This is a genomic window from Streptomyces sp. NPDC053673 (assembly GCF_055585225.1).
On sequence record NZ_JBVJKN010000001.1, the window covers coordinates 224842 to 340184 of the forward strand.

At 70.0% G+C, this 115343-nt stretch carries 84 protein-coding genes, 1 tRNA gene and 3 pseudogenes (2 of these 88 only partly in view); 48 read left to right on the top strand and 40 right to left on the bottom strand.

The annotated features are described in order from the left end of the window. From ACZ6ZQ_RS01070 to ACZ6ZQ_RS01160, 19 genes and pseudogenes are all read left to right on the top strand, one after another. Positions 1-318: the 3' end of an ROK family transcriptional regulator gene (locus tag ACZ6ZQ_RS01070; RefSeq protein WP_469766433.1), read on the top strand. Its footprint begins 864 nt before the window's first position; only the last 318 of its 1182 coding nucleotides appear in the window; the start codon falls outside the window, past its left edge; it ends in the stop codon at positions 316-318. 220 nt (positions 319-538) lie between these two features. Then, complete coding sequence (locus ACZ6ZQ_RS01075; RefSeq protein ID WP_469766434.1) at positions 539-2065, top strand: sugar ABC transporter ATP-binding protein; 1527 nt, start codon at positions 539-541, stop codon at positions 2063-2065. Beyond that, on the top strand, positions 2062-3093 hold the full coding sequence (locus ACZ6ZQ_RS01080) for an ABC transporter permease (RefSeq protein ID WP_469766435.1): 1032 nt from the start codon (positions 2062-2064) through the stop codon (positions 3091-3093). Before ACZ6ZQ_RS01075 ends, ACZ6ZQ_RS01080 begins: the two co-directional genes overlap by 4 nt. Positions 3094-3237: 144 nt before the next feature. Beyond that, entirely contained in the window at positions 3238-4284 is a 1047-nt protein-coding gene (locus ACZ6ZQ_RS01085; protein WP_469766436.1) for a substrate-binding domain-containing protein, read from the top strand. Positions 4285-4387: 103 nt separating this feature from the next. Beyond that, positions 4388-5584, top strand: coding sequence for a Gfo/Idh/MocA family protein (locus ACZ6ZQ_RS01090; protein WP_469766801.1), 1197 nt, complete (start codon positions 4388-4390; stop codon positions 5582-5584). A gap of 13 nt (positions 5585-5597) precedes the next feature. Next, positions 5598-6602, top strand: coding sequence for a sugar phosphate isomerase/epimerase family protein (locus ACZ6ZQ_RS01095; protein WP_469766437.1), 1005 nt, complete (start codon positions 5598-5600; stop codon positions 6600-6602). A 322-nt stretch (positions 6603-6924) separates the two neighbouring features. Further along, positions 6925-10647 carry a ThuA domain-containing protein gene (locus tag ACZ6ZQ_RS01100; protein WP_469766438.1) on the top strand — a complete coding sequence of 1241 codons (3723 nt, stop codon included), beginning with the start codon at positions 6925-6927 and terminating at the stop codon, positions 10645-10647. A 94-nt stretch (positions 10648-10741) separates the two neighbouring features. Next, positions 10742-11872 (top strand): inositol-3-phosphate synthase, encoded by a 1131-nt coding sequence (locus tag ACZ6ZQ_RS01105; protein ID WP_469766439.1) that lies wholly within the window; start codon positions 10742-10744, stop codon positions 11870-11872. A 254-nt stretch (positions 11873-12126) separates the two neighbouring features. Then, positions 12127-13293, top strand: coding sequence for an SCO3242 family prenyltransferase (locus ACZ6ZQ_RS01110; protein WP_469766440.1), 1167 nt, complete (start codon positions 12127-12129; stop codon positions 13291-13293). Continuing rightward, positions 13290-14174, top strand: coding sequence for a sugar phosphate isomerase/epimerase family protein (locus tag ACZ6ZQ_RS01115; protein WP_469766441.1), 885 nt, complete (start codon positions 13290-13292; stop codon positions 14172-14174). Before ACZ6ZQ_RS01110 ends, ACZ6ZQ_RS01115 begins: the two co-directional genes overlap by 4 nt. Beyond that, complete coding sequence (locus ACZ6ZQ_RS01120; RefSeq protein ID WP_469766442.1) at positions 14162-14788, top strand: EboA domain-containing protein; 627 nt, start codon at positions 14162-14164, stop codon at positions 14786-14788. Before ACZ6ZQ_RS01115 ends, ACZ6ZQ_RS01120 begins: the two co-directional genes overlap by 13 nt. After that, positions 14788-15636 carry a TatD family hydrolase gene (locus ACZ6ZQ_RS01125; protein WP_469766443.1) on the top strand — a complete coding sequence of 283 codons (849 nt, stop codon included), beginning with the start codon at positions 14788-14790 and terminating at the stop codon, positions 15634-15636. Before ACZ6ZQ_RS01120 ends, ACZ6ZQ_RS01125 begins: the two co-directional genes overlap by 1 nt. Positions 15637-15649: 13 nt before the next feature. Beyond that, positions 15650-16819, top strand: coding sequence for a metabolite traffic protein EboE (eboE, locus tag ACZ6ZQ_RS01130; RefSeq protein ID WP_469766444.1), 1170 nt, complete (start codon positions 15650-15652; stop codon positions 16817-16819). Continuing rightward, positions 16816-18225, top strand: coding sequence for a nucleotide pyrophosphatase/phosphodiesterase family protein (locus tag ACZ6ZQ_RS01135; protein ID WP_469766445.1), 1410 nt, complete (start codon positions 16816-16818; stop codon positions 18223-18225). The genes eboE and ACZ6ZQ_RS01135 overlap by 4 nt, the downstream gene beginning before the upstream one ends. Positions 18226-18259: 34 nt before the next feature. Then, on the top strand, positions 18260-19291 hold the full coding sequence (locus ACZ6ZQ_RS01140) for a sugar phosphate isomerase/epimerase family protein (RefSeq protein ID WP_469766446.1): 1032 nt from the start codon (positions 18260-18262) through the stop codon (positions 19289-19291). A 215-nt stretch (positions 19292-19506) separates the two neighbouring features. After that, complete coding sequence (locus ACZ6ZQ_RS01145; protein ID WP_469766447.1) at positions 19507-20148, top strand: HAD family acid phosphatase; 642 nt, start codon at positions 19507-19509, stop codon at positions 20146-20148. A gap of 117 nt (positions 20149-20265) precedes the next feature. After that, positions 20266-20707 (top strand): annotated as a pseudogene (locus tag ACZ6ZQ_RS01150) (succinate--CoA ligase subunit alpha); the annotation flags it as partial. A 216-nt stretch (positions 20708-20923) separates the two neighbouring features. Beyond that, complete coding sequence (locus ACZ6ZQ_RS01155; protein ID WP_469766448.1) at positions 20924-22465, top strand: aldehyde dehydrogenase family protein; 1542 nt, start codon at positions 20924-20926, stop codon at positions 22463-22465. Between the two features lie 341 nt (positions 22466-22806). Further along, positions 22807-22891: transfer RNA gene (locus ACZ6ZQ_RS01160), tRNA-Leu, on the top strand. A 93-nt stretch (positions 22892-22984) separates the two neighbouring features. Here the strand turns inward: ACZ6ZQ_RS01160 and ACZ6ZQ_RS01165 are convergent. Continuing rightward, positions 22985-23524: a recombinase zinc ribbon domain-containing protein gene (locus tag ACZ6ZQ_RS01165; protein ID WP_469766449.1), complete on the bottom strand. Its 540-nt coding sequence runs from the start codon at positions 23522-23524 to the stop codon at positions 22985-22987. Between the two features lie 194 nt (positions 23525-23718). Here ACZ6ZQ_RS01165 and ACZ6ZQ_RS01170 point away from each other — a divergent pair, with 194 nt between their 5' ends. The 3 genes from ACZ6ZQ_RS01170 to ACZ6ZQ_RS01180 all read left to right on the top strand — a co-directional run bounded on the left by ACZ6ZQ_RS01170 (position 23719) and on the right by ACZ6ZQ_RS01180 (position 33156). Then, the gene (locus ACZ6ZQ_RS01170; RefSeq protein ID WP_469766802.1) at positions 23719-31344 is read left to right on the top strand and encodes an RHS repeat-associated core domain-containing protein; all 7626 of its coding nucleotides are present in this window, start codon (positions 23719-23721) and stop codon (positions 31342-31344) included. Continuing rightward, positions 31341-31955, top strand: a complete 615-nt coding sequence (locus tag ACZ6ZQ_RS01175) for a hypothetical protein (protein WP_469766450.1) — start codon at positions 31341-31343, stop codon at positions 31953-31955. Before ACZ6ZQ_RS01170 ends, ACZ6ZQ_RS01175 begins: the two co-directional genes overlap by 4 nt. A gap of 127 nt (positions 31956-32082) precedes the next feature. Further along, positions 32083-33156: a Dyp-type peroxidase gene (locus ACZ6ZQ_RS01180; protein ID WP_469766451.1), complete on the top strand. Its 1074-nt coding sequence runs from the start codon at positions 32083-32085 to the stop codon at positions 33154-33156. 782 nt (positions 33157-33938) lie between these two features. Here ACZ6ZQ_RS01180 and ACZ6ZQ_RS01185 read toward each other — a convergent pair. From ACZ6ZQ_RS01185 to ACZ6ZQ_RS01205, 5 genes are all read right to left on the bottom strand, one after another. Further along, the gene (locus tag ACZ6ZQ_RS01185; protein ID WP_469766452.1) at positions 33939-35621 is read right to left on the bottom strand and encodes a penicillin-binding transpeptidase domain-containing protein; all 1683 of its coding nucleotides are present in this window, start codon (positions 35619-35621) and stop codon (positions 33939-33941) included. A 303-nt stretch (positions 35622-35924) separates the two neighbouring features. Beyond that, positions 35925-36110: an ATP-binding cassette domain-containing protein gene (locus ACZ6ZQ_RS01190; protein ID WP_469766453.1), complete on the bottom strand. Its 186-nt coding sequence runs from the start codon at positions 36108-36110 to the stop codon at positions 35925-35927. Between the two features lie 515 nt (positions 36111-36625). Then, the gene (locus tag ACZ6ZQ_RS01195; RefSeq protein WP_469766454.1) at positions 36626-38116 is read right to left on the bottom strand and encodes a hypothetical protein; all 1491 of its coding nucleotides are present in this window, start codon (positions 38114-38116) and stop codon (positions 36626-36628) included. A 77-nt stretch (positions 38117-38193) separates the two neighbouring features. Then, positions 38194-39945: a sigma factor gene (locus ACZ6ZQ_RS01200; protein WP_469766455.1), complete on the bottom strand. Its 1752-nt coding sequence runs from the start codon at positions 39943-39945 to the stop codon at positions 38194-38196. A 411-nt stretch (positions 39946-40356) separates the two neighbouring features. Next, the gene (locus ACZ6ZQ_RS01205; protein ID WP_469766456.1) at positions 40357-40809 is read right to left on the bottom strand and encodes an ATP-binding protein; all 453 of its coding nucleotides are present in this window, start codon (positions 40807-40809) and stop codon (positions 40357-40359) included. A 355-nt stretch (positions 40810-41164) separates the two neighbouring features. Between ACZ6ZQ_RS01205 and ACZ6ZQ_RS01210 the strand changes: the two genes are divergently transcribed. The 4 genes from ACZ6ZQ_RS01210 (at position 41165) to ACZ6ZQ_RS01225 (ending at position 49293) form a co-directional block, all read left to right on the top strand. After that, positions 41165-41395, top strand: a complete 231-nt coding sequence (locus ACZ6ZQ_RS01210; protein ID WP_469766457.1) for a hypothetical protein — start codon at positions 41165-41167, stop codon at positions 41393-41395. A gap of 85 nt (positions 41396-41480) precedes the next feature. Then, positions 41481-44348 carry a LuxR C-terminal-related transcriptional regulator gene (locus ACZ6ZQ_RS01215; RefSeq protein ID WP_469766458.1) on the top strand — a complete coding sequence of 956 codons (2868 nt, stop codon included), beginning with the start codon at positions 41481-41483 and terminating at the stop codon, positions 44346-44348. A 473-nt stretch (positions 44349-44821) separates the two neighbouring features. Then, a complete protein-coding gene (locus ACZ6ZQ_RS01220) occupies positions 44822-46420 on the top strand; it encodes a sigma-70 family RNA polymerase sigma factor (RefSeq protein WP_469766459.1) in 1599 nt (532 codons plus the stop codon). A gap of 1058 nt (positions 46421-47478) precedes the next feature. After that, complete coding sequence (locus ACZ6ZQ_RS01225) at positions 47479-49293, top strand: ABC transporter ATP-binding protein (RefSeq protein ID WP_469766460.1); 1815 nt, start codon at positions 47479-47481, stop codon at positions 49291-49293. A 17-nt stretch (positions 49294-49310) separates the two neighbouring features. On the opposite strand, the gene ACZ6ZQ_RS01230 is transcribed toward ACZ6ZQ_RS01225, so the two are convergent. Beyond that, the gene (locus ACZ6ZQ_RS01230; RefSeq protein WP_469766461.1) at positions 49311-50972 is read right to left on the bottom strand and encodes a sigma-70 family RNA polymerase sigma factor; all 1662 of its coding nucleotides are present in this window, start codon (positions 50970-50972) and stop codon (positions 49311-49313) included. A gap of 615 nt (positions 50973-51587) precedes the next feature. On the opposite strand from ACZ6ZQ_RS01230, the gene ACZ6ZQ_RS01235 reads away from it, so the two are divergent. Beyond that, entirely contained in the window at positions 51588-52271 is a 684-nt protein-coding gene (locus tag ACZ6ZQ_RS01235; RefSeq protein WP_469766462.1) for a phosphatase PAP2 family protein, read from the top strand. 17 nt (positions 52272-52288) lie between these two features. Here ACZ6ZQ_RS01235 and ACZ6ZQ_RS01240 read toward each other — a convergent pair whose 3' ends face one another. The 21 genes and pseudogenes from ACZ6ZQ_RS01240 to ACZ6ZQ_RS01340 form a co-directional block, all read right to left on the bottom strand. Further along, positions 52289-53614, bottom strand: a complete 1326-nt coding sequence (locus tag ACZ6ZQ_RS01240; RefSeq protein WP_469766463.1) for a glutamate-1-semialdehyde 2,1-aminomutase — start codon at positions 53612-53614, stop codon at positions 52289-52291. A gap of 119 nt (positions 53615-53733) precedes the next feature. Next, a pseudogene (rfbC, locus tag ACZ6ZQ_RS01245) lies at positions 53734-54267 on the bottom strand (dTDP-4-dehydrorhamnose 3,5-epimerase); the annotation flags it as partial. Then, positions 54264-55496, bottom strand: a complete 1233-nt coding sequence (locus tag ACZ6ZQ_RS01250; protein WP_469766464.1) for a polysaccharide pyruvyl transferase family protein — start codon at positions 55494-55496, stop codon at positions 54264-54266. The gene ACZ6ZQ_RS01250 and the pseudogene rfbC, both read right to left, overlap by 4 nt. Next, on the bottom strand, positions 55493-56440 hold the full coding sequence (locus ACZ6ZQ_RS01255; RefSeq protein WP_469766465.1) for a glycosyltransferase family 2 protein: 948 nt from the start codon (positions 56438-56440) through the stop codon (positions 55493-55495). Before ACZ6ZQ_RS01255 ends, ACZ6ZQ_RS01250 begins: the two co-directional genes overlap by 4 nt. Next, a complete protein-coding gene (locus ACZ6ZQ_RS01260; protein ID WP_469766466.1) occupies positions 56437-57735 on the bottom strand; it encodes a hypothetical protein in 1299 nt (432 codons plus the stop codon). The genes ACZ6ZQ_RS01255 and ACZ6ZQ_RS01260 overlap by 4 nt, the downstream gene beginning before the upstream one ends. Then, positions 57732-59015, bottom strand: coding sequence for a DUF4910 domain-containing protein (locus ACZ6ZQ_RS01265; RefSeq protein ID WP_469766467.1), 1284 nt, complete (start codon positions 59013-59015; stop codon positions 57732-57734). The genes ACZ6ZQ_RS01260 and ACZ6ZQ_RS01265 overlap by 4 nt, the downstream gene beginning before the upstream one ends. Further along, the gene (locus ACZ6ZQ_RS01270) at positions 59003-60064 is read right to left on the bottom strand and encodes an NAD-dependent epimerase/dehydratase family protein (protein ID WP_469766468.1); all 1062 of its coding nucleotides are present in this window, start codon (positions 60062-60064) and stop codon (positions 59003-59005) included. The genes ACZ6ZQ_RS01265 and ACZ6ZQ_RS01270 overlap by 13 nt, the downstream gene beginning before the upstream one ends. Positions 60065-60067: 3 nt before the next feature. Next, positions 60068-60715, bottom strand: coding sequence for a PIG-L deacetylase family protein (locus tag ACZ6ZQ_RS01275; RefSeq protein ID WP_469766469.1), 648 nt, complete (start codon positions 60713-60715; stop codon positions 60068-60070). Next, positions 60712-61539: a glycosyltransferase family protein gene (locus ACZ6ZQ_RS01280; RefSeq protein WP_469766470.1), complete on the bottom strand. Its 828-nt coding sequence runs from the start codon at positions 61537-61539 to the stop codon at positions 60712-60714. Before ACZ6ZQ_RS01280 ends, ACZ6ZQ_RS01275 begins: the two co-directional genes overlap by 4 nt. An 11-nt stretch (positions 61540-61550) precedes the next feature. After that, positions 61551-62786 (bottom strand): class I SAM-dependent methyltransferase, encoded by a 1236-nt coding sequence (locus tag ACZ6ZQ_RS01285; RefSeq protein WP_469766471.1) that lies wholly within the window; start codon positions 62784-62786, stop codon positions 61551-61553. Beyond that, a complete protein-coding gene (locus ACZ6ZQ_RS01290) occupies positions 62783-64024 on the bottom strand; it encodes a glycosyltransferase (protein WP_469766472.1) in 1242 nt (413 codons plus the stop codon). The genes ACZ6ZQ_RS01285 and ACZ6ZQ_RS01290 overlap by 4 nt, the downstream gene beginning before the upstream one ends. A 2-nt stretch (positions 64025-64026) precedes the next feature. Next, a complete protein-coding gene (locus tag ACZ6ZQ_RS01295; RefSeq protein WP_469766803.1) occupies positions 64027-65331 on the bottom strand; it encodes an O-antigen ligase domain-containing protein in 1305 nt (434 codons plus the stop codon). A gap of 1 nt (position 65332) precedes the next feature. After that, positions 65333-66871 carry a right-handed parallel beta-helix repeat-containing protein gene (locus ACZ6ZQ_RS01300; protein WP_469766473.1) on the bottom strand — a complete coding sequence of 513 codons (1539 nt, stop codon included), beginning with the start codon at positions 66869-66871 and terminating at the stop codon, positions 65333-65335. Between the two features lie 8 nt (positions 66872-66879). After that, positions 66880-68856 (bottom strand): alginate lyase family protein, encoded by a 1977-nt coding sequence (locus ACZ6ZQ_RS01305; protein ID WP_469766474.1) that lies wholly within the window; start codon positions 68854-68856, stop codon positions 66880-66882. Beyond that, on the bottom strand, positions 68853-71039 hold the full coding sequence (locus ACZ6ZQ_RS01310) for a bi-domain-containing oxidoreductase (RefSeq protein WP_469766475.1): 2187 nt from the start codon (positions 71037-71039) through the stop codon (positions 68853-68855). The genes ACZ6ZQ_RS01305 and ACZ6ZQ_RS01310 overlap by 4 nt, the downstream gene beginning before the upstream one ends. 17 nt (positions 71040-71056) lie before the next feature. Next, positions 71057-72991: an asparagine synthase (glutamine-hydrolyzing) gene (gene asnB, locus ACZ6ZQ_RS01315; protein ID WP_469766476.1), complete on the bottom strand. Its 1935-nt coding sequence runs from the start codon at positions 72989-72991 to the stop codon at positions 71057-71059. A gap of 3 nt (positions 72992-72994) precedes the next feature. Further along, positions 72995-74515, bottom strand: a complete 1521-nt coding sequence (locus tag ACZ6ZQ_RS01320; RefSeq protein ID WP_469766477.1) for a Wzz/FepE/Etk N-terminal domain-containing protein — start codon at positions 74513-74515, stop codon at positions 72995-72997. Beyond that, positions 74512-75909: a Wzz/FepE/Etk N-terminal domain-containing protein gene (locus ACZ6ZQ_RS01325; protein WP_469766478.1), complete on the bottom strand. Its 1398-nt coding sequence runs from the start codon at positions 75907-75909 to the stop codon at positions 74512-74514. Before ACZ6ZQ_RS01325 ends, ACZ6ZQ_RS01320 begins: the two co-directional genes overlap by 4 nt. Further along, complete coding sequence (locus ACZ6ZQ_RS01330; RefSeq protein ID WP_469766479.1) at positions 75906-77171, bottom strand: glycosyltransferase family 4 protein; 1266 nt, start codon at positions 77169-77171, stop codon at positions 75906-75908. Before ACZ6ZQ_RS01330 ends, ACZ6ZQ_RS01325 begins: the two co-directional genes overlap by 4 nt. Further along, the gene (locus ACZ6ZQ_RS01335) at positions 77161-78486 is read right to left on the bottom strand and encodes a nucleotide sugar dehydrogenase (RefSeq protein ID WP_469766480.1); all 1326 of its coding nucleotides are present in this window, start codon (positions 78484-78486) and stop codon (positions 77161-77163) included. Before ACZ6ZQ_RS01335 ends, ACZ6ZQ_RS01330 begins: the two co-directional genes overlap by 11 nt. Before the next feature lie 82 nt (positions 78487-78568). Next, positions 78569-80047, bottom strand: coding sequence for a sugar transferase (locus tag ACZ6ZQ_RS01340; protein WP_469766481.1), 1479 nt, complete (start codon positions 80045-80047; stop codon positions 78569-78571). A 907-nt stretch (positions 80048-80954) separates the two neighbouring features. Here ACZ6ZQ_RS01340 and ACZ6ZQ_RS01345 point away from each other — a divergent pair. The 12 genes from ACZ6ZQ_RS01345 to ACZ6ZQ_RS01400 all read left to right on the top strand — a co-directional run bounded on the left by ACZ6ZQ_RS01345 (position 80955) and on the right by ACZ6ZQ_RS01400 (position 92839). Beyond that, positions 80955-81740 carry an SCO2400 family protein gene (locus ACZ6ZQ_RS01345; RefSeq protein WP_469766482.1) on the top strand — a complete coding sequence of 262 codons (786 nt, stop codon included), beginning with the start codon at positions 80955-80957 and terminating at the stop codon, positions 81738-81740. A 475-nt stretch (positions 81741-82215) separates the two neighbouring features. Then, positions 82216-82557, top strand: a complete 342-nt coding sequence (locus ACZ6ZQ_RS01350) for a PadR family transcriptional regulator (protein WP_469766483.1) — start codon at positions 82216-82218, stop codon at positions 82555-82557. Further along, positions 82554-83561, top strand: a complete 1008-nt coding sequence (locus ACZ6ZQ_RS01355; RefSeq protein ID WP_469766484.1) for a hypothetical protein — start codon at positions 82554-82556, stop codon at positions 83559-83561. Before ACZ6ZQ_RS01350 ends, ACZ6ZQ_RS01355 begins: the two co-directional genes overlap by 4 nt. Before the next feature lie 220 nt (positions 83562-83781). After that, positions 83782-85065, top strand: coding sequence for a cytochrome P450, cyclodipeptide synthase-associated (locus ACZ6ZQ_RS01360; RefSeq protein WP_469766485.1), 1284 nt, complete (start codon positions 83782-83784; stop codon positions 85063-85065). Further along, positions 85062-85454 carry a nuclear transport factor 2 family protein gene (locus ACZ6ZQ_RS01365; protein WP_469766486.1) on the top strand — a complete coding sequence of 131 codons (393 nt, stop codon included), beginning with the start codon at positions 85062-85064 and terminating at the stop codon, positions 85452-85454. The genes ACZ6ZQ_RS01360 and ACZ6ZQ_RS01365 overlap by 4 nt, the downstream gene beginning before the upstream one ends. 248 nt (positions 85455-85702) lie before the next feature. Further along, a complete protein-coding gene (locus ACZ6ZQ_RS01370) occupies positions 85703-87736 on the top strand; it encodes an ATP-binding protein (RefSeq protein ID WP_469766487.1) in 2034 nt (677 codons plus the stop codon). Positions 87737-87870: 134 nt separating this feature from the next. Beyond that, the gene (locus ACZ6ZQ_RS01375) at positions 87871-89373 is read left to right on the top strand and encodes an MFS transporter (protein WP_469766488.1); all 1503 of its coding nucleotides are present in this window, start codon (positions 87871-87873) and stop codon (positions 89371-89373) included. Positions 89374-89431: 58 nt separating this feature from the next. Further along, positions 89432-89872: an SRPBCC family protein gene (locus tag ACZ6ZQ_RS01380; RefSeq protein ID WP_469766489.1), complete on the top strand. Its 441-nt coding sequence runs from the start codon at positions 89432-89434 to the stop codon at positions 89870-89872. A gap of 74 nt (positions 89873-89946) precedes the next feature. Continuing rightward, positions 89947-91308, top strand: coding sequence for a carotenoid oxygenase family protein (locus ACZ6ZQ_RS01385; RefSeq protein ID WP_469766490.1), 1362 nt, complete (start codon positions 89947-89949; stop codon positions 91306-91308). 212 nt (positions 91309-91520) lie between these two features. Then, on the top strand, positions 91521-92147 hold the full coding sequence (locus tag ACZ6ZQ_RS01390; RefSeq protein WP_469766491.1) for an ABC transporter permease: 627 nt from the start codon (positions 91521-91523) through the stop codon (positions 92145-92147). Positions 92148-92278: 131 nt separating this feature from the next. Then, positions 92279-92578, top strand: coding sequence for a UTRA domain-containing protein (locus tag ACZ6ZQ_RS01395; protein WP_469766804.1), 300 nt, complete (start codon positions 92279-92281; stop codon positions 92576-92578). Between the two features lie 24 nt (positions 92579-92602). After that, positions 92603-92839: a hypothetical protein gene (locus tag ACZ6ZQ_RS01400; protein ID WP_469766492.1), complete on the top strand. Its 237-nt coding sequence runs from the start codon at positions 92603-92605 to the stop codon at positions 92837-92839. Here ACZ6ZQ_RS01400 and ACZ6ZQ_RS01405 read toward each other — a convergent pair. The 5 genes from ACZ6ZQ_RS01405 to ACZ6ZQ_RS01425 form a co-directional block, all read right to left on the bottom strand. Then, positions 92785-93441 (bottom strand): hypothetical protein, encoded by a 657-nt coding sequence (locus ACZ6ZQ_RS01405; protein WP_469766493.1) that lies wholly within the window; start codon positions 93439-93441, stop codon positions 92785-92787. The genes ACZ6ZQ_RS01400 and ACZ6ZQ_RS01405 overlap by 55 nt on opposite strands. Further along, positions 93438-93914: a DUF6114 domain-containing protein gene (locus ACZ6ZQ_RS01410; RefSeq protein ID WP_469766494.1), complete on the bottom strand. Its 477-nt coding sequence runs from the start codon at positions 93912-93914 to the stop codon at positions 93438-93440. Before ACZ6ZQ_RS01410 ends, ACZ6ZQ_RS01405 begins: the two co-directional genes overlap by 4 nt. Next, entirely contained in the window at positions 93905-94513 is a 609-nt protein-coding gene (locus ACZ6ZQ_RS01415; RefSeq protein ID WP_469766495.1) for a DUF6230 family protein, read from the bottom strand. The genes ACZ6ZQ_RS01410 and ACZ6ZQ_RS01415 overlap by 10 nt, the downstream gene beginning before the upstream one ends. A 182-nt stretch (positions 94514-94695) precedes the next feature. Then, positions 94696-95457, bottom strand: a complete 762-nt coding sequence (locus ACZ6ZQ_RS01420; protein WP_469766496.1) for a MerR family transcriptional regulator — start codon at positions 95455-95457, stop codon at positions 94696-94698. A 340-nt stretch (positions 95458-95797) separates the two neighbouring features. After that, positions 95798-100189 carry a hypothetical protein gene (locus ACZ6ZQ_RS01425; RefSeq protein WP_469766497.1) on the bottom strand — a complete coding sequence of 1464 codons (4392 nt, stop codon included), beginning with the start codon at positions 100187-100189 and terminating at the stop codon, positions 95798-95800. 596 nt (positions 100190-100785) lie between these two features. Between ACZ6ZQ_RS01425 and ACZ6ZQ_RS01430 the strand changes: the two genes are divergently transcribed. Continuing rightward, positions 100786-102069, top strand: a complete 1284-nt coding sequence (locus ACZ6ZQ_RS01430; protein ID WP_469766498.1) for a hypothetical protein — start codon at positions 100786-100788, stop codon at positions 102067-102069. Between the two features lie 174 nt (positions 102070-102243). On the opposite strand, the gene ACZ6ZQ_RS01435 is transcribed toward ACZ6ZQ_RS01430, so the two are convergent. The 4 genes from ACZ6ZQ_RS01435 to ACZ6ZQ_RS01450 form a co-directional block, all read right to left on the bottom strand. Further along, complete coding sequence (locus tag ACZ6ZQ_RS01435; RefSeq protein ID WP_469766499.1) at positions 102244-103245, bottom strand: RNA-binding protein; 1002 nt, start codon at positions 103243-103245, stop codon at positions 102244-102246. A 43-nt stretch (positions 103246-103288) separates the two neighbouring features. Beyond that, positions 103289-103909, bottom strand: a complete 621-nt coding sequence (locus ACZ6ZQ_RS01440; protein ID WP_469766500.1) for a LysE family transporter — start codon at positions 103907-103909, stop codon at positions 103289-103291. A gap of 37 nt (positions 103910-103946) precedes the next feature. Further along, positions 103947-104729 (bottom strand): helix-turn-helix domain-containing protein, encoded by a 783-nt coding sequence (locus ACZ6ZQ_RS01445; RefSeq protein WP_469766501.1) that lies wholly within the window; start codon positions 104727-104729, stop codon positions 103947-103949. A gap of 199 nt (positions 104730-104928) precedes the next feature. Next, entirely contained in the window at positions 104929-105576 is a 648-nt protein-coding gene (locus ACZ6ZQ_RS01450) for a GAP family protein (protein ID WP_469766502.1), read from the bottom strand. A gap of 296 nt (positions 105577-105872) precedes the next feature. Here ACZ6ZQ_RS01450 and ACZ6ZQ_RS01455 point away from each other — a divergent pair. After that, positions 105873-106214: pseudogene (locus ACZ6ZQ_RS01455) on the top strand (cytochrome P450); the annotation flags it as partial. A 127-nt stretch (positions 106215-106341) separates the two neighbouring features. Here ACZ6ZQ_RS01455 and ACZ6ZQ_RS01460 read toward each other — a convergent pair. Further along, entirely contained in the window at positions 106342-106920 is a 579-nt protein-coding gene (locus ACZ6ZQ_RS01460) for a TetR/AcrR family transcriptional regulator (protein ID WP_469766503.1), read from the bottom strand. 228 nt (positions 106921-107148) lie between these two features. Continuing rightward, the gene (locus ACZ6ZQ_RS01465; RefSeq protein ID WP_469766504.1) at positions 107149-108027 is read right to left on the bottom strand and encodes an SDR family NAD(P)-dependent oxidoreductase; all 879 of its coding nucleotides are present in this window, start codon (positions 108025-108027) and stop codon (positions 107149-107151) included. A gap of 439 nt (positions 108028-108466) precedes the next feature. Here ACZ6ZQ_RS01465 and ACZ6ZQ_RS01470 point away from each other — a divergent pair, with 439 nt between their 5' ends. From ACZ6ZQ_RS01470 to ACZ6ZQ_RS01485, 4 genes are all read left to right on the top strand, one after another. Beyond that, on the top strand, positions 108467-108796 hold the full coding sequence (locus ACZ6ZQ_RS01470) for an SCO0607 family lipoprotein (RefSeq protein WP_469766505.1): 330 nt from the start codon (positions 108467-108469) through the stop codon (positions 108794-108796). A gap of 23 nt (positions 108797-108819) precedes the next feature. After that, positions 108820-109110 carry an SCP2 sterol-binding domain-containing protein gene (locus tag ACZ6ZQ_RS01475; RefSeq protein ID WP_469766805.1) on the top strand — a complete coding sequence of 97 codons (291 nt, stop codon included), beginning with the start codon at positions 108820-108822 and terminating at the stop codon, positions 109108-109110. A 135-nt stretch (positions 109111-109245) separates the two neighbouring features. Continuing rightward, entirely contained in the window at positions 109246-110532 is a 1287-nt protein-coding gene (locus ACZ6ZQ_RS01480) for a Gfo/Idh/MocA family protein (protein WP_469766506.1), read from the top strand. A 31-nt stretch (positions 110533-110563) separates the two neighbouring features. Then, positions 110564-111328, top strand: a complete 765-nt coding sequence (locus tag ACZ6ZQ_RS01485) for a hypothetical protein (RefSeq protein ID WP_469766507.1) — start codon at positions 110564-110566, stop codon at positions 111326-111328. 10 nt (positions 111329-111338) lie between these two features. Here the strand turns inward: ACZ6ZQ_RS01485 and ACZ6ZQ_RS01490 are convergent, their stop codons facing one another. Further along, complete coding sequence (locus tag ACZ6ZQ_RS01490; RefSeq protein ID WP_469766508.1) at positions 111339-112130, bottom strand: N-formylglutamate amidohydrolase; 792 nt, start codon at positions 112128-112130, stop codon at positions 111339-111341. A gap of 102 nt (positions 112131-112232) precedes the next feature. Between ACZ6ZQ_RS01490 and ACZ6ZQ_RS01495 the strand changes: the two genes are divergently transcribed. The 3 genes from ACZ6ZQ_RS01495 to ACZ6ZQ_RS01505 form a co-directional block, all read left to right on the top strand. Next, positions 112233-114107: a cellulase family glycosylhydrolase gene (locus ACZ6ZQ_RS01495; RefSeq protein ID WP_469766509.1), complete on the top strand. Its 1875-nt coding sequence runs from the start codon at positions 112233-112235 to the stop codon at positions 114105-114107. A 94-nt stretch (positions 114108-114201) separates the two neighbouring features. Continuing rightward, positions 114202-114657 (top strand): pyridoxamine 5'-phosphate oxidase family protein, encoded by a 456-nt coding sequence (locus ACZ6ZQ_RS01500; RefSeq protein ID WP_469766510.1) that lies wholly within the window; start codon positions 114202-114204, stop codon positions 114655-114657. Between the two features lie 206 nt (positions 114658-114863). Beyond that, positions 114864-115343, top strand: partial view of a lysostaphin resistance A-like protein gene (locus ACZ6ZQ_RS01505; protein WP_469766511.1) — the 5' portion only. Its footprint extends 216 nt past the window's final position; 480 of the gene's 696 nt are visible here — the first part of the coding sequence; its start codon is at positions 114864-114866; its stop codon lies beyond the right edge, outside the window.

The following is a 115343-nucleotide window of genomic DNA, read 5'->3' on the forward strand; positions in this document are numbered from 1 at the left end:
CTCACCGCCGCCGATGTCGCCGCGGCCGCGGCCGCCGGTGACGCCACGTCGCTCGATCTCATCCGCGAGGGAGGCAACCGCGTCGGCCAGGTCATCGCCGGACTCGTCAGCTTCTTCAACCCGGGTCTCGTCGTGATCGGCGGCGGGGTCACCGGCCTCGGACACACCCTGCTCGCCAGTGTCCGCACCCAGGTCTACCGGCAGTCGCTGCCGCTGGCCACCGGCAATCTCCCCATCGTGCTGGGCGAACTGGGCCCCACCGCCGGAGTGATCGGCGCGGCCCGGCTCATCAGCGATCACCTGTTCTCGCCTGCGTGAGGGCTTGAAGGCGGTCGTTCTTCCCCAGCGCTCCGCCTATGAGGTGCCTCCAGGGGTCCCCCAGGACGGAGTCCAGGGGGAGGTGGGGGTACCTCCCAGGCCCGAAGCGCTATGGGGGTGGGCACGCACCACCACCGGCCCGCACCGGACAGCACCACCGGAACCACGGCACCACCCGAAACGGCACGCGCAGCACCCGCACCCGCCGAGGGGATTCGTCATGGCACCAGAACCACCCGTACCACCGCTCCTCACCATGTCCGGCATCACCAAGTCCTTCCCCGGTGTTCGTGCTCTCGACGGCGTCGACCTGGACGTCCGGGCCGGCGAAGTCCACTGCCTCCTCGGCCAGAACGGCGCCGGAAAGTCGACCCTCATCAAGGTCCTCGCCGGAGCCCACCAGCCCGACGGCGGAGAGATCACCTGGCACGGCGACCCCGTCTCACTGAAGTCGCCCATCGCCGCCATGCGGCTCGGCATCGCCACCATCTACCAGGAACTCGACCTGGTGGAGGGTCTGTCGGTCGCCGAGAACGTCTTCCTCGGGCATGAACCGACCGCCGCCGGACTCGTCGTCCGCGGCCGCGAGGCCCACCGGGCCACCGCCGCGCTCCTGCGCCGCCTCGGCCACCCCGAGATCGACCCGGGCCGCGCCGTCGGTGAACTCTCCGCCGCACAGCAGCAGATCGTCTCCATGGCCCGCGCGCTGTCCCACGACGTGCGCCTCATCGTCATGGACGAGCCGTCCGCGGCCCTCGACCCGGACGAGACCGCCAATCTCTTCCGTATCGTCGCCGACCTCACCTCCGACGGCGTCGCCGTCGTCTACATCTCCCACCGGCTGGAGGAGATCCGGCGGATCGGCGACCGCGTCACCGTCCTCAAGGACGGCCGGGCCGTTGCCGGGGGGCTTCCCGCGAAGGACACCCCCACGCGCGACATCGTTGCCATGATGACCGGCCGCGACGTCGAGTACGTCTTCCCGGACCGGCCCGCGACCCCGCCCGGCGGTGAACCCGTACTGCGCGTCGAAGGACTCGCGAGAGACGACGAGTTCGCCCCGATCGACCTCGAACTGCGGCCCGGGGAGATCCTCGGCCTCGCCGGACTGGTCGGTTCCGGACGCTCGGAGATCCTGGAAACCATCTACGGCGCCCGTAAGCCCAGCGCGGGCAGGGTCACCGTCGACGGCCGCCCGCTCACCCCCGGCAGTGTGCGCTCCGCGGTCCGCGCCGGACTCGGACTCGCGCCCGAGGAACGCAAGGCCCAGGGCCTGCTGATGCTCGAATCCGTCACCCGCAATGTGTCGGTGTCCTCGCTCTCCCGCTTCTCGTGCGGCGGCTGGCTGGACCGGGGTGCCGAGCGCCGGGCCGCGCAGCAGGCCACCCGGGAGCTTTCGCTGCGACCCGACAACCCCGACGCCCGCGTCCGTACCCTCTCCGGCGGCAACCAGCAGAAAGCCGTCCTCGCCCGCTGGCTGCTGCGTGGCTGCCGCATCCTGCTGCTCGACGAGCCGACCCGCGGCGTCGACGTCGGCGCCCGCGCCGAGCTGTACGCCGTGATCCGCCGGCTCGCCGACGACGGACTCGCCGTCCTCCTCGTCTCCAGCGAGGTCCCCGAAGTGCTCGGTCTCGCCGACCGGGTGCTGGTGCTCCGCGAGGGCCACGTCGTGCACACGGCGCCCGCCGGGGAGCTGGACGAGCACCGCGTACTCGACCTTGTCATGGAAGGGAGCCCCAGCTCATGACGCAGCCTGCCTCCGAAGCCCCGCAGGCACCGCCGCCGGCGACGGTCAAGTCCACGGCCGCCAGGCGCGGTCGGCCGTCGATGGGACTGCGCGCCGACGTCCGCAACCTGTCCCTCCTCGGTGTCCTCGTCGTACTGATCGCGGTCGGCGGCATCACCAGGCCCGACACCTTCCTGGACACCTCCAACCTCCAGCTGGTGCTCACCCAGGCGTCCGTCATCGGCGTCGTCACCGTCGGCATGACCTTCGTCATCACCAGCGGCGGCATCGATCTGTCCGTCGGTGCGATCGTGGCCCTGGCCTCGGTGTGGGCGACGACGGTCGCGACCCAGGAATACGGCTTCGTCGGCATCCTCTTCACCGCGGTCGTCGTCGGTCTCGGCTGCGGACTGGTGAACGGACTGCTCATCGCCTACGGCGGCATGGTGCCGTTCATCGCGACCCTCGCCATGCTCGCCTCGGCGCGCGGGCTCGCCCTGCAGATCACCGACGGCAAGACCCAGATCGTGACCGTGCAGTCGGTCCTCGACCTCGGCGTCCCCGACGCCTACATCCTCGGCATCCCGCCGCTGGTCCTGGTCTTCGCCGCCGTGACCGTCGTCGGCTGGCTGCTGCTGAACCGTACGACGTTCGGACGCCGCACCGTCGCTGTCGGGGGCAACGCGGAAGCGGCCCGGCTCGCCGGCATCGACGTACGCCGCCAGCGGCTCCACCTCTATCTGCTCTCCGGGCTGTGCTGCGGAATCGCGGCCTTCCTGCTGATCATCCTGTCCGGCTCCGGTCAGAACACCAACGGCAATCTGTACGAACTCGACGCCATCGCCGCCGCGATCATCGGCGGCACCCTGCTCAGCGGCGGCCGCGGCACCATCGTCGGCTCCGTGCTCGGCGTGCTCGTCTTCACCACCATCACCAACATCTTCGCCCTCAACAATCTGGAGAGCGCCGTCCAGCAGATCGCCAAGGGAGCGATCATCGTGGCCGCCGTCCTGGTCCAGCGCAGCACCTTGCGCAACGGCGAGGCGTGACACAGCGCGTTTGACACAGCGCGTTGACACAGCGCGTGTGACATCGCACTGACACACCGCGTGTGACATCGCGTACGTAACACCTCTCCAACTCCCCCTCCCCGCACGCCCGATCGCACCCTGTCCCGAAAGGGGTCTGTCGCCATGCCAGAAATCCCGGCCACCAGCCGCAGAGGACTGCTCTTCGGCACCGCCGCCGTCTCCACCGGCGCTCTCCTCGCCGCCTGCACCAGCAACGAGCCCAGGAAGCAGGACACGGCCACGAACAATGTCCCGGCGGCCGACGACAAGCCCGGCAAGCCCGTCACCATCGGCTTCGCCGGACCTCAGGCCGACCACGGCTGGCTCAACGCCATCAACGAGAACGCCAAGGAGCGCGCGAAGAAGTACTCCGAGGTGACCCTGGAGATCACCGAGGGCTCGAACGACACCGCGGCCCAGATCGGCCAGATCCAGACGCTGATCAACAAGAAGGTCGATGTGCTGGTGATCCTGCCGGCCGACGGCAAGGCCCTCACCCAGGTCGGACTGCAGGCCATGAAGGCCGGTATCCCCGTGATCAACCTGGACCGGATCTTCGCGTCCCCGCAGGCATACCGCTGCTGGATCGGCGGCGACAACTACGGCATGGGCCTCAACGCCGGCCGCTACATCGGTGAGCAGCTCAAGGACAAGCCGAACGCCAAGGTCGTCGAACTCGCCGGGATGGACAACCTGGAGCTCACCAAGCAGCGCACCCAGGGCTTCGACGACGCCCTCAAGAACTACCCCAACATCAAGAAGGTCGCCCGCCAGGCGGCCGAGTTCACGGTCGAGTCCGGCCAGGCCAAGATGGCCCAGCTGCTCCAGGCGCAGAAGCAGTTCGACGCGCTCTGGAACCACGACGACGACCAGGGCGTGGGCGCCATGCGCGCCATCCAGCAGGCGGGCCGCAGCGACTTCCTGATGGTCGGCGGCGCCGGGGCCAAGTCCGCGATGGACGCCATCAAGGCCGACAACGGCGTACTGAAGGCGACCGTCCTCTACCCGCCGACCATGGCCGCCTCCGCCATCGACCTGGCCAGGGCGCTCGGCCAGGGCAAGGGCGTCAGCGGCATGTCGGAGCTGGAGATCCCCGCCTCGATCACCCTCTACTCGGCCGTCGTCACCAAGGAGAACGTCGACGAGTACCTGCCCACGGGCTTCAGCTGATCGGCCCAGGGCCTGTCTTCCGGACCAGCCCGGCACGGTCCGCAGGACAGGCCCTGGCCCGCCCCCACCGAGCAACCGACGAGGAGGAACCCGTATGGCCGGTATGGAACAGAGGGACAGTGAGGCCGCCCCGCCGACACTCGGCGTCGGCATGGTCGGATACGCGTTCATGGGCGCCGCCCACTCCCAGGGATGGCGCACCGTCGGCCGTGTCTTCGATCTGCCGGCGCGGCCGGTCCTCGCCGCGATCGCCGGCCGCGACGCGGCCGCCGTACGGGCCGCCGCGGCCAGACACGGCTGGGCGGCCGCGGAGACCGACTGGCGTGCCCTCGTCACCCGTGACGACGTGCAGCTCGTCGACGTCTGCACACCGGGTGACAGCCATGCGGAGATCGCGATCGCGGCGCTGGAGGCGGGCAAGCACGTCCTGTGCGAGAAGCCGCTGGCGAACTCGGTCGCCGAGGCCGAGGCGATGGTTGCCGCGGCCGAAGCCGCCGCCGGGCGCGGCCAGGTGGCCATGGTGGGCTTCAACTACCGCCGGGTGCCCGCGATCGCGTACGCCCGCCGGCTGATCGCGGACGGCCGGCTCGGCGCCCTCCGCCACGTACGGATCACGTACCTGCAGGACTGGCTCGTCGACCCGGACTTCCCGCTCACCTGGCGGCTGGAGCGTGAGCATGCCGGATCCGGGGCGCTCGGGGACCTCGGGGCGCATGCCGTGGACCTCGCGCAGTATCTGGCCGGGGAGCCGCTGGTGGGGGTGTCGGCGCTCACCGAGACCTTCGTCCGGGAGCGGCCGCTGCTCGCGGGGGCGTCGACGGGCCTGTCGGCGGCCGCAGCGGACGGGCGCGGGCAGGTCACCGTCGACGACGCGGCCCTGTTCACGGGGCGGCTCGCCTCCGGGGCGCTCGCCTCCTTCGAGGCGACCCGGATGGCCGCCGGCCGCAAGAACGCGCTTCGGCTGGAGATCAACGGGGAGCGCGGCTCGCTCGCCTTCGATCTGGAGCGGCTCAACGAACTTTCCTTCCACGACCACACCGAGCCCGCCTCCTCGGCGGGCTTCCGGCGGATTCTCGTCACCGAGCCGGATCACCCGTATCTGGCGGCATGGTGGCCGCCCGGCCATGCCCTCGGCTACGAGCACACTTTCACCCACCAGGCGCGCGACCTGGTGAACGCCATCGCCGACGGCACCGGCCCGACGCCGTCGTTCGCCGACGGCCTGCAGGTGCAGCGGGTGCTCGCGGCGGTGGAGGAGAGCGCGGAGAAGAACGCCGTCTACACACCCGTCCCCGTCTGAGGAGGTCCTCGCCGTGCCACGTCCCTTCACCCTCTTCACCGGCCAGTGGGCCGATCTTCCGTTGGAGGAGGTCTGCCGGCTGGCCCGCGACTTCGGCTACGACGGCCTTGAACTCGCCTGCTGGGGAGACCATTTCGAGGTCGACAAGGCCCTCGCCGACCCCTCCTACCTGGACGGGCGGCGCGCCCTGCTCGACAAGTACGGACTGAAGTGCTGGGCGGTCTCCAACCATCTCGTGGGGCAGGCCGTCTGCGACAACCCGATCGACGAGCGGCACAAGGCGATCGTGCCCGCCCGGATCTGGGGCGACGGCGAGCCGGAAGGCGTACGGCAGCGGGCGGCACGCGAACTGCAGGACACCGCACGCGCCGCGGCCGCCTTCGGCGTGCGCACCGTCATCGGCTTCACGGGTTCCTCGATCTGGCATCTCGTCGCCATGTTCCCTCCCGTGCCGGAGCGGATGATCGAGCGCGGCTACGAGGACTTCGCCGAACGGTGGAACCCGATCCTCGATGTCTTCGACGCGGAGGGCGTGCGGTTCGCCCACGAGGTCCATCCCAGCGAGATCGCATACGACTACTGGACCACGCACCGGGCGCTGGAAGCCGTCGGCCACCGTCCGGCGTTCGGGCTGAACTTCGACCCCAGCCACTTCGTCTGGCAGGACCTCGACCCGGTCGGCTTCCTCTACGACTTCCGGGACCGGATCTACCACGTCGACTGCAAGGAGGCGCGCAAGCGCCTCGACGGCCGCAACGGGCGGCTCGGCTCGCACCTTCCGTGGGGCGACCCGCGGCGCGGCTGGGACTTCGTCTCGGCCGGGCACGGTGACGTGCCCTGGGAGGACGTGTTCCGGATGCTGCGGTCGATCGGCTACGACGGCCCCGTATCGGTCGAGTGGGAGGACGCCGGGATGGACCGGCTGGCGGGTGCACCGGAAGCGCTTGCCACACTGAAGAGGTACGACTTCGATCCGCCGTCGGCCTCGTTCGACGCGGCCTTCGGAGGCAACGGCTAACCGCCTTCTCCGGCATCACCGCAGGCCGAAGCCCGGTGGTGGCAACCGCCACCGGGCCGGTCCGGCCTGCCTCGGCGCGGCTTTGTCCTGCCGCGGGAGAAAGTTCAACTTCCTTGTTGCGCAAGGGCTTTCGGGCCAGGACGAACACGGCTACGGTCCCTGAGGTGTACAGGACACAGCCCTGAACCCGACCAGCGATCCGACCAGCGATCCGACCAGCGTGAACGGCGCACGCCGGTCCCCGGACTCTCCGCGGCCACCTCGCGCGCGGAGCCGCACGGCAGCACCCGCTCGTACGACCGGCTACTTCCGGAGGACACACGTGCACAGAAAACGGCCCGGAGCAGGCAGAGTCCGTTCGGGACTCGCGCTCCTCACCGCCGGCCTTCTCGCCGCCACCTCGCTCGCCCTCGCCGCCCCCGTCGGGGCCGTGACGCCCGCGCACGACGCGCCTGCCGCCGAGCCGGCGGCCGAGGAGTTCCAGCAGGTCACGCTCGCGAAGGGCGAGCCCGAGGTCGGCGAGCCCATGTCGCTCGCCGTCCTGCCCGACCGAAGTGTGCTGCACACCTCGCGCGACGGCGAGCTGCGGATGACCGACGCCGCGGGAACGACCCGCGTCATCGGCACCGTCCCCGTCTACGCACACGACGAGGAAGGCCTCCAGGGCGTCGGTATCGACCCGAAGTTCAGCGAGAACCGGGCGATCTACCTCTACTACGCGCCCCCGCTGGACACGCCCGCCGGCGATGCCCCCAACGAGGGCACCGCCGCGGACTTCGCCAAGTACGACGGCGTCAACCGGCTCTCCCGCTTCGTCCTCAAGGCCGACGGGACCCTGGACAACGCGAGCGAGAAGAAGGTCATCGACATCCCCGCCACCCGCGGCATCTGCTGCCACGTCGGCGGAGACATCGACTTCGACGCACAGGGCAACCTGTATCTGTCGACCGGGGACGACTCCAACCCGTTCGCCTCGGACGGCTTCACGCCCATCGACGAGCGGCCCGACCGCAACCCCGCGTACGACGCCCGCCGCACCTCGGGCAACACCGACGACCTGCGCGGAAAGATCCTCCGCATCAAGGTTGCCGACGACGGCTCGTACACCGTCCCCGACGGCAACCTCTTCGCCCCGGGCACGGAGAAGACCCGCCCCGAGATCTACGCGATGGGCTTCCGCAACCCGTTCCGCTTCAGCGTCGACAAGAAGACGGGTGTGCTGTACGTCGGCGACTACGGGCCGGACGCCGGTGCGGCCGACCCCAAGCGCGGTCCGGCCGGGCAGGTCGAGTTCGCCCGGCTCACCAAGCCCGGCAACTTCGGCTGGCCCTTCTGCACCGGCAAGAACGACGCCTACGTCGACTACGACTTCGCGACGAAGGTGTCCGGAGCCACGTTCGACTGTGCGGCTCCGAAGAACGACTCACCGCACAACACCGGTCTCGTCGACCTGCCGCCCGCCCAGCCCGCCTGGATCCCGTACGACGGCGGATCCGTGCCCGAGTTCGGCACCGGCTCCGAGTCCCCGATGGGCGGGCCGGTCTACCACTACGACGCGGACCTCGACTCCCCGGTGAAGTTCCCCGAGGCGTACGACGGCGACTTCTTCGCCGGCGAGTTCGGCCGACGCTGGATCAAGCGCATCGAGCACGGCGCCGACGGTGCCGTCCAGTCCATCAACCCCGTCCCCTGGACCGGGACACAGATCATGGACATGTCGTTCGGTCCCGACGGGGCGCTGTACGTCCTCGACTACGGCACCGCCTGGTTCGGCGGCAACGAGCACTCCGCGCTCTACCGCATCGAGAACGCCACCGACGGTCACTCCCCGGTCGCCGAGGCAGCCGCGAACAAGACGTCCGGGAAGGCCCCGCTGAGGGTCGCCTTCTCCTCGGCCGGCACGACCGACGCCGACGGGGACGCGCTCACCTACAGCTGGAACTTCGGCGACGGCGGCACCTCCACGGCCGCCAACCCGACGTACACGTACCGCAAGAACGGCACCTACACGGCGACGGTGACCGCGAAGGACGCGACCGGGCGCACCGGCTCCGCCAGCGTCCAGGTCGTCGTCGGCAACACCGCGCCCAAGGTGACCCTGCAACTGCCGGCCGAGGGTGCGCTGTTCAGCTTCGGCGACGAGATTCCGTTCAAGGTGACCGTCACGGACCCCGAGGACAGCGCGGCCGGCACGATCGACTGCGCCAAGGTGAAGGTGACGTACGTCCTAGGCCATGACAGCCACGGCCACCCCGAGACGTCGGCGAACGGCTGCACCGGGACCATCAAGACGTCCGCCGACGGCGGCCACGACCCGAACGCGAACATCTTCGGAGTCTTCGACGCCGAGTACACGGACGGCGGAGGCGGCGGCCAGGCCGCCCTCACCGGCCACGACCAGGCGCAGCTGCAGCCGCGCCACCGGCAGGCCGAGCACTTCACCGGCCAGTCCGGAGTGAGTGTCATCAACAAGGCGCCCGCCAACGGAGGCAAGACCGTGGGCGACATCGACGACGGAGACTGGATCTCCTTCAAGCCGTACAACCTGACCGGATCCACCAAGCTCACCGCCCGTGTCTCCTCAGGCGGCGCCGGCGGCTTCCTCGAAGTGCGCACGGGTTCGGCGACCGGCACCCTGCTCGGCTCGGCGCCGGTGCCGGTGACCGGCGGCTGGGAGACCTTCCAGGACATCGACGTGCCGCTGCGTGGCGTGCCGAAGGCGACCACGGAGCTCTTCCTGGTCTTCAAGGGCGGGGCGGGAGCGCTCTACGACCTCGACGACTTCGAGATCTCCGACACGCCCGTCGACCGGACCGCCAAGCGGGTCCTCGTCTTCTCCAGGACGGCCGGGTTCCGCCACGACTCCATCCCGACCGCTGTCGCGGCGCTGAAGGAGCTCGGGCAGTCCAGCAACATCACGGTCGACGCCACGGAGGAGGCCGCTCAGTTCACGACGAACAACCTCGCCCGGTACGACGCCGTGGTGTTCCTGTCGACCACCGGTGATGTGCTGGGCGCCGAACAGCAGAAGGCGTTCGAGAACTACGTCGCCACCGGCGGCGGCTACATGGGTGTGCACGCGGCCGCCGACACCGAGTACGACTGGGAGTTCTACGGCGGACTCGTCGGCGCGTACTTCCACTCGCACCCGCAGATCCAGAAGGCGACGGTACGGGTCGAGGACCACGACCACCCGGCGACCTCCCACCTCGACGAGGCGTGGGAACGCACCGACGAGTGGTACAACTACCGCACCAACCCGCGCGGTCAGGCCCGCGTCCTCGCCACCCTCGACGAGACCACCTATCAGGGCGGCACCATGAAGGGCGACCACCCGATCGCCTGGTGCCAGACCTATCAGGGCGGCCGCGCCTTCTACACCGGCGGCGGACACACCAAGGAGTCCTACGCCGAACCGGCCTTCCGGCAGCATCTGCTGGGCGGACTGCGCTACGCCGCCGGGCAGGTCAACGCCGACTGCAAGCCGCAGACCGGCTACCGGGACCTGTTCAACGGCCACACGCTGGAGGGCTGGAAGCAGGCCGGGCCCGGGAAGTTCGACGTCGTGGACGGTGAGCTCCGGTCCGAGGGCGGCATGGGCATGCTCTGGTACCAGGCCAAGGAGCTGAAGTCCTACTCGCTCAAGCTCGACTGGAAGATGGCGGGCGACGACAACTCCGGTGTCTTCGTGGGCTTCCCGGCCTCCGACGACCCCTGGTCCGCGGTGAACAACGGCTACGAGGTGCAGATCGACGCCACCGACGCCCCCGACCGCACCACCGGCGCCGTCTACGGCTTCAAGTCGGCGGACCTCCAGGCCCGCGACCGGGTGCTGCGGCCGCCCGGCCAGTGGAACAGCTACGAGATCAAGGTCCAGGGTGAGCGGCTCCAGGTCTTCCTCAACGGTGTGAAGATCAACGACTTCACCAACACCGACCCGGCCCGCAGCCTGAAGGACGGCTACATCGGCATCCAGAACCACGGGGCCGACGACCAGGTGTCCTTCCGGAACATCCAGCTCAAGGAGCTGCCCTCCTCCTCGTAGGGCAGCCCCTGCCGGACTCCACAAGCCGGCGGCGGGCGGGGAGACGCCGTACCCCCGCCCGCCGTCCCACCACAGGAAGAGCAGGGAGGCAGCCGTGCCGAACAGGAACGAATCGGTGTCGCGCACCGGGGTCTGGCTGGTCGGAGCACGAGGCTCCGTCGCCACCACCGCGGTCGCCGGATGCGCGGCGGTCACCGCCGGGCTGAACCCGGCGACGGGCATGGTGACGGAAACCGCTCCCTTCGCCGGATCCGGGCTGCCGCCGCTGTCCTCCCTGGTCTTCGGTGGTCACGACACGGCCGGCTGCCCCCTGCCCAAGCGGGCCGAGGTGCTGGCCGCGGGTGGTGTCCTGCCACACGATCTGCCGTCGGCGGTCCACGGCGAACTGGCCGCCGCGAACGAGGAGATCCGGGCGGGCGGCCCGCTGCCGGGCGACTCGCGCGGCGACGCCGAGCTGATCGCGGCCTTCACCACCGACATCGTTGCCTTCCGCGAGCGCCACGCACTCGCCCGGGTCGTCGTGGTGAACGTCGCCTCGACGGAGCCCGCGCCGGCTCAGGAATCCGAACGACTCCCCGCAAGCTCCCTCTACGCGGCGGCGGCGATCCGGGCGGGCTGCCCGTACGTCAACTTCACCCCCTCCACCGGGCTGCGCACCGCGGCTCTCGAGGACGCCGCCCGTGCCGGCGGACTTCCCCACGCCGGCCGGGACGGCAAGACCGGCCAGACGCTGCTCCGTTCCGTGCTCGCCCCCATGTTCGTACAGCGAGCCCTGTCCGTCCGGGCCTGGTCCGGCACCAATCTCCTGGGCGGCGGGGACGGGGCTGCGCTGGCCGACCCCGCAGCGGCCGCCGCGAAGAACGCCGGGAAGGAACGTGTGCTCACCGACACGCTCGGCGCCGCCCCCGAAGGCGAAGTCCACATCGACGACGTACCGGCCCTCGGCGACTGGAAGACCGCCTGGGACCATGTCGCCTTCGACGGCTTCCTCGGCTCGCGGATGGTCCTCCAGACCATCTGGCAGGGCTGCGACTCGGCTCTCGCGGCGCCACTGGTGCTCGACCTGGCACGACTGGTGGCCCGCGCCCATGAGGCCGGCCTGTCCGGCCCGCTCCCCGAACTCGCCTTCTACTTCAAGGACCCGGACGCAGGCGCTCCGGCGGCACTGTCCGACCAGTACGCCGCGCTGCTGGCCTTCGCGGCGCGGCTGGGGGAGTCCCGGTGACGGGGCGCCGTCGACGGAGCGCCGCCCTCGGCGCACTGGGCGCCCTGGCTCTTCTGGGCCTCCTGCGCGGGGCAGCGGCAGGCCTGTCACCGGCACACCCGGACCCCACACCTCGGCGCGGGGCGCGAAGCACCGCGCCGCGACGTGCGCAGGCGCACGGTGAGCCCACATCCGCGGAAACAGGCATCGACCACGGGCGTACGGAGCGGACGGGCACCGTACCGGGGCCCGCGGAAGCACCGGCCGCGGCGCCGATGCCGATGCCGACGCCGGGGACCGCGACGGCCGACGGCGACCCGGGCACGGCACGGGGGGCTGTGCCCGGGGCCATGGCCGGGTGTGCGGCCGCGCCGACCGGAGGTCCGACGGCGGTGGAGCCGCCGGGAGCGGTGGGGCCATGTGCTGCCGAGGAGTGTCTCCCGCGGCTCAAGGCGTGGGCCGAACTGCTGCGCGTCTCCGCCCTGTTCACCGTCCCCGGTGACGCCCTCGCGGGCGCGGCCTCCGTCGGCCTGCGCGCCAACCGGGGCACCGCCCTCGCCATCGGCTCCTCCCTGTGCCTCTATGAGGCGGGCATGGCGCTCAACGACTGGGCCGACCGTGACGAGGACGCCGTCGACCGCCCGCACCGGCCGATCCCCTCGGGCCGGATCAGCCCGGCCGCGGCCCTGGCCGCTGGGGGTGCCCTCACGGCGGCGGGGCTTGCCCTCGCCGCGCGGGCCGGCCGTCCGGCACTGCTCGTGGCATCGGCCCTGACCGCGACCGTCTGGTCGTACGACCTGCGCCTCAAGCACACCACGGCGGGCCCGGCCGCCATGGCATCGGCCCGCGCCCTGGACCTCCTGCTCGGTGCCACGGCAACTCACGCCACCGGCCTGGCCCGCGCGCTCCCGCACGCGGGTCTCCTGGGTGCCCACACCTACGCGATCACCTCCGTCTCCCGCCACGAAGTCCAGGGCGGTTCCACCAAGGCGCCCCTCGCGGCCCTGGCGACGGCCCTGACGCTCGCCACCCTGACGGCCCGCGTCCGTACGCCCGGGCGGCCCGCGCCGCGAAGCGCGCACGGCGGGATGCTGCCCCCGCACATTCCCGGCGGGACGCCGCTGCCCCCGCGCACCGGGGAGCAGCGCCTGCCCCGTCGGCCGACCCCCTTGCAGGGGCCCGGTGGTTCGCCCCCGATTGCGGAACTCCTCGCCGCACTCGCCACCACCAGCTACGCCCGCACCACCGTCACCCCCTTCCTCCACGCCGCTCTCAACCCGTCCCCACCCCTCACCCAGCGCGCCGTCGGCGCCGGTATCCGCGCCATGATCCCGTTGCAGGCCGCCCTCGCCGCCCGCGCCGGGGCCGCCGGCACCGGGCTGGCAGTTCTCGCGCTCATCCCCGTCGCCCGACGCCTCGCCCGGAAGGTGAGCCCCACATGAGCCTGCGCCTCGGCTACGGAACCAACGGCCTCACCGACCTCCGCCTCGACGACGCCCTCGCGCTCCTCGCCGACCTCGGCTACGACGGCGTCGGCCTCACCCTCGACCACATGCACCTCGACCCCCTCGCCCCCGACCTCGCCTCCCGCACCCGCCGCCTCGCGGGCCGCCTCGCCGACCTCGGACTGGAGGTCACCGTCGAGACCGGCGCCCGCTACGTCCTCGACCCGCGCCGCAAGCACGGCCCGTCCCTCCTCGACCCCGATCCCGACGGCCGCGCCGCCCGTACCGGACTCCTCGTCCGTGCCGTTCAGGTCGCCGCGGACGTCGGCGCGCACGCCGTGCACTGCTTCAGCGGCATCACCCCCGACGGCACCGGCGCCACCACCGCCTGGCACCGCCTGGAAGCCGCCCTCACTCCCGTCCTGGACGCCGCCGCCACTGCCCGCGTCCCGCTCGCCGTCGAACCGGAACCCGGCCACCTCCTTGCCACCCTCGACGACTTCCACCACCTCCGCACCCGCCTCGGCGACCCCGAACCCCTGGGCCTCACCCTCGACATCGGCCACTGCCAGTGCCTGGAACCGGCATCCCCCGCCGACTGCGTCAAGCAGGCCGCCCCCTGGCTGCGGCACGTCCAGATCGAGGACATGCGCCGCGGAGTCCATGAACACCTCCCGTTCGGCGACGGCGAGATCGACTTCCCGCCCGTCCTCGACGCCCTGGCCGCCACCGGCTACCAGGGCCTGACCGTCGTCGAACTGCCCCGCCACTCCCACGCGGGGCCAGAACTCGCCCGCGCCTCCATCGAGTTCCTCCGCCCGAACGCCCCGGCCCCGGCTCCGGCCCCCACGAACGGAGCACCGGCATGGCGATCCTGACCCGCGAGGAACTCGACACCCGGCTCGGTGGCGCCGCCCGGGCCTGGCTGCACGAAGCCCTCGCCGAAGCCGCCCACACCGCCGCCGCACCCGCCGACGCCACCACCCCCTACGCCGTCCCCGCCTGGGAACTCCGCTTCGCCTCCGCCGGCCGCCACTGCGGCCAGGGCCACTCCGACTCCGTACGCACCCTCCTCCTCCGGGAAGCCCGCGCCGACGCGGCCACCCTCACCCGCCTCTACCAGCAGGGCACCGCCGCCGAACGCCGCGCCGTGCTCCTCGCCCTGCCGCAGCTCGCGCCCGACCCCGCCGCCGGTGTCCCCCTCGTCGAGGACGCCCTGCGCACCAACGACACCCGGCTCGTCGCCGCCGCCGTCGGCCCCTACGCCGCTGAACACCTCGACCCGCACTCCTGGCGCCACGCCCTCCTGAAGTGTCTGTTCACCGGAGTGCCCGTGGACGCCGCCGACGGTCTCGAACGCCGTGCCCGGGGCGACGCGGAACTTGCCCGGATGCTCGGTGACTACGCCGCCGAACGCACCGCCGCAGGCCGCCCCGTACCCGCCGACCTCCACCGCGTCCTCGCCCTGACGTCCCCCACGGAGGAGTCCTGATGCGTATCTTCGACCCGCACATCCACATGACCTCCCGTACCACGGACGACTACCAGGCGATGTACGCCGCAGGCGTCCGTGCCCTCGTCGAACCGTCCTTCTGGCTCGGTCAGCCCCGCACCTCACCTGCCTCGTTCTTCGACTACTTCGACTCCCTCCTCGGCTGGGAACCGTTCCGCGCCGCCCAGTACGGCATCGCCCACCACTGCACCATCGCCCTCAACCCGAAGGAGGCCAACGACCCCCGCTGCACCCCCGTCCTCGACGCACTGCCCCGCTACCTCGTCAAGGACAACGTCGTCGCCGTCGGCGAGATCGGCTACGACTCGATGACCCCCGCCGAGGACACCGCCCTCGCCGCCCAGCTCCAGCTCGCCGCCGACCACGGACTGCCCGCCCTCGTCCACACCCCGCACCGTGACAAGCCGGCCGGCCTGCGCCGCACCATCGACGTCGTCCGCGAATCCGCACTCGCTCCCGAGCGTGTGCTGCTCGACCACCTCAACGAGACGACGGTGAAGGACGCCGCCGACGCAGGCTGCTGGCTCGGGTTCTCCATCTACCCCGACACCAAGATGGACGAGGACCGGATGGTCACCATCCTCAAGGCCCAAGGGCTTGAACGCGTCCTGGTCAACTCGGCCGCCGACTGGGGCAAGAGCGACCCGCTGAAGACCCGCAAGGTCGCCGACGCCATGCTCGCCGCCGGATTCACCGACGACGACGTCGACCAGGTGCTCTGGCGCAACCCCGTCGCCTTCTACGGCCAGAGCGGCCGCCTCCAGCTCGACGTCCCGGCCGCCGAGGCCCTGCACGAGGGCAACTCCATCCTCCGCGGCGGGGAATGAGGAGGCGAGACGCATGCGCTTCCGCCACCCCGACGGCGCCACCGTCCACCTCTCCTACTGCACCAACGTCCACCCGGCCGAGACCCTCGACGGCGTCATCGCCCAGCTCCGCGACCACTGCGAGCCCGTCCGCAAACGCCTCGGGCGGGACCGCCTCGGGATCGGTCTCTGGCTCGCCAAGGACGCCGCCCGGGCACTGATCACCGACCCGGCGGCACTGCGCGGACTGCGCGCCGAACTCGACCGGCGCGGGCTGGAGGTCGTCACCCTCAACGGATTCCCGTATGAGGGATTCGGTGCCGACGAGGTCAAGTACCGCGTCTACCGGCCCGACTGGACCGAACCGGAACGGCTCACCCACACCGGGGACCTGGCCCGCCTCCTTGCCGCACTGCTGCCCGACGACGTCGGCGAAGGGTCCATCTCCACCCTGCCGCTGGCATGGCGCACCCGCTTCGACGGCCACGCCGCAACCACCGCCCGCACCGCACTGAGCACGCTCGCCGAACGCCTCGACGCGCTCGAAGAACTCACCGGCAAATCCATCCGGATCGCCCTCGAACCCGAACCGGGCTGCACCGTCGAAACCACCGCCGACGCGATCCGCCCCCTCAGCGCCATATCGAGCAGGCGCATCGGCATCTGTGTCGACACCTGCCATCTCGCCACCTCCTTCGAAGAACCCGGTCCCGCCCTCGACGCCCTCACCGGCGCCGGCATCACCATCCCCAAGGCGCAGCTCTCCGCCGCGCTGCACGCCGAACACCCCCACCTCCCCGACGTACGCGACGCCCTCGCGGCCTTCGCCGAACCCCGCTTCCTCCACCAGACCCGCACCCGCACCGCAGCAGGACTGCGCGGCACCGACGACCTCCACGAGGCCCTGGCCGCCGACACCCTCCCCGACGGTGCCCCCTGGCGCGCCCACTTCCACGTCCCCCTGCACGCACCGCCCGCCCCTCCGCTCACCTCCACCCTTCCCGTACTCCAGGACACCCTGGCCCGCCTCGTCGCAGGCCCCGCTCCGCTCACCCGGCACCTCGAGGTCGAGACGTACACCTGGCAGGCACTGCCTGCCGAGCTGCGCCCCCGCAGCCGCACTCAGCTCACCGACGGAATCGCCGCCGAACTCACCCTCGCCCGCGACCTGCTCACCGACCTCGGCCTCAAGGAACTCCCATGAGCGACATCACCCCGGGCGACTCCACGGGACCCACCCCCCTCCTCGTCCTGGACGTCGTCGGCCTCACCCCCCGGCTCCTGAACCACATGCCCCACCTGAAACGGCTCGCCACGACCGGCTCCCAGGCCCCCCTCGGCACCGTGCTGCCCGCCGTCACCTGCGCCGCCCAGTCCACCTTCCTTACAGGCACCCTCCCTTCCGAGCACGGCATCGTCGGCAACGGCTGGTATTTCCGCGAACTCGGCGACGTCCTGCTGTGGCGGCAGCACAACGGCCTCGTCGGCGGCGACAAACTCTGGGACGCCGCCCGCCGCGCCCACCCCGGCTACACCGTCGCCAACATCTGCTGGTGGTACGCCATGGGAGCCGACACCGACATCACCGTCACCCCCCGCCCCGTCTACTACGCCGACGGCCGCAAGGAACCCGACTGCTACACCCGGCCGCCGGCCCTCCATGACGAACTCACCGAGAAACTGGGCACCTTCCCCCTCTTCCACTTCTGGGGACCCCGCGCCGACATCGTCTCCAGCCGCTGGATCATCGACGCCACCCGCCACATCCTCCGTACCCGCAACCCCGACCTCGCGCTGTGCTACCTCCCGCACCTCGACTACGACCTCCAGCGGTTCGGCCCCGACGACCCCCGCTCCCTCCAGGCGGCCGCCGACCTCGACACGGCCATGGCCCCCCTTCTCGACGACGCGCGAGCCGAGGGCCGGACCGTCGTCGCCCTCTCCGAGTACGGCATCACCCGTGTCACACGGCATGTCGACATCAACCGCGAACTGCGCCGCGCCGGGCTCCTCGAAGTGCACACGCAGGACGGCATGGAGTACCTCGACGCGATGGCGTCCCGGGCCTTCGCCGTCGCCGACCACCAGCTCGCCCACGTCTACGTACGCCGGCCCGAGGATCTCGATGCCACCCGGGAAGTCCTCGACGGACTTCCGGGTATCGCCGAACTCCTCGACGACGAAGGCAAGAAGAGCCAAGGCCTCGACCATCCGCGCTCCGGCGAACTCGTCGCCGTCGCCGATCCCGACGCCTGGTTCACGTACTACTACTGGCTCGACGACGACAAGGCACCCGACTTCGCCCAGCTCGTCGAGATCCACCGCAAGCCCGGCTACGACCCCGTCGAGCTGTTCATGGACCCCCAGGACCCGTACGTCCGCGTCAAAGCCGCCACGGCCCTCGCCCGCAAGAAGCTCGGCATGCGTTACCGCATGGCCGTCGTACCACTCGACCCCTCACCTATTCGCGGCAGCCATGGCCGCCTCCCCACGAGCGATGACACCGACAACGGGCCGCTCATTCTGTGCTCCACCCCCCGCGCCGTAACAGGCCGCGTCGCGGCCACCGATGTGAAGTCCCTGTTGCTTCAACTCGCTGGACTCCACTGAACCAGACGCCACTGACAACGAGGAGTTATCCACAATGAGCCGCTCGAGCAGGACCCCAGACCCCGAGCTCAGTCACAAGCTCAGCAGACGCGGCATGCTCGGTGTCGCCGCCGGAGCCACCGCAGCCGCCCTCCTCGGCACGGCGGCCGCCCCGGCCACCGCCGCCCCCGGAATCGGCCGGGGCCGCCCCGTACTGCCCCCGGGACGGCTCGGTATCCAGCTCTACTCGCTCCGCGACAAGGTCTCCACGCTCGGCTTCGCCGCCGTTTTCGCCGAACTCGAGAAGTACGGCTACGACGAGGTCGAGTACGCCGGCTACACCCAGGGCTCCGCAGGTCCCATCACCCTCGCCGAGCTCCGCAGGCTCACCCGCGACCACGGGCTGCGCGCCATCGGCAGCCACGTCGGCTACTACTCGTCCGACCCGAACGCCTACACCTTTGCCCAGAACCTCGACAAGGTCCTCGACGACGCCCAGGCGCTCGGCCTCAAGCACATCGGCACCGCCTCCGGCCCCTGGCGCTACGGCGCCACCGTCGACGGCTGGAAGCGCTGCGCCGAGGAGTTCAACGAGTACGGCGCCGCCGCCAAGGCCCGCGGCATGAAGTTCTACCAGCACAACCATGCCGAGGAGTTCTCCTTCGCCACCGACAGGCCGGACGTGCGCCTCTACGACGTGCTCCTCGCCGAAACCGACCCCGACCTCGTCTACCTCGAGATGGACATCTACTGGGCGTACGCGGGACAGTTCCGTTTCTCCAAGCGTGCCGACGGCACGCCCGCCCCGTTCGACCCGCTGCGCTATGTGCTCAGGCAGCCCGACCGCTATCCGCTGTTCCACGTCAAGGACGGCGTACGCGACGACGCCGCTCGCGACGGCTACCGCATGGTGGACGTCGGGGACGGAGACATCGACTACCAGAGGTTCATCTCAGCCGTGACCCGCACCCGTGGCGGCCGCCTCGTCCACCACTGGCAGGCCGAACACGACAACCCCGTCGAGTCGTTCACGTTCGCCCGCAGGTCGAGCGAGCACCTCCACTCGCTGCGGGAAGAGGACTGCTGAGCCACCGCACCGCACGCCGGTGACCCCGCCCGTCGGCGAACTGCCGCCGACGGGCGGTCGCGTGGTTCGCGAACCGTCTCCGACTCTTCCCTCTACTCACCAGTAGAGGGAATGTTGCATTCCGTACATCATTGGACGCGAGCATGCCAAGGCCTTTCGTTCGTACGTGAAACGAGCGGCTCTCCCCGACCACCCTCGACTCTGGAGAACCCCCCATGCATGCACGCAGATGGAGGACCGCAACGGCGGCGGTGCTCGCCGCCACGGCCCTTGCGACGGCCACCCCGGCGGCATCGGCCGCGACCCCGGCGACGGCGGTGAACCAGCCCCGTGCGGCGGTCGCCGCCGCACAGGCGGCCGGCGTCGACTACGCGACCTGGCAGCGTGATGTGGCAGCCGTCGTCGCCGTCGCCCGCCCGTACATCGAGCAGCGGACCGCGCAGCCCTCCGGCGAGAAGCAGGCGATCGTCCTCGACATCGACAACACCTCGCTCGAGACCGACTTCCACCCCTTCTGGGAGCTGCCGACCCCCGCGGTCGGGCAGGTCCGCGACCTCGTCCGCTTCGCCGACTCCCGCGGCGTCGCGATCTTCTTCGTCACGGCCCGCCCCGGCATCATCTACTGGCTCACCGACTGGAACCTGAAGAAGGCCGGCTACCCGGTCGACGGTCTGTACGTGCGGGATCTGCCCGACCTGTTCGATGAGGTCAGCGCCTACAAGACCGGGAAGCGCGCGGAGATCGAGGCCAAGGGCTACAAGATCATCGCCAATATCGGCAACAGGGCCACCGACCTGGTGGGCGGTCACGCGGAGCGGACGTTCAAGCTGCCCGACTACGACGGTCAGCTGTCCTGAAAGGCCGGGTGGCCGCGGAGACCGGATCCCCGGTCCCGCGGCCACCCGCCGGCCGCCTCGTCGGCCAACCGCCCCCTCCCGGATCACCGATCAGCCGAAGTCCCGGCTATCGCGCCCACACCGGGCCGGACCGGGCTCGTCTCCAAGTCCGGCACGCTCACGTACCAGCTCATGCACGAGCTGCGGGACATCGGATTCTCGTCGGCGGTCGGCATCGGCGGCGACCCGGTCATCGGCACGGCGCACATCGGCTGCCTCGCCGCGTTCGAGGCAGACCCGACACCGAACTCATCGTGCTGATCGGTGAGATCGGGGGAGACGCGGAGGAACGGGCGGCGGCCTACGTCGGAGAGCGCGTCTCGAAACCTGTCATCGCCTACATCGCCGGTTTCACGGCACCCGAAGGCAAGACCATGGGGCACGCCGGCGCCATCGTGTCCGGCTCCAGCGGCACCGCCCAGGCCAAGAAGGCCGCACTGGAAGCCGCCGGGTCAAGGTCGGCTCCACGCCGAGCGAGACAGCGCGTCTGGTCCGCGACCGCCTTTTCACGACCGGCTGACACTGCGTGACGTCACCCACACTTGAGCGCGCGTCGGTGACGTCCGCCTGCCGTGGCTCACTACCGTCTCTCCCGTACGACGCGGTCTGCCGAACGCAGCCCATGGCACGCCGAACGCAGTCCGCGGCATGCAGAGCGCAGAGCGCGCAACGCAGAACGCAGTACGAGCCATCACGTCCTCCCGCCCCGACATGTGCACCGAGAGCGGAGATCCTCATGGCACCCACCCTCACCCTCAAGCCCGGCACGTCCTGGGCCGATGCCTGGCAGCGCTGTCTGACCGTCGCCCCCGAGGCCTTCCAGGACGACCGGGTCCACAACCTCTGGGACACCCGCTGGCAGGCCGACGGCCGCGCCCTGCCCGCCACCAGCCCGATCGACGGCGGCCCGATCGCCGGCCCGCCCCGTCTCGATGCCGCCACCGCGCACCAGGCCGTCCGCGCCTCCCTCGACCAGCACCGCGCCTGGCGGCACATGCCACTCGCCGAACGGCGCGCGCGTGTCGCCGCCACCCTCGACGCCCTCACTGAGCACCGCGAACTGCTTTCCCTCCTCCTCGTCCACGAGATCGGCAAACCGTGGCGGCTCGCCCAGGCCGATGTCGACCGGGCGATCGACGGCGTCCGCTGGTACGTCGACGGGATCGAGACGATGCTCGACGGCCGGACATCGCTGGCCGGCCCGGTCTCCAACATCGCCAGCTGGAACTACCCGATGTCCGTCCTCGTCCACGCGATGCTCGTCCAGGCACTCGCCGGGAACGCGGTCATCGCCAAGACCCCGACCGACGGCGGACTCTCCTGCCTGACCCTGGCCTGCGCCCTCGCCGCCCGCGAAGGCATCCCCGTCACCCTGGTCAGTGGCAGCGGCAGCGAACTGTCCGAAGCCCTCGTCCGGGCCCCCGAGATCGGCTGCGTCTCCTTCGTCGGCGGCCGCGACACCGGCGCCCGGATCGCCACCGCCGTCGCCGACCTCGGCAAACGCCACGTCCTCGAACAGGAGGGCCTCAACACCTGGGGCATCTGGAACTACAGCGACTGGGACTCCCTCACCGCGGTCATCCCCAAGCTCTTCGACTACGGCAAACAGCGCTGCACCGCCTACCCGCGCTTCGTCGTCCAGCGCAGCGCCTTCGCCGACTTCCTCGCCGCATACCTGCCCGCCGTCCGCTCGATCCGCGTGGGTCACCCCCTCGCCGTGGCGGACGCCGCCGACCCGCTTCCCGAGCTGGACTTCGGCCCCCTCATCAACGCCGCGAAGGCCAAGGAGCTGACCGACCAGGTCGCCGAGGCCATCGACCGGGGCGCCGTGCCGCTCCACCGGGGCTCCCTGGCGGACGGCCACTTCCTGCCCGGCCAGGACACCAGCGCGTACGTCTCGCCCGTCACGCTGCTGGGACCGCCGCCGTCCTCCCCGCTCCACCACGCGGAACCCTTCGGTCCGGTCGACACGATCGTGCTCGTCGACACCGAGGCGGAGCTGCTCGCCGCGATGAACGCGTCCAACGGCGCCCTCGTCGCCTCGCTCTCCACCGACGACCCGGGCACGTACGAGCGGCTGGCGCCGCAGATCCGCGCGTTCAAGGTGGGACGAGGAAAGCCGCGCTCGCGCGGCGACCGCGAGGAGCTCTTCGGCGGCTTCGGCGCGTCCTGGCGGGGAGCGTTCGTCGGCGGCGAGCTGCTCGTGAAGGCCGTCACCGAGGGTGCGGCGGGCGAGCGTCTACCGGGCAATTTCCCCGACTACCAGCTCAACGCCTGACGCGCCCGCTCCGGTGAAGGACGCCGCCGGCCGATATCCCAGCCTGTCCGGTGGATCTTGCTGGTCTCCAGCCTGATCCGCCGGACAGGGCCCTGGCCTACTCCCTGCCTGGGCGGGCTCCGAGCGACACCCGCCCGGCGGGACGACTCGGCACGCCACGTAAGCGTCTGCTTGCTTTCCGTACTTCCCACGTGGTGGCACCGACCGGCTCGGTGCGAGCAGAGCCGTCGGCGCCCCGCCACCCCACTGACCACGCGAAATGCGGTTCAGAGGCACCTCGAACCCCTGGTAGAGTTGTCCATGTCGCCGCGGGGAACACCCCACAAGCGGCGAAACACCTAGTCCGGGTGGCGGAATGGCAGACGCGCTAGCTTGAGGTGCTAGTGCCCTTTATCGGGCGTGGGGGTTCAAGTCCCCCCTCGGACACAGAGTTGCCCCACGCTTGCCTGTTCTTGGGCAGGGGAATCGGCACCCGCTTCCGGCTTCTGGCCGGGGCGGGTGTTCGTCGTTTCGGTGCTACTACCTGGCTTCTCCCTTCGCCGGCGTTCTGGTGGGGCTTCGGTCAGCTGACGGTGATCCTTTCCTGCTGGGGGTGACCGCGGTCAGGGTGCTGGTCGCGGGGTCGTAGGTGAGCAGGATCTGCCGGCTGCGGAGGTGGGTGATCGCCTGGGCTGGTGTGGGCTGCATCGAGTCCCTCCTTACGGAAGCCGGTCCGGAAGGATCCGTGTGGCGGGTGAGGCCGAGGTGCGGGGCCCGCAGATGCGGCAGGATGCGATCTTCGCGGAGGTAGGCGTTGGGGGTGCGGCCGGGTTCGGGGCGGGTGGTGCTGGTGTGGCCGTGGCGGCACCGGTAGCCGGGACGGTGGTGACTCCAGTGGGGTTCCGTGCGCCGGCCGCACACGTCGCAGCACAGCAGCCCTGCCAGAAGGTATACGCGCCCGGGTGCCGGCTCTGGGCGGGTGCGGAGGTCTTGGACGGTGATGAAGTCGGCTTCGCTGACCAGCGCCGGGTCAGCGGGGCGGGTGGAGATGATCCAGTCGGTGGGGGTGTTCCAGCGCATGACGTCGCGGTGGCCGAGGGTGGTGTTGGTGGGGTCGACGAGGTCGTGGTCGGTGCGCTGGCGGTTCCAGACCTGTCGGCCGGTGTAGCGGGGGGAAGGCCGGCCCAGTCCTGCCGGTGGCCAAGGCGGATGCTGCTGTGCCGACGACGAGTAATGCGGTGTACGCGTATGACGCCGCCGGCCGTCTGGTCGGGGTGACGGATCCGGCGGGGGAGACGGCTCGTTACCGGTATGACGAGGCGGGCAACCGGCTCGGTATCGAACACTTTCCCTCAGCCCAGTTGTCGGTTCTGTCGCTGGTGCCTCTCCGGGTGCCCGTGGGTGCCACGGTGACTTTGTCGGGAACAGGGTTTGCCACTGTGCCGGCGGCGGACACGGTGACCTTCGGTAGCAAGACGGCCGAGGTGGTGTCGGCGTCGGCGACCCGCCTGGTGGTCAAGGTCCCGCAGGGCGCAGTGAACGGCAAGGTGTCGGTGACGGTGGGCGGCACGACCGTCCAGTCGCCGGAGGCGTTCACGCTCGCCTCTGCCGGTCCCGCGATCGGGAGTGTCGCGCCGACGTCGGGCGCCACGGGCGCTGAGGTGACTCTGACGGGATCGGGATTCGCGCCCGTGCTCACAGACAATGTGGTGCGGTTCGGTGGCGGCATCGTGGCCGAGGTGACGTCTCGTACTGACACGACCTTGAAAGTGAAGGTCCCGGGGGGTGCTGCCACAGGTCCCATCGAGGTGGAGACCTGGGACGGCCGGGCGGCGAGCACCACAGGCTTCCTTGTTCTGTCCGGCAACCCGAACGGCGACATCGAGTCGTCGGAGCAGACCTCGGTCACGGACACCTCGCCGCCGACGGTGGCGGTGACGACGCCGGGGAACCGGGCCCAAATCCTGTTCGATGCCGATGCGGGTGATGCCATCAACTTCGGCTTCACGAACTCCACGTTCAACGGCACAGTGACGCTCGAGCTGTACGACCCGGAGGGCAACAAGGTCGGCGGCAACGGGTCGGTGAGCGGGACTGCCGGCGACTGGGAGTTACAGGACCTGCCGTTGAACGGCACCTACTCGCTGATCCTCAAGCCCGGCACCAACAACATCGGCGCGGCGACGGTCACAGTCTCCAAGCCCGTCACCGGTGCGCTGGACCAGAATGGTGCCACTGCCGAGGTGGAGCTTGCTCGCGCAGGCCAGGACGCGCACTGGAGCGTCACCGGCACCCTGGGCCAGGCACTTCATGTCGGCATCGACGCCACCGGCATGGAAGGGACCTCATACGTCCGCCTCTACGACGCGGACGGCGCGCAGGTCGCCAGCCAGTTCATCGGGACTGCGAAGGTCGCAGCCCTGGAAGTCGCCTCCCTGCCGAAGTCCGGGCAGTTCACCGTTCGCTTCGACCCCGACAAGGGGGCGACCGGCACGGTGAAGGCCACCGCCTCGACCTATGCGGACGCCGGTCTCCTGGACCCCGAAGGGCCGGAGGCGACGCTCGCCATCGCCCGACCGGGACAGAGCGGCATCGCCCGCTTCACTGCCCAGGCAGGGGAGCGGCTCTCCCTTGGGGTGACCGCCGCGGCGTTCCCCTCCTACATCAGCCTGCAGGTGCGGGCGCCGAACGGGTCGGCCGTCGGCAGCAGCTTCACCGTGCCGGCGAACTCGAGCACGGAGTGGGACAGCGCCGCTCTGCCGGCGACCGGAACGTACACGGTCGTCATCGATCCGCAGGCCGTGCAGACCGGCAACGTGAAGCTCACGCTGTCCCGGCCGGTGAGCATCGGCCAGCTCTCGCCCGCCGCGGCTCCGGCAGCCGTCAGCGTGACTCGCCCGGGACAGAATGCGGAGGCCACGTTCCAGGCCGATGCCGGAGCCGACGTGTCGCTCGGCATTACCGCCAACACCTTCCCCTCCACCGTCTACGTGAGCGTGCTCGCGCCCTCCGGCGCCACGGTTGCGGACGTGTCGTCGTCGCTGACCGCGGACACGATCGGCATGACGGACCTACCGGAGACGGGCACGTATCGGATCATCATCGACCCGTATCAAGGCAGTTCCGGATCCCTCGCCCTGAGTCTGTCCAGCGACGCCCTGACCCCACTGGCCGCGGACGGGCCGTCAGCGGCGGCGACCATCACCCGCCCCGGGCAGCGCATACGCGCCGAGTTCACGGCCCCCGCCACCACCACGCTGGGTCTTGCGGCGACGCCCAACACGATGCCGCAGTTGACCGACATCCGCCTCGTCCCCGAAGGCGGCACCGCCACGTTCGCCGGATCGTTCAGCAAGAACGAAGACGACGTCATCTACCTCACGGGCCTCACCGCCGGCAAGAAGTACACGCTGCTCCTGACCCCCGACTACGCGGCGACCGGATCGCTGACGCTGTGGCTGTCCATGCCGGTGACCGCCACACTCACCGCAGGAGACCCGTCCGCCACACCGGAGATCACCCGCCCCGGGCAGCAGCTGGAGTTCACCCACACAGCCGCAGCAGGTGACGGTGCCGCCGTGCTCTTCACCGGCACCACCTTGACGGCATCGTCCGCGATCCAGCACCTGCCGCCGGGGACAACCCAGGAGACATTCCTCGGCGCACTCGCCACAGCGAACACCGACATCGCGCTGCGCGCCCCCATGCCCGCCGGCACACACCGGGCCTTCGTACGGCCCAGTGCTCCGGTCACGGGCCACACAACCGCAACCCTCATCCCGGACGCCAACGGCGGCACCCTCACCGTCGGCGGCGGCCAGCGCCCGGTCAACCTGACCACAGCCGGCCAGCACGGCCATTACACCTTCACCGGCACCAAGAACCAAAGACTCACCCTTAACGTCGCGACTCCACCCTCTGCCTGGTACCTGTCCATCTACGGCCCGGACGGCAAGTGGCTCGTCAACGACCGCAGCATGAGCGCCTCAACCTTGTCGCACGCGCTTGCAGCGCTACCGGCCGACGGCATCTACACCCTGACGGTCGACCCCACCGCCCAGAACACCGGCACCTACAACCTGGGACTGACCGCCGCCGCGGCCAGGGCCACCTCGGCTCTGGCGCGCACGAAGGCTGCTCAGCTGCAGACGGCGGCGAGCGGCAGTGAGGCTGGCGCGCAGGACGGTGTGGTGCCCAGCGGTCCGGACGCCTGGCAGCCCGGTAAGGCGAACCTCGCGGGACGGGACTGGATCACCGCCCGCGGCGCCGCCCCCAAGGCCCCCACTGCGCTGCGGGCTCCGCCCCGCGCGACGGCACTCACGGGTCGCGTCCTGAAACTCGACGGCACACCGCTTCCCAAGGTGACCGTCACAGTCGGCAAGAAGTCCACCCGCACCGATGCCCGCGGCCAGTTCCTCCTCACCGGGATCAGCCCAGAGGCCACCACCGTCGTCGTCGACGGCACGAGCGCGAACACCAAGAGCCGCCAGTACGGCCGGTTCGACATCCGCATCCACCCGAAAGCCGGCCAGGCGGTGGATCTCGGCTTCCCGGTGTGGATGAGCCCGCTGGACACCAAGCACACCGTGCGCTTCGACGCCCCCGCGAAGACCGACGTCGTGCTGAAGACCCCGAAGATCCCCGGTCTCGAGGTGCGGATTCCCAAGGGCTCGGTGGTCCGCGACGACAAGGGCAAGCCGGTCACCGAGCTGGGGATCACCGCGATCCCGCTCGACCGGGCGCCGTTCCCGCTGCCCAAGAACACCGTGGTCCCGGTGTATTTCACGGTGCAGCCCGGCGGCACCTACGTGTTCCCCAAGGGCGCCCAGATCATCTACCCGAACTACACCCGCGAAGCCCCCGGCACCCGGGTCGAGTTCCTGGACTACGACCCGAAGAAGAAGGGCTGGTACGTCTACGGCCACGGCCAGGTCTCCGCCGACGGCCGCCAGGTCGTCCCGGACGCGAAGACCCGCGTGTGGGCCTTCCACGGCGCGATGTTCAACACCGACACCCTGCCTCCCTGGCTCACCGGATGGCTCAAGGACGTACTGGACTGGCTCTCCGGCGACCCGGTCGAACTGTCCACCGGCATGCTCACCGACTCCCGCACCGACCTTGCCGTCTCCGACCCGCGCGGTTCGGCCGAGGTCACCCGCACCTACTGGCAGGGAGACACCCACAAGCGCGCGTTCGGAATCGGCCGCGACCTGATCTACAACTCGTTCCTCCATTCCGAGGACCAGTACAAGGAAGTCGACCTCTACCTGCCCGGCGGCGCGAAGGTCCACTACACCCGAACCTCACCGGGCACCACCTGGAGCGACGCCATCTTCGAACCGCTCAACAGTCCGAGCGAGTTCAAGGGATCGAAGATCTACGGCGGCAACGGCCGGTGGGAACTGCGCTTCCGCGACGGCAGCCAGTGGACCTACGGACAGTACGCGCCCCTCGGAGAGATCCGCGACCGGCACGGCAACATCACCAAGATCACCCGCCGCAACGGCAGCAAGGGCGACATCACCCAGGTCACCACCCCCGGCGGCCGGTGGGTCAGCTTCAGCTACGACACCGAGCACCGCATCACCGGCGCGCGTGACAACACCGGCCGCACCACGAGCTACACCTACGACACCGCAGGCCGCCTCGCGACGGTCACCGACCCGGCGGGGAAGGTCGCCAGCTACACCTACGACGGCACCTCCAACCGGATCGCCACCGCCAAAGACGCCCGCGGCATCACGTACATGACCAACACGTTCGACGGGAACGGGCGGGTCAAGGAGCAAACCCTCACCGAGGGCCAGAAGTACACCTTCGCCTACACCCAGGACGGGCTCGGGAGAGTCACGTCGGCAACGGTCACGCAGCCCGGCGGATCGGTGCGCCGGGTCGAGTTCACGGCCGGCTACGGCGTCAAGGACACCCAGGCCTACGGCACCAGCCTCGCGCGCACCACCACCTACCAGCGCAATACGACCAACCAGCGCATCGACGCCGTCACCGACCCCTACGGCCGACGCACCAAGCTGACCTACGACACACACGGCTACATCACCTCCACGACCGAACTCGACGGCACCGCCCAGGCCCGCACCTCCGGCACCGCCACGTTCAACGGCCCGTTCGACCAGCCCACCAAGATCACCGACCCACTCGGCAACCCCACCACCCTCACCTACGACACCAAGGGCGACCTCGACACCGTCACCGACGCCGAAGGCCGGATCACCAAGCTCGACTTCATGCCCGACGGGCAGGTCAAGTCCGTCACAGACGCGGCCGATGTAACCACCGAGTACACCTACCGCCACGGCGACCTGACCTCGGCCAAGGACGCCGAAGGCCGCACCAGTGGCCAGTTCCTCGACGCCGCAGGCCGGCCGACCGTCCTGACCGACGAAGCAGGCTCAGCCACCACCGTCGTCTACGACAAGCTGAACCAGACCCGCACCGTCACCGACCCGCTCGGCCAGACGATCAGCTTCGACTACGACGACAACGGTAACCTCACCACTCTGGCCGACGCCCGCAACAATGCCACCACATGGGCCTACGACCAGGCCGATCGGCCCAAGACCGCGACCGACCCCCTCGGGGCCACCGCCGCCTTCGAGTACCACCCGGCCGGACAGATAGCCAAGGCCACCAACCGCCTGGGGCAAGTCGCCACCGCCGACTACGACCTCCTCGGCCGCGCCAAGACCACCAAGTACGGCGTCGACGAGATCACCGGCCAGGCCGAATCCACGGTCACCTACGCCTACGACACGGTCGACCTGCCAAAGACCATCGCCGACACCACGGCCGGCAATCAGTCCTTCGTCTACGACGCCTACGACCGGCTCAAGACGATCACCGGCCCGACCGGCACCGTCGGCTACGACTACGACGGAGCAGACCGCCGCACGGAGATGACCGCAGCCGGCACCACCACGACCTACGGCTACGACAAGTCCGACATCCTCACCAGCGTCAGAACCGGCACTCAGAACGTCGCCTTCGGCCTCGACACGGTGGGCCGGGAGAAGACCGCGACCCTGCCCGGCGGCATCACCCGCACCACCGGCTACGACAAGACCGGTGTCATCAAGGACATCGCCTACACCCGCGGCACGTCCACGGTCGGCGACCTCACCTACACCCGCGACACCCGCGGACTGCAGACCGGCCTCACCGGCACCCTGGCCAACATCGCCATCCCCGCCGCCGAAACCGGCGCCACCTTCGGCAAGGACAACCGCCTCACCACCTTCAACGGCCGCACCTTCACCTACGACAACGAAGGCCAACTCACCAACGACGGCCAGCGCACCTACACCTGGAACACCCGCGGCCAGCTTACCGGCCTGACCAAGACCGGCGGACCCTCGAACTCGTTCGGCTACGACCCGCTCGGCACCCGCACCAGCAAGACGCTGGCCGGCACCACGCACAAGTACCTCACTGATGGCTCCAACCCCCTCGTGGAACAGACCGGTTCGGGGGCGCCCGCGGCGACCGTGGCCACCTCCGGCCTGGACGAGTTCCTCACTCGCACCGAGAACGGCCAGACCCAGGTCTACCTCACCGACGCCCTCGGCACCGTCGTGGGCCTCGCCAACCAAGACGGCACCATCGCCACCCGCTACGCCTACGACCCTTACGGCCAGCCCACCACCAGCGGCACCAACTCCACGAACACCTACACCTTCACGGGCCGCGAGAACGACGGAACCGGCCTGCTCTACTACCGCAACCGCTACTACGACCCTGAAACCGGCCGCTTCATCTCCCAAGACCCCATCGGCCACGCCGGCGGCCCCAACCTCTACCAGTACGCACTCAGCTCACCCACCACCTATACCGACCCCACCGGCAACAACCCCCTCCTCGCCGGCTGCGCCGCCGGAGCCCTCTTCGACGGCGCCCTCGACTGGGGCATCCAGCGCCTGTCCGGCCGCAAGGTCAACTGGGGCCAGGTCGGCCAAGCTGCCGCAATGGGCTGCGCCTTCGGAATGCTCGGCGCCTGGGGCGGACTCAAGTGGGCCAACCGCGGCTGCAAGAACAGCTTCACGGCAGACACCCCGGTCCTGATGGCCGACGGCACCCGCAAACCCATCAGGGACGTCAAGATCGGCGAGCAGGTTTTCGCCACCGACCCCGAGACCGGGGAGTCGGGTCCCCGCAAGGTCACTGCACTCATCCAGGGCAGCGGCAACAAGCAGCTTGTCGATATCGTGATCGACACCGACGGCGCGAGCGGGACCAAGACTGGCAAGGTCACGGCCACTGATGGCCATCCCATCTGGCTACCCGACCTTCAGCGGTGGGTGCCCGCCGACGAGGTGGAGTCCGGCCAGTGGCTCCTGGACATCAGTGGAGAGCGGAAAGAGGTCAAAGCGGCTCAGCGTCGCAGCGAGCGGAGCGAGGTCTATAATCTCACCGTTTACGGCCTGCACACGTATTATGTCGTCGCTGGTGAGACTCCGATCCTGGTCCATAATGCTTGCGGGCCGGTTTCTAACAGTAAGCCGGATGAACTTTCCTTGGACCTGCTTGAGGCAGAATTCGCAGGTGTGTCTCGTATTCCGGCAGGGTCTCAGGGGTTCAAGGATGCGGCTTCTAAGGGGGGCAACTACCTCTGGACCGTAGGCGAGGATGGGGTGCTCAATATGGTGCCGGCGCTCAAGGGTATTCATCACACTGTGGCAACAGGTGGCAGTCCGGTGATGGCTGCCGGGCAGGTTACGTTCCGACCAGGCGGGACGATCGCCTCGTTCGACAACATGACTGGGCATTACACGCCGTGCCCGGAATGCGCGAAATCCTTCATTCAAAGGGGTGTCGATGCGTTCGCTGAAGCGGGTATGCGAGTACCCCTCGGTGTGATCCGAGATTACGGTGGAAGGGCGCCATGAGTGGAATTGAGGAAGACTTCAATCAGCTGCAGAGCAGGTCTCACTCTGAGATTGAACCCTGGCTGGCGGAGAGGTTTCCAGATGGTGCGACCGTACAGTGGTGGTGTGCCGTATTTGAGTCTGTGGAAACGAGCGTCAGCCGATTCAGGGGAATGGCTCCCGGACAACTCCTGCGTCGCTTCGAGCGGGGTTCGTATTTGATTGAGCTTGCTGTGGAGCGCAATGAAATCCTGCCTACGATGGGCTCCTATTGGCTGCTCAGGCTGACAGACTCGACGGTCCACTTCGACTTCGCGGTTGGAGAATTGCCCGAACTGGTCACTCCTGATGGAGCCGTAAAGTGGGCACTTGCCCGGATGCCGCTAACTCGCCAAGAGGCCAAGCAGTATGCTGGTCGCCGAGCGGAAGAATTTGCCGAGGCGGATGAAGCCTTCTATGCATCGCCGGGTATCACAGATCCTGAATTCGAACCAATCCGACAGGACACTCTGCTGCTGCAGGAGGTTGAACGGGTGCTCGCGGCTTTTCCATGGATAAGGGACCGGGTTTCTGACATAAGTGTGCGCGCAGAAGTGGACGCATGGCTGGACACCGGGCGCAGCTTCCAATAGCAGGCGGGCATCTGATTTGATCGATCATGGCTTGCGTGCGTCGCGTAGCTGTGTCGAAGGTAGCGTTTCCTGCCGCGTGAGAACGGTCTCTGCATGACGGATCAAGGTTCACCTCTGGAGAATGGTTATGCGCACTGAGCGGCGAACATTCTTGATCGCGGCTTCAGCAGCCATCCCGTTGGCCAGCGCTGCTGCATGTATGCTCGCGCCGCCTGGACAAGATCCCGACATTCCGCGAATTTCCATGACCAATCCGATAGGTGGAGTGCCGCCCGTTCGCCAACGCATCATTGCGATCGACGCACCCGTTGGGGAAAGCGGACGACGAGGGGAGACGCTTCGTAAGCTGGTGATCGCAGCTGACCGCGAGTACGAGGCCGGGCTATCAACCGGCATTGCCGTCGGAGCGAGCCTCTTCACACCGGGGCTTACCCGCCCACGGCAGCTCAAGCCGATGCCGCTCTTCGGGGGTGACGTGCTCGATCCCGCGCAGTCACACGGGGACGTGTTGGTCCAGATCGGCGGGCGCACGTCCGATCGGGTGCGCGCAGCGACCAAGAGGATCTTGATGTCCATTCCTGGTTGGCGGGTGCGATGGCAGCTCGACGGGCACCGGCCGGAGAGCCGCGAGGAGCACGGTAAGGCCCTTACCCGCAATCCCTTCCATTTTGCGGAGGGATTCGGGAACCCAAGCAGCGAACGAGAGGCCGCAGAGCGGGCACTGGTCCGTGCTGGCCAGGGCGAGCCAGATTGGGCTGTCGGCGGAACATACCAGGTCGTGCGGATCGTGCGGCTCGCGACCGAGCTGTGGGACAAGGACTCGGTTGAAGAGCAGGAGCAGATCATCGGGCGGCGCCGGGACGGCCGCTGGCTGGACGGGACACCGTCCGGCGAGGAGCCGAACTTTGCTGCCGACCCGCACGGCAGGCTGACCCCGCTTGACTCGCATGTGCGCCTTGCTGCCCCGGATCGGCGAGATCCGCCGCCGATGGTGCGCCGTGGTTACAGTTACGATCGCGGCAACGGGGACACCGGCCTGATCTTCTCCTGCTTCCAGCGAGACCTCGCCAAGGGCTTCGAGGCAGTGCAGAAGCGACTTGAGGGCGAGGCCATGGCCAAGTACCTGCTCACCATCGGCGGCGGGTACTTCTTCGTACCGCCGCCCGGAGACGTGTGGATTGACGAAGTGTTCAGATCGTAACGATCTACGGCGATGCCCGCGGCGGCCAAGCTTCAATGGTGCTCACGACCGACGCCGCGCAACTGGAGGTCTTCAAGGTGTTCACGGACGAGCCGTGCAAGACCGTGGTCATCCAGTACACGCCTGCCGCCTGGGGATCCGAGCCACGGCCGGCACCCTCAACCACCGCCTGGAGAAGGGCGACTCGTCATCGCGGGTGCCGGTATCGCACCGAACTGGTGTTGCCACGGCGCACGATGTCGCGCACCTCAACCCGCGCGGGCAGTCACCATCCACGTCCGAGAAGCGCCGACACCCCGCACGAACCGGCTCTCGCAGAAACGGGCAGATTCGCCGCCACGCTGCGGGACTGAAAGGCCGAACTGACCGAGCCGACGGCTGCCGGCTGCATGGCGTCAATTCTCAACGGGGGCCACCCAGCGCACCGTTCAGCTGCCCTTGCGCGATCACGACCGTATCGTTAGTGGTCGAGTCCCCCTCGGACACTCGCTGTGGCGATACGGAAGCGAGGGTCTCGACCTTACGGTCGCGGTCCTCGTGGCGTTTTCGTAGCTGATAGTGATGCCCAGGGCTTCGTAGAGCGGGCCTTTCTCTCGGCGTCGGCATTGTGGATACGTTGTGTGATGCCTCCGAGCCTCTCAGTCATCGCCCGGATCTGGTCGGCGGTGAGCTGTGGCTCCGTCTTCCGGGGACAGGGAGTAGCGTGGCGAGCTTCCTCTGCACCGCTTCCTGGTCCTTGAGCGCGGCGTCCTGGCGCCGGTGCTGTGCCGGCGCCGCGGGCGTCAGCCGCCCGCCCGGAGTACCGCTGCCACCAGCGGCCCCGCCGACTTGCCTCCGCGCCCGCCCTCTTGCACCACCGCCGCCGCGGCCAGGTCGCCCCGCCACGCGGTGAACCAGCCGTTGGGTTTCTTCTGGCCGTCGACCTCGGCCGAGCCCGTCTTGCCTCCGATGTCCGAGCCCAGGCCGGCCATGGCCTCGGCGGCGGAGCCCGACGTTGCGGTGTAGTTCAGCAGTTCGTGCAGCTGGGTCTGCGCCGACGTGTCCAGCTTGCGCTGGGCCTTCGCGAGCGACCGGTCGTCGACGTCGGGCGGGACCAGATACGGCTGCCGGAAGAGGCCGGTCTTGGCCGTGGAGATGATGGACGCGACATTGAGCGGGTTCATCCGTACCCCGCCCTGCCCGATGAGCGATGCCGCCATCTGCGCGTTACTCTGCACCGGCACTGCGCCGTCGAAGCTCGACACCCCGGTGGACCAGTTGTTCAGGCCCAGCCCGAAGACCTGCTGGGCCTGCTTGGTCAGATCGTCGTCGTCGAGCTTCTCGGCCTGCGTGATGAAGGCGGTGTTGCAGGACGCCGCGAAGCTCGAACGGAACGTACCGTTCTTGATCTCGAAGTTCTCCACGTTCTGGAACTTCCAGCCCCCGTACGATGCGTACTTTGGACACGGATGCTGCTTGTCGATCGACGCGAGGTCCTTCTCCAGCAGCATCGACGCAGTCACGATCTTCATCGTGGAGCCAGGTGCCAGGGACCCCTGGAGCGCTGTGTTGTAGCCATGGCTCGAATTGGCGGCGGCGAGGATCTCGCCCGTCGACGGCTTCATGACGACGACGGATGCCCGTTCGCGTTTGCCCACTTCGTGCTCGGCCGCCGCCTGCGCGGTCGCGCTGAGCGTGGTACGCAGCGTTCCGGGTATGCCCTTGGACAGTGTCAGCAGCGCCTTGCTGGGCGGCTGGCCCTTGCTCTCCTCCGCGCCATGCTCAGTCTTCTTCGCGCTGTCCCCGCGGACCACCCGCAGTTCGACCCCCGCTTTACCCCCGGCCTTTCTGCCGTACTTCTCCCGCAAGCCGTCCAGGACGGTGCCGAGCGAAGGGTACTTCGCCGTGGTGAGCTCCGCGCCGTTCCGGTCCAGCGCCTTGACCGGCGGGTCCCAGGCTTCGCCCGTGACCAGCGTGTCGTCCTCTTTCAGGTCAGGGTGCACGACGGACGGCTGCCAGCCGACCAGCGGCTTGCCGTCGTCGGCCCGGACGACCGTGAGCTCGGAGTCGTAGGTGAGGGGCTTGCTCTTCCCCTTGTACGAAACTGTGGCCGAGACCCTGAAGGTCACCTTCGGCCCGGACGCCTTGCCGCGGGTCAGCGTCACCTCGTCGATGTGCGCGTCCTTGCGGTACCCGGACAGCGCGGCCCGTGCCGCCGCTGTCCGGTCCGTGTACGCCGCGGCCTTGGCGGCGTCGCCCCGCTGCCAGGCGGTGAGGAACCCGTCGGCCGTGGCCCGGACCTCCGCGGCCGTCACCGGGCCTGCTGTGAGTGTCTTCGCCGTGCCGTCGGCCGTGCTGTCCTCGCCCGCGTCGCCGCTGTACATGCTGTACGCGGCGAACCCCACACCGCCCACGACCACCGCGACCACCCCGCCGATCACGGCGGGGTTCGTTCTGCTGCGCGCGGCGCGCCTTCTGTTGCCCACAAGTCCTCCGATGTTCCCCGCTTCCCAGGCTCCTCACCGAGGCCCCACCATAGGGGCGGCGGGGGCAGGGTCAACCACTCAGCCCCCCGCCCGCACCACGGCCACCAGGTCGGCTTCGCGCTGGCAGGCCGCACCACCGTCCGCCCCGTCGGCGCGGAGGGTGTGACGTTAACGGCGCACCCTCGGAGCCACGCCCCCTTACCGCCGCGCGCGGAGGCCGGGGAATGTCACACCGAACTCACTGAACGCCCCGTTCTGACCACCATGCAACAACAGAGCCAATCCAGCGGACAATCAAGGCATTTAGCGAATGTCTCCCGAAGGAAGGCCAGAGGCGACCTGCCCGGCGACCGTGCGCTGGTACTGCAGGTCGAGGGAGAGCGAAGGCTCGTCGCAGAGCAGGATCTGCTGGTCGGCGGTGAGAGCCTGCGCGGTGCGGATGCGCTGCTGCTCACCGTCGGAGAGTCTGCCGACGGGAACATCCGCCAAGGGCGCCGCTTCGACGTGAGGCCAGGATGTCGTCCACACGGCGGCGTAGCGCCCGGGGGGCGAGAGACATGCCCCACCGTTGTCCGTCCAGCCCGAGCTGCACCAGGTCACGGGCGCGCAGCATGGTGTGTGCGGGCAGGGACTTCTGCTGGGGGACGTAACCGATGTGCCTGTTGCCGCGCCGAGGAGACCGGCCGGGGACCGCGTGCGACCCCGAGGTGAGCTGCCCCCACTGGGTGACGACGGCTGGGTCGGCACCCGCTTCGAGTGCGGCCTGACAGTAGGCGAGGCGCCGTTCGCTTTCCTTGATCGCCTGGCGGGTTTGGGCCTCCTCGGGTGTGTGCATCTCTGCGGTGCTTGCCGCGATGCTCGTGTGGCTGGGTGCGATGATGGTGGCGGTGAGCCGGTCCGGTGTGAAGGCCCGGGCGATCCATGAATCCAGCGCCTGGCACACGACGTCTTCGCGCAGGTTGACGGCGCGGGTGGTCGAGCCCGGGGTGGATGCACTTGGCGGATCAACGACTGGACGGCGCGGTGCCGAAGGACTGGAGCTCGATGCACTTCTTGGTGTTCGTCGGGCAGTGGGCGACCACGTAGACAGGGCGCACGCCGTCGACAGGGGTTATGGGCACCGAAACGTTGGTCACGGAACCGTCGGTGTGGGGCTCGATCTGGGCCAGCGGGGCCTGGGCCAGGGAATCGAGCCTCAGCTCGATCCAGGCGCCCCTGTCCGGTGGACCTGCGAGTCTGATCCGGGCGGTGCTTTCTTCGGTGGAGAAGCGGACCCGGTCGTACCGCAGCATGGAGGAGGACCCGAGGCGCCGACTGCCGGAGGTGGAGCCCGCGGCAGTGTCCTGCTGTGAGGTGTACTGACCGGCCTGGACGCCGGTTCGGGCCGAGAGCGTGGGCGGTGGCGACTGTCGTGGCGGCGGATCCGTCTGCGGACCGTCCGCCTGGTTGCAAGCGGTCAGCAGGAGCAGGCCCGTACCGATGCCGACGAGGAAACCCGTCACGGCGGCAGTGGCCCGGGAACGGCCGCCGCGCACAGTGGGCAGGGAGACGCGCAGCCGGGATGAGCGCCTCCTTCCACGTCCGCCCGCCGGGCCCGTGCGTGTGGCGGCCCGGCGTGTGCGCGTACGTTCCGTGGAGGTATCGGTGGACGGTTGCCCCAGCAGCCTTGCCAGGAACGGCGGATCGCCCAGGGGTACGGGGATGGCGGCCTTGGCACGCAGGTACTGCTGCCCCGTCCACCACCCCAGCAGGCGTGCCGGCAGCTGTGCTTCGAGTTGCGAGTCGAGTTGGGCGATGTCCTTGTAGACGCTCATACAGGCCGCACATGCGCGCAGATGGGCCGCGACCTCCGCGGCGGGCGGTGCATCCGGCCGTAAGGTCAGCCGTTTGATCGTGTCCCTGCAGTCCGGGAGTTCAAGCCGCTCCAGATACAGCTCTGTACGGGCCTCTCGCAGCGCACTTCTGGCCTCGTCGCTTGCGCTTCTCACCGTATGGGTGGCCAGTCCTGTGATGCGGGCCGTCAAAGCGGGGGCGTCCTGCTCCACCACCGAATGCCACAGCAGGCGCTGTGTGAGGGAAGGGAGTCGCTCGAACGCGACACCCAGTTGGCCGTCCTCGCCCCAGGGCCACCGTGCGCCCGCCGCGACCCAGGTCCGGAAGTCCGGCAGCAGGGCCTCGGGCTCGCGGTGCCAGCTTGCGATCGCGGTGGTGCGGACGTTCCCCAGGAGTTGCACACGCAGAAAGCCCGCATGACGGCGTTCGACGAACGCCTCCCCGGCCTCCAGCTGTTGCAACAGCTGAGCGAAGACACGCGAGGTGATCTCTTGTGCACGTAGGGGACCTGCCATGCACTGGGAGGCGTACGCCTGCACGGCGGGGTAGTGGCGGCGGTAGAGAAGCCGGAAGGACTCGATCTGCCCTTTGCGTACCGCGAGCATCAAGGCAGCGTCGGAGAGCGGCTGCTGCAGCGGTCGCGAGCCGAGGAGCAAGTGCATAGGAGCCTTTCCACTGGGTCCCGGGGCAGCTGGCAGCCATGGGAGACAACAGGATTTGCACAGTCGGTGATCTGTGCTCACTCCGCTGAGTCGACGGCGGTGTACGCGCGCCCGCCCGATGCCGGAGCCCGGCCTTCGGTGAGATAGCGGAGGCGCACGGCGTTGTAGTAGTTGTACGTGAGCACGACCGGTGCGTCCTTTCCCGGCGGCGGTGCGGCGTCCTTCCCGTCCCACCAGCCGAGCATGCCGAGCTGCATCTGGTGCCAGGGCTTGCCGGCGTCGAGTTCGGCGCGCAGGAGGAAGCTGCCATCGCCGTTCGTGCTCGAGAAAGGATCGAAACGGAACAGCTGCCCTTCCCCCTTGGTTCGGCACGTGCCCATGACGACGGCGATGTTGACGGCGTTACCCTGCAACCGCTGGACACCTCTGTGGTAGTCGATGCACTCGCCGCTGGCGGCGTTGCGCAGGTGGCTGTAGCCCGGTTTCTCCTTGAACGACACGGTCTCCCAGGTCTGGGCTCTGCTGCCGTTGCACGGGTTCTGGACGACGGCTGTGCCGGCGGGCTCGACGCACTGGGCAGTGACTCCCGCATTGCGGAGGGCGCCCGACCATATGACGGTTCCGAGCCGGGGTCTTTGGGCGGCGGTGGGTCTGGTGGATGCCGTCGCCGATGCCGCGGGGGTCGGTGTGGCTCGGGGCAGTGATGCGGATGGGGACTGCTGCACTGTGGGGGTGACGGCCGGCGGCTGTGTGTCACCGACCGCGGGTGGCATCCACTCCGCCTCCACCCGGGAGGACGAGGCCGGGGCCGCTTCGTCCTGATCCTGCAGGACCACCGGCAGAATGAGGATCGCGAGCCCGACGGTGGCGACGATGCCACCGGCGATCACCCCGGTACGAAGCGGTGAGCCGGGGACCCATGGCCGCGGGTCCGTACCGTCGTCCACCAGCATCCGTTCGGCAGGCGTGGCGGGCGGTGTGGTCCCGTCGGCGGCACTCTGACAGGCCTCGACCGTCCGGGACACCGCATAGGCCGGGCCGGCCCACAGCAGGACGCCGATCGGCAGGATGAAGCCGAGCCGCTCGTCGATCGCGGTGAGCTCGACCCGCGCCCTGCGGCAGCGGCGGCACCGCGAAAGGTGCCGGTCCAGGTCCTCGGTCGTGCGGCCTCCCGCCCGGCGTGCGACGGCGCCCAGCATCGAGCCGAAGCCGCGGCATGCGTCGGTACCGGATTCCCGCTCGTGCGCTGCCAGGTAGGCATCCCGGAGCCCTTGCCCGGCCTGCGAAGCGAGCGAGGTCACGGCGTTCTCGTCCATGCCGAGCAGGCGACCGACAGACCGAGCCGGTTCACGTTCCACCTCGGTGTGCCACAGGACGGCCTGCGAGAGCTCGGGCATGGAGAGGAACGCCTTGAGGACGGGGCTGTCGTCCTCAAGGCGGAGCATCCGTTCCCGCATGCTCTCGGGCTCCGCGTTGCCGGCCGGGCTGCCGTGCAAGTTGGTCAGCCACTGCTGGAAGTCGGGGGACAGCTCGGTGCGGCGGGCAGTGCCTGCCCAGTCGGCAGCGGTGCGGCGGACGAGGGTGAGCAGATACGGGCGCCAGGCGAGCGTGGGACCGTTGCCGTCCCGGGCTTCTCGCAGCGCACGGGCGAATGCCTCCGAGGTGAGATCCTCGGCGCTCTCCGGATCGCGGCAGCAGGTGCACGCGTAACTGAGCACCGGCTCACGATGCCGCCGGTACAACTCCTCCACCATGGGGTCGTGTTCAGGGTTCCTCGAAGTGGCGGCGAGTTCGGTACCGATGGGCGGTTCGTCCTTCTTGTCGACCATGGAGCAGCCAAGCCTTCCACATTCCATGAGACTGGGGTCGGTGACGCGAGCGTCTACGGACGGCTTCGGAAGCCGTCCGGGGTGGTGAACAGGGTCTGAATCAGGCTGATGCGTGACTCATGCTCCGGACGCCACCGGGCGCGCTGCGGCCGGAGACGCACGCGTGAGTGCTTCCGCCGGGGCGCAATCCTGGGAAGCGGATCGTCGACGGCAGGGCAGCGGCGCCGCGAGCCGGACCCGGACGCGGGCAGTCGGCCGTCAGGGGTGTCGGTCCGCGCCGGCGACTGGGCGGCCGGTGAGCTCAGGTCGTGAATCACCAGCGCAGCTCTGAGGGCCAGTGCTCCGTTGCAAAGCCCCGCCACTCTGATCTCACCGCGGACCGTCCGGGACCGGCAATAAGCGGATACCGGATCACCCATACCCAAGAAATTGCCGGGAGCGTGTCGAACCCCTGTGCTCGCGGAGCTCCGCACGACTCGCGGGCGGCTCGATCACGGGGAGACGTGCCGCCACCCGGGTACCGGCCGCGGTGGCGTGAACGGCGCACCAGCTGGTGGAAGCCCTGACCAGTTCGAGCCCTCGCCCGAAGGAAGCGCGGTGCTCCAGCGCGGGGGTTCCGGCGTCATCCTCCAGCCACTGCCCGTTGTCGGTGACTTCGACGGTCAGGACGACGCCGTCGAAGGTGATCAGTAGCGCGACGTCCGGGCTTCCGCTGTGCAGTACGACATTCGTGACCAGTTCGCTGACGACGAGCGCCAGCGTGTCGCAATGGTCCTCAGGAACCGCCCACCGCTGAGCGGCACGGCGCGCAAATCGCCGTAAATCCGGTACGGCGGCGCGCGTGGACCGGGCGATGCGGAACACCAGACATCGTGCCGGACCAGGCGGCTTGACGAGTATCGGTCGAGGGCGGTCGGTTGTCGCTCGGCGAGGGTGGTCGGTGGTGGCCATGCCGGACTCCGTGGGGGTGCCTGCTGACAGGCGTCGGGGGATGGGGATTGCTCCGACCGTGGCTGCCGCCGACCGGCAGGACAAGCGGAAGTGCCGAATTACGGATACGCAACATTCCAGACGTTCGCCGCCGTTCACCGCGTTGTGGATCAACGCGCCGTCAACTTGGTTTGTAACGGCTTGGTTACACCGCGGGATGGTGTGGCTGTAACACGCTCTTCATCACACAAGAAGTTCTGCCCCGCCCACGGCCCACAGAATGATCGCCATGCTCAACAGCACCACCGGCACCCCCGCTTCCGGTGCCGTCGGCAGCGACGCCGACCTGACCGCTGCCGTTCGGGGCGGTGGTGGTCCCGAGGGTGCGTGGCACCGGAACCCGATGACCACGGTTCGCCGCACTGCCGTCGCCGCGCTCGCGGCACCCGCTCGCGATGGTCCGTGGGCGGCCTACCGGGCAAGCGTGCAAGGGCACGAGGGCGATGCCTTTGGCGGCTGACAGGGGACAGGTGACGGGGCCGGCCGGGACCGGGTGGGCCACCGGGTCGAGCTCGAGTACGAGGAAACACAGTAGGGGGAACGTGATGCGTGAGCGTGATTGGGACACGGCAGTACGAGGGCCGCTGGGCTCGGCCGCGCCGGGTGCGCCCGTGCTGGTGCTGGTCGAAGGAGAGGCAGGGACCGGCAAGACCAGGTTCGTGCAGTGGTTGGTCGCTCTGCCCGAGCTCGGCAGGGCGCCTCGCCTGACGGTGAACTTCAAGGCGTCGGGTGCTTCCGTCGTCCATGACCACCCCCGTGCGAAAGGCACGGCGTCGGCGGGGCCGGAGGCCGGAGCGGCACGTCGTTCCGGGGCCCCGCAGCCCAGAGCCCGGCGAACCGCAGCTCCGGCGGCGTCGCCGTGGCCGACTCCGCCCGCGGCTTCCTCCTTGGGAGAACTGACGGCTTCGCTCGGCATCGGTGCTCCGGTGCTGCTGGTGGCCGAGGACGTCCACCGTGCGGACGAGCAGGACGCTGATGCACTGCGTACCCTGCTGGCCGATCCGCCGGCCGGACTGCGGGTGGTGCTGTCCTACCGCCCAGAGGATCTGGCCCGTCCCGGACTGGTGCTGGGCGCACCGGTGGGGTACCCGGCCGAGATGCCCGTCATCCGATTGCGGCTAGGGGCACTCGGTGAGGCCGAGGTGCACCGGATGGCGGTGGAAGCTTTGGGCGAGGACCGATGCTCGGCTCCGTTCCTCGCCCGGCTCTACGAGCGGTCGGGGGGAATCGCGCAGGTCGTGGCCGATCTGTTGGAGCAGCTCAGGACGGTCGCTCCGGTGCCGCGCCCGGGAACCGCAGAGGTCAGCCGGAAGCGGTTCACGGCCAAGGACGTGGACGAGGCCGAGGTGCCGGTTCGGCTCGCCGAGTCGGTGGTCGGCCGTTTGGCGGCGCTGGACGAGGAGCCACGGAGCCTGGTGTGGGCGGCGGCAGTGCTCGACGAGAGCGTGAGCGAGGACGAGTTGGCCTCGGTGGCGGGCCTGTCGGCGAAGAGCGTTCGCGCCTCTCTGCTGACCGCACTGTCCGAAGCGGTGCTGCACGAGCTGACACCCGGTCGGTACGGGTTCCGGGTGCCGATGGAGGCCACTGCCGTCTATCGACTGGTACCCAGCCCCGTGCGGCGCGAGCTGCACGGTCGCGCCGCGGGAGCACTGGCGGCCCGCCGTCCGGTGCCGTGGGCGCGACTGGCTCGCCATCAGTTCGCGTCCGGTCGCCGCGCGGAGTGGCTCGAGAGCGTGGAGAATGCCGCGCGGGAAGCGGTCGAGGCCGGCGATCACCAGCTGGCGATCTCGCTGCTCGAGGCCACACTGGCGCATCCTGAGGTCATGCGGTCGAACCGGCCCCGGCTCGCCTTGATGCTCGCACACAGCGCGGTTCTCGGGCTGCGCTCCGACCAGACGGTGGAGGTCCTGCGCCGGGTGGTCGGCGACCCCGAGCTGCCTGAGGGCGTGCGGGGCGAGATCCGGCTCGACCTCGGACTGATCCTGGGCAACCAGGCCTGGCGGTGCCGCGAGGGACGCACCGAACTCCTCAAGGCGGTCGAGGAGCTGACGTCCCGCCCGGTACTGGCGGCACGGGCCATGTCGGCCCTTGCCCTGCCCTACTGGCCCACCGGCCCGCTGGCGGACAACCTCGAATGGCTGGCGCGGGCCGAGGAGACGGCAGCCGAGAGCGGGGATCGAGGGGTCCAGGTGGCGGTCGCGGCGAACCGGGTGACCGTGTTGCTCAGCGTCGGCGACCCCGACGGGTGGCGACGCCTGGAGCAACTGCCCCGCAACAGCGACGACCCGCGGGTGGTCCGGCACTCGGCCCGTGGTCTGGGCAACGCCGCGGACGCGGCCATCTGGCTCGGCGAGTACACACGAGCACGCGACCTGCTGGCCGAGAGCCTGAAACTGGCCGCGCGCAGCGGGGGACCGTACACGCAACAGACGGCACAGTGCACCTCGGTGCTCCTGGACATGATGGCAGGCCGCTGGGCGGGTCTGGCCGCCCGGGCGCGGGCGCTGACCGGGGGCGAGGACCCCGTATCGGGGATCGAGGGCGATGCCGGACTGGTGCTCGGCCTGCTCGCCCTGGCGAAGGGCGACTGGGCACACGTGGGCAACTGGCTGTCCTGCACCGCCCTGTCCTGGGACGACGGCGGCATACCGCTGGCGGCGGCGGCCTCAGGAGGGCGGATCAGGCTCGCCCTCGCCCGTCAGGACCTCGGGGCCGCGGCCCGCGAGGCGGCTGGGGCCTGGGCCAGGGTGCGGGCGAAGGCCGTGTGGGTTTGGGCGGCCGAGCTGGCCCCATGGGCTGTCGAGGCAACGGTCCGGGCGGGGGACCTGGACGCGGCGCGGGAGATGGCCGACGACTTCGAGGCAGGCACAGCGGGCAAACAGGCACCCGCGGCCACGGCGGCACTGATGTGGTGCCGGGCGCTGCTGGCCGCGGCGGACGGCGAACTCCAGGCAGCAATGGAGTGCTTCCGGCGCGCCCGTGGGTACTACCAGGCGCTTCCCCGGCCCTATGAGGCGGCCCTCGTAGCAGAGGCCGGTGGACGATGCGCTCTGGCAGGCGGCTCGGAGGCCGCCACGGGCATCCAGGACCTGTCCGACGCGGCACACGAACTCGAGGCGCTCGGCGCGACATGGGACGTCGCTCGAGTACGAGCGGAACTGCGGGCCCATCAGAGTGACCAGCGCCGTCGCCCGCCGGGCCGGCCCGGCTACGACGAGCGGCTGTCGCCGCGCGAGCAGGAGGTGGCACAACTCGCCGGTGCCGGCTTGAGCAACCGCGAGATCGCGGCGACCCTGCACCTGTCCCCGCGGACGGTGGAGCAGCATGTGGCCCGCGCCATGCGAAAGGTGGGTGCACTCAACCGGCATGACCTGGCGTCGCGCACGGTCCGCAACCAGGAGCCGGAAGGCTGAACAGGCGGTGGGGGAGCCCTCTGCCATCGCTCGCCCCAACGGCCTTGGCGATCGCATCGCCACAACAGTCCCGGTCGACAGCCACCGCGGCACTCGTCGGTGCCGCCCGTCCTCTGGCCGCCCCATGCCTGCAGGGGCGGCACAAGCAAACGCGGTGCTTCACAAGGGCGAAGAAAACGGAAGGCTTTCGGACATTCATTGAGTATAGGTAGTCCGGTATCTCCTTATTGCCGACCAGGACTGCGGCGGCAAGATTGGTCGCGCTCCGGACCGGAGCATTGCTCCGCACGGCTGCGCGGCGACTCATGAACCGGGCTGATCCACAAGAGAAGCCCCGGTCTCCGGGCGGGTACACCGCCTGCGCACCATCATGCGGCCCGTGTGGGAACGGCCCGAGGCGACGTCACGCACCGCTCGAACGCCGTCCGCACCACCCACCCTCGCCCTGGCACACAGGAAGGCCCTTGTCACGCATGCCCGCTGACAACGATATCGCCGCGTCGGACGCCGAACTCATCAGGACGGTAAGGGAGCTGGGCTCGGACGCGGCGGTGGAGGAGTTGTACCGACGACACCGGCCGGCGGTACTCGCGTACGCACGCACATGCTGCCGTGATGCGCACACTGCCGAGGACCTCGTCTCGGAGGCGTTTGCCCGTACGCTGCAAGCCGTACGGCGCGGTGGCGGACCCGAGACCGCCTGGCGCCCCTATATGCTCACGGTTGTCCGCCGCGTCGCCGCCGACTGGGCGGGCACGGCTCGCCACATCGACCTGTCCCCCGACTTCGAGCATTGGCTCGCCAACCTGCCCGAGACCGGCAAGGCGGAGAGCAGCGAAGAGCGGTTACTGCGCCTTGAGGACAACAGCCTTGTCCTCAAGGCGTTTCGTTCGCTGCCCGAGCGCTGGCAGACCGTTCTGTGGCACACGGTCGTCGAGGACGAGTCCGCCTCAAGGGTGGGCACCCTGCTCGGTGTGGGCGCGAGTGGTGTCGGCTCGCTGGCATCCCGGGCGCGGGAGGGGCTGCGCGAGGCATACCTGGCCGCGCACGCCGAGAGTGCCTCCTTGAGTGGGGAGTGCCGGCGCTTCAGCTCGCTGCTCGGGGCCGCTGTGCGCCGCAGCGGCCGCCGTACGAGCAAGGACCTCGACCGGCATCTTGCACAGTGCAGGCGTTGCCGTGACGCCCTGGTCGAACTCGCCGACCTGAACAGGCGGTTGGGCGTCGCGCTGCCGGTCGGGGTGCTCCTGTGGGGAGGGTCGGCGTACGCGGCGTCCCGGATGGCCGAGGCCGGTGCGAGCGCCGCCGGTGGGGCGTTGGTATCCGGCACACCGGACAGTGGAACGGGCTGGTGGCCCTGGGCGACGGGGACCCCACTCCGCTCGGGCGCTCTCGCCGGGGGCGTCGTTGTCGCCGTCGGACTCTCCATCCTCAGCCTGCCCGCGCCCTTCGACGGCGACGGCAAGACGTCTCCGCCCACGCAGTCGCAGCCCGAGCCGGCCCCCACCGGCCCCGATCACCGACAGCCCATCGCGCACACGCCCACACCTTCCGACGATGTTTCCTCCACTACCTCCCCGCCTGAGGCCGGCCCTACGGCCGAGGAGGGTCGTCCCACGCCCTCGGTCACACCGTCGACGACGGCGAAACCCTCGCCCTCACCCTCACCCTCCCTGAACGGCATCTACCAGGTGACCAACGTCGGTTCGGGCAAGGTTCTGAACGTTCCCGGCGCTTCTCGGGACTGGGGCACGCAGCTCGACCAGTGGTCTTCGGCCGGTGTCGACCATCAGGACTGGCGGTTCACGCCCAATGCCGACGGGACCTACGAGATCGTCAACGTGGCAACCGGCCTGGCCCTGAACGTGAAGGACGCGGCGACAAGCAGCGGGACGCCGGTCATCCAGTATCCACTCGACGGTGGCGACAACTCCAAGTGGACGGTGACCCCCGACGGCAGGATCCTCGCAAAACACAGCGGCCTGGTACTCACGGTCGCGGGGTCCAACGACGGGGATCTCGTCACTCAGGCGACCGACAGCCAAGCGGGCTTACAGCGCTGGACGATCAGCTGACGCGGCTCCGAGAGCCGGTGGTGTGCAGATGGCCGGCGACCTCCGGGCGCAATTTGTTGAGTATCCGTGATGTGGCGCTACGGATGGTCAAGTCCTGCCCGGCGCCCATAAGTTTGTCAATGCCTGGGCGGACTGCCCGAGCCGCGTGCAGTGCCGTCAGGGGGTGCTTTCGTGAACACCGGACACCGAAAGTGCCATTAGGGACGAATGCTCGTCGCCACGGTGCTGCCCCGGCACCTTTCGGTCGCTGATCCGAGTCGTCCGAGACAAAACGAGTTCGCCAATAAAAATGCTGGTCGCGATTCTCGCGACCAGCATTTTCGTGTTGTCCGGAGCATTGCGTGCTGCTGCCCGGAGTAACACTCCGCCAGAAGGTGGAGGAAACTTTCTTGAGTTCCGATTGAGTGGCCACGGCTCCACGTCCGTACTATCAGGTGACGGTCGCCGATGAACCAACCGATGGTGGTCAATCGAAGCGGCCGGAAGGCGGGGGCTGATGGCCCCTGAATCCAACAAGGAAAGGAAGAATGAATCATGGGGTTTGGTTTCTTCGGGCTTGACCAGCAGGGTGCCGGGCGTGGCAGGCAGGGTGCCGGCCGTGGTCGGCGTGTCGGTGGCCAGAATCAGGGCAACGGCCGTGGCCGGCGGGGTGCGGGCAACCGCAGGGGCGCCTGCCGCCGGTAACAGTCCTGCGGATTTGAGAGATTCCGGTGGTGCCGACGGCTGGCCCCGCGGATAACAGCGCCGGAGGTCTCTCAGTCCGCTGAACGAGGAATCGGAGATTGATACCGTCACCGCTCCCAACGGTCATCGACTCCGATCGCCCGGACGAAGAGCCGCGGCCGCAGCATGGATTGCTGCGGCCGCGGTTTGCCGGGTGCGGCTCGGCATCAACAGACGCAGCACTCCCATCCAGCATCGGTGATATGCGCCAGATGAACAGGTCAGCCATGCCTGCAGTCGCAAGCATGCGCGGACAGCGAGTCCGTCATGCGAGAACATCGCCCGTTGCCAGCTTCAAGCAATTCTGGCCACTGGCCCGGAAGAACAGATCCGCCATGGCGGCAACATTGTTGCTGCTCATACTCTCCGCGGGTTTCCAGACAGCGTCCATCTGGCTGGTCTCCTATCTCACCGACAATGTGCTCGTCACCGGCAGGGTCTCCGCTTTCTGGCTGCCCGCCGCGGCATGGCTCGTCCTGGCGGTTCTCGGTGGACTGGCCGGCTTCGCGGGCTCCTACCTCGCCGACTGGGTGAGTGAGCACTTCCTGCTCCAGCTGCGTGACCACACATTTCGGCATCTGCAGAAGCTGCCCCCGGACTATTTCGGGAAGCGTGGCACCGGAGACCTGGTGGCAAGGCTGACCGGCGACATCGAGGCAGTGGAATCCCTGATCACCTCCGCACCGGTAGCAGCGGTCACCGCCGCGTTCGAGATCGTGTTCTTCACCGCCGCCGCCTTCTGGATCAGCTGGCCCCTCGCCCTGGCGACAGTTGTCGCCGCTCCGGTGTTCTGGCTGGTCGCCCGTGCATTCTCCAAGCGCATGCGGACCGCGACCCGGCAGGAGCGGGACAGCAACGGACAGCTCGCCTCCCTTCTGGAGGAGAACCTGGTCAACATGCCCGTGGTCCAGGCATACAACCGGCAGGAAGCAGAGCGTGCGAGGGTGCACCGCGAAGGGCGGACATGGATGCGTGCGAACCTGCGGCAAGCGCTCCTGGACGGTGTCTACCGGCCCCTGAGCGGACTCGTCGAAACCCTCTGCGTCCTGCTCGTCTTGGGCATCGGAGCCTGGCAGATCTCCACCGGTCAGCTCACCATCGGTGGCCTCCTTGCCTTCTCGGCATACATCGGGCGGGTGTATCCCCAACTGGAGCAGGTCAGCGCACTTCTGATCCAGATGTCGTCCGCGACTGCCGCGGCTGAACGCGTCCTTGAGGTGCTCGCGGCCCGCCCCGTCGGCAGACCCGCTGACGGGCTCGGCACCGTCCAGGACGGTCCTGCGGAACGCACTACCCGTGACAGGACTGCGGGGGGCCCGCACTTTCGGAAGACTCTACGACTGCGACGCACGACCGTTGGGTCCCGCCGGGACTCCGTCAGGCATCCGAAGACGCCACACGCGCTGGGCCGCGACCATCCGGCCCCGCCCGGCAACCTCCCACCAGCCCGCGGCTCGATCGTCTTCGAAGGTGTCAACTTCTTCTACCCCGGCGCGGCCCGGCCGTCGCTGTGGGACGCCTCGCTCACCGCCGCACCAGGTCAGCTCGTTGTGATCACGGGACCGAGCGGGGCCGGCAAGTCCACGATCAGCAAGCTCCTTCTGCGCTTCTACGTTCCATCGGCCGGCCGCATTCTTCTCGACGGTCTGGACACAGCCCATATGACGGCGGCGTCACTGCGCCAGAACGTGTGCCTGCTGCCGCAGGACAGCATGCTCTTCGAGGGGACGATCCGGGAGAACATCGCCTACGGCCGCCCTGACGCCGACGATGAGCAGATCACCGCGGCCGCCAAGGCCGCCGACGCGCACGATTTCGTCAGCGCCTTGCCCGACGGGTACGCCACTCCGGTCGGTCGGCAGGGCCAGTTCCTCTCCGGAGGGGAACGCCGTCGGCTGGCCATCGCACGTGCCATGATCCGTGACGCACCCGTCCTCGTCCTTGATGAACCCACATCGGGTCTGGACGACGAGTCCGCGGAGCGGATCACGGAGCCGCTGCGCCGCCTGACCACCGAGCGCACCACGTTCCTCATCACTCACGACCTGCGACTGGCCGCTTACGCCGACACCGTCATCGAGGTCGATTCGGGAACGCTGACGACGATCACTCCCTCACCTGATGTGCTCCGCGCCTGGACGATGCGATGAACCTAGGCTCGTGGGCGTCACAGGCGCTCGATGCGGTAGCGGAGTTGTTCGTGGTTGTAGAAGTTGTACGTGAGTACGACGCGGGCGTCCTTCGCAGGCGGCGAGTCGTTCAGCCACCACTCCTGCCTGCCGAGTTGCATCTCGTCCCAGGGCTTGCCGTCGTCGAGTGCGGCACGCACCCGGTAGCTGCCGTCGGACTCGCCCCACAAGTCGAAGCGGAACAGCTGTCCTTCGCCGTCGGCCCGGCAGGGGCCCATCACGATGAGCAGGTTGACGACGCCGTTGTCGTACTCCTCCTTGGGGACGTGAAGGTAGTCGATGCACTGGCCCGTGTCGGCGTTGCGCAGCCAGGTGAAGTCCTTGTTCTCCTTGAACGCGAAGGTCTCCCAGACCTGGTCCCTGCTCTTGTCGCACGCATTCTGGACGACTGCCGTGCCGGCTGGTTCGACGCACGTGCCGGTTCCATGGTTGCGCAGGCTGCCCGACCAGCGGACGGCCCCCAGGTCGACCCTGGTGTTCGCGGATTGCTCGGCTGTCGTGTCCGACACTGTGGGGGACGGCTTCGCCTGGCGCGGCGCCGATGGGGAGGGCGTGACCGTGAGGGTGACGGGCGGCGGATGCTCGATGACCGTCAGCGGCGGCCTGGATGCCATGGGTCGGGGTGCCGAGCCCTCGCCGTCGTCATCGAAAGGTGTCGGCAGGACGAGGACGGCGAGCCCGACGGTGGCGACCGCGCCGCCCGCGAGCGCCCCCGAGCGCAGGGGGGAGCCCATGGCCCGGGACCACCACCCCGTATCGCCGTCCAAGGAGACGGGGCTGTCGGGCTCAGGGGATGCGATCCCCGTACCCGCGGCACTAGCGTCGGCTTCGGCCATCCGGGCCGCCACGTACGCCGAGCCGCCCCACAGCAGGACCCCGGCCGGCAGGGCCGAGCCCAGTCGCTGGTTGAGGTCGGTGAGTTCGATCAGCGTGCTGCGGCAGCCCTCGCACTCCGCCAGATGCCGGTCGAGGTCCTTGTTCCTTCGACGGCCGGTGCGGCGCACGGCGGCCCCGAGCAGGGAGCTGAAGCGGCGGCACTCGTCGCTCACGGACGTGCTCTCGACATGGGCCGCCAGGTAGGCCTCACGCAGACCCTCCCGGGCGCGCGACGCCAGCGAACCGACGCCGCTCGCACCCATGCCGAGCAGGATCGCGACCTTGGAGGCGGGCTCCTCCTCGACGGCGGTGTGCCATAAGACCGCCTGCCAGCGCTGGGGCAACGAGCGAAAGGCCCGTAGGACGCGGCTGTTGTCCTCCAGGCGGAGAACGCGCTCCTCGCCGCTCTCCGGATCGGGGGTGTCGGGCAGGTTGGCGAGCCACTGCTCGAAGTCGGCGGACAGTTCGGTGCGGCGAGCCGTGCCCGCCCACTCGGCGGCGATGCGGCGGACGGCGGTGAGCAGGTACGGGCGCCACGAGGCCTCCGGACCGCTGCCGGACCGTACGGCCTGCAGCGTGCGGGCGAAGGCTTCTGAGACGAGGTCCTCGGCCGTGTGCCGATCGCGGCAGCACGCGAGCGCGTAGGACAGAACCGCGGACCGGTGCCGCCGGTAGAGCTCAGCCGTCGGCTCGTCGGACACCGACTCCCGTGCCTGTGCTGTGAGTTGAGCGTCGGACGGGGAGAGCTCGTGGTCATCGGGCATGTGTCATCAGGGCCTTCCTGAGGGGGAAACGGCATTGTGGACGATGTTCGAATACCGACGGAAGCGCTTCGGATGAGTCGGGTCGAGGCCGGGAGCCGGTTGAGCCCCCGATGGTCTCCTTCCGGGGGCTGATCTTGTGGTTTCTTCCGCGGACTCTCGTGGTCGCCCACAGTCCCTTCCACCGTGAACCGTAGAGTTCACCTGAACTTGATGACATGGGGTCTCGAGGTCGGCGGTGCGCTCTCCGGTCGTGCCTGGGGGCCGTGACGGACCTTTTGACGGCGGTTTGCCGCGACCGCATTGTTGGTTAGGGTGGCAAGTAGAGAGTGATTCCCATGCCCTTGGCCAGGGTGATGGACAGGCCGGCGAGTTCGGGGCTGCGCAGGCTGATGGCTCCCGCGCGGGCCAAGTCAGACACGACGGGGGCTCGTTGGTGGGGAGTTGGCGCTGGCAGAAGCCGAAGGCCCCGTCGACCAGCGTCAGTGGCGTTGGGTCGTTCGGCCGGAGAGTCAAGGTGAAGGGCCGCGCCCTCACCCTGCCTCAAGAAGCCAGGATCCGGGACCCCATCTACCGATCACGGCAGAGCACCGCAGCCCGACCGGACGCGGTGGGCGTGTGACCGGCCGGTCGGCGCGCGCGGTGCTGCCCCCATTGCTGCGCGGGTGGCTCGGGCTGATTGCGGCCCTCGCCGCGCTGGTGGTCGTCGTGCTCGGGGTCCTGTACGCCGGCCACAGCGAGCCTGGCAGCGTGGACGCGTGGATCCAGTCGGCGGTGGACGGTGTGCGGTCGCCGTGCCGGCACGTCGCTCTGACCACGGACTTCTTGGGGGAGCCCGTGGGAGCGGCGACGCTGGTCGTGGCCGCCGTGACGGGCTGCCTGCTGCTTCGGCGTCCTCGCGCAGCGGTGCTCATCGTGGCCGGCGCCGGCCTGACCGTGGGGACGGCGACGCTGCTCAAGTCCCTGGTGGGACGCACCATCCACGGCGCCGACAACCTGTCCTATCCGAGCGGGCACACCGCCTTCCTCACCGCGCTCGCCCTCGTGGTGGCGCTGCTCGTGACCGGCCGGCTCGGCCTCGGCAGGACGGCCGGCATGTCACTCGTGCTCGCCGCGGCGCTGGTTGGCGGCGCCGCCATGGGCTGGGCGCAGGTCGCCCTGGGCGCGCACTACCCGACCGACGTCCTCGGCGGCTGGTGCACCGCGCTGGCGGTGATACCGGCGACCGCGTGGCTGGTCGACCGGATGGCTGACCGGATGGTCGATCGGATGGCCGACGCCGGTCGGCGGGACCATCGCTGACGTCACGTCACGTCACGTCACGCCAAGCGGCGGAATACGGGCTTCACCGGTCGTCCGGCCAGCCAGGGGGTGGGGTCCGCGGCGTCCAGTGCCTTCCGGTACACCGCACATGCCTGGGCCACCACGTCGACGGTGTGATCGATGTCGGCGTCGTCGAGCGCGCTGCTCACCACGAACGACGGGGCCAGCACCCCGCCCGCGAGGAGCCGGCGCAGGAACAGGGTGCGGTACTGCTGCGACGGCTGCCGGTTCTCGTCGAGGGTCGCGAAGACCAGGTTGCTGGCCCGGCCCCGGACGACGATGTGGTCGCCGACGCCCATGGCGGCCGCGGCGTCGCGGACACCGGCGGCCAACCGCTCGCCGAGGGTGTGCAGCCGCGCGGTGACGCCCTCTTCGACGTAGGTGGTGAGCACGGCCATCGCGGCTGCCAGGGAGTGCGTTTCCGCACCGTGCGTGGTGGACAGCAGGAACACCCGGTCGCCCGAGTGACGCAGCCCGCCCCGCTCCATCAGATCGCGGCGCCCGGCCAGCGCGGAGACGGCGAATCCGTTGCCCAGCGCCTTGCCGAACGTGGAGAGGTCGGGGACGACGCCGTACAGGCCCTGGGCGCCCGCCTCGGACCAGCGGAAGCCGGTGATCATCTCGTCGAAGATCAGTACGCAGCCGTGCCGGTCGGCCAGCTCGCGCAGGCCGGCGAGGTACCCGGGCGGCGGCTCGGTGTGAGCGGCGGGTTCGAGGATCAGGCAGGCGACCTCGTCGTGGTACCGGGTGAGCAGTTCCTCCGTGGCGGCCAGGTCCCCGTAAGGGAACGCCACGGTGAGGTCGGTGGTCGCCGCCGGAATGCCGGCGGACATCGGCGTGGTACCGATGAACCAGTCGTCGACGGAGAAGAAGGGATGGTCGCCGCAGATGGCCACCCGCGGACGCCCGGTGGCGGCGCGGGCGAGGCGCACCGCGGCGGTGGTGGCGTCGGAGCCGTTCTTCGCGAACTTCACCATCTCGGCGGTCGGCACCGTGGCCAGGAAGCGTTCCGCGGCTTCGATCTCCACGACGGACGGCCGGACGAAGTTGCTGCCGCGGTCGAGTTCCCGCCGCACCGCCTCGATCACGCGTGGGTGGGCGTGGCCGAGGCTGACCGACCGCAGGCCGGAGCCGTACTCGACGTAGCGGTTGCCGTCGATGTCCCACACGTGGGCACCGCGGCCGTGGCTGATGACCGGGGCCAGGTTCTCGGGGTACTGGTCGTCGCCCTTGGCGTAGGTGTGCGCGCCCCCGGGGATCATGGCGTGCAGCCGCTCGTTCGCCATCCGCGACCGGGGCAGCCGGAACTCTTCGGTGGTCACGGCCGACCTCACTTCTCTGTGTTCCTGACACTGGCTCGCTTTGCGTTGTCCGCACCGGGGACCCCGGCTGACCTGCTTGTCCTGCTGGGGGTCCGGGGGTCATCCCCCGGGAGATGCAGTAGGGCCTCGGCAAGTCCCGGCGCCTTCCGGTCCCGCTCGGACATCGATGTGACCGGCAGCGGCCAGGGAACGGCGAGCTCCGGGTCGTCGAAGGCGATCGTCACGTCCTCGGCCGGATCGTGCGGGCGGTCGATCCGGTACGAGGTGTCGGCGGTTTCGGTCAGCGCCTGGAAGCCGTGCGCGCACCCCGTCGGGATGTACAAGGTCACCTGCGTCTCGCCGGACAGCTCGAAGGAGGCCACGTTGCGGTAGGTCGGTGAGTCCGTCCGCAGGTCGACGACGACGTCGAAGATCCTCCCGTACGAGCACCGGACGAGCTTGGCCTCGCCGGCGCCGGAGCGCAGATGCAGGCCGCGTAGCACGCCCCGGACCGAACGGGACAGGCTGTCCTGGACGAAGGCGTCCGGGTCGAGGCCCACCGAGCGGACCACGTCGGCGTCGAAAGTGCGGCAGAAGAAGCCGCGCTCGTCGGCGTACGGCGTCGGCTCGAACAGGTACGCGCCGGAGATCTCCGGGACTGCGGTCGCTTTCATGAAGTCTCCTGCCGGGCGTGGGCGAGGTCGGCCGCCGGGAACAGGGCCGAGGTCAAGGCGGTGAACTGGTGATCGAGTTGCCGGGCGGCGGCCAGGTTTCGCTCGGCGAGGGTCCGCCGCAGCTCCGCCGAGCGCTTCTCCAGCGCCCGGAACTGCTCCAGCAGCCGTTCGGCGTCGACCTCGCGAGCCGGGTGGCAGTAGGCGTCCAGGCCCATCCGGGCCATGAGCGCGTCGCTCTTCGCCGCGTAGCTGAGTGCGAGCGTCGGCGTGCCGACCTTCAGCGCGCAGATCAGGTTGTGGTACCGGGTGGCCACCACGGTGTCGGCAGTCGCCGTCTCCTTCATCAGGTCGGCCAGCGAGGCCGTCTCGGCGGCGGTGACCAGCGGCGAGTCCACCGCGTCGAGGATCGCGGCGACCACCGGTACGTCGCACTCGTCGCCGGTGAGCAGCCGGACCGGCCTGCCGTCCTCGACCAGCGCGCGGACGAAGCGGGTTGTGCCGTCGAGGTAGCGCCGGTGGATCTCCTCGGCCCGGGCGCGGTCGTCGTTGCCGCCGTGGAAATCCATGACGCCGACGCAGACTTGGCCCGGCGGACCCGATGCCGCGCTCGCCGACGGCGTCGGCAGGGCGAACGCGAGGTCCGGGTAGACCTCGTCGCGCGCGGTGTCCACGCCCATCTCCCGTATCGCGTTGCGGGATTGAACGTCCCGGTACGAGCGGTAGGTGGCAAGGCGCGCCGACCAGCGCACCAGCGCTCGGGTCGGCCGGTTGCCGATCGGGGCGGCTCCGACGCCGACCAGCGCGACCCGGGTGCGCAGCAGCCGGCCGGTCGCGCAGAGCAGGAACAGCGAGTACGGGAAGCCCCACGGCCGCAGCGGCAGCGTGGCCTCCAGGACGCCCATGCCCGGCACGATCACCACGTCGTGCCGGCGCACCCAGGAGGCGGTGCGGAAGACGTCGACGAGCTTGCCCAGACCCTTCGCTGCGATTGCGCCCGCCCGCGACGCGGTCCGGTACTCCCCGCGGTTCCAGTGCAGCCGCGTCGCGGGGATCCCGTGCCGGGCCGTGACGACCTCGGGTCCGCCGCACAGCGCGTCCACGACCGCGTCCGGGTGCACGGCGCGGAGGTACCCGAGCACGGCCTCCAGCGACCCGTCGTTGCCGAGGTTGCCGGAGCCGAGCAGGCCGAACACCCCGACGCGCACCGGGGTCTTGTGCGCGGACGTCAACCCTGCCTCCCCTCACGGCCGGCGACGAGAGCGTCGACGGAGACAGTGCGCCGGGCCGGGTCGACCGGGGCGCGGTCCTCGACCCGCTCGCCGGCGCCCGGCCGGACCCGGCTGGTCATCCATGCGGCCAGGTGGCGGTAGCACGCGCGCCGGTCGTCCGGGGACAGCGGTGCCCGCCGGATCGCCGAGGCGAAGCCCCAGACGTACTCGGCGAGCAGCCGGGGTGTCGGGTGCAGCGGGCCTGCCCGGCGCGGATCCAGGTTGACGCATCGGGAGCGCTTGGAAGGGTTCGCCCGCTCGGCGCGGGTGGGGTGGTCGCGGCGGAAGTACAGCAGCTCCGGCACCTGGTGGAAGGGCCCGTGCAGGGTGATCTCGGCGACGAACGTGCGGTCCGCGTGGTGGTAGCTGTCGTGCGGCCTCACCCGGCGCAGCATGTCGGCACGCATCACCCCGTAGAAGTCGTCTCCACCGGGCTCGAACAGCAGGCTGCGGAAGCGCTCCGGCGCGTGGGGCGAGTCGGTGGCGAGCCCGTACTCGTACGGGACCTTGACCTGGCCCTCGCCGTCGATGACCGCCTGGCCGCTGTGCGCGAGGATCACGTCCGGCCGCTCGTCCAGCACCGATACGCAGCGCCGCAGCAGGTCCCGGGCGTACAGGTCGTCGTGCGAGGCCCACTTGAACAGCTCGCCGCGGCACTCGGTGAACACATAGTTGTGGTTCGGCGCGGCGCCGATGTTCCGGGGCAGCCTGATGTACCGGATGCGCGAGTCCTTCTCGGCGTACCGGCGGCAGATGTCCTGGGTCCCGTCGGTCGAGGCGTTGTCGGAGATGACCAGCTCGAAGTCCTCGTAGGTCTGGCCGATCAGGGCGTCGAGCGACTCGGCGAGGTACTCCTCTCCGTTGTACACGGGCAGGCCGATGCTCAGCCGGGGATGGGCGGTCATTGCGTCCTCACTTCAGGGATGGTGATGTGGTGGCGCTCGCGCAGGGCGGACCGCAGCTGCAGCCACCACACGGCCGAGCTGCAGACGGTCGCGGCGGCGACGCCCCAGGCCGAGCCGGCCGTGCCGCCCACGGTCGCCCCGCCGAGTCCGCCGCCGACATAGCAGGCGGAGGCGAACAGTTGGCAGCGCAGGCTGCGCCGGGCCGCGCCGAGCGCGCGCAGCCCGGCCGCCGCGCCGGTGCCGAGGCCGGCGCCCGCGACGCCGAGGGTGACCGGCACGATGAGCTGTGCGGCGGAGTGCCAGACGTCGCCGAGCACGAGCTCGCCGAGCCGGTCCGGCATCAGGAGCAGTGCCCCGCCCCAGAGCAGCGCGGCCGCGGCCTGTCCGCCCCCCAGCAGGAGGCAGAACGTGCCGAGGCGGTGCGGGGCCTGCCGCAGCACCCGTGCCGCCTCCGCGACGGTGACCAGTGACAGGCCCATCAGCACGGCGAGGAACGGGCCGAGCAGGAGCTCGGCGCCCCGGACCGCACCCACCGCGCCGACCCCGACGATCGCGCCGAGCCCGTACGCACGCAGCTGGCTCGCGCCGCTGAGGCTGACGTTCTCGACGAGATACCGGTAGCCGAGGTCGCGTTGCTCGCGAAGCCACCCGCGTGCCCGGGTCGTCCGGGGCCGGATGCCGGACTGGACGCAGCCGTACCCGGCGGCCACCGTGGCGGACGCGCCCCAGGCGAGCACGAAAGCGGCCACGCTGCCCACGCGGGCCGCCACGACCATGGCCGGGACGAGCGCGACGCCCCATACGAGGTCGTTGACGAACGCCTTCCGCCCGGTGCCCGCGGCGAAGAACGAGTACCGCCAGGCGTCCTGGAGCAGCAGCCCCGGCAGCATGACGCCCAGACAGACGAACGCGGGCCCCACGCGGCCGCCGAGAGCGAGGCCGACCACCAGACACGCCGCACCGATGGCGGCACCGACGCCGATTGCGGTACCCGACGACCGGGCCACCGCCCCGCGCCAGGAGGCGTCCGACACGCCGCTGAAGCGCACCACGAGCGGATCGGTGGCCAGGCCGCGGGAGACGTTGAGCACCACGCCGTACGTCACCCAGGCGAGGCTGAACACGCCGAACGCGGTCACCCCCAGCGAGCGCGCCACGTAGATCCCCACCGCGAAGTTGCTGATGCTGGAGGCCGCCTGGTCGGCCAGCCCCCAGGACAGCCGGCCGACGAAGGCCCGCCGGGCTGATCCGGCCGGCGCCGTCGCCTTCTCCTCCTCGGTGGTCATCGGCGTCATGCCTTGATCAGCCCGGCGCCGTGCAGGGCGTCGGCCGCGACGGCGACCGTGTCGAACGGCAGCCCGGACCGCTCGGCGACGTCCAGCAGACTGTGCTCGCCGTCGGAGAGGCTGAGCACCCAGAGCATGGCCATCTGGGCCTGCTTCGCGTCGCTGCGGCCGCCGAGCGAGTCGTACAACCCCCGTCGGCCCAGCTGGGGTTCGCCGTAGGGGCTGAGGTTGACGTACCGCCGGTTGCGGTCAAGGACGGCGAATGCCTCGCGGCAGACGGCGAGGGTGTCCGCCATCGCCTCCGGGGAGACGAAGTCCAGGTTGTCCGCCGAGGTGTGGTACTCGGGGTAGCCGGCGTTCGGGGTCCGGCTGAGCGAGCCCATGCCGAGATCGAACCCGGGCGAGCAGAACTGCCGCTCGTCGTAGCCGTACGGAGTGAACTCGGCTATGCGGTACGGGCGTTCGGAGGCGGCCAGCACATGCCGCATCACCCGGTCGATCTCCGCGTCGCCGCGCCTGCTCTGCTTGTACGTCAGTTGGCCCGAGTCGCCGGCGCAGGCCAGCACAAGGCCGTGCTTGACCCGCTCGACTTGCTCCGCGTTGCGGGCCAGCCAGGTGATCGCCCCGATGGTGCCGGGCGCGAACAGGAACCGGTAGGTGTAGTACGGCTTCTCCTCCGCCAGCGCCCGGGCCAGGAATGTGGCCACCGCGATGCCTGCCAGGTTGTCGTTGGCCAGCGACGGGTGGCAGACGTGGCAGGAGACGATCACCTCGTCGCCGACCTGCCCGGGAACCACGTGCTCGGCGTAGGTGAGGTGGCCATCGGTGAGTGTGGAGTCGATGCGCACCTCGTACTCGCCGTCCGGCAGCGCGTCCAAGGTCTCCTGGGCCAGGCAGAACCCCCATTCCGGCTTGTAGTAGCTGGTGCGGTACGGCACCCAGCTCGGGTGGTCCGGCAGGGTGTGCAGGTGTGCACGCAGCTCGGACAGCGGCATGGTCGCCGACACCGGCACGCTGTAGCCGAGCACGTGCAGGCTGGACGCGGCGAAGTCGACGACCCGGTGGCCGGCGGTGTCGGCGATGTACGCGTCCCGGATGTTCCACTCCTGCGGCACCGTCCAGTCGAGCACCTGCGTCCCGGTCGGCACCTCGTACACCTGCAACGGGACGTACTCGCCGACGATCTCCAGGGTGGCGCGCACACCGTCGCCGGTGATGCTCCGGCACAGCGGGTACAGCCGCTCCACCAGCGCGTGCATCTCTTCGCCGGCCGCGGTCATCGGCGCCACCGCAGGGTGTCGTCGACGGCGCCGGCGTCGGACGCCGCGCGCAGCACGGCGAGCCGGGTGAAGCGCTGCTCGAAGTCCTCCCGAGTCAGGCCGAACTTCCGGTAGGCGTCAGCGAGTTCGAGCGCGCCCTGCTTCACCGTCCACTCGCAGTCGAAGCCGGGGATCGCGGCGCGGAACCGGGAGAAGTCCACGCGGTACGACCGCGGATCGGCACCGGTCTCCCCGGTGATCCGCACTTTCGAGCCGGACACCGCCTCGGCGACCTGCTCGGCGATCTCGGCGACCGTGACGTTGTTGATCTCGCTGCCGATGTTGAACGCCCGGTCGTGCACCGCCTCGCGCGGCGCGGTCAGCGCGGCCGTGAAGGCCCGCGCGATGTCGGCGGCGTGCACCAGCGGGCGCCAGGGGGTGCCGTCGGAGAGCACCAGCACCTCGCCGGACAGGAGCGCGTGGCCCACCAGGTTGTTCAGCACGATGTCGGCGCGCAACCGGGGTGAGTAACCGAAGGCGGTGGCGTTGCGCATGAACACCGGGCTGAATTCGCCGTCGGCCAGCGCGTGCAGGTCGTCCTCCACGCGCACCTTGGACTCCGCGTACGGCGTCACCGGGCGCAGCGGCGCGTCCTCGGTCACCAGGTCGTCACCGCCGGCGGTGCCGTAGACGGAGCAGGTCGACGCGTACAGGAAGCGCCGCGCTCCGGCGTCGCGGGCCAGCCGGGCAAGGTGTACGGAGGCGTGGTGGTTGATGTCGTAGGTGAGCTCCGGCGCCAGCGATCCCAACGGGTCGTTGGACAGGGCGGCCAGGTGGATCACGGCGTCCACCCCGGCCACGTGGTCGGCCGTGACGTCGCGCAGGTCCACCCGCTGCCTGGGGGCACCGCCCACAGGCGCGTCAGCGCCGACTGGGGGAGGGTCCGCGGGCGGCTCGCCCAGCACGCAGTCGGCGAACAGGCCGGCGTCAAGGCCGACGACCTCGTGCCCGGTGGCCGCGAGGACCGGGGCCATCACGGTGCCCAGGTAGCCCTGGTGCCCGGTCAGCAGTACGCGCAAAGTTCAGTCCCCCAGGTTGAGCGTGAGTTTGGTGACGGCGAACGCCTCGGCGTAGCGGGCGTGGCATTCGATGCCGCGGATCCGTGCGAGGCCGAGGAAGGCCTCCCGGTCGTACCAGGGCCGGTGCCGCTGCGAGGGGTAGTGCTCCTGCAGCAGCCGCACCTTCTGTTCGGCGATCTGAGGCGACAGCGGCTGGTACGCCGACGGACGGCCGAGATCGCCGTCCCACTTGACGATCTCGTAGCCGAGCACGAGGTGGTCGCGGAACGCGGTGGGCAGCAACTGCGCCAGGCCGCGGTGATCCTGGTGCGCGTCATCGGTACGCGGGGCGAGGACCAGGTCCGGCTCGGTCCGCTCACGCAGCTCCTCGACCGCGGCCTTGGCCTCCTCCCAGTGCGCGGGCATCCGCCCGTCCGGCAGCTTGAGCACGGTCAGCCGCAGGTCGGCGCCCGGGCAGAAGGCGGCGAGCGCGGCCTGCTCCTCCTGCTCCCGCTCGCTGCCACCGCCGGAGAGCACCAGTGCGTCGATACGGATACCCGGCCGCGCGAGGCACAGCGTCAGCAGCGTGCCGCCGGCGCCGATGGCGATGTCGTCGCAGTGCGCGCCCACCGCGACGATCCGGTCCAGGCGCCCGGCGCCGAGCCGGATCACGCCCTCGCTCCGGCGCCGCTCCTGCTGCCGGTCGCGCTCGCCACCGCGCCGTCCCGTTCCCACACGGCCCACGGGCGGTCGCCCCGGGCGTAGGCGGCGTCGAGCGCGGCCCGCTCCTTCACGGTGTCGGTCGGCTTCCAGAAGCCGCGGTGCTGGTGCGCCACCAGCCGGCCGCGCTTGGCCAGTTGGGCGCATCCGTCGGCGACCAGGTCCCCGTTCTCCGGGATGTGGTCGAAGACCTCCTGGCGGAGCACGAAGTAGCCGCCGTTCTCCCACAGCGGCAGGTCGCTCACCGCGGTGATGCCCCCCACCAGGCCGTCATCGCCCAGGTCCACGCAGTGGAACGAGGACTGCGGCGGCACCACCATCATCGACGCCCCGGCGTCGCGCCGGGCGAACCGGTCGATCATCTCCGGCAGCGGGGCATCGGTGAGCACGTCGGCGTAGTTGGCGAGGAACATCTCGTCGCCGTCCAGGTGGTGCCGCACCCGGCGCAGCCGCTCCCCGATCGGTGACTCGATGCCGGTCTGCGCGAACGTGATCGTCCAGTCGGCGATGTCGGTGGACAGCAGCTCGGTCCGCCCGCCCCGCAGCACGAAGTCGTTGGACGTCGTCTCCTCGTAGTTGAGGAAGAAGTTCTTGATGTGGTGAGCCCCGTACCCGAGGCACAGGATGAACTCCGTGTGCCCGAAGTACGCGTAGTAGCGCATGACGTGCCAGATCAGCGGCCGCGGGCCGACCATCGCCATTGGCTTGGGCACATCGTCGGAGGCTCCGTTGCGCATACGCAGCCCATAACCGCCGCAGAACAGAACGACCTTCATGCTGTGACCTTTCAAGACGCGACCTCGACAATGCTCAGTTCCGGGATGGGAAAGACCAGTCGGCCGCCCCACTCGTGCACGAAGGACAGCTGCTCGATCAGCTCGTCCCGCAGGTTCCACGGGAGAACGAGGACGTAGTCGGGTCTGTCGGTGCTGATCTGCTCGGGCGGCATGACCGGGATGCGGGTGCCCGGGGTGAACCTGCCGTGCTTGTAGGGGTTGCGGTCGACCGTGTAAGGGAGCAGGTCGGGCCGGATGCCGCAGTGGTTGAGCAGGGTGTTGCCCTTGCCCGGGGCGCCGTAGCCGACGACCGTCTCGCCTCGCTCGGCCGCCTCGATGAGGAACCGCAGCAGGTCCCGGCGCACCTTGGCCACCCGGGCGGAGAACTCGGTGTACCCGGACAGCTCCTGCAGCCCGGCGGCTTTCTCCCGGTCCAGCACGTCGGCCACCCGCCGGGTCGGCTCGCCGGCCACCTCGGCCGGCCGGGCCCACAGCCGGATGGAGCCGCCGTGCGTGGGCAGCAACTCGACGTCCACGAGCGCGAGTCCGCCGCTCGCAAGGGCTCTGGTCGCCGACGCGACCGTGTAGTACTGGAAATGCTCGTGGTAGATCGTGTCGTACTGGTTCTCCTCGATCAGGGTCAGCAGGTGCTGCACCTCGATGGAGACCCAGCCGTCGTCGGCGGCCAGGGCGCGCAGCCCCTGGGTGAACCCGACCACGTCGGGGATGTGCGCGTACACATTGTTGGCCACGACCAGGTCCGCCGGGCCGTGCTCGGCGCGGACGGCGGCGCCGGTGGCCGGGTTCAGGAACTCCGTGAGCGTGGGCACACCCGCATCCCGCGCCACGGCGCCGACGTTCACCGACGGTTCGATGCCGAGGCAGCGGATCCCCCGGTCCACCACGTGCCTCAGCAGATACCCGTCGTTGCTGGCGACCTCGACCACGAAGGCGTCGGGGCCAAGACCCACCCGCGCGGCGGCGTCGGCGACGAACGTCCGCGCGTGCTCCACCCAGGAGGTCGAGTACGAGGAGAAGTACGCGTACTCCTTGAACGTCTCCTCCGGCGTGATCAGCGGAGGGATCTGCGCCAGCCAGCAGTCGGTGCAGACCCGCAGGTGCAGCGGGTACGCCGGTTCCGGCTGGTCCAGTTGGTCCGCGGCGAGAAAGCTCTCACACGGTGGCGTCGCCCCAAGATCGACGACGCTCGCCATCGCTTCCGAGCCGCAGAGTCGGCATCGTGTCATCTACTGTCCCCATCCCCCCTGCTCGCGCGGGTGTCCCCGTCGCGAGCCAGTGCTGACCGACCCGCGATCGCGGTGCGGTACTCCTCCACCAGGCGCTCGAGCCCGACGGCCGGGCTGAACCCCTGCTCGTAACGGCGCCGGGCCGCCTCGCCCATCTCCCGGCCCAGGGCCGGATCGGCCGCGATCCGGCGTATGCAGGACGCGAGCGAGGCGGCATCGCCCGGCCGGTGCAGCAGCCCGGTCTTCCCGTCCTCGACGAGTTCGACGAAGGCGCCGTGACCGGCGGCCACGGTCGGGACCCCGGCCGCCATCGCCTCCACCACCACCAGGCCGAACGCCTCCAGCCACGTCGAGGGAGCCACCACGGCGACCGACGACGCGACGGCCTTCCGGCACTCCGCCGCGTCATACAGGCCGACGTACCGCACGTCGTCCCGGCCCGCCGCCCAGGCGGTCACCTCCGGCTCAAGTGGCCCTGCGCCGGCGATCACGAGCGGCACGCCCACACCGCCGCTCGCTGCGATGTCGTCCCATGCGGCCATGAGCAGCCGCACACCCTTGGCCTCCGCGAGCCGGCCGAGATAGAGCAGATGCTCGCCTGCGCCCGCTCGGCAGGCGCCCGGGTCGGGCACGAAGTTGTGCTTCACCGCCAGCCGCTCGGCCGGCATGCCGGCTCGCACCAGGACGTCGCGCTGCGCCGCGGAGATGCAGAAGAACCGCTCCACGCCGGACCACCACCGCCGCCGGTTGACCGACAGGCTGACCGCGAGCGGCACCGTCGCCAGCCGGGAGCTCCGGTAGCAGCCGTGCCGGACGGCGGGCAGCGGCGCCGACCCGACGCACTCGGTGCACGGCCGGCCGTCCCGCTGGAGCGTGCCGGGCGGGCAGACCTGGGTGTAGTTGTGCAGCGTGGCGACGGCGGGCACGCCGGCGTCGGCGCAGGCGGCCAGCACTGCCGGTGACAGGAGCGGGAAGACGTTGTGGATGTGCACCACGTCCGGCCGCTCGGTGCGAAGCCGGGCGGCGAGTTCCGTGCGGACCGCAGGGTTCCACGGCACAAGGAGCGGCACCGCGACCTTGCCCGGCAGGGACCGGGCCGCGATGTCGTCGCTGCGCCGCTCGAACACCTCGACCCGCTGGCCGGCCTCGCGCAGCAGCGCCACCTCCTGGTCGACGACCTTGTTCTCCCCGCTCGGCTGCGCCGAGGCGTAGCGGTTGTGCACCACGAGGATGTGCATGCTCAGTTCACCTCCGATTTCCGGGCCCATTGCGGTACGCGTCGTCGAGGGACTTCGGGCGTCGTCAGCGGAGTCGCCGCGGCAGGTGCCGCCAGCAGCGAGGCGGCCACCGTCAGATGCAGCAGATACGGCGAGGCGTCGCCCAGCCCGGCCTCGGTGTACGACGCGATCGCGCAGTAGCTGATCAGGAAGATCGCGCAGGCCCTCTGCAGCGACGGTGGCCGCAGCAACGCGACGCCGCCCAGCACGATGATGATCGCCGCCACCAGGGCGACGCCGGTCATACCCTGCTCGTGGTAAACGGCCAGCCAGCTGTTGTCGATCGGCAGCCCGCCGAACGACTTGTCGCCCAGGCCCGCGCCGAACAGCTGCTCCGAGGTCGTCCGGGGTGCTGCCAGCAGGGCGTCCCAGACCTTGGCCCGACCGGTGAGATTGGAGAAGTTCTCCCGGCTCTGTCCGCGCAGGAACCACGCCTGTAGCGCGGAGCTGAACGCCACCGCGGCCAGCGTGGCGCACAGCACCGCCCAGGCGAAGAACCGGCGGGCGGCGGTGCTGATCAGGACGAGCGAGCCGATCGCCAACACCAGCCCGATGAGCAGGCCGAGCGTGGCCGTCCGGGTATGGGTCAACGCGAGCAGGACGAGTGACGGCACGATGACCACCGCCGCGCCGGCCCTGTCGGTCCGGCGGCCCAGTACGAGCAGCACGGTGAGCCCGGTGATCACCGCTGCGTACTGTCCGATCTGCGGCGGGGTGAGCGGCCACAACGCGCCGACAAGGCGTCCGCCGTAGAGCTCGGGCATTGCCGCACCCGGGGAGATGGCCAGGCCGGCGGCCACCGTCCCGAGCACCGCGAAGTACATTCGGATGTGGTGCCGGACGAACGTCAGGCTGCCGTCCCACCAGCGGCTGAGCAGCCACAGCGTGCCGACGAAGAGAGCCAGCCGGGCGCAGCGGAACAGCGCGCCGAACCCGGACTCCAGGTTCGCGCTGGAGATCACGCTCAGCACCAGCAGCAGGGTGAGCAGGAACACGAAGGCGCTGGCTCGGATGCGCAGCCGGAGATTGACCGTGAGGGCCAGCGTGAACGCGGCGACCAGCGCGCCCATGGTGACCATCTGGATGAGGGAGCGGGGCAGCGGGATGATGGTCTTCGCCCCGGCGGAGCCGAGCGTGTTGAGGACCAGCAGTCCCCAGACGATCCCGACGATCTTCGGTGTGCCGGCCGGGCGCGGTTCGGCGCCGGGCTGCGTGCCCGTCGTATCCGGTCCGCCCCGCAGGCCATCGCGCGTCAGATCCCAGCCCATCTCAACCACCGGCCTGTGGCTGGAAGGTGCTGCCCGCGTCCTGCTGGTAAGGCGTGCCCTGCCACTGCCCGATGTCGAGCACCTGGCTCGGGTCGTGGGCGACGAATTTCCATGGTCCGAGGTAGGCGTTGTCGTGCCAACGGTTGTGCTGCTTCTGGGTGATCGCGTCAGCCACCTGCTCGCCGTTGTACGGCGACCAGTCCGGATAGGTGCCGTAGTTGGCCAGCACCGACATCCGGTCGCACTTCTCCGTGCACTTGACGACGGACTTGTCCAGTACGAAGCGGTTGTGGTGGATGTCCACCCGCTGGGTCTTCCACCGGCAGTCGGCGTAGAGCGGTGCGGTGGCGATCGCCGGCTGTGCGCAGCGGTCGGTGTTCTTCACCAGCAACGTGCAGTCACCGGACGACGTGTTGGCCGGGCTGTTGCAGAACCGGTCGGCGTTCTCCCACAGGGTGATCCCGGACCAGTTGTTCTCCAGCACGTTCCGGAAGATCTCGATCTTGTTGGTACGGGCTCGGATCCGTGGTTCGCCGCCGGACTCGGACAGGTAGACAGTCGCGTACGGGAAGTTGTCGCCGCGGTCGGCTGCCCTGCGGCCCTCGACCCAGTTGTTCCGCCGGATCGTGTTGTTCCGGATGACCGCGTTGTAGCTGGTCTCGTAGATCAACGCGGCACCGTCGTTGGCTTCGAGCACGTTGTCCTCGATGCGGAAGTCGTTGTTGTTGGTGTCCGCCCACAACCCGGTTCCGCGGTTGTCGTGCACCCAGTTGCCGCGCACGTCGGCGCCGTTGGCGGCCCAGAACTTGATGCCTCCGGTGCAGCCGCAGCCCTTCCGTCGCCGCTCCCAGTCGCCGGTGTTGTTGCCCACGATCTCGTTGCCCTCGACCACCAGGCCGCTGATACGGCCGGTGGCCTTGTACGCGTTCATGCCGTACTGACCGTTGCCGCGCAGGCAGCTGGCGCGGACCCGCTGGCGGGCACCGGCCATCAGCCCGGCGCCGGAGTTGTTCTGGATCGTCGCGTGCTCGATCACCCACCCGTCGGCCGAGTCGTGGTTGACCACGCCCTCGTTGTGCGGAGCGACGAAACCCTGCACGGTCAGGTAGCGGATGGTGACGTTGCGGGCGGTGCCGCCGAACGCGTACTGGTTGGTCTTCCGGCCGTCGAGCACCGCGCCTGGCGCGCCGAGGTAGCGGTTCCCCTCCTTGGGGATGACCTGGGCGTAGCGGTCCGGGTCGAGCCTGTGCTTGCCCGGTCGAAGCCAGAACGTGGTGTTCGGGGGGCTGCTCTTGGTCTTCGCCGCCAGGTCACCGACTACCGCGGGGTCGACGGTCACCGCGCCCGCCGGCGCCTGCGCCGGCCCGGCCGCGGGCTTGGCACACACCCGGGCCACGGACGTGGACGGCGCCCCGGACGTGGAGGGCGCACCGGTCGACTCCGCCCGGGCGGCCGACGTGCTCGTACAGCCGGTCGCCGCCAGCAGGGCCAGCGCCAGCGGTGCCGCCGCCAACGCCCAAAGCCGCCTCTTGATCCCCACGCGCCCCCCTAGCCGTGGAACCTGAGCACGGTGGTGAAGCCCTCCGCGCCGTCGGCGAAGCCGGTGCCGACCAGCGTGGTGGTGGGTTCCTTGCGCCCGAAGCCGGCGGAGTACCAGCCCAGCGGCGGGTCGCTCTCGCCGCGATGCGCCCGCCAGGACAGCTGTCCGGGCAGGTCGAGCACGGCGGAGCGGTCCTCGCCGTCCCGGGTCCAGGTGAGCACTGCCCGGTTCCCCACCAGGTCCGCGGCGATCGCCGGGCCGAGGTGGAACGCCAGGTGCACGGCCCGGCGCGGGCCGTGCACCTCGTCGACCACCCGCAGCTCCTGGCTCGCGGCGGTCAGCTCCACCCGGCGGCGGTGCACGGAGTGCTGGTAACCGTCGTGCTCGGCGCACCAGCGGGCCGTCCCCCCGTCGGAGGCGCCGGATGTGTCCGCGACCAGGACGCGGGTTCGGGCCTGCCGGGTCCACAGGAACGGGCCGCCGGAGACGGACTGGTCACCGCCGTCCAGTTGCAGGGTGTTGTGGCCGAGGGTCGACCGGAAGTACTGCCGCCACTCGGGCTGCCCGTGGTAGCAGAACGTCCCCGGGTCGGCGAGCACGTCGACCCCGTCGTGCCGGACCTCCACGGACAGCGCGTCCGCGTGGGCATGCGCGGCGATGGACAGGAATCCGTGCGGACCACCGTCGCAGCGGCACCAGATCCCCTCCGGGCCACGCAGGATGGTCATGCCCGCGTCGGCGAAATGGGCCGGTCGGCTTGCCGGGCGGGTCACGGCCGGTGCAGTTGCATTCTTCGAGTACGGCCGGATGAGCGCGGCCAGCAGCGGGGTGCGCACATCGGTGCCGGTCGCCGCCGGCCACCAGGCGAGCCGTCCGAACACGGCGTCCCCGGTGGCCAGCAGCGAGGCCCAGCGGTCGGTGCCCGCGCCGTCCACGACCAGACCGTGCCCGTCGTCCGCGTCCCCCTGGCGCGGCGGCCGTAGCCGGCTGTCCACGATGGCCGCGAGCGCGTCGGTCATCCGCAGCAGCACCAGCCGGATCGACGCGGGGACCGGCACGCCTGCGGCATCCGCCTCGGCCACCGCGGCCAGGCCGAGCTCCAGCACCAGTCCGTGATACTCGGTGGCCAGCTCGCGGTTGAGGCCGGAGTCGAAGGTGTTGCTTCGCAGATGCCGCTCCAGCGACCGCAGCGCGTCGGCTCGCCAACGCACCGAGGAGGGGAACCACCCGAACGCGCAGGCTGCGGCGAACTGCCCGGCGGCCTCGGCGATGACATGGTTGTTCGCCGAAGACCCCCGGCTGGGGAAGGCGGCCAGCCAGCGCTGATGGTGCCAGATCTGGTGGAGCGCCACAGGGTTGCCCTCGAACAGCCCGGCCGCGCCCGGCCAGCCGTCGAGCAGCCGACGGATCCACACCCAGGACAGCAGCCGGATCCCCAGCTCGATGCCGCTGATCCAGTGCACTCCGCGCAGCGGCGCGTTGGCCGCCCACCACGACCGCAGGTGCTCGGCCACTCGCTCGGCGTACCGCTCGTCCCCGGTGATCGCGTAGGCGGCGGCGAGCACGGTGAGGTACTGGTGCCGGGACAGCTCCCAGATCTGCTTGATGTCCCCGACCGCGTCCTCGTTCCGGTACGGCACGTCGAAGGCGTAGCCCCACGGAGCCCGGCGCCCGGTCTTCGGGTCGTACCACCAGTCCGGGTCGGCCAGGTCGTCGCGGACCACGCCGAAATACTCGGCGTGCCCGTACATCAGCCGGTCCGCCTCGGCGATGAGACGTTTCGCGGCGTCCGGAGGTATGGCGGCGATCGTCCCGGCGGGCAGTGCCGCGGTGAACCGGGCTCCGGTCACCCTCGGGCAGTTCGGCCGCGCCGACCGCCACCGCCGCCTGCGCACCGCGTCGCCCACCCGGCCGGCGATCTCCCGCGGTCGCATCCGGGACAGCCGCCGCAGGTACCAGCCCGGACTCCCGGAGATCACAGTCATCGCGCCCTCGCCAGCGTCACCGGCGCGCCGCCGACCAGGCCGGCCTGCACGGCGAGGGTGGCCGACGTGGTGGCGACCAGCGACTCCAGCGGCACCGGCATCGGCCCGCCGGTCCGCACGGCCTTGATGAACGCGGCCAGCTCGGCGTTCTGGCCCTTGTCCCGGGCCTTGGGCAGCCGCGAACTGACCCACCGCTTACGGCCGACCCCTCCGTCTGCAAACAGCGAGGCACGGACGAAGTCGTCGAGCCGAAGCACCTTGCCGTCCGCGACAAGGTCCAGCGTCTCTTTGGGGAAACTTGACGGACCGGTGGTGACGTAGCTGATGGTGGCGGTGGACCCGTCCGGGTAGCGCAGCACGACCTGCAGGTCCTCGTTGCCGGACGCGGCGACCGCGTACACCGATACCGGGTCGGCCTCGAGCAGCCAGCTCGCGGTGTCGATGAAGTGCCCGCCCTCGCCGGCGAACCGCGAGCCCTCGGTGCCCTGTTGGAGGTACCAGCTGGCGTGCTGCAGCCGGCCCGCGTTGACCAGATAGCGGAGGCTCGCCGGACCGGTACGGGCGCCGAACCGCTTCCTGGCCTCCTGCAACAGCGGCGCGAACCGGCGGTTGAAGCCCACCTGCAGCCGGTCGTTGCCGGACTCCTCCACCGCCGCGAGCACGCCGGCCAGCTCGTCCCCGGTGAGGGCCAGGGGCTTCTCCACGAACACCGCCTTGCCGGCCAGCAGTGCTCTTCGGGTCAGTTCGGCGTGTGAGCTGTGCCGGGTGACCACGAACACCGCGTCGATGGACTTGTCGCCGAGCACGGCGTCGAGATCGGTGGTCGCCTCGTCGAAGCCGAACTTCCGCTTCGCGTTGGCCGCGGACAGCGCCGTCGTGGTCACGACTGTCGACAACTCGACGCCGTCGCGCTCGGCCAGGTGCGGCAGCAGCATCGACGTCGCGTAGTTTCCCGCGCCGACGAACGCAAGGCGCACCGGCGTCCTGGCAGCACGGGCCGGACTCCGCTTCACGTTCACCGGGGGAACGGTCACCGCAGGAGCCTCGGCTTCCCCCGCGTGTTCCGGGTACCGGAACAGCACAGCCACGGCCTTCAGTTCGCCGTCCTTCAGGCGCTGGTACGTCTCCACGGCGTCGTCGAAGTCGGCGATGTGGGAGACCAGGGGCGCCACGTCGACGCTGCCGCGGGCGACGAGATCGAGGAAGCACGCCAGGTTGCGGCGCTCGGTCCAGCGCACGTAGCCGATCGGGTAGTCCCGGCCCTCCAGCTCGTACTCCGGGTCATAGCGCCCGGGGCCGTAACTGCGGGAGAACCGGACGTCGAGCTCCTTCTCGTAGTACGCGTTCCACGGCAGGTCCAGACGGCACTTGCCGATGTCGACAACCCGGCCGCGGTCGCGGCAGAGCCGGGCGGCCAGTTCGACGGGCTGGTTGCTGCCGCCGCCGGCGGCCAGATACACCTGGTCCACTCCGTGACCGCCGGTGAGTTCGGCGACGGCGGCTTCCACGGCCGCGGACGCGGGATCGCCGCAGGCCGCGGCGCCCAGACGCTCGGCGAGCTCGCAGCGCAGCGGATCGGGGTCGACCCCGAGGACGCGGACTCCCGATGCGGCAAGGAGCTGCACCACCAGCTGCCCGATCAGCCCGAGGCCGATGACCAGCGCCACCTCGCCGAGCTGCGGCTCGCCCTGGCGGACGCCCTGCAGCGCGATCGACCCGACGGTGCCGAAGGCGGCGTGCCGCGGCGCGAGGCCGTCCGGCACCGGGGTGTAGAGGTTCTTCGGCACCCAGTTCAGCTCGGCGTGCAGCGCGTGCTCGTTGCCGGCGCAGGCCACGAGGTCGCCGACCTTCACATCGTCGATCCCGGCGCCGACCTGCTCGACCACTCCGCACAGCGAGTAGCCCAGCGGCGTGTAGGAGTCCAGCTTGCCCATCACCTTGCGGTAGGTGGCGGGCACCCCGTTGGTGGCCACGCTCTGCATGACCTTGGCCACCTGGTCCGGCCGGGAACGGGCCTTGCCCAGCATCGACATGCCGGCCTCGGACACCTTCATGAGCTCGGTTCCGGTGGATATCAGCGAGTAGGCGGTGCGGACCAGCACACCGCCCGGCTTGCACCCCGGCACCGGCACGTCGAGCACCGCCAGCTCGCCGCTCTTGTAGTTCTGTACGACCTGCTTCACCCGAACTCCTCTGATTCCTAAGCCGTTAACCGAGTGCTCTGGCCGGACCCAGAGGTCGCGTCGCGATACCAGTACTCGAGGGTCAGCACATGCCACAGATGCTTGGAGAAGTCCCGCTGCCCGGCCGCGTCCTCGGCGACCATGCGCGCCAGTGCGTCGCGGCGCAGGAGCCCGGAATTGACGAGCACGCCGTCGTGCACCACCTCGCGCACGAGTGGTGCCAGATCCCGGCTCATCCAGGCGCGCAGCGGGGCGCTGAACAGGCCCTTGGGCCGGTACACGATCTCCCGGGGCAGGATCGAGGTGGCCGCCTCCTTGAGGACGGCCTTGCCCTGCCGTCCGACGATCTTGCGATCACCGGGCACGGCGAACGCCGCCTTGACCACCTCGACGTCCACGTACGGCACCCGTACCTCGGTCGACGCGGCCATGCTCGACCGGTCCGTGTAAGCGAGGTTCAGGCCCGGCAGGAACATCCGGGTGTCGCCCAGGCACATGCGGTTGACGAAGTCGTCGAGGTCGTTGTCCTGGTAGACATCCGCATGCTCGGTCAGCACGTCCTCGACCGTCCCGGCCAGGTCCGGGTCGACCAGGGCGAGCAGCTCGTCCTGGTCGTACATGGTGTAGCTGCGCCGGAACGCGGTCTCCTCCGGCAGATCGGCGAAGGAGAGGAACCGCTTCGCGAACCGCACCGACCGGTACCCCCGACGGGCCGTGGCGACCGGCAGCCGGTCCACAGCCGCGGACACCCCGCGCCGCAGGGGCCGCGGGATGCGCTGGTAGCGCAGCGCGAGCAGGTTGGCCAGGTGCTTGCGGTAACCGGCGAAGAGTTCGTCCGCGCCCATCCCCGAGAGCATCACCTTGACCCCGGCCTCCCGGGCGGCCGAGCAGATCAGAAACGTGTTGATCGCGGCGGGGTCGCCGATCGGCTCGTCCAGGTGGTACGTCATCTGCGGCAGCAGGTCGAGCACGTTCGGAGCGATCTCGATCTCATGCAGGTCGACGCCGAACCGCTCGGCCACCTGCCGGGCATAGCGCAGGTCGTCCGGCATCGCCTCGAACCTGGCGTCCTCGGCGCGGAACCCGATCGTGTAGGCGGAGATCCCGGGTTGGTCGCGGGCCGCCAGCGCGGTCAGATAGCTGGAGTCGAGACCTCCGGAGAGGAAGGTCGCCACGGGTACGTCGGAGAGCAGGTGGCGTCGAGTCGACTCCTCGACGATTGCGGCCACGTCCGGCTGTTCACCGCTTCGGACCCGCTCCCGGGCCTCGGCGGCGACGTCCTTCAGGTGCCAGTACCGGCCGCGCTCCACCCGTCCGTCGGGCCGCATCCGCAGCCAGCTCCCCGGCGGCAGCTTCTCCGCCTCGCGGAAAGCGCACCGTGAGTCCGGCACCCAGTAGTACAGCAGCGAGGCCACCAGCGCCGCATGGTCCACCTGCAGCGACCCGCCGGTCGCGGCGGCGAGCGCCTTGAGCTCGGAGGCGAACACCAGACCCTCGCCGCGCCGGAGCAGGAACAGCGGCTTGATGCCGAGCTGATCGCGGGCCAGCACCAGTTCACCGGTTCGCTCGTCGAAGATCCCGAACGCGAACATGCCGCGCAGCCGGGGCAGGCAGTCCGTGCCCCAGCGCCGCCAGGCCTCGAGCAGCACCTCGGTGTCGGAGGTACCGCGGAAGCGCACCCCGGCGGCTGCCAGCTCGGCACGCAGCTCGGGCGCGTTGTACAGCTCGCCGTTGTACGTCAGGACGAGGCCGCCCGAGACCATCGGCTGGGCGCCGGTCCCGGACAGGTCGATGATGGCCAGCCGGCGGTGCCCGAGGTGCACTTCGCCGTCACCGGCGGGGTGGCTGTACCGGCCCGCCCCGTCCGGGCCGCGGTGGGCGAGGGTATCGGTGAGCAGGTCGGTCACGACCTTCCCGTCCGGCCATCGGTACGTGCCTGCGATGCCACACATGTCCTACCGCGCCTCCTGGTCGCTGTCCGGGATCCGTGCCGACCACATCGGCAGCCGCTCCGTCCGCCGCCGGCCCGTCCCGTTCTGTCGAGCCAGCCGCTCGTTCTGGCCGCGCAGCGCGGTGTGCAGCCCGTCCCACAGCGTGCCGTCGGTCCGGTCACGCGGATCGGGGTCGATCAGCACCACACCGATCACCGGAATGCCCTGGTCCGCGAGCTGCCGCGCCACGGTGTGCAGCCATGCGGCGCTGCCGTGCCCGGCACGCACGACGAGTACGGTCTGCGTGCCGAGGTATTGCAGGTCGGTCCACGCGGTGCCGGGCGCCACCGAGCCGACGCCGAGCCGGCGCTGCTGCTGCGACACGGTCGCGGCCTGCTCGCCGCTGACCACGGTGGGATCTCCCGGCTTCGGGCGGCGGCCTGCGAGCTGCTGGCCGGGCAGCCCGTCGATGATGACCACCGGCTCGTCCGCCGGCAGCGCCGCGGCGACGTCCAGGGCGATGACGCTCGTGCTGCGTGCACAGCCCAGTTCCAACAGCGACAGCGGTTCTGCGGAGCCGCGCACGGTGCGGGCCAAGGACGCGGTGAGCCGTGTGCGTGCGGCCCGGATCCGTCGGCGCTGCCACAACCTGGCCGACCGGCGGGGCAGCTCCGCGATGACCGAGGCGCCGAGGTTCGCCGCGATCTCCCGGCGCAGCACGGGGCGGTCCGCGACCACCGTGGCGATTGCGGCCACCGCGAGGCCGAGGACGAGCCCGAGGACGAACCCGATCGCGGCGTTGGTGACAGCGGTCTTGGGCAGAGAGTGCCGCACGGTGCGCGGGGCGTCCACGATCTGCGTGCCGGCGATGAGTTGGGGCGTGCCGATGCGCGCCTCCGCGGCGCGCTGGCCGAAATCGGCTATCCGCGAGGTGAGTTCGGCCCGGCGGGCGAAGAGCGACTCCATGTCCGCCGACGCCTTCGGCCCGCTCTGCGACGTTCCCTCTCCGATCGTCTTGTTGACCTGGGCGAGTTCGTCGCGCAGGCGGTCACGCTGGTCGAGCAGAGTCCTGGCTTCGGCGTCCGCGGCTTGTTGTATCCGCTTCACATGGTCCGCGACGAACGCATCGGCCAGTGCCTTGGCGCGGGCCACCGCCTGCGCGTCGCTGTCCCCCGTCACAGTGATCTGCAGCAGGTTGTTGGTCAGGCCGATGCCCCCGTAGTCCTGCATGAAGTCCTCCGGCGTTTCCGGCGACTTGAGGGACTGCAGGGCCTTGTCGGCGATCTTCGTGGTCTGCAGCAGTGCGACATCGGTGCGGATCAGTGTTCCGGGGTCGTTCGGCTGGTCCTGCTGATGCGCGACCAGCACTTTGGTCACCGCGGTCGGCGGCGGCGGCACAAGGATCGCCACCGTCGCGCCGACGAGCAGTCCCAGCAGCGCCATGGCGCACCAGAGGCGGCGGCGCCTGCGTACCGCCACCACCAGGGCCTGAAGGTCCAGCAGGGGAGCGGGCCCCGATGATTCCGCAGTCGTATTCGTCGTCATCCTGAACCTCCCGTCGCCTTGTCGCCGACCGCGAGCGCCGGCGTGGCGGCGTCCCGAGGAGGGCCGGCAGACCGCGTCGGACGGGCCCGGACCGTGCCGGCGAGGACGATGCCGATGACCTCGTGCCTGGCGTCCGCACACGCCTCGGCGATGCCGGCGAGTTCCTCTGCAGTCCAGTTGCCCGCGCTGAGCACGACCAGGGCACCGGTCTCGTTGTCGCGGTCCGGGACCATCGGCTGGGACACCGAAACCTCCACCATCCGCAGCATGGGGTATCCCCTGCTCGAAGAGCTTGGGGAAGGGGCGGCCTCGGCTTCGGCGGCGAGCTGCCCGGCGGCCCGGCGGGCGATCTCGTCGCCGTCCGGGACGACGACCAGCAGGCGCCGGGGGGCCGGCAGCTGCTCGCGCAGGCGGGCGTACACCCGCCGGTAGCGGATCTGTCTGCCGGCCTCGTCGCCGGAGATCTGCGGGGTCGGTAGGTCCCACCTGATGTCGAGGCCCAGCAGTCGGCGGATCCGGGCCCTCGGGGCGCGGTCCTCGGGCCGGCGCGCGGGCTGTTCACCGGGTACGTCGACGGTGCCCAGCAGCGCCGAGCCCAGCGCCGCGGCGATCTCCGGTTCGGTGCGCAGCCGGCGACTCATCCGTGCGGCGGTGAGATGGCCGATGACCGCGAGCAGGAAGAACAGCAGCGCCCCGGCGACGATGAGTTGCATCCTCGTCGGCGGTGCCTCGCCGGCCGGCCGGGCCGCCGGACCCATGACGACCATGCTGGCCGTGTTGGCAGCCGGGTCGGCCTCGTCCAGCTTGTTGACGGCCTCCTGCAGCGTGGTGCGCAGCTTCTCCAGCTCGGTGCGGGCCTGCACGCTCTCCACCGTCTGCCCCGGATCGGTCGCATCGGCCAGCTCGGTGATGCGGCGGCTGGTCTGCTCCACCAGCTGCCGCAGCGCCTCGGGCTCCGCCGCCGCTTCGGGGTCGCTGTTGTCGCCTCCGATCCGCGCGGCGAAGGCGACGAACTGCCGGGCCACCTGGTCGGAGAGTTGCTGTGCGCGCTGCGGGGTGTCGGCCGTACCCGAGATCTTGATGATGTTCCCGTCGGCGGCCTTGCCGCTGACCCGATCCCGCAGCTCGCTACCGCTGACCCCGCTCCAGCCGAGCGCGGCAGCCGCGCGGTCGACCACCACCGAACTGGTCGCGATCTCCGCCTGAGTCAGCAGCTCGCGCTCCTCCCACGCCCCCGGCAACAGGACCGATGCCGACGTCGTGTACCGCGGTGGGAACAGCAACGAGGTGCCGTAGCCGACGAGCGCACCCACCACGGTCAGGACGGTGAGAAGCCGCCAGCGTCGACGGATGATCCGTCCGATCGTGACCAGGCGTGTCGTGTCATCGCTCAACGGCGCGGCCTCCTCCGTGCCCGGTCCGGGACGCCGGCCGACACCGGCGCCTGGTCACGGCAGGCAGCGGCGTAGGCGGCGAGCAGCGATCGTTGGGAGTTCCGCCAGGAGAGCGGCCCGCCGATCCGCTCCTGGCCGATCTTGCCCATCCGGTCCCGCTTCTCCGGATCGTCCAGCAGCAGCGCGATGAGCTCGGCGAACTCGGCCTCGTCGTTGTCGGGCGCGTAGACAGCGGCTTCACCGGCGGAGACTCGCGCCTCCCGGAGGTCGAACGAGACGATCGGCCGGCCCATCACCATGTACTCCAGGACCTTGTTCATGGTCGACACGTCGTTGAGCGGATTGCGCGGGTCGGGGGAGAGGCACACGTCCGCGGTGGACAGGTAGCGCGCCAGGTCGGCGTCCGGAATGCGCCCGGTGAACTGCACCTGCTCCGAGAGCCCGAGCCGCCGGGACAGCTCCACCATCGCGTCGAAGGTGTCGCCGGCGCCGACGAACACCGCATGCCAGTCGGTCCGCCCGACCTCGTCGCGCAGCTTCGCCAGAGCGCGCAAGGCGTAGTCGACGCCGTCCTGCGGGCCCATGACGCCGAGGTAACACAGCAGATGAGGCTTGCCGCGCTTCAACTCCTTCTCGGGCGGCACCGGCTGGAACCGGTCGGTGTCGGGCGCGCTGCGCACGACGAAGACGTCCTCCGGCCGCCGACCGCCACGGCGCAGCGCGACGTCCCGGTAGCTCTCGTTCGTGGCGAGCACGACGTCCGCGGCCCGGTAGGTCCGCCGTTCCAGCGCGCACACGGCGCGGTAGAGCAGATCTTCGCCACGGCCGAACCGGGAGAGGTACAGCTCGGGTACCAGGTCGTGCTGGTCGAAGACGAACCGCGCTCCGCGCCGCTTCAGCCACAGTGCCGGCAGGAACAGCAGGTCGGGCGGGTTGCAGGCGTGGACCACGTCGACCGGGCCGACCTTCCGGGCCAGCCGGACCGTGTGCCACAACGCCGATCCGTACTCCCGCAGGTATCCGGCCGGCCCTCCGGTGGCCGCGCGCAACGGGTAGCGGTGGATCCGCACCCCGTCGATCTCCGCCTCCGGCTCCGTGTCCCGCTTCTCCCCCCGGGGGCAGATGACGTCCACCGTCCAGCCCGCGTCGCGCAGCGTCGTGCACTCCTGCCACACCCGCCGGTCGAACGGCACCGACAGGTTCTCCACCAGGATCAGCGCGCGCCGGGCCGGCCCGGCGCCGCTTGTTGCGTCACCAAGCAAGGCCCATGTACCCCGGTTCGGCCCGGCGCGCCTCGGCGTCGGGAAGGCGGACGAGGTCGACAATCACCGGGCCGTCGCCATGGGGCAGCGCCGACAGCACGGCCGGATCCTTGGTCCCGACCAGGCACACCTCAGCATGATCGAGCACCTCGCCGACGGACTCCGCAAGCAGCTGCGCGAGGTGCGGCAGCCGGGTATCGATGTACTCGCGGTTCGCGCCGAGCAGCCGGGAGAGGTTCACGTTGGGGTCGTAGATCCGCAGGTCGTACCCCTTGCCGAAGAGCCTCTCCGCCAGCTCGACGAGCGGGCTCTCGCGGAGGTCGTCGGTGCCGGGTTTGAAGGACAACCCGAACAGGCCCACCCGGCGCTTGCCGGTGCGCTCGACCAGCTCCACCGCGCGCTGCAGATGGTCGGAGTTGGAGGGCAGCACGTGGGCGAGGATGGGCACCGAGACGTCGGCCCGCCGCGCCGCGTGGACCAGGCTGCGCAGGTCCTTGGGCAGGCAGGAGCCACCGAAGGCGAAGCCGGGACGCAGGTAGGCGGGGCTGATGTTCAGCTTGCGGTCGGCCAGGAACACGTCGATCACCTGGTGCGAGTCCACCCCGAGCGCCTGGCACACCGCGCCCAGCTCGTTCGCGAAGCCGATCTTGAGGCCGTGGAACGCGTTGTCCGCATATTTGATCGCCTCGGCTGTCGGGATCGGCACTCGGAACACCTCGCCGGGCAATCCGTCGTACAGCGCCGCCACCACGTCGCCGCTTGCCGGGTCGAGCTCGCCGATGACGGTCTTGGGCGGGTCGAAGAAGTCCCGCACGCTCGTGCCCTCGCGCAGGAACTCCGGGTTGACCGCGACCCCGATGTCCACCCCGGCGGTGCCGCCGACGTACTTCTCCAGGATCGGTGTCAGGAGGTTCAGGCAGGTGCCCGGGAGCATGGTGCTGCGGAACACGACGGTGTGCCGGCCTCCCTGCCTGGCCCCCTCGGCCACCGCGGCACCGATCTGCTCGGTGACCCGCTCCAAGTACGTGGTGCACAGACTGCCGTTGGGCTCCGACGGCGTGCCCACGCAGACCAGCGACACCTCGCTGCCCATGATCGCCTCGCGGACGTCGCCGGTGGCGCGTAACGCTCCGGTCCGCACGACCTCGGCGATGAGCTCGCCGATCCGCTCCTCGACCACCGGGGCCTTGCCTTCGTTGACCAGGTCGACCTTCACCTGGTTCACGTCCACCCCGATGACCTCGTGACCCATGCTGGCCAGGCACGCGGCCGACACGCAGCCCACGTAGCCGAGCCCGAGAACGCTGACTCTCATGACCCGTTCCTCCCCCCAGGCAGGCCCTCCCGGCCTGCGGTCGGCGCGCCGGCGGGACCGTTGAGTTGCAGCCCCCCGCGCATCAATAGGCCCCCTGCCCATGGAGCACCGCACGCAGCGTCTTCCACAAGATCACTGTGTCCAGGGCGAGCGACCAGTCCTCCACGTACCGCAGGTCCAGCCGGACCGCCTCCTCCCACGACAGGTCGCTGCGTCCGCTGATCTGCCACAGGCCGGTGAGTCCGGGCTTGACCAGCAGCCGCCGCCGGATGTCCGGGCCGTACGCAGCGGACTCCTCCGGCAACGGAGGCCGCGGACCGACGAGCGACATCGATCCGGCGAGCACGTTGAAAAGCTGCGGGAGCTCGTCGATCGAGTACCGGCGCAGCACCGCTCCCACCCGGGTCACCCGCGGATCCCGGCGGAGCTTGAACAGCGGGCCGGCGCCCTCGTTGCGGTCGGCCAGCTCGGCACGTGCCCCGTCAGCCCCGGCGACCATGGTGCGGAACTTGAGAATGGTGAACTCGCGGCCGTCCTTGCCGACCCTGCGCTGGCGGTAGAACGCCCCACCCCGACTGTCCATCAGCACGAGCAGCCCGACGAACACCATCAGCGGCGCGAACAGCATCAGCAGGATCGCTGCGCCCATCCGGTCGACGACCTCCTTGACCGCCCGGCGGCCCCCGGTGAAGGTCGGCATGCTGACCCGCAGCAGCGGTATCCCGAGCACCGCGTCGACGTGCAGCCGCGGGCCGGCCACCTCCATCAGCACCGGGGCCACGATCATCTCGGCGTCGCTGCCTTCGAGGTTCCAGGCCAGCCGCTGAAGCCGGTCCGGTGACCAGTGCGGGTCCGGTGTGACCGCGACGACACGGTAGCCGTCGCGGCGGACGTGGCCCGCGACGTCCGCCAGGCGGCCGACGACCGGCACTCCGTCCAGTTGGTCACCGTCGAGCCCGAGACCGTCCGTCGTGCACACCGCGTCCACCCGCCAGCCGAGGTGCGGGAACTTGCGGGTTCGGGTGATCAGGTCGCTCACGGTGGCCGGGCTACCGGCAGCGAGCACCGGTCGCAGGCACCGTCCTTCCTGCCGCTGTTTGTGCAGCCAGAGGCGCAGCAAATACCGCGCGGTCATGGTGATGAGCGCGATCGCGGGGATCGCGACGAAGATCCAGAGCTTGATGTTGTGTGAGGTGAGGGCGATCCCGCCGAGCGCCAGTACGACGGTCGCCGCGAACAGTGAGCGTCCGAGCCGGCGGAATTCCTCGGCGCCCTGGCCGAGCACGGCCGAAGCCCACGACCGGCTCACCGCAAGCGCCCCCAGCACCAGCAGCTCGGTGCCGAATGCGAGAATTCCCCACTTCTCGTGCCAGTTGGCCGCGTCCCGGTTCCCGAAGAAGTTGCCGATCGCCGCCACCACGAAGGCGGTGGCCACGGTATCGCTGGTGATCACGGTACGGCGGTACCGCTGCTCCCAGTCGATCGCGGGCTGGCTGATTGCCCCGTTCGCCAAACGCCCGCGCGTCGACGGAAACGGGCTGACTAATCCCCCTTGCCGCACAGAACCCCCCAGGTCCCCAGTGGCTCGACGTGTTCGCCCAACACTGTTCCTCCACCCCCCGGGAGGCCCCCGCCCCCCGCACTGTTCCGCCCCGCGGGAGGCCCCCGCCTCCCCGCGCCGCACTGTTCCGCCCCGCGGGAGGCCCCCGCCTCCCCGCGCGCACATCCCGGCTATTTCGGAGCTACTTGAACAACTCACCCCGGCGGCAGCAGACTCGCATGTCCTGCCGGCCTCTCGAGTTGCGCGGGAACCCGTCGAAACCCCGGGCGCTCCCCGCACCCAAGGCCCCTCTCGGGCTCCAAGAATTGATCACCCCCACGTCTGGCGCCGGGGACGCGACTGCTGGCTTTCCGTAGCGCCGGACCTATAGATCATTATTGGTCGCCCCGTGATCGAACAGCTGAAGCACGGTCAATCTAGACCATCGGGGCCCAGTGTGTAGAGAGGATGTGTGTAATTTGTGTTCAAGCTTTGAGGCTGGGTCCACCGATCGATGACCGCTCTAGGTGAAATCCCAGCGATCTTCCCGAGGATGGGCATCTCTGAGATCTGGCGCAGTCCCGCTTCGCGGGCGGCAGTCACACCGACGGGCGTGCGGCAGGGACGCGACGGCAAGCCGGTTGTGCAGCCTCAGCCCACCCCGGCAGGGGCAGATTTGCGAACAGGCAGAATTTTTAAGGCAGTTACCTGCCTCACGTTTCAGCCGTTGATTGAGCCACTCGCACGCCGCCACTCGTAGACCTCGACAACAGGTGCCCACCTGTGGACCGTGAGTGAGTGAGGTTCGCACATGCCAAGGATCCTGCTGCACAAAGCCCAGCGCTGCTTTGCGACACAGGTCTGTTGCCGGGCCGGGTCAGGGAACCAGGCTTCGTTCCAGCGACTGTCCCACTGAGCGGTCGATCCCATGGACTACTGCATACCCTGCCGCCGCACCCTCAACGGCGCTGTGACCTGCCCGGAATGCGGCGCGTACGACCACGGCATGGCACCGCTGAGCGATGGGGGCGGCGACGCTCCGGCGGTCGACACGGCGGCGATGGGGGTCCTCTTCAGCCAGGGGGCGGACTCCGCCGAGCCCCGCCGTGGTCCCTCCTCCGTCACTCCCCAAGTTCCGGCCTCCGACCTGCCCGAGGCCCGGCGCCACGGTCCGCCGCGCTGGAAGAGGTACGGCGTTCGGACTCTTGCCGCGGCCACTTTCGCTGTGCTCGGCGGCCTGGCAACCGCGTCGCTGGTGCCCCAGCACTCCGCAGGCCTCCCGCAAGCGGCACCGAGCCCGGAGCTGGCATCCCCGGACGAGCCCCAAGGGCACGACACCAGCGAACCCCCGAACGCCTCGCGGTCACCGGATCGTCCGGCCACACGCCCGGGTAGAGGAGCGGCTCGCAACCGGAATGACGGTGTGACTCGGCGCCCTGACGCGACGCCCACGAACCGGGAATCACCTGCTCCGCAGGCGTCCGCTGCGCCCGTAGGTTCGCCACCGGTGAAGGCCGGGCCGACCCCGAGCCCATCCTCCGGCCGGCCGACCCGGCCGACCCGGCCGCCCTTGCCGCCGGCGACGCCGACCCCGAGTCCTTCGCCGAGTACCGGCGCAAGCGCCTCGCCAACGGGCAGCCCTGCACCCGACAACACAGGTGATCCAGGGACCGATGTGCTGAGTGAACTGACGGAGCTGTTGCTGCCGGGCTGATCGGCAGTGCCGGTGACGACGAAACGACTTTCGGTGCGGTCGAGGTATTGCGCTGATCGGCTGCTCTTCGGGCCATCTCGAAGCGATGCTCGCGACGCCCGGCACGGAACCTCGCTTTGTTGGCCAAACAGCCGAGTACGACGCACTGCGAGCGGGCCCTGTACAAGCACTGGAACCGCGGAGTGAACGCGACAGACGGGTGCGACAACGGGGCAAGCGCTGAGCTTGTTCTCTGACACCTTGCGCAAGGAGTACATCCCGCTCACCGTTCAGGGCTCCGGCAAGGACACGGTGGTCCCGGACGGCATGACCGTACGGCCGGCAAGCGTGCTCGGATGCGGCCTTGCGGCGCGGGCCGGTACCGCTCGGCGATGTGGTTCCGTCGGGCGGCTGTTGGCGTGGTACCGACATGTGGTTCACTAGTCTGAGAACGAACTAGTCGAACTCGCGGAATAGAAAGTAGAGTTGACTATCGATGGTCGCCGTGGAGTCCGGCTGGTTGCGTGGGGTGCTACCACTGGCGCTCGCCGCCGTGCTTGCCGAGGGCGACCGGCACGGGTATGCGCTGGTGCAGGAGTTGACTGCCCGTGGATTCGGCACGGTCCGTGGCGGCGCCCTGTATCCGGTGCTCGGCCGACTCGAGACCGAAGGGGTGGTGGAGGCGCGCTGGGAGCCCGGTGACGGCGGGCCGGGACGCAAGGTCTACCGGCTCACCGACGCGGGGCGGGCCCGGCTGCGTGAAGAGACCACCAGCTGGAAGCAGTTCTCCGACGCGATGGATCAACTCCTCGCCCGCAGTATGGAGGAGTTGCCATGACAGATGAGGTCACCCGGTGGAACGCACGGGTTCGACTGGCACTGGCTGCACAATCGGTGGACAGCACCCTCGCGGACACGGTGCTGGAAGAGGTCGCACAGCACTGCGCGGACAGCGGTGAGCGCCCTGAGGACGCCTTCGGCATGCCCGAGGCGTACGCCGCCACTGTGGTCAGCGAGCGCGTCCCGCCGGAGGAGCGTCTTCGTCACCGGGGCAGCCGGACGCCTGCGGCGACATTCCGCGCTGCACTCGTCCCCATCGGTACGGCCGCTCTGGTGGCCGGCGCCTGCCTGTGGGTCGCAAACGGATTCACGCTGGCTCTGACCCCTGGCGGGCTGGTCGGCTCATCGTCCGTCGCCGTAGCCCTGACGGGCGGCCATCTCGCAGCCACCGCCTCACGATCCCGCCGACGTGCCGCGGGGTGGGTGCTCGTGGCCGCCGCAACGGTGCTGGGCGCGACGGCCTTCACCGTCCTCTCCAAGAAGGCCTTCGGCCACCTACCCGCCCCTGTCCTGTGCCTACTGGGCCTCGCGCTGCTCGGGTGGGCCGCACGGGACAGACCACCCGCAGACCCTGAAGGAGTCACCATGCAACCTCGGACGGACGCTCAGAACACGGTCGGGCGTGAGCACTGGCTCGGCCAACTGACCCAGCTGCTCGAAGAGCGCCACGCTGTGCCCCGCGCACGCGCCGCAGAGCTCACCAGGGAAGCCGCCGACCACCTCGCCGCCACCGAACGCGCGCCCGAAGAGGAGTTCGGGCCCGTGGAGCTGTACGCGCTGCGACTGTCCGAGGAGGAGTCTCCCCGCCCACGGTGGTGGATGCGCAGCGACATCCAGAACGCGATACTTGCCGTGATCCTCACCGGGTATCTGGTGGGCAATCTCGCCTCCGGCGGCCCGTTCTGGCGCACCGCACTCGCCGCCGGTGCACTCGCCGTGGACCTGGCGCTCCTTGCCGTCTCCCTGGTGCGCAAACAACGCGACAGCTCACTCCGGCGATAGCCGCACTACGGGCTCCACAGGGTTGATGTCGACGGCCACCCCTGACAGCCACCCCTGACGGGGAGCCCTGTCGACCAGCGCGCACGGGTCTCAGTTCAACCGAGCCGACCGTTGCCTCTCAGACCCCCGCGGTCCAGGACGCCGACGCCCACCCCCAGCCTGAGAACTCGGCGAGCGGATACCGTCCCCTCCTTGCTTTCTCCCTTGAGAGATTTCCCCCATGCTCAGAGCCGAGTCCGGCTTCAGTGTCCTGTCCGACGACTTCGCCGCCGCCCCCTACCGGTACTTCGCCGGGTTGAGGGAACGTGCACCGGTGCACTACGAGCCGGCGATCGACAGCTACTTCCTCTCCCGCTACCAGGACGTGAAGCGGGTGCTGACCGACCATCAGGCGTTCACCACCGAGACGCTGCAGGTACGCGCAGAGCCGGTGATGCGCGGACCGGTCCTCGCCCAGATGACCGGAGCCGAGCACACCGCCAAACGAAAGATCGTCGTCCGGGGCTTCACCGGGCAGGCCCTGCAAGACCAGATACGCGCCATCCACGCCAACGCCGCCGAGCTCATCGCACCCTTCCTTCCCCGGGGCCGGGTGGACCTCGTCAACGACTTCGGCAAGCCCCTCGCCGTCTACGTGACGCTCGACGTCCTCGGCCTGGACAAGAAGGACTGGCAGCAGGTCGCCGCCTGGCACAGCGGGGTCGCCGAGTTCATCACCAGCATCGTCCTCACCCCTGAACGCCGCCGGCACTGCCTGGACTGCGCCGAGCAGCTGGAGGCCTACCTCGTCCCTCTCATCGAACAGCGGCGCCGCCACCCCGGCGAAGACCTGATATCGAAGCTGTGCACCGCCGAGTTCGACGGCATCGCCATGAGCAATCGCGACGTCACCGCGCTGATCATCAATGTCCTGGCTGCCGCCACCGAGCCTGCCGACAAGACGCTCGCACTGCTCTTCAAGCACCTGATCGACCACCCCGAGCAGATGGCCCAGGTCTGCCAGGACCCGACACTGCTGTCCGCCGCGATCGCGGAGACCCTGCGCTACACCCCGCCGGTCCAGCTCATTCCCCGACAGTCGGAGAAGGACGCCGTGTTCGCCGGCACCACCGTCCCGGCAGGTGCCACCGTCTTCTGCATGATCGGTGCGGCCAACCGCGACCCCGACGCCTTCACCGCCCCGGACACCTTCGACATCCACCGCCCGGACCTGGGCACCGCCCGCTCCTTCACCGCCGCCGCCCAGCACCTGGCCTTCGGCACCGGACTCCACCAGTGCGTCGGCGCAGCCTTCGCCCGCGCCGAGATCGAGACCGTCGCCGCGATGCTCCTCCCCCTGCTCGACCAGGTCCGCTACAGCCCCGACTTCCGCTACCGGGAGACCGGCCTGTACACCCGCGGGCCCGCCTCCCTGTCCCTGGACTTCACCCCCGTCCACGAATCCCCGGCTCCCGGAGCCGGGGCCGCCCAGACTCGCCACCCCTCCAGGAAGAGACCTCAGTGACACCGACCGACATCACCCGAGCCATCAACGACCTGCTGTTCACCCCGGGCCTCGACCTCGCCGAAGCCGTCGACCGGCATTTCGCACCCGACTACCGTCAGCGCACCGACGGCGTGTGGAGCGACCGTGCCGGCTTCGTCCAGCACATGACACGCCTTCGTTCCCTGGTCCGAAGCGGCCACATCGAGGTCCACGACGAGTTCCGCGACGGACTGCGTTACGCCGACCGTCACACCGTCACCCTCACCCAGCACAACGGTCGTACCTCCCGCACCGAGGTGTACCTCTTCGGCCAGTACGCCCCCGACGGGCGCTTCCAGCGCGTCGAAGAAACCACCCTCCTGCTCACCGGGCACCCCGACGACCAGAACCTGGGACTCATCAACTGACGCCACGGAGCGCGCAGAGAGAGTTCTGTACGTGCGGACCTGCCTCCAGGGCCGTCCGAAGCCGGCACCCTCCGCAACCGCCTTCCCGGCGTCAAGGACGGGCCATGGACACGTGAACACTGTTGTTACGATCCCGAAAGGAGCAGCGGCTCATCGATGGCGACCTCAGACGTGCCGGACACGACACCACTTCGACCGGGCATGACCGTCCGGCGCCGGATACGGGGAGGGGAGCCGTCATGGGGTCCGTGGGGGAGAGACTGAGCAGCGCGCGAGTGCGGGCTTTCATAGGCCGGGAAGACGAACTCGGCCGCTTCGCGGAGGCGTTGACCGGCGATCCGCAGGCGCCCCTCGTGTTCTACGCGTTCGGGCCGGGTGGCATCGGCAAGTCGACTCTGGTGCGGCGTCTGGCGGACCAGGCCCGTTCGGCAGGCCGGTCGGCTGTCGAACTCGACGGTCGCTTCGTCAGCCGCGACCCCGCCGACTTCGAGCGCGCGGCCGCCCCGTTCCTGGACGTTCCCGGCACGGTCCTGTTCGTCGACTCCTTCGAGCACTGCCAGTGGCTGGAGAGCTGGCTGTGGCAGCACTTCCTCCCTCGCGCCGCGGACGGCGCCCTCGCTGTTCTGGCCGGCCGCATCGCCCCGCAGGCACAGTGGAGCGCCGACCCGGCGTGGGCCGGGGTCCTGCACGTCACCGAACTCAAGCCGTTCGCCGAAGCACAGGCCCGCAGTCTGCTGGCCGCGGCGCGGCTCCGGCCCGAGTTGCGTGACCGGGTGCTCCGCTTCGCCGGAGGCAACCCGCTGGCCCTGTCCCTTGCGGCCGCCGCAGGAGCAGGACCGGCAGGCTGGAGCAACGAGGAGATCTGGGCTCCCTCTGCCGACGTCCTGCGCACCCTGTTGGCAGGGCTGATCGGCGAGGTGCCCACGGCGGCCCACCGCCGAGCCCTTGAGGTGGCGGCACAGGCACATTCCACGTCCGAGGAACTGCTGTCCTCGGTACTGCCCGAGGAAGACGCCCACCTGCTCTTCTCGTGGCTGAGGGACCTGCCCTTCATGGAGTCCACGCATCGAGGGCTCCACCCGCACGACGCCGCACGCGAGACGCTGGCCGCCGACCTGCGCTGGCGAGCACCCCATGCCTTCGTGACGATGCGTCGGCGACTGGCGGAGGAGTACCTGCGCATCCTGCGCGAGGCACCCGAGGAGCGTGTGTGGACCGTCACCGACGAACTCTTCTACCTCTTCAAGGAGGTGGAAACCCTGGCGCGCCTGCGTACTTGGTCCCGTGAGGACGAGGTGCACGACCGTCCCCTGCAGCCGGGTGACCTCGATGTCGTGCTCCGCATGGCCGAGCAGACCGAAGGGCCCGCCTCCGCGGATCTCGTCCGCTACTGGGCACAGCGCCAACCGCAGGCATTCAGCGTCTACCGTCTCGTGAGTACCGGCCGGATGGTGGCGTTCACGGCCCGACTCGTCCTGCCGGCCCCACCCGACCCCCGGGACCTGGCCACCGATCCCGTCGTCGCGGCAGCCTGGGAGCACACCGAGGCCACCGCGCCCGTCAGTCCCGGCGAGCACATCGGCATAAGCCGCTTCTCGATCTACCCCGAGCGGTACCAGGTCCCCTCGCGCGTCATCGACCTGAGCAGTTCCCGGGCCCAGGCGGAAGCCGCCCGTGCCCGAGGACGCGCATACGGCTTCGCCGTCTACCAGGACGCCGACGCCTGGGCCGTGCGCGTCAAGGGCACCCTCGCGGACACCGGTGCGCGACCGCGAGTCGGCGAGCACACCTACGGACTGTTCAGCGTCGACTGGCGCCAGGTGCCCGTCGAAACCTGGCTCCGCCGCTTCATATCAGCCACCGACGTCCCCGCCCAGTCCGGACCCCCGGGAATCTCACGCACCACGTTCGACCAGGCCGTACGCGAAGCCCTGGCGCACTGGCGCGATGCGGGCGCCTTCCCCGCTTGTGCCCTGATGCGCGCCCGCCTCGCGGCCGACTTCGACGACCCCGTCAAAGAGCTGCGCGCCCTGCTGCGGCAAGCCGTCGACGAACTCGCCCGCGACCCGCGTGGAGTGCGCGCCCGCGAAGCCCTGACCGCGGGGTACTTCTCCGGTGCACCCACCCAGGAAGCCGCCGCCCGCCGCCTCGGCCTGCCCTACGGCACCTACCGCCGCCACCTCCGGCAGGGCCTGGACCTGCTCTGCGAGGCCCTGTGGCAGTGGGAACTGCACGGCCCCGACGGGAACCACAGGCGCACGATGTCTGATCCGGAGTCGTAGAGGGCTGAACACTCGGGGTGCGCCGGCGTACATCCGTCGCAGGGCGCCTCGTGGACAGGTGCGGACAGGACTGGACAGTCAACGCCCCTGCCGGGCGTGGAAAGTGGACACCGCCCGACACGAGGCTGTGCGCCATGAACCTTGGACGCACGAAGGACCAGGCATCCCCCGCTCACCGGCCGGGGGCCGTGCTCGCGGCGCTCGCTGCTGCGCAGCTCACCGTCATGCTCGCCACCTCGATCGTGAACGTGGCGCTGCCGCAGATCCGTGCCGGGGTGAACCTGTCGGCCGACGGTACCACCTGGGTGATCAACGCCTACGGCCTGGCGTTCGGGGCGCTGCTCCTGGCCGGGGGACGGGCGGCCGACATCCTCGGCCGCCGCCGGGTGCTGATCGCCGGCCTCGCGCTGTTCGCGGGGGCGTCGCTGGCAGCAGGACTGGCCACCTCCACAGGCGTACTCATCGCCGCCCGCGCCGTTCAGGGACTTGGCGCCGCCGCCATCGCCCCGGCCGCACTCGCCCTGGCAATGGGCCTGTTCCCGTCCGGCTCCGGACGCGGCAGAGCCCTGGGCGTGTGGGGCGCGGTCTCCGGCGCGGGAGGAGCGGGAGGTGTCCTTCTCGGCGGCGTGCTCACCCAGGCATGGGGCTGGCCCTGGATCTTCCACTCCGTCGCGCTCGGGGCGGTGCTGGTCCTCTTCGCCGTGGTGGCCCTCGTGCCACAGGCTGCTGTTCGGGAGTCCGCGCGATTCGACCTCCTGGGCACCGCCACTGTCACAGTCGCCCTGACCTGCCTGGTCTGGGGCCTGACCACCGCACGCGGCACCGGCTGGACGGACGCCCGAGTGCTCGGCGCCCTCGCCGGTGCCGGCACACTGCTCGCGGCCTTCGCCGTGATCGAGATCCGCCGGCCGGACGCGCTGATACCCCCGCGACTGATCACCACCGGCCGCGTCGCCGCGGGAAACCTGTTGATGGCCCTTCTGGGGTCCGTGTGGATCGCCCTGTTCTTCTTCCTGCCGCTCTACCAGCAGCAGGTCCTCGGAATGGACCCCTTGGCCACCGGAGCGGGCCAACTCCCTCTCGCCGTGGCCAATATGCTCGGCGCCGCCGTCGCACCGCGCATCTCCCGGCGCATCGGCGGCACCGCAACGGTGACCGCGGCCTTGCTCACCGAGGCCGCCGGAATGCTGTGGCTGTCACGGCTCAGCGCCGACGGAAGCTACCTCGTCGACGTCCTCGGTCCGAGCATCCTTGTCGGACTCGGCCTGAGCATCGCCTTCGTCCAGCTCACCGCACTCGCCGTGGACGGTGTCCCGCCACAGGACGCGGGTCTGGCCGGCGGGCTGGTGAACACCAGCCGCCAGGTCGGCGGCGCGATCGGTCTCGCCGCCCTGGCCACCCTGGCCGGCTCCGTCACCGCCCACGCATTCACCCACCAGCCCCACGTGGAGGCGCTCAGCGCCGGTTACCGAGCCGCCTTCACGGTCTCGTCCGGGGTTCTGGCCGCCGCCGCACTCCTCGCCCTGCCGCTCACCCGCCGCGGCCGCACGACCCGCGGCACCCTCCCGCCCACCGCGGCCGCCTCCACGACGCCCCGCCAACAGGACCAGGCGTCCCAGTGCGCACCCACCGCCTGATCCAGCACTCCGGAAGCCAACCCAACGCACACCGATCCACCACCGATGAGGGAATCGCATGCACACCATCGACTCCAACGCCCCCGTCGTCGTCAGCCTGACGACGGCCGTCGACGCCCCGCTCGCCACCGTCTGGTCGCTGCACACCGACATCGACAACTGGCCGGTGTGGAACGTCGGCATCGACCAGGCCAGGCTCAGCGGGCCAGCGGCGGTCGGCACCGACTTCACCTGGCGCACCCACGGGCTGAACATCACCTCCACCATCCACGAACTCCTCCCCGGACAGCGGATCGTCTGGGGCGGGACCGTCCAGGGCATCGTCGGCATCCACGCATGGACCTTCGAGCAGACCGGCGACCACGTCGTCGTCCACACCGAAGAGTCATGGAGCGGAGAAGCCGTCGACGCCTCGGCCGACGAACTCGCCACGGCCCTGAAGACGTCCCTGGAGAGCTGGCTCGACTGCCTCAAGGCCCGCGCCGAGCAGATGGCCTGAGACCCCACACCACACCACGCACCACGCACCACGCACCACGCAAGACAACGACGACGAAATCCGAGGACCCGAGCATGAGCAGCAAGCCCTATCTGACCGGCCACTACACCCCCGTCGCCGACGAGATCACCGCCACCGGCCTCACCGTCGAGGGCGCCCTGCCCCCCGAACTGACCGGCCGCCTGATCCGCAACAGCCACAACCCCAAGCCCGGCGTCACCCCCACCCACTGGTTCAAGGGCAGTGGCATGGTCCACGGGATCCGGCTCCGCGAGGGCCGCGCCGAGTGGTACCGCAACCGCTGGGTGCGCACCCCCGCCCTGGACGGCGCCCCCTACATGACCGAGCGCGGCCCGGACCTGACCGTGAGCACGGCCGGGACCCACGTCATCGAGCACGCCGGACGACTGCTCGCACTGTGCGAGGCGAACTTCCCCTTCGAGCTCACCCCGGACCTGGAGACCGTCGGCGCCCATGACTTCGACGGCCGGCTGCGCACAGCCATGACCGCCCATCCCAAGGAGGACCCGGTGACGGGGGAGCTCCACTTCTTCGGCTCCTCGCCGTTCCCGCCCCATCTCGTGTACTACGTCTCCGACGCCAAGGGGGAGATCGTCCACAGCGCCGAGATCCCGGGCGCGAGCGCCTCACTCAAGCACGACTTCGCCATCACCCGCAGCCACGTCGTCTTCATCGAAGGCAACGTCACCTTCGACCCCGCCGAGCACTCCGGCATCCCCTACGGCTGGAGCGACCAGCAGCCCTCCCGTATCGGCGTCATGCCCCGCACGGACGACGGCGCCCGGCGCATCCGCTGGTTCTCCATCGAACCCGGCAACATGCTGCACGTCGCCAACGCCTACGAGGACGGCCAGGGCCGCATCGTCCTGGAAGGACCCACCGTGGACCGCGAAGGGTTCCAGCTCTCCTGGAACTGGTGGGTCGGCGCACCCGAGCGGGGAACCGAGCCCGGCACCCGCTCCTACACCCGCCGCTGGGTGATCGACACCACGGCCGGCACCGTCGACGAGCAGATCATCGACGACCTCGCCGTGGAGTTTCCGACCCTCAACGAGGACTACCTGGGCGCCGAGCACCGCTTCCAGTACGCGGTGTCCTTCCCCGACCAGAAGGGTTTCGGCGGCTACGGCGTCGTCAAGTACGACCGCACCACCGGCGCCCGCCGCATCCACCAGGTCGGCGACGCCCGGCTGCCCAGCGAAGCGGTGTTCGTCCCCGCGGCCGGCGCCACCAACGAGGACGACGGCTACCTGCTCACCGTCATGTCCGACCTCAAGCAGGACGCCTCGCAACTGCTGGTCCTGGACGCCGCCGGCCTCGACCGGATCGCCACCGTCCACCTTCCCCGCCGCGTGACCGCTGGAATCCACGGCTCCTGGATCCCCGACAGCGCCCTGGACAACAGCGAGGACTGACCCACACCGTCCCCGGAGCGAGGCACAGCCGGGGACGACCGCCGGTGGGCGGCTCCGGGCCGACCTCCCGGAGCCGCCCACCCCCCTCGGGGCGGTGACCGCCGGTCAGGTCACCGCCCCTGCGCGGCCCGGCTGTTGCACACCGGCCCGAGCCGCCCCTGCTGTTCCCGAACCCTCACTCACATCCGCAAGCCACCCTGGAGGATTCCCCCATGTCCATCGCAGCCCCCGACTCCCCGGTCGCTGCCCGCGCCGGTGCCACCCCGAGTCGTCTCGTGGAGGTCGACAACCGCGCGGCCTACATCAGCTTCGGACTCGCCTACCTGCTCGGACACGGCGCCGCCGCAGTCTCCCAGGGCGACAGCCCCTGGCTCGGCCTGCCCGGCTGGCTGCCCACCACACTCCTCGGAATGGGGCTGGCAACCGGCGTCACCCAGGCCACCGTCGCCGCCCTGCGGGCCCAGCGCGGGGCTGCCGGGCCGGACGTCCTTTCCGGCAAACTGCTCGGCGCCGCCTGGATCGCCGCCTTCACCGCCCTGTTCCTTGCCATCACCGGCCTGACGTCCGCCCTCGACATGCCAGAACTACAGCCCATCCTCTGGCCCGCCGGCTCCGGCCTCATCGTCGGCCTGCTCTACCTCGCCGAAGGCGCCGCACGCCGCAACCTGCTGCACTACAGCCTCGGCGTCTGGCTGGCCCTGGCCTCCACCGCGGCGCTCTTCCTCGGCACCCCCGGCCTCTACTGGGTCCTCGCCATCGCAGTCGGCGGCGCCTACGCCCTCGCCGCGGCCCTCGAACGCCGCCGCCTCGTACAGCACGCAGGGCATCCCCAGCACTGACGGTCCGCCTCGGCGCGGGCGCCGGCCGAACCAGGGGTCCTTCCACAGCCGGGGCCGAGGAGCCACATGTTCACGGAATGGTCCTCGGCGGTACCGGGCAGCCGCAGGACTTCGAGGCGCGGGGGATCAGCATGGCCCCGCGCCGGAGCGGGATCCAGGCCCGGGGGGTGCGAGCTGCTGCCGCAGGGCGGCGATCTCGGCTCGTAGCGCGGCGACGTCCTTCTTGTCGGCGGCCTGGTCGTCCTCGCGCAGGCTGCCCGCTCGACGCCGAGCTCCTCGAAGTCCCTGAGGGAAGCCCGCTGTTGCGGGAGCGGCGCCTGACCACCGATTCCCAGGGCACGCCCATCGAGTGGTCCGACGACCGCTACCGCTCGGACATCGCGACGGTGACCGTGACCAATACGCGAAGCTCCCGCACCGCCATGCTCTGAGGGCGGGAGCCCTCGCGACTCCCCATGCCGGGCGACCACGTCCCGAGCCGGGCGCCGGATACGGACCGGGAGGTCTGGCGGACGGAGTGTGTCCGCCGGGAGATCGTGGCCATCAAGGAGCAACTGCACTGCAGCGCGATCCTGCTGCTCGGCCACGACCTCGACCGGCTGACGGAGGCCGCATCGATCGCGGCCGCGCACGGCTACTACGGGGTGACGGCGATCTGCTGGGCCGGGTCGGTGGTGTCCGCGACCGTGTAGACGGCGTTGAAGGTGGAGCTCGTCGTGCTGGTCGGGCAGCCGAACCCTCCGGTGATCTTGACCGGGACCGAGGCGTTGGTGAAGGTCAGGGAAGGCGGGGCGCCGTTGGCCCAGGCGCCGGGGACGCTCGCCGCGGCGGTCGGCGCGGCGACGACCGTACAGGTCGCCAGACCGGTCGTCTTGACCACGAGGCCGCCCGTCGGGACGGTCATGGTGGCCGTGATCGGTGTCCCGTTCTGCATGGAGACCGCCCAGGTGCCGCTGGTGGTGACGGTCGGGGTCACGCCCGGCATGCTCGAGGTACAGGAGCCGTACGTCGGGGCGGATATCGGGGAGGAGACCGGGCCTGCCGGGTTGTGGTTGCCGGGGGCGCCCGGGACGGTGCCCGTGGACACGGAGACCGAGCAGGTCACGGTGACCGAGCCGGCCTTGAGGGTGGCCTTGCCGCTCAGTGTGGCCGTGAAGGCGTGGTCGGCCGGGGTGACGGTGGTCGAGTCGGCTGCCCGTAACGGTAAGGGTGCGGCGGTCGCGGAGACGGCGCCGAGGGCCAGCGCGCCGGCGGCGGCGAGGCCGAGGGCGAGCGTGGTGGGTGTGCGGCTCATGGCTGTGCTCCTTGGGGATCGGAGAGCGGTGCGGGGGAGGGGGTGTCGTCCGGTGCGGGCGGAGCGGATTCCGCGGTTCTGCCGGATCCGGCAGAACCGCCGGCCTCGGCGGACTTGGGCGTGCGCGGCTGCCAGGCGAACATGAGGCCGCCGCCGAGGATGCCGAGCAGGGTCCCGATGAGGAATCCGCCGAGGTTCGACAGCACCAGCGCGGCGGTGGCGATGAGCGTGGTGACGACTCCGGCGAGTGTGCGGTAATGGGGGGCGAACCAGACGGAGACGCCGAGCACGATCATGACGAGGCCCATCAGGACGGACGGGATCCCCGACACGCCCTGAGTGAGCATGACCTTCAGCGGGGCGAGCGGCAGGGCGCAGATCTCGGCCCCGGCGAGGACGGCGGCGAGTCCGCCCCAGAACGGCCGGCTGCGGCGCCACCGCCGGAACCGCGTCCGGCAGGCAGTCAGAAGCATTCCTTCTTGCCCTTGCTGATCTTCATGTTCAGGCCGGAGAGCGTGAAGGTGCCGGCGTTGGTGGCCCACGCCGTCTGCCGCAGATCGGTGATGCGAACGGTGTCGGCCTGCTGGGCGAACAGATCCTGCATGCCCTGGGCGTCGGACGGGCCCTTGTCCACGGTGGAGGCGTCGCGGCCGATCTCGATGTTCGTGAAGGTCGCGTTGCCGGAGAGCTGGGTGGCGTCGACGAAGAGGTTCGTCGCCTCGACCGGGGTCTTCTGACCTGCGGTCAGGTTGAGCGAGACGTCGCCGATCAGCGGGAGCGAGGTGACCACCGACTGGCAGAGGCTGTGGAGCCTGGCCTCCTTGATGGCGGTGACCGCCACCGGGATGAGCTCGTCGCGGGCGTTGACGTCGACGCTGCCGTACTGGACGAAGCCCTCGCCGGTCAGGCTCTGGGCGGAGACCTTGAACTGCTGGCCCGAGACGGCGAAGGAGGCGGCGAGCGCTCCTTGGGCGAGGGCGATGCCGAGGGCGGCGGTGACGGCGACGGCCGGGACCGTCAGGACGGCGAAGCGCCGCCATCTCACCCTGCCGCCGTCTAAGTCGTGTTTCATGACAGATCCCCCTTGGGTGGGGTGGAGTGGGGGTGGGTTTGATGCGACCTGTGTCGCTGTGTTGTGATCCGTGCGACCGGGTCGCGGTTGATCGTTACTCACCGGTATGACCGTGGGGTTGAATGTAAGAGTGCCAATGGGGATTGGCAAGGTTGCGCGAACACCCCCTTTAGGCCAAGTCCCTACTGCTCCGTACGCAGCAGTGCGGCGACTTCCGCCTCCACCCTCCGAGCCATCGCCCGCGCGAATTCCGCGGCCACGACCTCGCCCGCCACCGGGCGCAGCGCCGCCGCCGCCTCCGTGACGTGTTCCAACTGCTCGGCCGAAAGCTGCTCCAGCCCCTCGGGGCCGATCACATGCCGCCGGAACAGCTCGACGAACCGGTCCGCGAGCGCCGCCGCTTGAGTCTGGACGAAGTCCCCCGCGTCCAGGATCTCCGCGAGCGGCACCCCCTGCCGCACGAGCGCCAGCGTCGCCTCCAGCAGCCGTCGGCTCGGGAAGGTGACGGTGTCCCCGTCGACGCGAACGTACTCCAGCGCCGCGGCCCGCCGCGTGTCCTGGGGCGTCGCCGCCGGGCCGAACATCTTCCGCAGCTCGGCAACGTTCATCGTGACGGGCACCTCCTGAACCCAGTCGCGGGTCATCTCCCGTTCCAGTCCGAGGAGTTGGGCGATGCCGCCGCCCTGCTCCCAGGCTGCCAGCAGCTCCGCGATGCCGTTCACCGTGTAGCCGCGGCCGAGGAGGTCGTCGATCAGCCGCAGCCGGGCCAGGTGATCGTCGGAGTACCAGGCGATCCGGCCCTCCCGGCGGGGTGGGGGCAGCAGTCCACGCTCCTGGTAGTAGCGCAGATTGCGGACTTTCACGCCGGCTGCCCGGGCCAGCTCCTCCCGGCGATACTGCGCCCCGCCCGCTGCCACTGGTTCCCCCGCCGCCTCGCTGCTCACGGCCCCGAGCCTAGAGGGTGTCTTCAAATGATCTCGGGTGGTGGATCACGGGGTCGTGATACACCGCCATGAACTGTCCGATGCTGAGTGGGAGTTCGTCGGGTCGCTTCTGCCCGTGTCCTCGGGTGGAAGGAAGCGGCTGTCCGGGACAACGCCATCCGGCTGGTGGAGCAACCGCACCACGGCGGGCACCAGGAAGGTCGGGATGAAGCTCAGCAACGGCAGGTGGTGGGCAACTCGTCCGGCGCCTTCCGACGACTCCAGCGCCGACTGGACCCCTGTGGTGTCGCTCAAGGTCTGCTACGGCTGACCGGCGCCCCAACCCCGCGGGCCGATACAGCTAGGGAACCACCGGCCCGTGTTCATGGAGGAACGACAGGACCGCCGAGCGGCTGGAGGCCAGCAGTTCCGTACGGTCGAACCATGCCTGTGACCGAACACCCGCGTTCCGCAGGCCCTTGAAGCCCTTGAGATGCACCGTGACCATCCCGTTCGGCTGGACCCCGGCCGTCACCCAGTGTGGGCCGGGCGCCCCCGGCCCGAGAACCTCGATGCGCACCCGCACGTACAGCGGGAGCTGGCTGCCGAGGGTCACTCCCTCGCCGGGCGGGACGCTGAGCAGCCCGTGGATGGTCAGGTCGTCTCCGTACCAGGCGCCCGAGGTGAGCTGGAGGTGGGTGCTCCGGCGGGGGCGGATGAAGTAGAAGCAGCTGCCCCATTCCGCGTCGGAGTCCTCGGCGCGGCGCCAGGCGGTGAGCTGGAACCCCTGGTCGTTGGAGCAACCGGGGCGTACCAGGTGCTCGTCGAGCGTGAGGGTGCAGCGGAAGACGGCGGCCTGTCCCGGCGGGATCTTTGCCTGGGCGGGGCTGATCTCCAGACTGGCCCCCCGGGGCAGTCCGCGTGGGCACAGGTAGGCCGTCTCCGTGTCCGTCGCGTCGTTGTGCACCTGGAACAGGAACTCGATGGGGGAGTACGGGCTTCCGGACACCGGCTCGAACTCGTCCACGTTCTTCTGCGCGTTGTTGTTCTGCAACCGGACGTCGTCCGAGGACAGCGCCAACGTGTCCCCGGTGGCCGGGTCGACTGCGCTGGGGATGGTCCAGTCGATGATCTCGGCACGCAGGCACTGGTGGGCATTGGTCGCGGGTGTGACGTTCCAGGTGAAGGCGGCCGTCTCCCAGTTGTTGGCGGGGACCTGCGTCAGGGTCATGGTGTCCCGTTCGATCCAGCGGCCCGCGTCTCCGGCTCCGGGCGGATCACAGATGAACCAGCGCACCTTGACGTCCTCGGCCGGAACATTCCCGGCGTTGTGCGGGCGGACCACGAGGAAGTGCGGCAGAGTGCCCGTACTGGGGAAGCGCACCTTGTCGCCCTGGTCGACCGGCGTGCCCTCGGGGTAGACGTCGGGGATGGCGGGGTCGGGGTTGTCGCCGGGCCAGTCGACCCAGATGTCGGGGCTGCGCCAGGAGGGCACATTGTCCTGGAAGAAGAGGTCGATGAACTCGGCGGCCTCCCGCGCGATCCTGACGCGCGCGATGGGGATGGTCCCGCCGCGGATGAAGCGCAGTTCGGCCAGCTCGGCCGTCGTCCCCTTGACCGGGAACTCCACACCAGCGGCGAAGCTCCAGGCGTCACCGGCGGTGGTGAGTTCGCCGCCCAGGTTCAGCAGGTGGGCCTCGCGCCGGTACAGGCCGTTCACGGCCCAGCGGCGGTCGGTACCAGGCCGAAGTACGTTGGTGACGAGCACGGTGGGGGTCGGCGGCAGTTTCTGGGAGAAGACGGTGCCGGGGGCGCGGAGTTCGACGAGATCGACGACTCCTCCATCGCTGCCCAGGTGCACCTTCATCAGCTGTCCGACCGGCACTCCCGTACCCACGGCCGCCTGGACGTCACTCTTCATCGTGTCGTCCCAGTGCTCCACGGGCGCGAGCCATGCCTCGGTGGTGGTGGGCCCCGACGGCGCGGGCATCGGCACGTCGATGACCCGGTTGCGGTGCGGATCGGACGGGTTGTCCTCGATCCAGCCGAGAGACCACTTGGACCAGCCGCAGAAGTGGTTGAATTCGGTGTAGGGACCGCCCGCCATGTGGCACCACTCGTCGAGGTACTGCACGTCGTCGCGATAGTCGGTCTCCTTGTACAGATCCGGAAGGCCGAGTGTGTGCCCGAGCTCGTGCGCCATGACTCCGGGATCGAACTGGTCGAAGCGTTGCCCGACCACCGTGTCCGTTCCCATGGTTACCGTGGGCAGCAGGAAGGACGGGTTGTGCAGGTCCCGCGCCTGGTGCTCGCGGCGGAACATGCGCAGCCGCGCGAAGTCGACGGGGCTGGTGCAGTTCCACCGGTCAGCGGCGGGCACGGGGTTGCCCGTGGGATCCGTCGCGGGGCAGCTGCCGACGAAGGCGATCATCATGACGTCGAATGCGGCGAACTGGGCCCCCACGGCGATGGGGTTCCACCCCATGGTGGCGCGCACACGGTCCATGGCCGCGGTGAACACGTCGTCGGCCAGCGCCGCGTGATCCTCCAGCGTGTTCTCGTTGTCCTTCGTGCTGGTACTGCCCGCGACGGGTGCGGCCGTGTCCCATCCGGTTCCGCCCAGCCGCTGGGGTGCCAGGGCCTCCATCCTGGCGCCTGAGCCTCCTTTGCGCTCGGTCAGGTCGATCCGTGCGGTCGCCCTCAGCGCCGCGGTGTCCTCGGTCACCACGGGTACGTCGGAGAAGTCCGGCTCATTGAGCCCAGGGCCCTCGCCGGCGTCGAACCGGGTGGCGGCCAGGCACGCGCGCAGACCGGCTTCGATGCCGGCGGCGTCGTCAAGGACCCCGTCCACGGCGCCGGTCCCTGTCAGGCCCAGCGCGGTGAGCGCGGCCGGGGGAGCGCCCGGCGCGGTGAGGGTGACGGTCCCCTTGCGGATCGCCTGCGACGGAGCGGACGGGGCCACCCTGAACTGCCCTTGCAGGCTCCCGAACCGGGTGTCGTCGTCGTTGTCGCGGATCCGCCGGAAGACCACGTCCTCCAGCAGCCTGGGTGCGCCCGGGAGCGCCGCCTCCGCCGCACGCACCGCGGCGGTGACGTGCGTTCCCAGGGCGGCGAGAAAGACGGTCTCGTCGTCGCCCTGGAGGTGGGTGCGGTTCAGTGCGCCGAAGCCCAGATTCAGCGTGTGCGCCTGGCCCGTCTGGTCCACCACATCGACCTGCAGTGTCTCCGACCCGGTGAACTGGACGGTCACCGGGTACGCCGGGTGGGTCCGGGAGGTCCAGAGCGCCGCGAATTGCATGGCGTAGTCCTTGCCGGTGCCGACCCGGGGATGGGTGCGCAGGGTCAGGGACTCGGAACCGTCGAAGGCAGGCGGGGCGATCGGGTCGAGGGGGATGACCGCCTCGACGCCGCCGGGGTGGTACTCGTCGGTGAAGTACGAGGCGATGGGGCGGGGAAGGACCAGGGGTCTGCTGAGCGTTCCCAGATCGACGCCGAAGACACGGAACCGGGTGGTGAGCGTACGGAAGCTGTTCTCGTCGTAGTAGTCGGTGACGGTGTCGTACACGTGCTGTCGCATCAGCGCGTGCAGCTTGGACTGGTCCGGGTCGCTGAAGGTCTGGCCCGGCTCCGTCACAGTGAACACCGCGATGTTCCAGTTCGGGTTGGCCTTCCCCGGCTGGTGCCGGCGGCCGTGGAACGTCATCGAAGCCGCTCCCACGGCCTCGATCCCCGGCCCTTCCGCCGCCGCTTCCGGCGGTACCCCGTGGATTTCGCTGGTGTACGTATCCAGGGCCCAGGCTTCCAGGAGAGCCTTGCGGGGGCGGACCAGCAGCATCCGGTCCGTGCGAGGTGAGCCGGGTACGAGGAGGGTGCCGCCGCCCTGTCCGAGGTAGCGCTCGAACTCCACGTTCAGCCGGTGGTCGAGCAGAGCGACCCGGTCCCCGTGCTCGGAGAGCGCGGCGAGATGGCGCCCCAGGGGATACAGCGCGGTGACCGACCAGCCCAGTAGGGCGCCGTGCCGACGTTCGCAGGGCTCGTTCTCCGGGCGGCCGGGGGAGGGGCGCCCGTCGTCCGGGCGGCCTTCCCCGGCCTGGGCGTAGGGCACCTTGAGAAGCTCACCGCCCTTGCGCGCCACCACGAGCCAACGGCCGTCCAGCACCGTGGCGGCCGTTACCCGGGTCACCTCCTCCGGGCCGTCCTCCAGACCGGTCATCTCGAGCGTGTCGCCGTCGGAGTTGGTGGGGAATCCGATCAGGGCCGCCCCATGGGACGTGTCGACCGCCAGCAGTGCGTCGCCATGCACCGGATCGCAGGGCCGCAGCGAGGCCAAATGCGAGAACGGCAGCCGGGCCCGACGGACCACCCCCGCGCCGTGCTCGTCCAGCTCGCTGAGGACGGCACCACCGCCGCGACCGTAAGCGGACACCGCGAGCACCGCTCCGTGCGTGGCGATCAGGTGCGTGACCTTGCCGCCGAGGTCGGCGGCCAGCAGCCGGGCGCTCGGCTCGCTGCCGACCTCGGGAAGACGAAGCGCCCACACTGTATGGTCGGCCAGAGCGGCCAACACCTCGAACGGTGCACGTTCACCGCGGGGTTCCAGCAGCGACACCTGGGCATCCAGCTCGTACGCGGCCAGCTCCTCGGGGAGCCCCTGGGACTTGCCGCCGGAATCGAGGAGTTCGTCGAATCCGTAGACGAACACCCTCCCGCCCTGACCGACCGCGACCCGGGTGTCCTGCCCGAACAGAGCCACCGGTCCGATTCGCCCCGCACCCTCGGGGCCCTTGTACGTAGAAGCACCGAAGCCCTGCATTGCGAAGCTCCAGGAGTAAGGAGTCGGTTCACCGCCGGCAACCGGGAGTCGCCCCCTCCCCACCGTTCACTTTCATTGAACACCGTCACCCTCGGAGCCGCATGGTGGGGGCGTTACGCATCCTGAGACGTATGGAGTGTGCGGTCGGCGCCGGAGATGTGTGAATCACGAAGTACTGCGGCCGGCCGAGCTTCGACGATGCACGCAACTCCGATGCGGTGGAACTCTGTCCGATACGTCGCTCGGCATGAGCCGTGCGCCGTCGCTCATCACTGCGCCAGCGCTCGCCTTGCCCCCGCACGCATCCGGGTCCAGCGCGGAGAGAGGGAGGTTTGGAAACGGGGATGGAGGGGGAAGCGCACGAGCGGAGTCCGCAATGACCACCGCATCTACCCGCCGCCGCCACAGTTGCTGCCGCCCGGTGGGCCGGGCGTTGGTCGCCGTATTGCTGTTTCTCGGGGGAAGCGCCTGTGCAGGCGCGGCGTCGGCCGACGAGACTCCGCCCGACCTCCCATTCGCACAGCGGGCACGCCACCATGCAGCCCGACAAGATCCCGCCGCAGGACTACGCTGCCGACGGCATCGCTCGTGTCGAGGCCGCGGCCAACGTGGATGTCGCCGTCCACTGGAACGCGATGCACCAGTACCACTTCACCTCGCTCGTCGACACGACGGCCGGCGGTACGGGTGCCTTCATCAACCCGAGCGGCACGCTGGTCACCTCAGCCGATGCCGTCCGGCTGGACCGGGAACGCATCACCGTGTACGCGGTCAACCAGGCATGGCACCAGGCCGCAGGGATGCCGCTGCCTGCGGACCCGTACAAGCCGGCGCACGTAACCGGCAACCCCGGGCTCGAAGCGGCCGTCAACAGTTGCTACCGGCCGGACAACCCGGATGCGGACTGTGCCGTCTTCATCACACCCCAGATCACAGTCCACCCCTGCACCGAGGCCGGCAAGCCACTGAAGGCGACCCTTCTGTCGACCTGGGGCTCGGTGGCGGTGCTTGCCGCCGCCGCCCCTGGCAAGACAGCCACCGTCGCGCTGGGGCCGACCCCGCAGGCCGGCAGGCCTTGGACCGCGATCGGCTGGCGCACCACACCCACCGCGACAGCCAATCCGGCCATCCTGGAGGGCCGGTACAGCGCGCAGGGAGCAGTGTCGTCCGAGGACATCGCCAAACTGCGGAACCAATTGGGAACCGGGATGTCCGGCTCGTTTCTCGTGAATGACCGCGGTGCGGTGACCGGCAGGCTGAGCCTCGCCGGTCGTTCGGCGGCCGTCATGCCGGCCGATCGGATAACGGCGGCGCTGGACGACAGCGGCGTGCAGCCCGCGCGTGGCCCTGGCGACTCCAGCCTGGTCAACGGACTGTTGCTGTACGCCAAGCACGAGTACCGCCACGCCGCGAAATGGCTGCACAGCGCCGCGGAAGACACGGGGCAGGGCGTAGTGGCCGCCCGCTATCACGAAGCCGCCCACGACAGTTCCGGCAAGTCGGCCGACATGAGTGACGAAGCCGACGCGCACACCGGGCACAGTGTTTCCGACTCCGGCACCAACTGGCCCCTGATCGGGCCGCTCATCGGGCTTGCCGTCCTGGTCGTCGGCGTGCTGCTGTTCGCTTTGAGGCGCAGGAGACTGCGCCCCGCCGAGGAGACGGGCACGGCTGGTCCGTCGCCCGCCGGCATCAGGGACGTGCTCAACGTGCCGAGCGGCACAGCGCATCTGGTCTTCTTCTCGTTGCCCGACCGGATGAAGGCGCAGGAGCACACCTTCACCCGAGTTCTCGACACCGTACAGCTGCCCAAGAACTGACCCGAGCCCGTACGTGGGTCCTTCCCGCAACCCGGAATGTGGAGGTACCTCTCATCGACGTCAACCGGGGGTGTCAGCAGGCACTTGCGGGACGGGCGCCCGATTGTCCGTCGTCCAGACCGGTGCGATCCCGCCCCCCATACCGTGAGAAGGTGCACTTTCAGGTCGAAGCGCTCACCCTTCAAGGTGGCGGAGGGCCCAGTTCCGGTCGCTCGGCGTCGGTTCGGTCCGCCAACGAGCCCGTAGGACTCCGTCGTTGTCGGGCATGACAGCGGTGAACAGAGGAACACGTTCACCCGCATAAGCGGACAAGAGTGCGGCGGTGTGGGCGCTGGATATCCGGGCGGTCAGCTCCGGGAACTCGTCCTCGTCGGCGATGGCGCTGAAGATGTGGCCGTCCTTGTCCTGCCAGACGCCTTCGAGGAGGCCTTCGGTGGGGAGGGCTCCCAGGACGGAGTCGAGGTCGGAGGACAAAGGCGGCCACACAGCCAGGCGGGCCCGGGGAGCCAGTCCGGCGCGAACCGTGTCGACGGTGTCGCGGGTGAGGTGGTGCCATCGTGAGGCGCCTGCGAGATACGTCTCCTCGAGGATTCCGGCGCTGCCGTTGGCGACTGCCCGGTGCAGGTCGGCCCAGAAGTCATCATCGCCGGGCCGCTGGACGCCTTCCTCCTCGGCCTTGAAGCCGTACGGTGAGGCACCCAGGCGTTCTGGGAACAGCCCGATCGCGCGGGTCCGGGCCAGCGCCTCCGCGCAAGGCCGGCTGCTGCTGATGTAGAGGTACTGGTCCCACCCCACGTGGACCGCGAACGTGTCCTCCACCTCCAGTCGGCACCAGGCACCGCTGTCGCGCAGCATGACCCGCACCAGCTCCAGCCCGATGTCGAGCGGCGCCTCTGCTCCGTCGTGGAAGCCGGTCGAGCCGAACGGGAAGAGCCCGTCCAGCCCAAAACCGTCCACCGGAGGCTCGACGCCGAAGTGCGCGAGGGACGGAACCTGCGGTTCGCGTACGGCCAGGTGATCGATGCCTGTGTCCCCGGCGAATGCCGCGACCGCCTGAAGATAGGCCGCCTCGACCTCGCCGTGGTCGCTGACGGTGTCCTCGGGCCCGGTGTAGTGCCCGTGTCCATCGCGGTCGGCGGGATCGTACTTCGTAACGCGGAATACGTAGGGCAGCACGGCCCCATCTTTCAGCATGGGCGACTCGATGACCGGTACGTCGTCATCTGAGTCGGCTCAGCTGGAGAATCGCGAAGACCAGTAGCGAGACACCACAGCAGGCTTCGAGTACGCGTACGGCCAGTGGTGGCAGCGCCCGGCGCAGCACCACGATGAACCCCGCCGCGATCAGGCACCACAGTATTGAGGAGGCCATGAACCCGGCAAAGAAGACGCTCAGCTCCGCCGTGTCGGCCTGGCCCAGCACGGCGGTCAGCCCGCCGGCAGCGCCCGACCAATAAACAACGTTCCATGGGTTCGCCAGGGACATGCCCGCTCCCACGGCCATGGCATTGCGATCCTGTTCGGCGTACGGTTCCGCCGTCGGATCGGGCCCCTTCCGCGCGAGCGCGTCGCGTAGGCCTGCCGCCCCCAACCAGGCCAGCAGCAAGCACCCGGCCACGGTGAGCGGCACGCGCAAGGCCGGTACCGCGAACAGCGCCCCCACCCCCGCCAGGCCGAGCACCGCCCAGACGGCGTCGCCCAGCAGCGAGCCGACCTGGACCGCGAAGGCTGGGCCGAACCCGCCCCGGATTCCACGCCGCAGAGACTCGCTGAACACCGCGCCCGGTGCCGCGTTGAACACCAGCCCCAACCACAGAGCCACCATGAAGATCTCAGTCATGCCGGCCACTGTGGCGGGGGCGGGCCGTGCGGTCTTGTCAGATGTTGATCTGAGACAGCCGACGGTACCGGCCCGGTGTGACGGCGTAGGCCGCGGCGAAGTGGCGGTGGAAATGCGCCTGGTCGGCGAAGTCGAGCACGTGCGCGACGTCGGCGACGGGCTCACCCTTGCGCAGCCGGCGCCGCGCCTCGGCCAGCCGGGCCGACAGGTGCCAGGCGTATGGCGGGGTGCCGGTGGCGCGGGTGAACGTCCGGATCAGATGCTCCCGGGACATCCCGGCCTCATCGGCCAGCTCGGCCAGCCGTGGCGCGCCGGACAGGTCGGTTCGGAGCCGGTCGAGCACCGCGGCGATCCGGGCCTCAGAGGGTTCTGGAGCACGCATGCGCCGCCCTGCGGCCAGATCGAGCAGCTGCGACAGCACGAACACGAGCCGCTCCTGGATCAGCACGGCGGATTCGGCGGGCGGAGGGTGTCCGTCCGGTGCCGACTCGCGGAACGCTCTGGCCGCCGCGAGGAACTCGTCGCGCAGGTGTGGAGAGCGGACGACGTGCCGTTCGAAGTCGACCGGGGCGTCGCGGGTCAGCGAGTGCACCACCGTTGGCGGGACGTACCAGCTCACGGCCGCGAAGGACGCGTCGGGCGGGACCTGGGTGGTGCACGACTGGACCTGGCCGGGGTTGTAGACGGTGAACTCGTCCAGGTTCACGTCGAACGAGGTGCGATCCAGCCGGACTCGCTCCAGGCCGCAGAGGTTGACGCTGATCACGTACTCGTCGTGGCTGTGCCGCGGGAAGCCGCCCGACGGGGGACGCACTACCACCGTCAGCTGGCCTGCGCCCCATTCCGTGACGTGTATACGCAGAGAGTACGGCAGGCAGCAGGTGTGGCCGGATGGGGTCGGAACCGTGTTCGATCATGCAAGCTCGCTGATCGATACGACAACGGCTTCTGATGCTTTGCCGAGCGTTCAGCTCGCCTGGCGGTGCTTGTCGATGAGGCCGGAGACGGCTTGTCGGCGCTCAGAGCCTGACGACTCCTTCGCAGAGCACAAGAACTCCGATGGCGGCGATCACCACGGCCATCACGCCGGCGGCATGGTTCTCCAACCACCGTCTGACCCTGATCAGGGGTACGAGGACCCGATCGCCCAGCAGCACATGGAGCACCACGGGCAGGGCTACGGTGCTGGCGGCGCACACGGTGAACACCGCGAAGGCCACCACGGCGCTCGTGGTCGGGGGCTCGGCCGACCCGACCGCAAGGCCGGCGGCAGCGGAGAGCAGAAGGATCTTCGGGTTGGCCACCGACAGCAGCAGTCCGAGCCGGAACGCCCTGGACGGGCTTGCATCGGCGAGAAGCCGCATCCAGCCCGGCGCCGCCCTGCCGTGTCTGGTCAGCCATTGCCGGAGCCCGAAGAGGATCAGGAGCAACCCCAGCACCACTCTGGCCCAGGCGACCCAAGCGTGTCCCTCCGCGGGACGCTGAGCGACTGAAGCCAGCGCGGCGCACGAGCCCGCGGGCACGACGATCCCGATGACCCAGCCGGCCAGGAAGGCACTGCTGGCCGCTCGGGGTCGGGGGGTGAACTGCATGAAGAGAGCGGGGATGAGGGTGAACGGCGACAGAGCGATTACCGTCGCGAAGAACACGACCTCACCGAATGCCACGGGCACCGCCTTCCGCCGCCTTCGTCGTTCGTGCGTGTACGAACAGCCGCCTTGTCCTGCGTGTGCCCGCATGTGCGGGTTGGGGGCTCAGGGCGGGAGCCCGGGCGGTTCCCCGAGGATGCCATACGGCTCGGTGGATCCGGCGGCATCGACCTCCCGTGGATTTCCCGGGCTCCCCGGTGTGCGTCGGGGCCGCTGCGCCCTGGCTCTCGAACAGCACGTCAGCCCGTGCCGCGGCGTCCCCCGTGCGCAGGCGGTGAATGGCGTCGGCATCCGTGGTGGAGCGACGCCACAACTACCGTTTCACCACCAAGCCGGTCGACATCGGGGGCGCGGTCGTACCGGGCGGCGGCGAACTGGTACTTGTGGCTCTGGCCGATGCCGACCAGGACCCCGCGCGCTTCCCCGGCGCCGAACGATTCGACGTCCGCCGCGACGCGCGCGGCCACCTGGCCTTCGGCCACGGCATCCACTACTGCCGGGGTGCGCCGCTGGCACGTCTGGAGGGCCGGGTCGCGATCGGCGCCCTGCTGCAGCGCTGCCCCGACCTCGCACTCGACGCCGATCCCGCCACGATCACCTGGCGGGGCGGCATGCTCATCAGGGGACCGGAGGCGCTGCCCGTCCGGCTGCGGTGACAGCCGAGCCCTTCCGCTTCGTGCGGACGAGCCGCCTCTCGGCCACAGATTGACCTGTGACATCGAACCTTCAGCGACTGCCATCCAACTCTCACCACGCCCTGGACGCTGGTCGGCCGACTGTGGATCACGTTGGGCTCTTGCGGATGCACAAGCCTTCCAGCAGCGCGGTCAGGTAGCGGCGGGCGGTCTCGACGCGGGCGGTGGGAACGCTGTGGACGTTCGCGGCGTAGGCGATTCCACACATGAGCGGGACCAGGTCGTCGGAGGTCAGGTCGGCGCGCACAACCCCGGCGTCGTGGGCCCGCTCGAGCAGCTGTCCGCCGACCGACCACAGGGTCCGCTTCAGTTCGGTGGTGCGAGGCAGCGCGTCCGTGGGCGCGGCGGTGACCGTGGACAGGGAAGCGTCGGTGACCTGCGCTTCGATGGTGCGGGTCAGGAAGTCGGAGAGGGCGCGCCAGGGATCGTCATCGGCCAGCGCCTGTTCGCCGTGGGTGGCGAGCGCCTCCAGTGAGGGTGTGGCGACGGTCTCCAGGAGCGCCTCGGCGGTGGGGAAGTGGCGGTAGACGGTGCCAACGCCCAGTTGGGCGCGGCGGGCGACATCGTTGAGCTGCAGCGGTGTGCCTTCGTCCACGAGAGCGCGGGCCACAGCGACGATCCGGTCCCAGTTGCGGGCGGCGTCCTTGCGTAGTGGGGCGGTCGTCATGGGAGAAGTTTATCTGGATAGTTCATCCGCATTGCAGCGGCGCGCGAACCTGACGTGCCACTCGTTTTCTCCATGGGCAACTCCGTGGCGAGCCCGCACGATTGCGTGAGCTCACTGCGGGTCGCCATCGCCGACCTCTTCACGCCTCGGGGATGACCGCTCGCTGCGCTGAGGAGCCGCTGAGGAACCGATCCGCGTTGCGGTCATGCTGACCGGCTTCGGATCTTGTCACCCCGCCGTGAGTGGCGCGAGGCGCTCACTGAGATGGCGGACGGCTGCGGCGATGCGGGGATCCGTTGCCGAGCGGAACGGGGCGACCGGGTGTGCCTGGGGTCCGATGACGACGCCGGTCCGGCCGGTCAGCGAGCCGTCGGTCGCGGCGAAGATCGAGGGCTTGGCCGCCACGGACGCCGGGCCTGAGGTCGAGCGTTCGAACTTCCGCCGGACCAGCGGCCACAGCAGCCGCAGCCCTGGTGAGACGATCTTCGGATCGCGCATCGTGCCGTTGGTCATGTCGGTCGCGGCGCCGCCAGGGTCTGCTGCGAAGACCGAGACGCCCGTACCGTCGAGCCGGCCGGCCAGCTCCAGCGTGTAGGCGAGGTTGGCGAGCTTGGCGCGGCCGTACCAGTGGAAGCCGTAGTAGCCGCCGGGCGGCTCGACGTCCTCGAAGACGCGCTTGGCGACGCCGATCGCGCCCGAGGTGACGTTCGCGATCCGGCTCGGCCCACCGGCTCGCAGTGCGGGCAGCAGCAATTCGGTCAGCAGGTACGGCGAGAGGTGGTTGACGGCGAACGTGGCCTCGATCCCGTCGACCGAGTCCTGCCGGTCCGGGAACATCGCCCCGACGTTGTTGACCAGCACGGTCAGTGGACCGGTGGCGGCGATCCGGTCGGCGAGAGCGCGGACCGCGTCGAGCGAGGCGAGGTCGGCGGCCAGGAACTGGGCGGGATGCGCCGGTGTCGTGGCGTTGATCCGTTCGATCGCACGAGCACCGCGCTCGGCGTTGCGCCCCACCACGGTGACCGCAAGGCCTGCGGCGGCCAGCCCCAAGGCGGTCTCCAGTCCGATTCCCGCTGTTCCTGCCGTGACCACCGCTGTCCGCTTCATCACACGACCCGTTCCGTATATCTGGATAGGTTATCCGGTTGATGCCACCCTAGCAGATCCGGATGACCTATCCGGTTTGAGTCGGGGTTGGGGGTTGGGGGTTGGGGTTGGGTGGCGTGGCGTTCGGCACCCGGATGAGCAGGACGGCGCTCCGGTGCTCACAGTGACCGATGGGGTCGCGCTGCCGGTCGAGCCGTCTCGTAGCTCGACCTGTGCCGGGGTCGGGCCCCGGCGGGCAGTCGGGCCCTCGGCCGGCTACGAGCCGGAGATCGCAACCGTCAAGGTTCCCTTGCACCACAGGGCGGGACGCCAACGTCCCGCCCCCGGATTGCGGCGTGTTGGGCATCCGTGCCGACACTTCTGAGTACGCGTACTCAGGTCTCCGCGGATAGCGGCGGCGAGAGTGGGGGCACCCCAACGACTGGAGACGATCGTGTCCATGCCCCGCAGGATCAGCCGACCCGCCACCGCCTTCCGAACCGGCAGGGTCCGGGCCGTCGCCGCTGCTCTCGCCGGCGCGGCCGCCGTCGTGGCACTCACCGGATGTTCCTCGTTCGAGTACCAGGAGGACATCTGCAGCAGTGGCGAGTACCCCGTCCTGACAGTGAACGGCACCGGTTCGGCGTGCGTCTCGGACGGTGCAGCGCCCCCGGCGGGATTCACGCGATACCCGGAGGGCAAGGTGCCGCAGCAGGTCGACGACGAGTGGGACGTCTACTGGCGTACCCACACGCTCGACAAGGACGGCAAAGTGCCCGTGTCGAGCTGACGCTGCCCTTCCTGATCGTGGCCATGCCGCGGGTCGTCGATGCCGCTGCCGCGCGTCGGCTGAACGCCCGGTTCGCCATCCGCCTGTGGGGCGGGGCCCGCTTCGGCGTCACGCTCAAGGACGGCACGGTGTCCGCCGGCCCGCAGCCGCCGGACCGCCCGGACTGCACGATCCTCACCGAGCCGGTCACGTTCCTGCTGATGGCGCTCGGCCGCTGCGAGCCCTGGGGCGCCATCGCCCGGGGCCGCGCACTCTCCTGGGGCCGCAAACCCTGGCTCGCTCCCCGCTTCCCGGCGCTCTTCGTGGCGCCGTAGCCCGACACCCGTATCCGTATCCGGTCCGCGTCCGCATGCGCACGCGGACGCGGATACGGACAGTGCGGTGGCGCTCCGCACGCTCCGGACGGAGAACGCTTCCCGTGAGGCGATCGCCGCCGCTACCGTCGCGGCATGCCACCTGTCACTCTCCTCGTCGTCGGCGCCGGCGACCGTGGTACTGGGTACGCACGATGGGCACTTCGGCACCCTGAGCGCGCGACGGTCGTGGCCGTCGCCGAGCCCCGCGACGTCCGCCGGACGAGGTTCGCGCAAGCGCACGGCATCGCGCCGCAGTACGCGGTGGCCGACTGGAAGGAGCTCCTCGGCCGCGGCAGGATCGCCGACGCGGTGCTGATCTGCACCCCCGACCGTCTGCATGTGGAGCCCGCCGTGGCGTTCGCCGCCCTCGGGTACCACATCCTGCTGGAGAAGCCCATGGCCCTGGACGAGAGCTCCTGCCGGGCGATCGTCGAGGCGGTGGAACGGGCCGGAGTCATGCTCGCCGTCGGACACGTGCTGCGCTACACCCCGTACACCCGCGCCCTGAAGCGGATCGTCGACTCCGGCCGGCTCGGCAGGATCATGAGCGTCCAGCACCTGGAACCGGTCGGCTTCTGGCATCAGGCGCACTCCTTCGTACGGGGCAACTGGCGCCGCAGCGACGAGTCGACGTCGATGCTCATGGCGAAGTCATGCCACGACCTTGACTGGCTGCAGTATGTCCTCGGTCAGCCGCCGGCCCGGGTGGCCAGCTTCGGCGGGCTGTCCCACTTCACCCCGGCCAACCGGCCCGCAGGCGCCGCGGACCGCTGCCTCGACTGCACCGTCGAGACCTCCTGCCCGTACTCCGCCAAACGCCTCTACGGCGGCATGCTCGACCGTCGTGAACACCACTGGCCGCTGACCGTCGTCGTCGACGACTGCAGCCCTGAGGCACTCGAACACGCCCTGCGTTCCGGCCCGTACGGCCGCTGCGTGTACGCGTGCGACAACGACGTCGTCGACCACCAGGTGGTTTCCATGGAGTTCCCCGGTGGCACGACCGCCACCTTCACCATGACCGCGTTCACCGAACACGCCAACCGCCGCACCCGTATCTTCGGCACCCACGGCGAACTGTCCGGCGACGGTGCGACGCTGCGGGTCTACGACTTCCTCAGCCGCAGCGAGGAGGTCATCACCCCCGACGCATACGGGGCGATGAACGCCGGCGGCGGCCACGGCGGCGGTGACGCCGGGCTCATGGACGCCTTCGTCGAAGCCGTCGCCACCGGCAGTCCGGATCCGATCACGTCCGGTCCGCGGGACTCCCTGGCCGGCCACCTCGCCGTCCTCGCCGCGGAACGCGCACGGCTTCGCGGCACGGTCGAGTCCGTCCCCGACCTCTCGGACACCGCCCGGGCGCCGTTCCACATGTGACGATCTTGAGGTCCGCTGCGCTGGAACAATCGTGACCCGCATATCCCTGCGTTCCTGGCTGCTGCTCTCCGTTCCCGTCGTCACCCTCCTGGTGCTCGTGGTGCTGCTGATGAATCCGTCGGCAACGACCCTGTGGCGCCCCGAGTCCGCCGCGGCCGGGCCGCTGAGGGACCTCCCGCTCCCGGGCGGCGGTACGGCCCTGCTGTCGAAATGCGGGCTGGACGACGGCCCCCGGCCGCGGCCGCTGGGGGAGGGCGAGCGGGATGACGACCCCCAGTTGGTGCTCACCAGCTGGGTCGTCGAGGACCCCGGCCCGAAGCTGCGGGGCAAGCCCACCTTCACCGTCCACGTGGCTGTCCGGACCGGTGAGCGGCCCCTGCTGCTCGACGCACCGGTGGCCAAAGGCCGGGTCACGCTCGACCTCTACGGCCCGCACGGTGAAGGCCGTCGCGCCGGCGCCCGCGGACTCTCCGCGACGGTCGTCGACGGCGGTTACCCGGGCAAGCCCGTCGGCGTCCCGCCCTCCGGCAGCTACCGGGTCGCTCCCGGCGAGGAGCTGCTCCTCGACGTGGATGTGCCCGCCGGGGCCGTCTGTCCGGGTCACACCATGGCGGACGTGATCTCCTGCACGCCCGAGCACACCAACGACGCCGCGGACTGCCCCGTAGTGACCCTCACGCTCTCCGACCCGGCGATCCGCGCATACCGCGCCGCGCAGGCGGGTGCGGATGACACCGGGCACTGGAGCGACCGGCTCGTCGCGGTCTTCCTCGAGCCGGATGTCCGGGACGCGTGAGCGCGCTCCGTCACAGCCCGTCGACCAGCTCCGCGAGCGCGGTGGCGAGTCCGACGAGCCCGGGACCCGCCGGACCTCCCGGCTCCTCCATGTAGACGTCCCGGCGGATCTCTATCATCAGCGCGCTGACCCGTGGGTCGCTTCCGTAGAACTCCAGCGGTACGTACGTGCCCGCGAAGGGGCTGTTGAGGCCGGTGCCGCCGAAGCCCGCGAACGCCTTCTCCGCGAGGGCGAGAAGACCGGCCGGGGTGTGGAAGGGATCGGTCCCGAGGCAGATCGGCGGTCGTGGGCCCTCACTGTGGAGCTCGTACGGCAACGGCGCCGTCGGATACGAGTGGACGTCGACGACGACGGCTCGTCCGACAGCCTCCAGCCGGCCGGCCACCGCAGCCGTCATCGCCTCGGCGTAGGGATGGAAGTAGCGGTCGATCAGCGGCCGGGGGTCCAGGTCCGCCGGGCGGAGCTGTTCCCTGTGCGTGGTCCGCGTGTACACGGCGCCCATACCGGCTGCCAGCATCTCCTCCCGCTCGTCCGGGAACCGCTCGGGGTCGACCACCAGCCGCGAGAGTCCGTTGACGAACTGCCACGGCCTGACCCGCGCGGCATCGGCCGCGGCGGCGGCCAGCTCCGCGGTATGGGCGTCGGTGATGTGGTCGAGTTCGCGCTGCAGAGCATGGTCGTCCAGCTCGATGCCGTTGCGCACCGACCCGGGGATCACGCGGGAGGAATGCGGGACATGCAGGATCACCGGGGAGTCGCCGGAGCCGGGGAGGAGACGGAAGGCAGGCGTTGTGTCGGTCATGTGCCTCTTTGCTGTTCTTCGCTGTTTTTGCTGTCGCAGTGCCTGGGACGACACTACTCGCGACCATTGACAGTCTGACGATGCGTCAGGAATGTGGAGCGCATGACGACGATGCGCGCGCGTCTCCTCGGTGTCCTTGCCCTCGTCCTTGTTTTCGTCCTGGCGCCCCTCGCCGGAACCGGGACACCGTCCGCCGCGGTTCCCGTTCCGGGGCCTCTCTGGTTCGACGAGCGGGCCGCTGCCTCCTTCACGGTCCAGGACGGCCGCTTCGTCGACGGACTCGGCCGTGAGGTCGTCATGCGCGGATACAACGTCTCGGGGGAGACCAAACTCGAGGAGAACGGCGGACTGCCCTTCGCGTCCGTCGCCGACGCTGAGAAGTCCGCTGCTGCGCTGCGCGCGCTCGGAGGCGGGAACGCCGTGCGCTTCCTGCTGTCGTGGGCGCACGCCGAACCCGTGCGCGGCCAGGTCGACCACGCCTATCTCGCCGCCGCCACCGCGCAGATGCGGGCCTTCCTCCGCGCCGGTGTCCGCGTCTACCCGGACTTCCACCAGGACCTCTTCTCGGGGTACCTGTTCAACCAAGGCAGCTGGTACACCGGTGACGGAGCCCCCAAGTGGGTGGTGGACGCCCGTGGCTACCCGCGCGAGTTCTGCGGGATCTGCTTGTTCTGGGGACAGAACATCACCCAGAACCAGGCCGTGACGCGGGCGACGTACGACTTCTGGCACAACCGGGGCGGTATCCAGGACGCGTTCCTCACGACGGCACAGAACACCATGGCCTACGTCGCCGAGCACCTCACCGCAGCGGAGTTCGCGGGCGTCGTCGGCTTCGACCCGTACAACGAGCCGCACGCGGGCTCGTACGACCCCGGTCAGACCAGCCGTGCCTGGGAGCGTGACGTCCTCTGGCCCTTCTACGAGAACTTCCGCGCCCGCATGGACGCGGCAGGGTGGCGTGACAAGCCCGCATTCGTGGAGCCGAACCTCTTCTGGAACGCCAACCTGGACTTCCAGAAACAGGAGGGCGGCCTCCTCGACGCCGGACGACTTGGTCCGCGCTATGTCTTCAACACCCACTTCTACGATCAGAAGGCGATCTCCGGCGTCTTCATGTGGGGCAAGGCGAAGGACGGCCAGTACACGGGCGACTTCGGCGCCGTCCGGGACCGTGCGGCCGGTGCGGGAACGGCAGCCGTCGTCAGCGAGTTCGGACACCCGCTCAGCGGCACGGTCTCCGACAAGGCCCCGACCGTGGGCAAGGCGATGTACCAGGCCCTCGACTCCCGGCTGCCCGGCGCGACCTGGTGGTCACGCCCCCAGGATTCGGGCCCTGTCCTGTCCGGCACACAATGGCAGTGGGACATCTACAACGGCCGCCACCACGAACCCATGAACAACAACCCCGACAAGGTCCTCACCGCAGCCGACGCCTGGAACGACGAGGACCTGTCGGCGGTCCGGCTCGACGACACGGGCGCGCCGGCGCTCCGCCAGGACGCCCGCCTGCTGGACCGCCTCTACCCGAGCGCCACCGCGGGACGCGTCTTCGCCTTCACCTACGAGGACCGTTCCCGCGACGGCTCCACCACCCTCACCTGGAACCCGGTGCCGTCGTCCCTGCCGCGCGTCCGCGAGCTCGTCGGCGACGGTCAGTACGGCCTGCTGCTGTGGCGTTCGGACGGCACCTCGGCTCCCACGGACCTGCACCTCCCGGCCTCCTTCGCGACGTCGCGTACGACCGTCGTCTCCGACCTGGGAACGGTGCACGCACCTCCGTCGTACGACGGCAGCACCCCGATCGCAGCGGCTCCCGAGCCGGGCGGGACGGGCAGCCGCCGCCTTCTGCTCACCGCGCCGTACGCCGATGGCCTGCACTACGCTCTGATCACCAACGGGGCGACGGCTCCGTCCGGCGACCTGCTGCGTGGCGCGCGCGACGAATTGGCGGGGTGGGCGGCGGGGCGCGACTGAGGGCCCTCCGGGCCTGGGGCGCTCGCCTTGGCCCCGGGGTGCCCGTACGGCACCCTGAGGCGGGCAACCTCAGACGTACGACGGGAGCAGACACGTGACACTCGACGCACCGCGCACCTTCGATCAACGCCGCAAGGACACGCTCGCGCGGTTCGAGACCGATGTCGACGTCTGGGTCTCGACGGCGGACGGGACAGGCGTGCCGTGTCTCGTACCGCTGTCGTTCCTCTGGGACGGAGAGACCTTTCTCCTCTCCACCGCCCGTGCCAACCCCACCGCCCGCAACCTGCGCGCCAACGGACGGGTACGGCTGGCCTTCGGGGCCACGAGGGACGTCGTCCTCGTGGAAGGCACCTCCACCACGGTGGAGGTCGCGGAACTCGGCCCTGGGGAAGGGGCAGCGTTCGCCGCCAGGACCGGCTTCGATCCGCGCGAGATCCGGCCGCCCTACCCGTACTTCCGCGTCACGCCCGTCTGGATCCAGGCCTGGCGCGAGGTCAACGAGATCGCCGGGCGAGATCTCATGAAGGACGGCCGCTGGCTCGGGTGAGGCGTCGAGAGCCGTGTCGAACGGTCGTGTCGGGCGACGGTTGGACAGCCATGTGCAGCCGTGTGCGACTGGCTAGGAACGACGCCACCAGCGGCGCGTCCGGTCCCCGGGGCCACATGCCCCGGCCCCCGCCGGCGTAGTGCGGTCACGGCCGGGCGGCGCGTTGCGCGCAGCCCGGCGCAGGGTTCGGACATCCTCCTGTGACCATGGGGATGCTGCTCCTGGCCGTCGCCGTGCTCGCGGCCACGAACGCGCTCGTCAACCGGCTCGGGCCCGGGCTGTACGTGCCCGTATGCGTGACCGCGGCCGCCGCGGTCGTGCTGATCGCCCGGCTGGCCGGCCTCACCTGGGACGAGCTGGGGCTCGGCCGCTCCTCGGCCCGGCGAGGCCTGCGCTGGGGGCTCGTTCTGGTCGGGGCCGTCCTTCTCGTCTACGCGGTCGCGCTGGCCCTGCCGTACACCCGTGAGGTGTTCCAGGACGAGCGGGCGGCGGAGCTGACGGCCGGGCAGTTGCTGTTCCGCGTCCTGGTGCGGGTACCGCTCGGGACCGTGCTGCTGGAGGAGATCGCGTTCCGGGGCGTCCTGTGGGCCATGATGCGGCGGCAATGGGGCGCCGCATGGGCCACCGGCATCTCCTCGGCGCTGTTCGGGCTGTGGCACATCCAGCCGTCCCGTGGGCTCACCCGC

What these genes read in the sequence shown, in the direction of transcription:
- ACZ6ZQ_RS01075 (WP_469766434.1), top strand. Translation starts at nt 539, where the DNA reads ATGGCACCAGAACCACCCGTACCACCGCTCCTCACCATGTCCGGCATC.
- ACZ6ZQ_RS01080 (WP_469766435.1), top strand. Translation starts at nt 2,062, where the DNA reads ATGACGCAGCCTGCCTCCGAAGCCCCGCAGGCACCGCCGCCGGCGACG.
- ACZ6ZQ_RS01085 (WP_469766436.1), top strand. Translation starts at nt 3,238, where the DNA reads ATGCCAGAAATCCCGGCCACCAGCCGCAGAGGACTGCTCTTCGGCACC.
- ACZ6ZQ_RS01090 (WP_469766801.1), top strand. Translation starts at nt 4,388, where the DNA reads ATGGAACAGAGGGACAGTGAGGCCGCCCCGCCGACACTCGGCGTCGGC.
- ACZ6ZQ_RS01110 (WP_469766440.1), top strand. Translation starts at nt 12,127, where the DNA reads ATGCCGATGCCGACGCCGGGGACCGCGACGGCCGACGGCGACCCGGGC.
- ACZ6ZQ_RS01115 (WP_469766441.1), top strand. Translation starts at nt 13,290, where the DNA reads ATGAGCCTGCGCCTCGGCTACGGAACCAACGGCCTCACCGACCTCCGC.
- ACZ6ZQ_RS01120 (WP_469766442.1), top strand. Translation starts at nt 14,162, where the DNA reads ATGGCGATCCTGACCCGCGAGGAACTCGACACCCGGCTCGGTGGCGCC.
- ACZ6ZQ_RS01125 (WP_469766443.1), top strand. Translation starts at nt 14,788, where the DNA reads ATGCGTATCTTCGACCCGCACATCCACATGACCTCCCGTACCACGGAC.
- eboE (WP_469766444.1), top strand. Translation starts at nt 15,650, where the DNA reads ATGCGCTTCCGCCACCCCGACGGCGCCACCGTCCACCTCTCCTACTGC.
- ACZ6ZQ_RS01135 (WP_469766445.1), top strand. Translation starts at nt 16,816, where the DNA reads ATGAGCGACATCACCCCGGGCGACTCCACGGGACCCACCCCCCTCCTC.
- ACZ6ZQ_RS01140 (WP_469766446.1), top strand. Translation starts at nt 18,260, where the DNA reads ATGAGCCGCTCGAGCAGGACCCCAGACCCCGAGCTCAGTCACAAGCTC.
- ACZ6ZQ_RS01145 (WP_469766447.1), top strand. Translation starts at nt 19,507, where the DNA reads ATGCATGCACGCAGATGGAGGACCGCAACGGCGGCGGTGCTCGCCGCC.
- ACZ6ZQ_RS01155 (WP_469766448.1), top strand. Translation starts at nt 20,924, where the DNA reads ATGGCACCCACCCTCACCCTCAAGCCCGGCACGTCCTGGGCCGATGCC.
- ACZ6ZQ_RS01165 (WP_469766449.1), bottom strand. Translation starts at nt 23,524, where the DNA reads ATGCGCTGGAACACCCCCACCGACTGGATCATCTCCACCCGCCCCGCT.
- ACZ6ZQ_RS01175 (WP_469766450.1), top strand. Translation starts at nt 31,341, where the DNA reads ATGAGTGGAATTGAGGAAGACTTCAATCAGCTGCAGAGCAGGTCTCAC.
- ACZ6ZQ_RS01180 (WP_469766451.1), top strand. Translation starts at nt 32,083, where the DNA reads ATGCGCACTGAGCGGCGAACATTCTTGATCGCGGCTTCAGCAGCCATC.
- ACZ6ZQ_RS01195 (WP_469766454.1), bottom strand. Translation starts at nt 38,116, where the DNA reads ATGCACTTGCTCCTCGGCTCGCGACCGCTGCAGCAGCCGCTCTCCGAC.
- ACZ6ZQ_RS01200 (WP_469766455.1), bottom strand. Translation starts at nt 39,945, where the DNA reads ATGGTCGACAAGAAGGACGAACCGCCCATCGGTACCGAACTCGCCGCC.
- ACZ6ZQ_RS01210 (WP_469766457.1), top strand. Translation starts at nt 41,165, where the DNA reads ATGCTCAACAGCACCACCGGCACCCCCGCTTCCGGTGCCGTCGGCAGC.
- ACZ6ZQ_RS01215 (WP_469766458.1), top strand. Translation starts at nt 41,481, where the DNA reads ATGCGTGAGCGTGATTGGGACACGGCAGTACGAGGGCCGCTGGGCTCG.
- ACZ6ZQ_RS01220 (WP_469766459.1), top strand. Translation starts at nt 44,822, where the DNA reads ATGCCCGCTGACAACGATATCGCCGCGTCGGACGCCGAACTCATCAGG.
- ACZ6ZQ_RS01225 (WP_469766460.1), top strand. Translation starts at nt 47,479, where the DNA reads ATGGCGGCAACATTGTTGCTGCTCATACTCTCCGCGGGTTTCCAGACA.
- ACZ6ZQ_RS01230 (WP_469766461.1), bottom strand. Translation starts at nt 50,972, where the DNA reads ATGCCCGATGACCACGAGCTCTCCCCGTCCGACGCTCAACTCACAGCA.
- ACZ6ZQ_RS01255 (WP_469766465.1), bottom strand. Translation starts at nt 56,440, where the DNA reads ATGACCGCCCATCCCCGGCTGAGCATCGGCCTGCCCGTGTACAACGGA.
- ACZ6ZQ_RS01260 (WP_469766466.1), bottom strand. Translation starts at nt 57,735, where the DNA reads ATGACGCCGATGACCACCGAGGAGGAGAAGGCGACGGCGCCGGCCGGA.
- ACZ6ZQ_RS01280 (WP_469766470.1), bottom strand. Translation starts at nt 61,539, where the DNA reads ATGAAGGTCGTTCTGTTCTGCGGCGGTTATGGGCTGCGTATGCGCAAC.
- ACZ6ZQ_RS01285 (WP_469766471.1), bottom strand. Translation starts at nt 62,786, where the DNA reads ATGACACGATGCCGACTCTGCGGCTCGGAAGCGATGGCGAGCGTCGTC.
- ACZ6ZQ_RS01290 (WP_469766472.1), bottom strand. Translation starts at nt 64,024, where the DNA reads ATGCACATCCTCGTGGTGCACAACCGCTACGCCTCGGCGCAGCCGAGC.
- ACZ6ZQ_RS01295 (WP_469766803.1), bottom strand. Translation starts at nt 65,331, where the DNA reads ATGGGCTGGGATCTGACGCGCGATGGCCTGCGGGGCGGACCGGATACG.
- ACZ6ZQ_RS01305 (WP_469766474.1), bottom strand. Translation starts at nt 68,856, where the DNA reads ATGACTGTGATCTCCGGGAGTCCGGGCTGGTACCTGCGGCGGCTGTCC.
- asnB (WP_469766476.1), bottom strand. Translation starts at nt 72,991, where the DNA reads ATGTGTGGCATCGCAGGCACGTACCGATGGCCGGACGGGAAGGTCGTG.
- ACZ6ZQ_RS01320 (WP_469766477.1), bottom strand. Translation starts at nt 74,515, where the DNA reads ATGACGACGAATACGACTGCGGAATCATCGGGGCCCGCTCCCCTGCTG.
- ACZ6ZQ_RS01335 (WP_469766480.1), bottom strand. Translation starts at nt 78,486, where the DNA reads ATGAGAGTCAGCGTTCTCGGGCTCGGCTACGTGGGCTGCGTGTCGGCC.
- ACZ6ZQ_RS01345 (WP_469766482.1), top strand. Translation starts at nt 80,955, where the DNA reads ATGGACTACTGCATACCCTGCCGCCGCACCCTCAACGGCGCTGTGACC.
- ACZ6ZQ_RS01350 (WP_469766483.1), top strand. Translation starts at nt 82,216, where the DNA reads ATGGTCGCCGTGGAGTCCGGCTGGTTGCGTGGGGTGCTACCACTGGCG.
- ACZ6ZQ_RS01355 (WP_469766484.1), top strand. Translation starts at nt 82,554, where the DNA reads ATGACAGATGAGGTCACCCGGTGGAACGCACGGGTTCGACTGGCACTG.
- ACZ6ZQ_RS01360 (WP_469766485.1), top strand. Translation starts at nt 83,782, where the DNA reads ATGCTCAGAGCCGAGTCCGGCTTCAGTGTCCTGTCCGACGACTTCGCC.
- ACZ6ZQ_RS01375 (WP_469766488.1), top strand. Translation starts at nt 87,871, where the DNA reads ATGAACCTTGGACGCACGAAGGACCAGGCATCCCCCGCTCACCGGCCG.
- ACZ6ZQ_RS01380 (WP_469766489.1), top strand. Translation starts at nt 89,432, where the DNA reads ATGCACACCATCGACTCCAACGCCCCCGTCGTCGTCAGCCTGACGACG.
- ACZ6ZQ_RS01385 (WP_469766490.1), top strand. Translation starts at nt 89,947, where the DNA reads ATGAGCAGCAAGCCCTATCTGACCGGCCACTACACCCCCGTCGCCGAC.
- ACZ6ZQ_RS01390 (WP_469766491.1), top strand. Translation starts at nt 91,521, where the DNA reads ATGTCCATCGCAGCCCCCGACTCCCCGGTCGCTGCCCGCGCCGGTGCC.
- ACZ6ZQ_RS01395 (WP_469766804.1), top strand. Translation starts at nt 92,279, where the DNA reads ATGGCCCCGCGCCGGAGCGGGATCCAGGCCCGGGGGGTGCGAGCTGCT.
- ACZ6ZQ_RS01400 (WP_469766492.1), top strand. Translation starts at nt 92,603, where the DNA reads ATGCCGGGCGACCACGTCCCGAGCCGGGCGCCGGATACGGACCGGGAG.
- ACZ6ZQ_RS01405 (WP_469766493.1), bottom strand. Translation starts at nt 93,441, where the DNA reads ATGAGCCGCACACCCACCACGCTCGCCCTCGGCCTCGCCGCCGCCGGC.
- ACZ6ZQ_RS01410 (WP_469766494.1), bottom strand. Translation starts at nt 93,914, where the DNA reads ATGCTTCTGACTGCCTGCCGGACGCGGTTCCGGCGGTGGCGCCGCAGC.
- ACZ6ZQ_RS01415 (WP_469766495.1), bottom strand. Translation starts at nt 94,513, where the DNA reads ATGAAACACGACTTAGACGGCGGCAGGGTGAGATGGCGGCGCTTCGCC.
- ACZ6ZQ_RS01430 (WP_469766498.1), top strand. Translation starts at nt 100,786, where the DNA reads ATGCAGCCCGACAAGATCCCGCCGCAGGACTACGCTGCCGACGGCATC.
- ACZ6ZQ_RS01440 (WP_469766500.1), bottom strand. Translation starts at nt 103,909, where the DNA reads ATGACTGAGATCTTCATGGTGGCTCTGTGGTTGGGGCTGGTGTTCAAC.
- ACZ6ZQ_RS01460 (WP_469766503.1), bottom strand. Translation starts at nt 106,920, where the DNA reads ATGACGACCGCCCCACTACGCAAGGACGCCGCCCGCAACTGGGACCGG.
- ACZ6ZQ_RS01465 (WP_469766504.1), bottom strand. Translation starts at nt 108,027, where the DNA reads ATGAAGCGGACAGCGGTGGTCACGGCAGGAACAGCGGGAATCGGACTG.
- ACZ6ZQ_RS01470 (WP_469766505.1), top strand. Translation starts at nt 108,467, where the DNA reads ATGCCCCGCAGGATCAGCCGACCCGCCACCGCCTTCCGAACCGGCAGG.
- ACZ6ZQ_RS01475 (WP_469766805.1), top strand. Translation starts at nt 108,820, where the DNA reads ATGCCGCGGGTCGTCGATGCCGCTGCCGCGCGTCGGCTGAACGCCCGG.
- ACZ6ZQ_RS01480 (WP_469766506.1), top strand. Translation starts at nt 109,246, where the DNA reads ATGCCACCTGTCACTCTCCTCGTCGTCGGCGCCGGCGACCGTGGTACT.
- ACZ6ZQ_RS01490 (WP_469766508.1), bottom strand. Translation starts at nt 112,130, where the DNA reads ATGACCGACACAACGCCTGCCTTCCGTCTCCTCCCCGGCTCCGGCGAC.
- ACZ6ZQ_RS01495 (WP_469766509.1), top strand. Translation starts at nt 112,233, where the DNA reads ATGACGACGATGCGCGCGCGTCTCCTCGGTGTCCTTGCCCTCGTCCTT.